Source organism: Variovorax sp. SG517, from assembly GCF_013376045.1.
Lineage (GTDB): Bacteria > Pseudomonadota > Gammaproteobacteria > Burkholderiales > Burkholderiaceae_C > Variovorax.
This window is the reverse complement of the sequence record NZ_JABMJG010000010.1, coordinates 57,672-171,512: the sequence shown is the minus strand read 5'-3', so window position 1 is coordinate 171,512 and position 113,841 is coordinate 57,672. Positions and strand designations below refer to the sequence as shown.

The 113,841-nt window shown below is 67.5% G+C and carries 102 protein-coding genes and 2 riboswitches (2 of these 104 running past the window's edge); of the genes, 37 read left to right on the top strand and 65 right to left on the bottom strand.

The genetic code is table 11. From position 1 onward, the window contains the following. From FHT32_RS27535 to FHT32_RS27500, 8 genes are all read right to left on the bottom strand, one after another. A protein-coding gene (locus FHT32_RS27535; protein ID WP_176667746.1) for a DUF1963 domain-containing protein crosses the window boundary here: on the bottom strand, positions 1-1,417 show its 5' portion. It extends 452 nt beyond the left edge of the window; only the first 1,417 of its 1,869 coding nucleotides appear in the window; it begins with the start codon at positions 1,415-1,417; the stop codon falls past the left edge of the window. 64 nt (positions 1,418-1,481) lie between these two features. Then, positions 1,482-1,925 (bottom strand): surface-adhesin E family protein, encoded by a 444-nt coding sequence (locus FHT32_RS27530; RefSeq protein WP_176667745.1) that lies wholly within the window; start codon positions 1,923-1,925, stop codon positions 1,482-1,484. Positions 1,926-2,062: 137 nt separating this feature from the next. Then, positions 2,063-2,800: an amino acid ABC transporter ATP-binding protein gene (locus FHT32_RS27525; protein WP_125948202.1), complete on the bottom strand. Its 738-nt coding sequence runs from the start codon at positions 2,798-2,800 to the stop codon at positions 2,063-2,065. A 40-nt stretch (positions 2,801-2,840) separates the two neighbouring features. After that, a complete protein-coding gene (locus tag FHT32_RS27520; protein WP_176667744.1) occupies positions 2,841-3,530 on the bottom strand; it encodes an amino acid ABC transporter permease in 690 nt (229 codons plus the stop codon). A 1-nt stretch (position 3,531) separates the two neighbouring features. Further along, entirely contained in the window at positions 3,532-4,260 is a 729-nt protein-coding gene (locus FHT32_RS27515) for an amino acid ABC transporter permease (protein WP_176667743.1), read from the bottom strand. Between the two features lie 99 nt (positions 4,261-4,359). Further along, positions 4,360-5,259 (bottom strand): amino acid ABC transporter substrate-binding protein, encoded by a 900-nt coding sequence (locus FHT32_RS27510; protein ID WP_176667742.1) that lies wholly within the window; start codon positions 5,257-5,259, stop codon positions 4,360-4,362. Between the two features lie 168 nt (positions 5,260-5,427). Next, the gene (locus tag FHT32_RS27505; protein ID WP_176667741.1) at positions 5,428-6,894 is read right to left on the bottom strand and encodes an aspartate ammonia-lyase; all 1,467 of its coding nucleotides are present in this window, start codon (positions 6,892-6,894) and stop codon (positions 5,428-5,430) included. A 185-nt stretch (positions 6,895-7,079) separates the two neighbouring features. After that, positions 7,080-8,063, bottom strand: a complete 984-nt coding sequence (locus FHT32_RS27500) for a LysR substrate-binding domain-containing protein (RefSeq protein WP_176667740.1) — start codon at positions 8,061-8,063, stop codon at positions 7,080-7,082. Positions 8,064-8,124: 61 nt separating this feature from the next. On the opposite strand from FHT32_RS27500, the gene FHT32_RS27495 reads away from it, so the two are divergent. Then, entirely contained in the window at positions 8,125-9,567 is a 1,443-nt protein-coding gene (locus tag FHT32_RS27495) for an amidase (protein ID WP_176667739.1), read from the top strand. Between the two features lie 108 nt (positions 9,568-9,675). On the opposite strand, the gene FHT32_RS27490 is transcribed toward FHT32_RS27495, so the two are convergent. Beyond that, entirely contained in the window at positions 9,676-10,614 is a 939-nt protein-coding gene (locus FHT32_RS27490) for a 2-hydroxyacid dehydrogenase (protein ID WP_176667738.1), read from the bottom strand. Between the two features lie 46 nt (positions 10,615-10,660). Next, positions 10,661-12,493: an ABC transporter ATP-binding protein/permease gene (locus FHT32_RS27485; protein ID WP_176667896.1), complete on the bottom strand. Its 1,833-nt coding sequence runs from the start codon at positions 12,491-12,493 to the stop codon at positions 10,661-10,663. A 41-nt stretch (positions 12,494-12,534) separates the two neighbouring features. Here FHT32_RS27485 and FHT32_RS27480 point away from each other — a divergent pair, with 41 nt between their 5' ends. Further along, entirely contained in the window at positions 12,535-12,960 is a 426-nt protein-coding gene (locus tag FHT32_RS27480; protein WP_176667737.1) for an acyl-CoA thioesterase, read from the top strand. Positions 12,961-13,072: 112 nt separating this feature from the next. Here the strand turns inward: FHT32_RS27480 and FHT32_RS27475 are convergent, their stop codons facing one another. The 13 genes from FHT32_RS27475 to FHT32_RS27415 all read right to left on the bottom strand — a co-directional run bounded on the left by FHT32_RS27475 (position 13,073) and on the right by FHT32_RS27415 (position 26,567). Beyond that, entirely contained in the window at positions 13,073-14,179 is a 1,107-nt protein-coding gene (locus FHT32_RS27475; protein WP_176667895.1) for an ABC transporter substrate-binding protein, read from the bottom strand. A gap of 283 nt (positions 14,180-14,462) precedes the next feature. Continuing rightward, a complete protein-coding gene (locus FHT32_RS27470) occupies positions 14,463-15,227 on the bottom strand; it encodes an enoyl-CoA hydratase (RefSeq protein WP_176667736.1) in 765 nt (254 codons plus the stop codon). A gap of 56 nt (positions 15,228-15,283) precedes the next feature. Beyond that, a complete protein-coding gene (locus FHT32_RS27465; protein ID WP_176667735.1) occupies positions 15,284-15,880 on the bottom strand; it encodes a 2-hydroxychromene-2-carboxylate isomerase in 597 nt (198 codons plus the stop codon). A 26-nt stretch (positions 15,881-15,906) separates the two neighbouring features. Then, complete coding sequence (locus FHT32_RS27460; protein ID WP_176667734.1) at positions 15,907-16,656, bottom strand: SDR family oxidoreductase; 750 nt, start codon at positions 16,654-16,656, stop codon at positions 15,907-15,909. Positions 16,657-16,660: 4 nt separating this feature from the next. Next, positions 16,661-17,497, bottom strand: coding sequence for an acyl-CoA thioesterase II (locus FHT32_RS27455; protein ID WP_176667733.1), 837 nt, complete (start codon positions 17,495-17,497; stop codon positions 16,661-16,663). 28 nt (positions 17,498-17,525) lie between these two features. Beyond that, positions 17,526-18,428 (bottom strand): alpha/beta fold hydrolase, encoded by a 903-nt coding sequence (locus tag FHT32_RS27450; protein WP_176667732.1) that lies wholly within the window; start codon positions 18,426-18,428, stop codon positions 17,526-17,528. Positions 18,429-18,483: 55 nt separating this feature from the next. Next, positions 18,484-19,680 carry an acetyl-CoA C-acyltransferase gene (locus FHT32_RS27445; protein WP_176667731.1) on the bottom strand — a complete coding sequence of 399 codons (1,197 nt, stop codon included), beginning with the start codon at positions 19,678-19,680 and terminating at the stop codon, positions 18,484-18,486. After that, the gene (locus FHT32_RS27440; protein ID WP_176667730.1) at positions 19,677-20,132 is read right to left on the bottom strand and encodes an endonuclease domain-containing protein; all 456 of its coding nucleotides are present in this window, start codon (positions 20,130-20,132) and stop codon (positions 19,677-19,679) included. The genes FHT32_RS27445 and FHT32_RS27440 overlap by 4 nt, the downstream gene beginning before the upstream one ends. A 13-nt stretch (positions 20,133-20,145) precedes the next feature. Beyond that, a complete protein-coding gene (locus FHT32_RS27435; RefSeq protein WP_176667729.1) occupies positions 20,146-22,569 on the bottom strand; it encodes a 3-hydroxyacyl-CoA dehydrogenase/enoyl-CoA hydratase family protein in 2,424 nt (807 codons plus the stop codon). 36 nt (positions 22,570-22,605) lie between these two features. Next, the gene (locus FHT32_RS27430) at positions 22,606-23,049 is read right to left on the bottom strand and encodes a DUF2147 domain-containing protein (RefSeq protein ID WP_176667728.1); all 444 of its coding nucleotides are present in this window, start codon (positions 23,047-23,049) and stop codon (positions 22,606-22,608) included. A gap of 44 nt (positions 23,050-23,093) precedes the next feature. Further along, positions 23,094-24,890 carry an acyl-CoA dehydrogenase C-terminal domain-containing protein gene (locus FHT32_RS27425; protein ID WP_176667727.1) on the bottom strand — a complete coding sequence of 599 codons (1,797 nt, stop codon included), beginning with the start codon at positions 24,888-24,890 and terminating at the stop codon, positions 23,094-23,096. Between the two features lie 76 nt (positions 24,891-24,966). Then, a complete protein-coding gene (locus FHT32_RS27420) occupies positions 24,967-25,656 on the bottom strand; it encodes a TetR/AcrR family transcriptional regulator (protein ID WP_176667726.1) in 690 nt (229 codons plus the stop codon). Between the two features lie 152 nt (positions 25,657-25,808). After that, entirely contained in the window at positions 25,809-26,567 is a 759-nt protein-coding gene (locus tag FHT32_RS27415; RefSeq protein ID WP_176667725.1) for an SDR family oxidoreductase, read from the bottom strand. 122 nt (positions 26,568-26,689) lie between these two features. Here FHT32_RS27415 and FHT32_RS27410 point away from each other — a divergent pair, with 122 nt between their 5' ends. Further along, complete coding sequence (locus FHT32_RS27410) at positions 26,690-27,577, top strand: LysR family transcriptional regulator (protein WP_176667724.1); 888 nt, start codon at positions 26,690-26,692, stop codon at positions 27,575-27,577. 15 nt (positions 27,578-27,592) lie between these two features. Here the strand turns inward: FHT32_RS27410 and FHT32_RS27405 are convergent, their stop codons facing one another. The 16 genes from FHT32_RS27405 to FHT32_RS27330 form a co-directional block, all read right to left on the bottom strand. After that, complete coding sequence (locus FHT32_RS27405) at positions 27,593-28,456, bottom strand: oxaloacetate decarboxylase (protein ID WP_176667723.1); 864 nt, start codon at positions 28,454-28,456, stop codon at positions 27,593-27,595. Continuing rightward, positions 28,453-29,862: an FAD-dependent oxidoreductase gene (locus FHT32_RS27400; protein ID WP_176667722.1), complete on the bottom strand. Its 1,410-nt coding sequence runs from the start codon at positions 29,860-29,862 to the stop codon at positions 28,453-28,455. Before FHT32_RS27400 ends, FHT32_RS27405 begins: the two co-directional genes overlap by 4 nt. After that, positions 29,859-30,473, bottom strand: coding sequence for a cysteine hydrolase family protein (locus FHT32_RS27395; RefSeq protein ID WP_176667721.1), 615 nt, complete (start codon positions 30,471-30,473; stop codon positions 29,859-29,861). Before FHT32_RS27395 ends, FHT32_RS27400 begins: the two co-directional genes overlap by 4 nt. Next, positions 30,470-32,524, bottom strand: a complete 2,055-nt coding sequence (locus tag FHT32_RS27390) for a hydantoinase/oxoprolinase family protein (protein ID WP_176667720.1) — start codon at positions 32,522-32,524, stop codon at positions 30,470-30,472. The genes FHT32_RS27395 and FHT32_RS27390 overlap by 4 nt, the downstream gene beginning before the upstream one ends. After that, positions 32,521-34,218, bottom strand: coding sequence for a hydantoinase B/oxoprolinase family protein (locus tag FHT32_RS27385; protein WP_176667719.1), 1,698 nt, complete (start codon positions 34,216-34,218; stop codon positions 32,521-32,523). Before FHT32_RS27385 ends, FHT32_RS27390 begins: the two co-directional genes overlap by 4 nt. Next, positions 34,211-34,732 (bottom strand): 3-isopropylmalate dehydratase, encoded by a 522-nt coding sequence (locus FHT32_RS27380; RefSeq protein WP_176667718.1) that lies wholly within the window; start codon positions 34,730-34,732, stop codon positions 34,211-34,213. The genes FHT32_RS27385 and FHT32_RS27380 overlap by 8 nt, the downstream gene beginning before the upstream one ends. After that, positions 34,729-36,033, bottom strand: coding sequence for a 3-isopropylmalate dehydratase large subunit (locus FHT32_RS27375; protein WP_176667717.1), 1,305 nt, complete (start codon positions 36,031-36,033; stop codon positions 34,729-34,731). The genes FHT32_RS27380 and FHT32_RS27375 overlap by 4 nt, the downstream gene beginning before the upstream one ends. Further along, positions 36,030-36,986, bottom strand: a complete 957-nt coding sequence (locus FHT32_RS27370; protein ID WP_176667894.1) for a tripartite tricarboxylate transporter substrate binding protein — start codon at positions 36,984-36,986, stop codon at positions 36,030-36,032. The genes FHT32_RS27375 and FHT32_RS27370 overlap by 4 nt, the downstream gene beginning before the upstream one ends. A 38-nt stretch (positions 36,987-37,024) precedes the next feature. Next, positions 37,025-37,735, bottom strand: coding sequence for an ABC transporter ATP-binding protein (locus FHT32_RS27365; protein ID WP_176667716.1), 711 nt, complete (start codon positions 37,733-37,735; stop codon positions 37,025-37,027). Further along, entirely contained in the window at positions 37,732-38,493 is a 762-nt protein-coding gene (locus FHT32_RS27360; RefSeq protein ID WP_176667715.1) for an ABC transporter ATP-binding protein, read from the bottom strand. The genes FHT32_RS27365 and FHT32_RS27360 overlap by 4 nt, the downstream gene beginning before the upstream one ends. Beyond that, positions 38,486-39,466 carry a branched-chain amino acid ABC transporter permease gene (locus FHT32_RS27355; RefSeq protein ID WP_176667714.1) on the bottom strand — a complete coding sequence of 327 codons (981 nt, stop codon included), beginning with the start codon at positions 39,464-39,466 and terminating at the stop codon, positions 38,486-38,488. The genes FHT32_RS27360 and FHT32_RS27355 overlap by 8 nt, the downstream gene beginning before the upstream one ends. After that, complete coding sequence (locus tag FHT32_RS27350; RefSeq protein WP_019656876.1) at positions 39,463-40,335, bottom strand: branched-chain amino acid ABC transporter permease; 873 nt, start codon at positions 40,333-40,335, stop codon at positions 39,463-39,465. The genes FHT32_RS27355 and FHT32_RS27350 overlap by 4 nt, the downstream gene beginning before the upstream one ends. Positions 40,336-40,462: 127 nt before the next feature. Continuing rightward, positions 40,463-41,665 carry an ABC transporter substrate-binding protein gene (locus FHT32_RS27345; protein ID WP_176667713.1) on the bottom strand — a complete coding sequence of 401 codons (1,203 nt, stop codon included), beginning with the start codon at positions 41,663-41,665 and terminating at the stop codon, positions 40,463-40,465. A 19-nt stretch (positions 41,666-41,684) separates the two neighbouring features. Then, the gene (locus FHT32_RS27340) at positions 41,685-42,464 is read right to left on the bottom strand and encodes a GntR family transcriptional regulator (RefSeq protein WP_176667712.1); all 780 of its coding nucleotides are present in this window, start codon (positions 42,462-42,464) and stop codon (positions 41,685-41,687) included. Positions 42,465-42,573: 109 nt separating this feature from the next. After that, positions 42,574-43,422 (bottom strand): fumarylacetoacetate hydrolase family protein, encoded by an 849-nt coding sequence (locus FHT32_RS27335; RefSeq protein WP_176667711.1) that lies wholly within the window; start codon positions 43,420-43,422, stop codon positions 42,574-42,576. 57 nt (positions 43,423-43,479) lie between these two features. Beyond that, positions 43,480-44,247 carry an SDR family NAD(P)-dependent oxidoreductase gene (locus FHT32_RS27330; RefSeq protein WP_176667710.1) on the bottom strand — a complete coding sequence of 256 codons (768 nt, stop codon included), beginning with the start codon at positions 44,245-44,247 and terminating at the stop codon, positions 43,480-43,482. Positions 44,248-44,394: 147 nt separating this feature from the next. On the opposite strand from FHT32_RS27330, the gene FHT32_RS27325 reads away from it, so the two are divergent. From FHT32_RS27325 to FHT32_RS27310, 4 genes are read left to right on the top strand one after another with little or no spacing between them, the layout of a single operon-like run. Further along, a complete protein-coding gene (locus FHT32_RS27325) occupies positions 44,395-45,111 on the top strand; it encodes a FadR/GntR family transcriptional regulator (protein ID WP_176667709.1) in 717 nt (238 codons plus the stop codon). A 33-nt stretch (positions 45,112-45,144) separates the two neighbouring features. Then, positions 45,145-46,671, top strand: a complete 1,527-nt coding sequence (locus FHT32_RS27320; protein ID WP_176667708.1) for a UxaA family hydrolase — start codon at positions 45,145-45,147, stop codon at positions 46,669-46,671. Between the two features lie 31 nt (positions 46,672-46,702). Continuing rightward, a complete protein-coding gene (locus tag FHT32_RS27315; RefSeq protein WP_176667707.1) occupies positions 46,703-47,635 on the top strand; it encodes an SMP-30/gluconolactonase/LRE family protein in 933 nt (310 codons plus the stop codon). A 3-nt stretch (positions 47,636-47,638) separates the two neighbouring features. Continuing rightward, a complete protein-coding gene (locus FHT32_RS27310) occupies positions 47,639-48,697 on the top strand; it encodes a malate/lactate/ureidoglycolate dehydrogenase (RefSeq protein ID WP_176667706.1) in 1,059 nt (352 codons plus the stop codon). 20 nt (positions 48,698-48,717) lie between these two features. Here FHT32_RS27310 and FHT32_RS27305 read toward each other — a convergent pair whose 3' ends face one another. From FHT32_RS27305 to FHT32_RS27290, 4 genes are all read right to left on the bottom strand, one after another. Continuing rightward, positions 48,718-49,596 (bottom strand): DMT family transporter, encoded by an 879-nt coding sequence (locus FHT32_RS27305; protein WP_176667705.1) that lies wholly within the window; start codon positions 49,594-49,596, stop codon positions 48,718-48,720. A gap of 186 nt (positions 49,597-49,782) precedes the next feature. Continuing rightward, complete coding sequence (gene slmA, locus FHT32_RS27300; RefSeq protein WP_126021561.1) at positions 49,783-50,433, bottom strand: nucleoid occlusion factor SlmA; 651 nt, start codon at positions 50,431-50,433, stop codon at positions 49,783-49,785. A 68-nt stretch (positions 50,434-50,501) separates the two neighbouring features. After that, the gene (gene argB, locus FHT32_RS27295) at positions 50,502-51,395 is read right to left on the bottom strand and encodes an acetylglutamate kinase (RefSeq protein WP_093207312.1); all 894 of its coding nucleotides are present in this window, start codon (positions 51,393-51,395) and stop codon (positions 50,502-50,504) included. Between the two features lie 188 nt (positions 51,396-51,583). Beyond that, entirely contained in the window at positions 51,584-52,681 is a 1,098-nt protein-coding gene (locus tag FHT32_RS27290) for a glycosyltransferase (protein WP_176667704.1), read from the bottom strand. A gap of 45 nt (positions 52,682-52,726) precedes the next feature. Between FHT32_RS27290 and FHT32_RS27285 the strand changes: the two genes are divergently transcribed. Then, positions 52,727-53,476 carry a glycosyltransferase family 2 protein gene (locus tag FHT32_RS27285; RefSeq protein ID WP_176667703.1) on the top strand — a complete coding sequence of 250 codons (750 nt, stop codon included), beginning with the start codon at positions 52,727-52,729 and terminating at the stop codon, positions 53,474-53,476. 21 nt (positions 53,477-53,497) lie between these two features. On the opposite strand, the gene FHT32_RS27280 is transcribed toward FHT32_RS27285, so the two are convergent. Both FHT32_RS27280 and FHT32_RS27275 read right to left on the bottom strand, forming a co-directional pair. After that, entirely contained in the window at positions 53,498-54,481 is a 984-nt protein-coding gene (locus FHT32_RS27280) for a glycosyltransferase family 2 protein (RefSeq protein ID WP_176667702.1), read from the bottom strand. 10 nt (positions 54,482-54,491) lie between these two features. Next, positions 54,492-56,267, bottom strand: coding sequence for a glycosyltransferase family 2 protein (locus FHT32_RS27275; protein WP_218088434.1), 1,776 nt, complete (start codon positions 56,265-56,267; stop codon positions 54,492-54,494). Between the two features lie 307 nt (positions 56,268-56,574). On the opposite strand from FHT32_RS27275, the gene FHT32_RS27270 reads away from it, so the two are divergent. The 3 genes from FHT32_RS27270 to FHT32_RS27260 are packed head-to-tail and all read left to right on the top strand — an operon-like array spanning position 56,575 to position 59,498. Continuing rightward, positions 56,575-57,993 carry a mannose-1-phosphate guanylyltransferase/mannose-6-phosphate isomerase gene (locus FHT32_RS27270; protein ID WP_176667700.1) on the top strand — a complete coding sequence of 473 codons (1,419 nt, stop codon included), beginning with the start codon at positions 56,575-56,577 and terminating at the stop codon, positions 57,991-57,993. Further along, complete coding sequence (locus tag FHT32_RS27265) at positions 57,990-58,793, top strand: ABC transporter permease (RefSeq protein WP_176667699.1); 804 nt, start codon at positions 57,990-57,992, stop codon at positions 58,791-58,793. Before FHT32_RS27270 ends, FHT32_RS27265 begins: the two co-directional genes overlap by 4 nt. 3 nt (positions 58,794-58,796) lie before the next feature. Further along, on the top strand, positions 58,797-59,498 hold the full coding sequence (locus tag FHT32_RS27260) for an ABC transporter ATP-binding protein (protein ID WP_176667698.1): 702 nt from the start codon (positions 58,797-58,799) through the stop codon (positions 59,496-59,498). Positions 59,499-59,521: 23 nt separating this feature from the next. On the opposite strand, the gene FHT32_RS27255 is transcribed toward FHT32_RS27260, so the two are convergent. Beyond that, a complete protein-coding gene (locus FHT32_RS27255) occupies positions 59,522-61,645 on the bottom strand; it encodes a glycosyltransferase family 4 protein (RefSeq protein WP_256099181.1) in 2,124 nt (707 codons plus the stop codon). 423 nt (positions 61,646-62,068) lie between these two features. Here FHT32_RS27255 and FHT32_RS27250 point away from each other — a divergent pair, with 423 nt between their 5' ends. The 4 genes from FHT32_RS27250 (at position 62,069) to FHT32_RS27235 (ending at position 68,314) form a co-directional block, all read left to right on the top strand. Then, positions 62,069-63,331: a bifunctional 2-polyprenyl-6-hydroxyphenol methylase/3-demethylubiquinol 3-O-methyltransferase UbiG gene (locus FHT32_RS27250; RefSeq protein ID WP_176667697.1), complete on the top strand. Its 1,263-nt coding sequence runs from the start codon at positions 62,069-62,071 to the stop codon at positions 63,329-63,331. Continuing rightward, complete coding sequence (locus tag FHT32_RS27245) at positions 63,331-66,318, top strand: glycosyltransferase (protein ID WP_176667696.1); 2,988 nt, start codon at positions 63,331-63,333, stop codon at positions 66,316-66,318. The genes FHT32_RS27250 and FHT32_RS27245 overlap by 1 nt, the downstream gene beginning before the upstream one ends. Positions 66,319-66,407: 89 nt before the next feature. Beyond that, complete coding sequence (gene gmd, locus FHT32_RS27240; protein WP_176667695.1) at positions 66,408-67,445, top strand: GDP-mannose 4,6-dehydratase; 1,038 nt, start codon at positions 66,408-66,410, stop codon at positions 67,443-67,445. Further along, positions 67,442-68,314 (top strand): GDP-mannose 4,6-dehydratase, encoded by an 873-nt coding sequence (locus FHT32_RS27235; protein WP_176667694.1) that lies wholly within the window; start codon positions 67,442-67,444, stop codon positions 68,312-68,314. Before gmd ends, FHT32_RS27235 begins: the two co-directional genes overlap by 4 nt. Positions 68,315-68,344: 30 nt before the next feature. Here the strand turns inward: FHT32_RS27235 and FHT32_RS27230 are convergent, their stop codons facing one another. The 10 genes from FHT32_RS27230 to rfbB form a co-directional block, all read right to left on the bottom strand. After that, positions 68,345-70,555, bottom strand: coding sequence for a hypothetical protein (locus tag FHT32_RS27230; RefSeq protein WP_176667693.1), 2,211 nt, complete (start codon positions 70,553-70,555; stop codon positions 68,345-68,347). Positions 70,556-70,594: 39 nt separating this feature from the next. Then, entirely contained in the window at positions 70,595-70,987 is a 393-nt protein-coding gene (locus tag FHT32_RS27225; protein WP_176667692.1) for a GtrA family protein, read from the bottom strand. Next, on the bottom strand, positions 70,984-71,757 hold the full coding sequence (rfbF, locus tag FHT32_RS27220; RefSeq protein WP_176667691.1) for a glucose-1-phosphate cytidylyltransferase: 774 nt from the start codon (positions 71,755-71,757) through the stop codon (positions 70,984-70,986). Before rfbF ends, FHT32_RS27225 begins: the two co-directional genes overlap by 4 nt. 14 nt (positions 71,758-71,771) lie before the next feature. After that, positions 71,772-72,713 carry a glycosyltransferase family 2 protein gene (locus tag FHT32_RS27215; protein ID WP_371132260.1) on the bottom strand — a complete coding sequence of 314 codons (942 nt, stop codon included), beginning with the start codon at positions 72,711-72,713 and terminating at the stop codon, positions 71,772-71,774. Between the two features lie 35 nt (positions 72,714-72,748). Beyond that, a complete protein-coding gene (locus FHT32_RS27210) occupies positions 72,749-73,507 on the bottom strand; it encodes an NAD-dependent epimerase/dehydratase family protein (protein WP_176667690.1) in 759 nt (252 codons plus the stop codon). 71 nt (positions 73,508-73,578) lie between these two features. Further along, positions 73,579-74,661, bottom strand: a complete 1,083-nt coding sequence (gene rfbG / locus FHT32_RS27205; RefSeq protein WP_176667689.1) for a CDP-glucose 4,6-dehydratase — start codon at positions 74,659-74,661, stop codon at positions 73,579-73,581. A gap of 59 nt (positions 74,662-74,720) precedes the next feature. Beyond that, entirely contained in the window at positions 74,721-75,272 is a 552-nt protein-coding gene (gene rfbC, locus FHT32_RS27200) for a dTDP-4-dehydrorhamnose 3,5-epimerase (RefSeq protein ID WP_176667688.1), read from the bottom strand. After that, positions 75,269-76,165 carry a glucose-1-phosphate thymidylyltransferase RfbA gene (gene rfbA / locus FHT32_RS27195; protein WP_176667687.1) on the bottom strand — a complete coding sequence of 299 codons (897 nt, stop codon included), beginning with the start codon at positions 76,163-76,165 and terminating at the stop codon, positions 75,269-75,271. Before rfbA ends, rfbC begins: the two co-directional genes overlap by 4 nt. Positions 76,166-76,185: 20 nt before the next feature. Further along, on the bottom strand, positions 76,186-77,076 hold the full coding sequence (gene rfbD, locus FHT32_RS27190) for a dTDP-4-dehydrorhamnose reductase (RefSeq protein ID WP_176667686.1): 891 nt from the start codon (positions 77,074-77,076) through the stop codon (positions 76,186-76,188). Then, positions 77,073-78,143: a dTDP-glucose 4,6-dehydratase gene (gene rfbB, locus FHT32_RS27185; RefSeq protein ID WP_176667685.1), complete on the bottom strand. Its 1,071-nt coding sequence runs from the start codon at positions 78,141-78,143 to the stop codon at positions 77,073-77,075. The genes rfbD and rfbB overlap by 4 nt, the downstream gene beginning before the upstream one ends. 116 nt (positions 78,144-78,259) lie before the next feature. Continuing rightward, positions 78,260-78,358: riboswitch (glycine riboswitch) on the top strand. A gap of 3 nt (positions 78,359-78,361) precedes the next feature. Continuing rightward, positions 78,362-78,467, top strand: a riboswitch (glycine riboswitch). Between the two features lie 93 nt (positions 78,468-78,560). Here rfbB and FHT32_RS27180 point away from each other — a divergent pair. Next, complete coding sequence (locus FHT32_RS27180) at positions 78,561-79,868, top strand: D-amino acid dehydrogenase (RefSeq protein ID WP_176667684.1); 1,308 nt, start codon at positions 78,561-78,563, stop codon at positions 79,866-79,868. Positions 79,869-79,887: 19 nt separating this feature from the next. Here the strand turns inward: FHT32_RS27180 and FHT32_RS27175 are convergent, their stop codons facing one another. The 4 genes from FHT32_RS27175 to FHT32_RS27160 all read right to left on the bottom strand — a co-directional run bounded on the left by FHT32_RS27175 (position 79,888) and on the right by FHT32_RS27160 (position 85,108). Further along, the gene (locus FHT32_RS27175; protein WP_176667683.1) at positions 79,888-81,294 is read right to left on the bottom strand and encodes an RtcB family protein; all 1,407 of its coding nucleotides are present in this window, start codon (positions 81,292-81,294) and stop codon (positions 79,888-79,890) included. A gap of 203 nt (positions 81,295-81,497) precedes the next feature. Next, positions 81,498-82,778, bottom strand: coding sequence for an FIST C-terminal domain-containing protein (locus tag FHT32_RS27170; RefSeq protein ID WP_176667682.1), 1,281 nt, complete (start codon positions 82,776-82,778; stop codon positions 81,498-81,500). Between the two features lie 45 nt (positions 82,779-82,823). Further along, entirely contained in the window at positions 82,824-83,573 is a 750-nt protein-coding gene (locus FHT32_RS27165; protein ID WP_176667681.1) for a PhaM family polyhydroxyalkanoate granule multifunctional regulatory protein, read from the bottom strand. An 89-nt stretch (positions 83,574-83,662) separates the two neighbouring features. Further along, the gene (locus FHT32_RS27160; protein ID WP_176667680.1) at positions 83,663-85,108 is read right to left on the bottom strand and encodes a PLP-dependent aminotransferase family protein; all 1,446 of its coding nucleotides are present in this window, start codon (positions 85,106-85,108) and stop codon (positions 83,663-83,665) included. 122 nt (positions 85,109-85,230) lie between these two features. Between FHT32_RS27160 and FHT32_RS27155 the strand changes: the two genes are divergently transcribed. The 10 genes from FHT32_RS27155 to FHT32_RS27110 all read left to right on the top strand — a co-directional run bounded on the left by FHT32_RS27155 (position 85,231) and on the right by FHT32_RS27110 (position 93,083). Then, a complete protein-coding gene (locus FHT32_RS27155; RefSeq protein WP_176667679.1) occupies positions 85,231-85,830 on the top strand; it encodes a LysE family translocator in 600 nt (199 codons plus the stop codon). Continuing rightward, positions 85,827-86,786 (top strand): DMT family transporter, encoded by a 960-nt coding sequence (locus FHT32_RS27150; RefSeq protein WP_176667678.1) that lies wholly within the window; start codon positions 85,827-85,829, stop codon positions 86,784-86,786. Before FHT32_RS27155 ends, FHT32_RS27150 begins: the two co-directional genes overlap by 4 nt. After that, complete coding sequence (locus tag FHT32_RS27145; RefSeq protein WP_176667677.1) at positions 86,786-87,193, top strand: VOC family protein; 408 nt, start codon at positions 86,786-86,788, stop codon at positions 87,191-87,193. The genes FHT32_RS27150 and FHT32_RS27145 overlap by 1 nt, the downstream gene beginning before the upstream one ends. 63 nt (positions 87,194-87,256) lie before the next feature. Next, positions 87,257-88,459: a PLP-dependent aminotransferase family protein gene (locus tag FHT32_RS27140; protein ID WP_176667676.1), complete on the top strand. Its 1,203-nt coding sequence runs from the start codon at positions 87,257-87,259 to the stop codon at positions 88,457-88,459. Positions 88,460-88,481: 22 nt separating this feature from the next. Then, a complete protein-coding gene (locus FHT32_RS27135; protein WP_176667675.1) occupies positions 88,482-89,120 on the top strand; it encodes a LysE family translocator in 639 nt (212 codons plus the stop codon). A gap of 52 nt (positions 89,121-89,172) precedes the next feature. Further along, entirely contained in the window at positions 89,173-89,814 is a 642-nt protein-coding gene (locus FHT32_RS27130; protein WP_176667674.1) for a glutathione S-transferase family protein, read from the top strand. A 5-nt stretch (positions 89,815-89,819) separates the two neighbouring features. Continuing rightward, a complete protein-coding gene (locus FHT32_RS27125; RefSeq protein ID WP_176667673.1) occupies positions 89,820-90,743 on the top strand; it encodes a PhzF family phenazine biosynthesis protein in 924 nt (307 codons plus the stop codon). 24 nt (positions 90,744-90,767) lie between these two features. Then, positions 90,768-91,460 carry a VOC family protein gene (locus tag FHT32_RS27120; RefSeq protein WP_176667672.1) on the top strand — a complete coding sequence of 231 codons (693 nt, stop codon included), beginning with the start codon at positions 90,768-90,770 and terminating at the stop codon, positions 91,458-91,460. A 1-nt stretch (position 91,461) separates the two neighbouring features. After that, positions 91,462-92,094 (top strand): LysE family translocator, encoded by a 633-nt coding sequence (locus FHT32_RS27115; protein WP_176667671.1) that lies wholly within the window; start codon positions 91,462-91,464, stop codon positions 92,092-92,094. A gap of 20 nt (positions 92,095-92,114) precedes the next feature. Beyond that, positions 92,115-93,083 (top strand): threonine dehydratase, encoded by a 969-nt coding sequence (locus FHT32_RS27110; protein ID WP_176667670.1) that lies wholly within the window; start codon positions 92,115-92,117, stop codon positions 93,081-93,083. Between the two features lie 7 nt (positions 93,084-93,090). Here the strand turns inward: FHT32_RS27110 and FHT32_RS27105 are convergent, their stop codons facing one another. Further along, positions 93,091-93,948 (bottom strand): creatininase family protein, encoded by an 858-nt coding sequence (locus FHT32_RS27105; protein WP_176667669.1) that lies wholly within the window; start codon positions 93,946-93,948, stop codon positions 93,091-93,093. Positions 93,949-94,352: 404 nt separating this feature from the next. Between FHT32_RS27105 and pgaA the strand changes: the two genes are divergently transcribed. From pgaA to FHT32_RS27080, 5 genes are all read left to right on the top strand, one after another. After that, on the top strand, positions 94,353-96,896 hold the full coding sequence (gene pgaA, locus FHT32_RS27100; protein ID WP_176667668.1) for a poly-beta-1,6 N-acetyl-D-glucosamine export porin PgaA: 2,544 nt from the start codon (positions 94,353-94,355) through the stop codon (positions 96,894-96,896). Further along, entirely contained in the window at positions 96,896-98,968 is a 2,073-nt protein-coding gene (gene pgaB / locus FHT32_RS27095) for a poly-beta-1,6-N-acetyl-D-glucosamine N-deacetylase PgaB (RefSeq protein WP_176667667.1), read from the top strand. Before pgaA ends, pgaB begins: the two co-directional genes overlap by 1 nt. Continuing rightward, positions 98,965-100,245 carry a poly-beta-1,6-N-acetyl-D-glucosamine synthase gene (gene pgaC, locus FHT32_RS27090; RefSeq protein ID WP_176667666.1) on the top strand — a complete coding sequence of 427 codons (1,281 nt, stop codon included), beginning with the start codon at positions 98,965-98,967 and terminating at the stop codon, positions 100,243-100,245. The genes pgaB and pgaC overlap by 4 nt, the downstream gene beginning before the upstream one ends. Further along, positions 100,235-100,816, top strand: a complete 582-nt coding sequence (gene pgaD / locus FHT32_RS27085; protein WP_176667665.1) for a poly-beta-1,6-N-acetyl-D-glucosamine biosynthesis protein PgaD — start codon at positions 100,235-100,237, stop codon at positions 100,814-100,816. The genes pgaC and pgaD overlap by 11 nt, the downstream gene beginning before the upstream one ends. A 97-nt stretch (positions 100,817-100,913) precedes the next feature. Continuing rightward, a complete protein-coding gene (locus FHT32_RS27080; RefSeq protein WP_176667664.1) occupies positions 100,914-101,711 on the top strand; it encodes an SDR family oxidoreductase in 798 nt (265 codons plus the stop codon). Positions 101,712-102,052: 341 nt separating this feature from the next. On the opposite strand, the gene FHT32_RS27075 is transcribed toward FHT32_RS27080, so the two are convergent. Then, entirely contained in the window at positions 102,053-102,961 is a 909-nt protein-coding gene (locus FHT32_RS27075) for a LysR family transcriptional regulator (RefSeq protein WP_176667663.1), read from the bottom strand. Between the two features lie 84 nt (positions 102,962-103,045). Between FHT32_RS27075 and FHT32_RS27070 the strand changes: the two genes are divergently transcribed. Both FHT32_RS27070 and FHT32_RS27065 read left to right on the top strand, forming a co-directional pair. After that, positions 103,046-104,056 carry a zinc-binding alcohol dehydrogenase family protein gene (locus FHT32_RS27070; protein ID WP_176667662.1) on the top strand — a complete coding sequence of 337 codons (1,011 nt, stop codon included), beginning with the start codon at positions 103,046-103,048 and terminating at the stop codon, positions 104,054-104,056. A gap of 21 nt (positions 104,057-104,077) precedes the next feature. Further along, on the top strand, positions 104,078-104,650 hold the full coding sequence (locus tag FHT32_RS27065; RefSeq protein ID WP_176667661.1) for a GNAT family N-acetyltransferase: 573 nt from the start codon (positions 104,078-104,080) through the stop codon (positions 104,648-104,650). A 22-nt stretch (positions 104,651-104,672) separates the two neighbouring features. Here the strand turns inward: FHT32_RS27065 and FHT32_RS27060 are convergent, their stop codons facing one another. Further along, complete coding sequence (locus tag FHT32_RS27060) at positions 104,673-106,046, bottom strand: sorbosone dehydrogenase family protein (protein ID WP_176667660.1); 1,374 nt, start codon at positions 106,044-106,046, stop codon at positions 104,673-104,675. 131 nt (positions 106,047-106,177) lie between these two features. Between FHT32_RS27060 and FHT32_RS27055 the strand changes: the two genes are divergently transcribed. The 4 genes from FHT32_RS27055 to FHT32_RS27040 all read left to right on the top strand — a co-directional run bounded on the left by FHT32_RS27055 (position 106,178) and on the right by FHT32_RS27040 (position 111,504). Next, the gene (locus FHT32_RS27055; protein WP_176667659.1) at positions 106,178-106,951 is read left to right on the top strand and encodes an alanyl-tRNA editing protein; all 774 of its coding nucleotides are present in this window, start codon (positions 106,178-106,180) and stop codon (positions 106,949-106,951) included. 103 nt (positions 106,952-107,054) lie between these two features. Then, entirely contained in the window at positions 107,055-109,238 is a 2,184-nt protein-coding gene (locus tag FHT32_RS27050; RefSeq protein WP_256099179.1) for a protein-disulfide reductase DsbD, read from the top strand. 107 nt (positions 109,239-109,345) lie between these two features. After that, a complete protein-coding gene (locus FHT32_RS27045) occupies positions 109,346-110,038 on the top strand; it encodes a thioredoxin family protein (protein ID WP_176667657.1) in 693 nt (230 codons plus the stop codon). Between the two features lie 128 nt (positions 110,039-110,166). Continuing rightward, entirely contained in the window at positions 110,167-111,504 is a 1,338-nt protein-coding gene (locus FHT32_RS27040; protein WP_176667656.1) for an MFS transporter, read from the top strand. A 7-nt stretch (positions 111,505-111,511) separates the two neighbouring features. Here FHT32_RS27040 and FHT32_RS34830 read toward each other — a convergent pair whose 3' ends face one another. Next, positions 111,512-113,029: a YgcG family protein gene (locus FHT32_RS34830; protein WP_218088432.1), complete on the bottom strand. Its 1,518-nt coding sequence runs from the start codon at positions 113,027-113,029 to the stop codon at positions 111,512-111,514. Positions 113,030-113,090: 61 nt separating this feature from the next. Then, positions 113,091-113,841, bottom strand: partial view of an aldehyde dehydrogenase family protein gene (locus tag FHT32_RS27030; protein WP_176667655.1) — the 3' portion only. It continues 677 nt past the right edge of the window; the window shows 751 of its 1,428 coding nt (coding positions 678-1,428); its start codon lies beyond the right edge, outside the window; its stop codon occupies positions 113,091-113,093.

Below are 113,841 nucleotides of genomic sequence, written 5' to 3'. Positions count from 1 at the left end.
CTTCCGGCCACGCGTGCGGGCGCAGCGCATCGGCCGGCGCATCGGAATGCAGCACGCGCACGCCGTCGCCTTGCTCCTGGCCTTCGCCGAAGAAATAGAGGCGGCCCGAGCGCGGCAGCCACGATTGCAGCGGCGCGATGTCGGCCAGGTCGATCTGCGCGTAGAAGCGCCAGGGCTTCCCGTCGGTCGCGGGGTAGTCGATGCCGGGCGGCAGATCGGGCCTGCCGTCGATGCGGGTGTTGCCCAGGCTTGCGTAGTCTTCGGGCTCCACGGTGCGCAGGCGCAGCGCCTGGCGCGCATGGCGCAGGAGTGCGTCTTCGTAGCGCTGGAGGCCGTGCCGCGCCAGGGCCTCGCCCAGCAGCGCCACGTGCCGCTGGCTGCTGCGGGCCATGAAGGCCTCGCGATCCACCGCGGCCTCGACCTCGGGGCGATAGCGGATGTCGCGGAACAAGGCCTCGTTCTTCCTTTCGATGTCGACCTTCTCGATGTTCCTCAACGTGGCCGGCAGCGACTCGAAGGGGTTCTTGTTGATGCTCAGGCGCGTGAGGGCCGGCAGGTTGCCTACGGACTCGGGCAAGGTCGTGAGCCGGTTTCCGTCGAGCAGCAGGCGCTGCAGGCGCACGAGCCGCGAGATGCTGTCGGGCAATGCCTCGATGCTGCAGTGCCCGAGAGAGAGCACTTCCAGCGATTCGAGCGCGCCCAGGCCCTCGGGGAGGCGTGAGAAGACGGGGCTGCGCAGGTACAGCTCGCGAAGCCGGGTCAGCGTGCAGAAGGATTCCGGAAACTCGGTGGCCGAGTTCGCCGTGTCGGTGCCCCACGAATGCTGCAGCGACAGGTGCTCGAGCCGGGTGAAGCGCAGCAGTTCTTCGCGCCAGCGGCCGTCCCAATCGCGGATGAACAGCCGGCGCACGCGCTCGGGCGGAGCGGCCATCGCCTCCTCGAAGCTGCCGTAGGTGTAGGGGCGCAGCTCGACCTCTCCCGGTGGGCAATGCCACACCACGTGCACCGGCACGCCCTGCGCGTCCGTCTCGTAGTCGTGCCGCAGCAGGCCCTGCAATTCGATGCGGTCGGGGCGCAGGTCGATCTCGCCGAAGAAGCGCGTGCCGAAGGCAAAGCCGTTTTCCCAGAGAGCAAAGAAGCCGTTCGTCGGCTGGTTCTGGAGGTAGCGGATGTGCCGCCGGGGCGTGTCGTGGTTGTCGTAGAAATGGAAGGTCGAGGACCGGAACGAAGGTGCGATCCGGCCTGCGGCGGGGTTGTCTGAGCCCTCCGGATCGAAGGGCGGCATGTGCCGCGACTTGTCGTAGCCGACGGGCCGGGCCTTGAGGTGGAAGGACATGCCGCCGTCCTCGAACGCGACCTCCGTCTCGGGGTCGAACTCGAACGCGCACTTGCCGATCTGGAACTTGTTGCTGGACACGAGGGCTCCGCGGGGAAACTGGCCGCAGAGCCTATCAGCACAGCAGGCGCGGCGGCGCTAACTATCAGCGCGCCTGCGCACACACCTGCTTGAACACGATCCCGCTCACCGTGGTGGGCCCGCCGACGGCCTTCCATTCGGTGTGCCGGCTGAGGTCGATGTCGTGCACCTCCAGCGGCCCGTTGTGGCTCACGACGCGGCGCGCCTTCTCACGCCCGCCCTTGCAGTCGTAGTCGTAGAGATAGCGCGAGGTGCGGTACGGCGTCTTGCCCACGTCGGTCTGCAGTTCGTCGTAGCGGTAGAGCGTCCAGGCTTCCACCATGCCGTCGTGCGGCCGGATGGAATCGCGCTGCAGCAGCACCTTCTTGCGGGGCGTCGATGCGATCTCGGTCCAGTTCTCGGCGGACTGTGCCGGCAACGCCGCCAGCAGGGCCGCCGCCGCGCAGGCCGTTGCAACGAGGCGGCACACCGCCGTGGTGCGATGCAAGGGTCGATGGGGGTGTTTCATTCTTTTCTCCTCCGTGTGCAGCATAGCTCCGTGCTTCGGCCGCGAGTTGAAACCGGACATCCGCACGCAGAGGAGGCGAAGAAAAAGGGCCATGCCGTCGCCAGCATGGCCCCTTGTCGCTCGTGCAGCGCAGCCGATCAGTGCTGCAGGATCTTGTTCAGGAAGTCCTTGGTGCGCGGCTGGCGGTTTTCCGGGTGGCCGAAGAACTCGTCCTTCGAGCAGTCTTCCAGGATGCGGCCGCCCACGTCGATGAAGATCACGCGGCTGGCGACCTTGCGGGCGAAGCCCATTTCGTGCGTGACCACCATCATGGTCATGCCTTCCTTGGCCAGGTTCACCATCACGTCGAGCACTTCGCCGACCATCTCGGGGTCGAGCGCCGAGGTGGGTTCGTCGAACAGCATGACGATGGGGTCCATCGACAGCGCGCGGGCGATGGCCACGCGCTGCTGCTGGCCGCCGGAGAGCTGCCCCGGGAACTTGTCCTTGTGCGCCATCAGGCCCACGCGGTCGAGCATCTTCAGGCCGCGGGTCTTGGCTTCGTCGGGCGAGCGGCCGAGCACCTTGATCTGGGCGATGGTGAGGTTCTCGGTCACCGACAGGTGCGGGAACAGCTCGAAGTGCTGGAACACCATGCCGACCTTGGAGCGCAGCTTGGGCAGGTTGGTCTTGGGGTCGTGCAGCGGGATGCCGTTGACGGTGATCTCGCCCTTCTGGAAGGGCTCGAGCGCGTTCACGGTCTTGATGAGCGTGGACTTGCCGGAACCCGACGGGCCGCACACCACCACCACGTCGCCCTTGGCGATGTTCACGGAGCAGTCGTTGAGCACCTGCACCGGGCCGTACCACTTCGATACGTTCTTGATTTCGATCATTTTTTCGGACATTTCTTTCTCCGGTTAGCCACTCAAACTGTCAGCGGATGATGGCGATCTTCTTGTGCAGGCGCTTGACCAGCCAAGAAAGGGCATAGCACATGACGAAGTAGACGACGGCTGCGAGCAGGTAGGCCTCGATCGGGCGGCCGAAGTTCTTGCCGGCGGTCTCGAAGCCCTTGAGCATGTCGTAGGCGCCGATGGCGTAGACCAGCGAGGTATCCTGGAACAGGATGATGGTCTGCGTGAGCAGCACGGGCAGCATGTTGCGGAAGGCCTGCGGCAGCACCACCAGGCGCATGTTCTGGCCGTAGGTCATGCCCACGGCCTGGCCGGCGTTGACCTGGCCGCGCGGGATCGACTGTATGCCCGCGCGCATGATCTCGCTGAAATAGGCGGCCTCGAACGCGACGAAGGTGATCACCGCCGAGATCTCGGAACGGTAGTTGGAGCCCACCGAGCCGAACAGCGAATAGAACGACGCCGGCACCAGCAGGAAGAACCACAGGATCACCATCACCAGCGGGATGCTTCGCATGCCGTTGACGTACAGGGCCGCGGGCGCATCGAGCCACTTCTTGCCCGACAGGCGCATGAGCGCCAGCAGGGTGCCGAAGATCACGCCGCCGATCGTGGCCACCACCGTCAGCGTGACGCTGAAGTAGAAGCCCTTGACGACGAAGTTGCTGATGACGTCCCAGTTGTAGAAGGACAGGTCGAGATTCATCATTTCAGTGTCCTCCGCCACCGCCGGCCGAGACGATGAAGCCCGGCACGCGGGTCTTCTTCTCGATGAACGCCATGAGGCGGTTGATGATGAGCGCCGAGACCACGTAGCACGCCGTCACCGCAAGGTAGACCTCGATGCCGCGCGAGGTTTCTTCCTGCGCCTGCATCGCGAACATGGTGAGTTCGGCGACCGACACGGCAAACGCGACGGACGAGTTCTTGAAGATGTTCATCGTCTCGCTCGTGAGCGGCGGGATGATGATGCGGTAAGCCATCGGCAGGATCACGTAGCGGTAGTACTGCGCGGTGGTGAAGCCCACCGCCATGCCCGCATAGCGCTGGCCCTTGGGCAGCGCCTGGATGCCCGAGCGCACCTGCTCGGCGATACGCGCCGAGGTGAAGAAGCCCAGCGCCAGCACCACGAGGATGAAGCTCGGCACGCCCTTCATGACGGGAATGAGCGCCGGGATCACGTGGTACCAGAGGAAGATCTGCACCAGCAGCGGAATGTTGCGGAACAGCTCCACCCAGGCATTGCCCAGCCGCACCAGCCACGGGCTGTCGGGCAGCGTGCGGATGATGCCGATCAGCGAGCCCAGCACCAGTGCCACCACCAGCGCCAGCAGCGCGACCGACACGGTCCAGCCCCACGCCGAGAGCATCCATTGCAGGTAGCTCGGATATTCCCCCCCGGGGTCCTGCAGGAAAACCTGCCAATCCCAGTTGCCCATTTGTCTTTACTCCTTCTTCACCGTCTCTTGCGAAAGCCAGTCCCTTGAAAAGAAACGCCCACCGCGAAAGGTGGGCGTCATCACGCAGCGACGCCGCGCTTATTCCTTGGTGACGTACTCTTCGGCGGGCTTGTCGTTCGGGTTGGCCCAGGCGTTCTTGGTGGCTTCACCCAGCGGCAGGCCGATGGTCACGCCAGCCGGGGGAATCGGCTTCAGGAACCACTTGTCGTACAGCTTGGCGAGTTCGCCCGACTTGGCCTGTGCCTTGATGCTGTCGTCCACGGCCTTCTTGAAGGCGGGGTCGTCCTTGCGGATCATGATGGCGATGGGTTCCACGGCCAGCACGTCGGGCAGGATCTTGTAGTCCTTGGGCGACTTCGACTTGGCGGCCAGGGCAGCCAGGATGGAGCCGTCCATCACGAAGGCGTCGGCGCGGCCGGTTTCGAGCAGCAGGAAGCTGTCGGAGTGGTCCTTGCCGTAGACCTCCTTGAAGGTCAGGTTCTCGGCGCGCTTCTGCTTGCGCACGGTCTGCAGCGGCGTGGTGCCGGTGGTGGTTGCAACCGTCTTGTCCTTCAGGTCGGCCAGCGAGTTGATGCCCGAGTTGGCCTTGACGACGATCTTGGTTTCTTCGACGTAGGTGGTCACGCCGAAGGCCACGTCCTTCTGGCGGGTGGCGTTGTTGGTGGTGGAGCCGCACTCGATGTCCACGGTGCCGTTCTGCACGAGCGGAATGCGGTTCTGCGAGGTCACGGGCTGGTACTTGACTTCGAGCTTCTTGCCGGCGGCCTTCTCGAGGTCCTTGATGATGTTGGCGCAGACGTCGTAGTGGAAGCCGGTGTATTGGCCATTGCCCAGCGTGTACGACAGACCGGAAGATTCACGCACGCCTTCGGTGATGACGCCCGAAGCCTTAATCTTGGCCAGCGTGTCGTTGGCCTGCGCCATCGCGCCGCCAGCGGCCAGTGCCGCAACCGCCAATGCCAATACTTGTTTTTTCATGAGGAAAACTCCTGAGGGTGACTGAAACAGATACAACTAAATTCTAGACACTCGCATTTTGCGTGATACCCGGACCAACCCGGTGCATACACACACAGCCTGCACCGGCCATGCGCATCTCAGCGCCAGCATGGTGCGATCCTGCCTCCTGGCATTGTCCGATTTTCACTAAGCAGCCTTTGTGCCCGGATTGTTGACCGTCGGCTCGGCCGCTGCCGGCACCGGTGCCGTCGACAGGCGCACCGGCTGCGTGAGGTTCTCGGGCACCAGCAGCGCGTCCATCTCGGCGCGGGTCATGATGCCCAGCGATTCGGCCACGAGGTCGATCGGCCCGCCGGTGGCCAGCGCGGTCTTGGCGATGAGCGCGGCCTTCTCGTAGCCGATGAGCGGGTTGAGCGCCGTGACCAGCGTGACCGACTCCCGCACCCGCTTCGCCAGGAATTCGCGGTTCGCCTCGATGCCCTCGACGCAGTTGTGCTGCAGCGTGGTGCAGGCCCGGCTCAGGTGCTGGATGCTCTTGAACAGGCTCCAGCCCATGATCGGCTCGAAGGCGTTGAGCTGCAACTGGCCGGCTTCGGACGCCAGCGTCACGGTGATGTCGTTGCCGATGACCTCGAAGGCCACCTGGTTCATGACTTCCGGGATCACCGGGTTCACCTTGCCCGGCATGATCGACGAGCCCGCCTGCCGCGCCGGCAGCCTGATCTCGCCGAAGCCGGCCTGGGGGCCGCTGGAGAGCAGGCGCAGGTCGTTGCAGGTCTTGCTGAGCTTGGTCGCCACGCGCTTGAGCACGCCCGACAGCTGCACGAAGGCGCCCGTGTCCTGCGTGGCCTCGATGAGGTTGGCCGCCTGCTTCAGCGGCACGCCGGTCTGCTCGGCGAGGTACTGGCAGGCGAGGTTGGCGTAGCCGTGCGGCGCGTTGATGCCGGTGCCGATGGCGGTGGCGCCGAGGTTGATTTCCTCGATGAGCGCACGTGCCTCGCGCAGGCGGGCCTCGTCCTCCTCGATCATGATTGCGTAGGTCAGGAACTCCTGGCCCAGGGTCATGGGCACCGCGTCCTGCAGCTGGGTGCGGCCGATCTTGAGGATGTCCTTGAACTCCAGCGCCTTGGCCTCGAAGGCGCGGCGCAGCGAAGCCATCGACTCCAGCAGCCGGCCGATGGCGAACCACAGCGCCAGGCGCACCGCCGTGGGGTACACGTCGTTGGTGCTCTGCGAGGCGTTGACGTGGTCGTTGGGGTGGAGCACGTCGTAGCGCGCCTTCTCGTGGCCCAGTTTTTCCAGCGCGAGGTTGCAGATGACCTCGTTGGCGTTCATGTTGGTCGAGGTGCCGGCGCCGCCCTGGATGACGTCGACCACGAACTCGTCGAGCAGCTTGCCGTCGACGATGTCGTCGCAGGCCAGGATGATGGCCGCGGCGCGGTCGCGGTCGATGGCGCCGAGGTCGGCGTTGGCCCGGGTGGCGGCCTTCTTCACGTAGGCCAGCGCGCGCACCAGGTCGGGCATGGCCGAGATGCGGGTGCCGGAGATGGGGAAATTCTCGACCGCGCGCGCCGTGTGCACGCCCCAGTAGGCAATGGCGGGGATCTGCTTCTCGCCGAGGAAGTCGTGTTCCGTCCTGAAGTTGGAGCTCATCTGCGGTTCCTCGGCTTAAAAAAAAGCACGCGTAGGGCGCGTGCCGTGGGTTGGGGGCGTGACAGCGAAAAGCAGCCGCGACTGTAGTGGCGCCGGATTCGGTGCGCCAATGCCTTTTGCGGGAGGGCCTATGCGCGGCATTTATAGATTGTGCGATGCACAAATTCCGGTGAAGCCGCCTGCCGTCAGCGCTGCGGCTGGGTGCCGACCAGGTAGGACCACAGCGCATCAGCCGTGCGCTTGGGCTGCAGGGTGTCGGCCGCCTTCAGCGCCGCACGGCCGGCGCCGGCCTTGAGCGGAGCCGGCGTTCCCGGGCGCTCGCGGTACGCGCGGATTTCCATGGTGGCTTCCAGGCTGTCGATCTCGGGCGGCAGCGCGCTCACCAGCTTGCGGGCCTTGATCTCCTTGCGCACCGCGCTCTGCGGCAGGAAGGCGATGCCGTGCCCTTCGAGCGCCATGACCTTCAGGCCCTCGGCCATGTCGGTCTCGTACACGCGGTCGAGGTGGATGGCGGTGCCCGATTCCTTCAGCAGCTGGTCGACCACGCGGCCCAGGTAGGCGCCCGGCGCATAGCCCAGGTAGGGCAGCGGCTGGCCGGGCCGGCCCGGCAGGCGGTAGCGCGGAGCGCCCTCGGCGTCGGCCTTGACCCAGGGGGCCACGGTTTCCTCGCCGAGGCTGACCATCTCGTACTTGTTCGCGTCGAGCTGCAGCGGCTGCGAGGGGTGGTGATAGGCGATCAGCAGGTCGCAGCTGCCTTCGACGAGCCGCAGCACCGCGTCATGCACGTTGAGCGCGATCAGGCGGCTTTTGATGGGCCCGAAGTGCTCCCTGAGGCTGGTCACCCACGAGGGGAAGAAGGTGAAGGCCAGCGTGTGCGGCACCGCGATCTCGATCACGTCCTGCCCGGCGGCCGAGTGGCCGCGCAGCATGGCGCGGGTGCTCTGCAGCGACTGCAGCATCTCGATGGCCTGGCTGTAGAGTGTCTGGCCCGCGGGCGTGAGCCGCGTGGGGTACGAGCTGCGGTCCACCAGGTCGGTGCCGGCCCAGCCTTCGAGCGCCTGGATGCGGCGGGAGAACGCCGGCTGCGTTACGTGCCTCAATTGGGCCGAGCGGCTGAAGCTGCGCGTTTCCGCAAGGCTGATGAAGTCTTCGAGCCACTTTGTTTCCATACGCGGCGATTATGCGAGCGCCGCGCCATACTGGGCTCCCCCTCCTTTTCCCTCATCCGCCATGCCCCAAGCCGACCTGCTCGACCTCAGCGCCACCGAACTCTCCCGCCGCATCGCCGCGCGCGAGGTGTCCTGCCGGGAGCTGATGCAGGCCTCGCTGGCCCGCGTCGAGGCGCTGAACCCGCGCTTCAACGCCATCGTGTCGCTGCGCGATCCGGCGCAGTCGCTGGCCGAGGCCGACGAGCGCGACGCCGAACTGGCACGCGGCGAACGGCGCGGCTGGATGCACGGCTTTCCGCTGGCGGTGAAGGACCTGAGCCATGCCGCCGGCCTGCCGACTTCCATGGGCTCCCCGCTGTCGCCGCGCTCCGCCGCCCGGGCCGACAGCCTGCACGTGGCCCGCGCCAGGGCGGCCGGCGCCGTCGTCATCGGCAAGACCAACACGCCCGAATTCGGCCTCGGCTCGCACACCTACAACACCGTGTTCGGCATCACACGCAACGCCTATGCGCCCGACCGCAGCGCGGGCGGCAGCAGCGGCGGCGCCGCGGTGGCGCTGGCCCTGGGCATGCTGCCGGTTGCGGACGGCAGCGACATGATGGGGTCGCTGCGCAATCCGGCGGCGTTCAACAACGTGATCGGCATGCGGCCCTCGCGCGGTCGCGTGCCGGGCAACCCGGACGAGGAACTGTTCTTCCAGCAGCTGGGCTGCGAGGGCCCGATGGCGCGCACGGTGGAAGACGCGGCGCGGCTGCTGGCCGTGCAGGCGGGCTTCGACGCACGCGTGCCGCTGTCGTCGCCGCACGCCCTGCCCTCGCCCGACGAACTGCGGCTGGAGGGCGACGGGAAGGGCCTGCGCATCGGCTGGCTCGGCAGCATCTGGCCCGAGCTGCCGCTGGAGCCCGGCATCCGCGAGCTCGGAGAGAAGGCACTCGGCACCTTCCGCGACATCGGCTGCGAGGTCGAGCCCTGCACGCTCGACGTGCCGCGCGAGCACAACTGGAGCGCCTGGCTGCGACTGCGGCAGCTGCTCGTGGGCGGCAAGCTGGGCGCCTACCTGAGCGACCCGAAGCTGTTCGCGCAGCTCAAGCCCGAGGCGCAGTGGGAGATCGAGCAAAGCCGGCATCTCGACGCGGCCTCGCTCTATCAGGCTTCGGTGTACCGCTCGAACGTGTACCGCGCCTTTCTCAGGCTCTTCGAGCGCTTCGACTTCGTGCTGGCGCCGACGGCGCAGGTCTTTCCCTTCGATGCCGAGCTGCACTGGCCGGCCGGGGTGGCCGGCGTGAAGAACGACACCTACCACCGCTGGATGGAGATCGTCACGCCGTTCACGCTGGCGGGGCTGCCGACGCTGAACGTGCGCGCGGGCTTCGGCGAAGGCGGGCTGCCGATGGGGCTGCAGCTGGCGGGGCCGATCCATTCGGATCTCGACGTGCTGCGGCTGGGGCATGCCTATGACCAAGCGTGCGGGTGGGCATCTCACCGCCCCCCGGTATTGGCTTGACTCCCTCCCCCTCTGGGGGAGGGCGGGGGTGGGGGCAAACGGCGCTCATTGCGGCCGCTCTGCCTGCCCCCATCCCAACCTTCCCCCAGAGGGGGAAGGAGCAAGACATCAAATGGGTGTAACGACGCCCCGCCCAGCAAAGTGCCCTTCGGCATTCGCGAGAAAGTGGTCCACCGACTTCTGCGTCGCCTCAGGCGACCAGCCCGCCATGTGCGGCGTGAGCAACACGTTGTCCAACCCGATCAGCTGCTCGGGCCGCTTCGGCTCGCTCTCGTACACGTCGAGGCCTGCACCGGCGATGCGGTTCTCGCGCAGCGCCGCTGCCAGCGCCTCGGTGTCGACCACGCTGCCGCGCCCGATGCTCACCAGGTAGCCCTGCGGCCCCAGCGCGTCGAGCACTTCGGCATTGACCAGGTGCTTCGTCGCCGGGCCGCCCGGAGCCGCCAGCACCAGGAAGTCAGCCCATGCGGCGAGCGACTTCAGGTCGTCGAAGTAGCGCTGCGTCACGCCTTCCTTCGGCTTGCGGTTGTGATAGCCCACTTCCATGTCGAAGGCCGCCGCGCGCTTCGCGATCTTCTGGCCGATGGTGCCCATCCCAAGGATGCCCAGCTTCTTGCCCGACACGTTCGGCGGCTGCGGAATGGCTTCGCGCCACACGCCCTCGCGGCACAGCCGGTCGAGCTTGCGGAACTCGCGCACGATGCCGATCAGGAGGCCGAAGGCGTGGTCGGCCACGCAGTCGTCGTTGGTGCCGGCGCCGTTGGCGGTGGCGATGCCGCGTGCGCGCGTCACTTCGAGCGGCACGCCTTCGTAGCCCGCGCCCATGCAGCAGATCAGCTCCACAGCCGGCATCGCGTCGATCTCCTCGGGCGTGATTCCGATCACGCCGATGGTCAACACCGCACGAAACTTCTTGCCGTGCTCGGCGATGGCGGCCGCGCGCTGCTCGGGGCCGAAGGCGTAGGTCATGTCGTAGACCTCGGCGATCTGGGCCTGGTGGGCGCTCGAGAGGCTGTTGAGCACCAGCAGGGGGATCTTGTTCGACACGTCTGAACTCCTGGAATCGATAAAAAAGAAGGAACGGATGATCGCGCTACATCAGCGGTGCTGCTTCGCTCTTCTGCAAAGCCCACATCTGAGCGTAGCGGCCCTGCTTCGCAAGGAGCTCGGCGTGCGTGCCGCGCTCGACGATCACGCCGCTTTCAAGCACCAGGATCTCGTGCGCGTCCACCACCGTCGACAGCCGGTGCGCGATGACCAGCGTGGTCTTGTCCTGCGCGGCGCTCTTGAGCTCCGACTGGATGGCGCGTTCGTTGGCCGAGTCGAGTGCCGAGGTGGCCTCGTCGAAGATCACGATCGGCGGGTTCTTCAGCAGCGTGCGCGCAATGGCCACGCGCTGCTTCTCGCCGCCCGAGAGCTTCAGGCCGCGCTCGCCCACGGTCGTTTCGTAGCCCTTGGGCGTGGCGACGATGAAGTCGTGGATGCGCGCGGCGCGGGCGGCGGCTTCCACTTCCTCGCGCGTGGCGCCGGGGCGGCCGTAGGCGATGTTGTATTCGACGGTGTCGTTGAACAGCACCGTGTCCTGCGGAACGATGCCGATGGCGTGGCGCACGCTCGACTGCGTCACCTCGCGGATGTCCTGGCCGCCGATGGTGATGCGGCCCTGCTGTACATCGTAGAAGCGGTACAGCAGCCGCGCCAGCGTCGACTTGCCCGAGCCCGAGGGGCCGACCACGGCCACCGTCTTGCCTGTCGGGATCTCGAAGCTCACGTGCTTCAGGATGGGCCGCGCGGGCTCGTAGGCGAAGCTCACGTCCTCGAAGCGCACCGTGGCATCCACGCCGGCCAGCGGCTGCGCATCAGGAGCGTCGCGCACCTCGCGCTCCTTTTCCATCAGCACGAACATCTTGTCGAGATCGGTCAGGCTCTGCTTGATCTCGCGGTAGATCACGCCCAGGAAATTGAGCGGAATGTAGAGCTGGATCATGAAGGCGTTGACCATCACCAGGTCGCCCAGCGTCATGCGCCCGTCGACCACACCCGAGGTGGCGCGCCACAGCATGAGCACCAGGCTGATGGCAATGAGCGCCTGCTGGCCGGTGTTGAGCATGCTCAGCGTGCGCTGGCTCTTGATGGCGGCCTTGCGGTAGCGGTCGAGGCTGGCGTCGTAGCGGCCGGCCTCGAAGTCCTCGTTGTTGAAGTACTTGACCGTCTCGTAGTTCAGCAGCGAATCGACCGCGCGGCTTTGCGCCACCGAGTCGAGCTCGTTCATGGTCTTGCGGAACTGCGTGCGCCACTCGGTCACCGTCACGGTGAAGACGATGTACAGCACCAGCGCCGCCGCCGTGATCCAGACGAACAGCGAGTCGAACTTCACGCCAAGGATGGTGAGCACCAGCACCAGCTCGATGATGGTGGGCACGATGCTGTACAGCGACATCGAGATGAGCGAGTGCACGCCGCGCGTGCCGCGCTCGATGTCGCGCGTCATGCCGCCGGTCTGGCGCTCCAGGTGGAAGCGCAGGCTCAGCGAATGCAGGTGGCGGAACACCTCCAGCGCGATCTGCCGGGCGGTGCCCTCGGTGGCCTTGGCGAAGATCAGCTCGCGCAGTTCGCCGAAGAGCGAGGTCGAGAAGCGCAGCAGCCCGTAGGCCAGCAGCAGCCCGATGGGCACGATGAGCAGCGCCTGGGCCATGTCCGGCTTGGGCGTCATGGTGTCGACCAGGTTCTTCAGCAGCACCGGCACGCCGACGTTGGCCACCTTGGCGCCGACCATGAAGGCCAGCGCCGCGGCCACGCGCCACTTGTACTGCCAGAGGTAGGGAAACAGGCGGCGCAGCGTCGCCCAGTCGGAGCGGTCTGAGGGGGGCGGCGGATGGCTGCCGGCCGTGTGGGAGGAAGGAAGGGCTTCGCCGCTGCGGCGCATGGAGGACAATCGTGATTGCTTGTTTGTTCCAGATTGTGCCCATGTCAGATACTTCCAGTGCCGCCTCCACGGCCGCCGCCACCCTCAAGAGCCTGCCCACCGACATGGAGCTGGTGCTCAAGGTCATTCCGATGCCGGCGGACTGCAACGCCAACGGCGACATCTTCGGCGGCTGGGTCATGGCGCAGTGCGACCTGGCCGGCTCCGTCATCCCCGCGCGCTACGCCAAGGGCCGGCAGGCCACGGTGGCGGTCAACGAGTTCATCTTCAAGCAGCCCGTGCGCCTGGGCGACATCCTGTCGTTCTATTCGAAGCTGGTGCGCATCGGCCGCACCTCGGTCACGGTCATGGTCGAAGTCTTCGCCGAGCGCTTCCGCGCGCAGGGCGAATACATCAAGGTGACGCAAGCCACCTTCACCTACGTGGCCATCGACGACAACGGCCGTCCGCGTCCGATCGAAAAGTAATCCCCCAGGCTTCGCGCACTTCGTGTCGCTTCGCCACCCCCTGCCGGGGGCAACACCTGCGGCCCGGCAAAGCCGGTTCCGCGCTGTTTCTGGCGAAGACGACAACCTCTTCTCAGACGCCCGGGTCGCGCACCCGCTCGAAGCGCTCGAACTCGCGGTTGATCCACCGCCCGTCGCGCCGCTCCACGCGGCGGATGTACACGGTCTGCACGATGTCGCGGGTGTGGGCATCGATCTCGACCGGGCCGCGCGGGCTTTCGAGCTTCAGCCCGCGGAACGCATCCACCAGCCGCTCTCCACTCGCGTTGCCGCGTGCGGCGGGCGAGGTCATCGCGGCGTCGATGGCCTCCAGGGCGTCATGCGCCGCGACCGCGAAATAGCCTGGCCGCAGATGGCTGCCGTATTCGGTCTCGAAGACGCCGGTGAAGCGGCGGTTGGCCGGCGACTCGTGGGCAAATGAGTAGTGGTGGCTGGTGACGAGGCCGTCGGCCAGCTCGCCGATGCCTTCCAGGTAGTGGTCGTCGGTGGCGTCGCCGGTGGCCAGCAGGCGGATGCCGGTGTCGGCCATGCCCCGGTCGCGCCAGAACTTGAGGAAGGTGGCCGGCATCTGCCCCGAGGGCAGGAAGAAGAACACCGCCTGCGGCTTCAGTTCGCGCAGCCGCAGCATGTAGGCCGAATAGTCCAGCGTGGCCAGCGGCACCCGCAGCATCGCGCCGATGCGGCCGCCGCCCGCGGTGAAGCCCGAGACGAAGGCGCTTTCGGCATCGACGCCCGAGGCGTAGTCGGCCACCACCGTGCAGACGTCGCGCAGCCCCTGCTGCAGCGCCCATCGGGCCAATGGCAGCGTGACCTGCCCGATGGTGAACGACACGCGCACCGCATACGGGCAGCGCGCCGTGATGCCCGAGGACGCCGCGTTCATCACGATCAGCGGCAGCCTGGCCTGCGTGGCGACGTTGCCCACGGCATAGGCGTTGGAGCTGAAGTCCAGGCCGGCGAGCAGCTCGACGCGCTCGCTTTCCACGAGGTCGAGCGCCTGGCGGCGGGCCTGGTCGGGCGCACTGCCCGGCACGTCGCGCCGCAGCAGCTCGACCGGCCGTCCGGCAATGTGCTGGTTATGCGCCGCGAGCCACACGGACATCCCGGCATCGAACTGCCGGCCGCCGCCCGCGTAGGGGCCGGACCATGAACCGATGACGCCGATGCGCAGCGGCCTGATGCGCGCCAAGGCCAGCGAAGGCGCCGCCAGGGTGCCGGCCAGCAAACCAAAAGTACGCCTGCGCGCGATGACCGATGCTACTTTTTCAGTAGCATCAGCGGCCCGTTGGCCGGGCTTTGCGAGCGTTCTTGTCTCCAGATCTTGCACGCCGGCCAGTGTAAGCGTGCAAGACCTGGAAGGCGCTTCCGACCCTTGTCAGACCTTGGAGAAATCCGGCTTGCGCTTTTGACGAAAGCTTGCTCACGCCACTGCCGTGGCTACGCCTCTGACGAGGCGTCGGATTTCAGCACTTGCTGAAATCCGGTTTGCGCTTTTCCATGAACGCACCGAACGCCTCCCGCGCAGCCGGTTCACGCAACATGCGCCCGAAGCTCGCGCCCTCCTCGCCCATGCGCTCCAGCACGGCGGGCATCTGGCCCTTCTTCAGCAGGCGCTTGGTTTCCACCAGCGCGCTCAGCGGCTTGGCCGCCAGCTTGCGGGCCTGCGCCTGGGCGATGGCGTTCGCTTCGGTCGGCGGCACCACGCGGTTGACCAGGCCCACTTCGAGCGCGGCCTCGGCCATGAAGGGTTCGCCCAGCAGCAGCGCCTCGGCGGCGCGGTGGTAGCCCAGCATCTGCGGCACCAGCAGGCTCGAAGCCGCCTCGGGGCACAGACCCAGGTTCACGAAGGGCATCGAGAAGGCGGCGTTGTCGCCTGCGTAGACCAGGTCGCAGTGGAACAGCATCGTGGTACCGATGCCCACGGCCGGTCCGCACACCGACGCGACGAGCGGCTTGGGAAAGGTCGCGATGCCGCGCAGGAAGCGGAACACCGGCGATTCCTGCGTGGCCGGCGGGGCGTTGAGGAAGTCGCCGATGTCGTTGCCCGCGCTGAAGATCGTCGGGTCGCCCTGGATCAGCACGCAGCGCACGGCCGCGTCGGTCTCCGCGTTGGCCAGTGCGTCGGCCAGCTCGGCGTACATGCCGCTGGTGATCGAGTTCTTCTTGTCGACGCGGTTGAAGGTGATGGTCATCACACCGGCTTCGGTGTGGACGAGGATGTCGCTCATAGAAAGATCCTTGAATGAAAACGTGTAGTGCCGTGTAGTGCCGTGTGGTGCCGCCCTCAGGCGGCGTCGAGTGCTTCGCGTACGAAATCGAGCCGGTCCTGGCCCCAGAACATTTCGTCGCCGACGAACATGGTGGGCGCGCCGAACACGCCGCGCCCCACGGCTTCCTGGGTCACGGCCTTGAGCCGGTCCTTGGTTTCCTGCGCGCCGGCCAGCGCGAGCAGCGCGCCTGCATCGAAGCCGGCATTCTGCAGGACGGCGCCGACGGTCGCCGGGTCGTTCAGGTTCTTCGGCTCCACCCACATCGCGTGGAAGACCGCGTCGACATACGCGCCGAAGCGGTCGGGCTCCTTCATCTGGATGCCGGTGGCGCCGCGCATCAGCAGCAGCGTGTTGATCGGAAAGTGCGGGTTGTGCGCGAAGGGCACGCCGTAGCGCCTGGCAAAGCGCTTGAGGTCTGTCGTCATGTACGGGCCCTTGGGCTTGATCTCGGCCGGCGAATGGTTGCCGGTGGCCTGGAACACGCCGCCGAGGAGCATGGGCTTCCACACCAGCTGCGCGCCGGTGTCGGCACACACGTGCGGCAGCTGCGTCGCGGCCAGGTAGGCGGCGGGGCTGCCGAAGTCGAAATAGAAGTCGACGGATTTCGTCATCGCTCTTGTCTCCTTCCTGGAATTCTTCAGAACTTTTCGGACCAGGGCCGCAGGTCGATCTCGTGCGTCCAGGCATCGCGCGGCTGCGCGTGCAGCATCCAGTAGGTGTCGGCGATGTGGTCGGGGTTCAGGATGCCGTCGCTCTCCTTCAACGCATAGCGCTCGGGGAAGTTGCTGCGGATGAATTCGGTGTCGATGGCGCCGTCGACCACCACGTGCGCCACGTGGATGCCCTGCGGCCCGAGCTCGCGCGCCATCGACTGGGCCAGCGCGCGCAGCGCCATCTTCGCGCCCGAGAAGGCGCCGAAGTTCGCCGCGCCGCGCAGCGAGGCGGTGGCGCCGGTGAAGATGATCGTGCCGCGATGGCTACCCTTGGGAAGCTCGCGCGCCACCATGCGCTTCGCCACCTCCCGGCCGTTGAGAAAGCCCGAGAAGCAGGCCATCTCCCACACCTTGAAGTACTTGCGCGCGGTCTCGGTGAGGATGCTCTCGGGCACGTTGGCGCCGATGTTGAACACCATCACCTCGATGGGCCCGATGGTCGATTCGATCTCTTCGACGAGCGCAACCACCTCCTCTTCCTTGCGTGCGTCGCACGCGAAGGCATGGGCGCGGCCGCCGTCGGCCTCGATCTGCGCGACCAGCGGCTGCAGCTTGTCGAGGCTGCGCCGCGTGACGCAGGCGGCATAGCCCTCGCGCGCGAAGCGGCGGGCGATGGCGCCACCGGTGGCGTCGCCGGCGCCGACGATGAGTGCGGCTTTCTTCAGGGTGGCCATGTCGCTATTCCTTGTAGTAGACGATCTGGTTCGAGGTGGCGAGCAGCACGCCCTTCTCGCTCCACAAATGCGCGGTCTGGTCGAAGAAGCCGTTGAAGAACTGCTGGCCCGCGGCACGGCCCAGCAGGTAGCCGGTGCCGACCTCGGCGAGCTGCTCGGGGCCGGCATGGAAGTAGGTAGTGATCGACACCGTGCCCGCAGGCACGTGCTTCGCGCGGCGCAACCACACGCGCGGATAGAACATGTCGCTCATCGCGGCCAGCGATGCGAAGTCCAGGGGCCGAGGCTCGGCGTCGCGCAGCCAGATGCGGGTTTCGCTATGGCTCAGGCTCTCGTCCCACTTCGCAGGAATGCCGCCGCTGAAGGGGCGCATCTCGTATTGCTTGATCCATGCCACGCCCGAGGGGCCGATGCTCATGCGCTCGACCGTTTCTGGCCTGGGCGACTCGGGCATGGGCATGTCGCTCTCGCCCCAGGTCTCTCGGCGCGCGGCAGTCACCACTGTGGCGGTGGTCGTCATGCTGGGCGCGCCGCTGGGGCCGGCCTGCGTGATCTGCACCGTCCAGTGCTGCGTGGAGCGGTTGGTGCGCACGGCCGTGGCCTGGATGTCGAACGCGCCGGCTTCGAGTGCCGCCGCGTAGTTGACCGTGAGCGCGATGGGCGTGCCGAGCACGTCGGGGTGCTGCATCACGGCCTGCAGCGCGAGCGCCGCGGTGGTGCCGCCGAAAGGTCCGACCATGTTCCAGTAGTCGGGGCTGGTCATGCCAGTGAAGTGCCCCACGCGGATGTCGCTGTGGTGGATCTTCAGGGCCTTGTCGAAGGGGTGCGTGCTCGTCGTCATAGCGGCAGTGTGCCTCCGGTGGCCCGCGTCACGCAGTCGTGTGCGGGACGTTGGCGTGCTGCACCGCGGTAAGCGATGCGAGCCGGTTCAGCCTGTCCACCGTGCTCGGCCAGAGGCTCTGGCTGAACTGCTCGCGGAAGAAACCGAAGTGGCCGATGCGGCGCGCCTGCACGTCCGCCGGCGCGATGCGTTCGATGGCGCTCGGCGCGCCGGTATAGAAGCTCAACAGGCTGTTCGTGCCCGCGAGCGTCATGAGTTCGTCGTCGGTCATCGACAGCGCGAGCACCGGGAAGCGCACGCGGCTGTAGCTGCGCGCGGCGAGCTCGCCTTCGGCACCGACGCTGTAGCGCGGGTTGAGGCACCATCGCCGCCACTGCAGGATCACGCCGCGCGGCAGGTCGCCCACCTTCCTCAGCTTGCGGCCCGGGAAGTAGCCGAACAGCCGCGTGACCAGCGGCACCAGCACGAACCAGAAATAGAGGATGGAGCGCTTGAGCTTCGGCGCGTTCTCGCGCCAGTAGCCGCTGCCGGCCGCGATGCTCACGAGGCCGTCGACCTGCTCCGGCCGCTGCAGGAAGCCGGGCAGCTGCGCGCCGAGGCTGTGGCCCAGCAGGTAGAGCGGCGCATCGGGCGCCGCGGCCTTGGCGGCATCGATCACCGCTTCGTAGTCGCGGGCCCAGTCGAACAGGTCGGCATCGACCTCGCGCAGCGGCACATTGCCGCGCGAGTCGCCCGAGCCCCGGTAGTCGAAGGTCCAGACGCGCAGGCCCTGCTGCGAGAGCCATTGCGCGAAGGGCGCGTAGAAGGACTGGCGTACGCCCATCGCGCCGCCGATCACCACGCTCGCGCGCGGCGTGCCGGCGGGTTCGTAGCGGCGCACCGCCAGTTGCTGTGCGCCGCCGTCGACCGGAAGCTGCTGCTGCGTCTGCATGAAGCTGTCTCCTTCGTTGAATCGGCACTCGTCGCGGTGCCTTGCGCGTTACCGATCAGACGCGCTCGAAGATCCCTGCGGCGCCCTGGCCCATGCCCACGCACATCGTGACCATGCCGTACTTCAGGTTCTCGCGGCGCAGCGCGTGCACCACGGTGGCCGAGCGGATGGCGCCGGTGGCGCCCAGCGGGTGGCCCAGCGCAATTGCGCCGCCCATCGGGTTGACCTTCGACGCGTCGAGCCCCAGCGTATTGATGACCGCGAGCGACTGCGCAGCGAAGGCTTCGTTCAGCTCGAACCAGTCGATGTCCTCGTGCTTCAGGCCGGCATAGCGCAGCGCGGCCGGAATGGCCTCGATCGGGCCGATGCCCATGATGTGCGGCGGCACACCCTTGCTGGCGAAGCTCACGAAGCGCGCGAGCGGCGTCAGGCCGTACTGCTTCACGGCCTTTTCGCTCGCAAGGATCAGCGCGCCGGCGCCATCCGAGGTCTGCGAGCTGTTGCCCGCCGTCACGGTGCCGCGCGCCGCGAACACGGTGCGCAGCTTGGCCAGGCCTTCGAGGCTGGTGTCGGGGCGTGCGCCTTCGTCGAGGTTGACGGTACGGGTCTTGGCGATGGATTCGCCGGTCTCTAGGTTCGGCGTGCGGTCGATCACCTCGATGGGCGTGATCTCGTCGGCGAACTTGCCGGCCTGCTGAGCGGCCAGCGCCTTCTGGTGCGAGGCGAGCGCGAACTCGTCCTGCGCCTCGCGGCTCACCTTCCACTGCTGCGCCACCTTCTCGGCAGTGAGGCCCATGCCGTAGGCGATGCCCACGTCGCCCTCGCGCTCGAAGATCGAGGGCGACAGCGAGGGCGAGTTGCCCATCATCGGCACCATGCTCATGCTCTCGACACCGGCCGCGATCATCACGTCGGCCTCGCCCACGCGGATGCGGTCGGCCGCCATCTGCACGGCCGACAGGCCGGATGCGCAGAAACGGTTGACGGTGATGCCGCCCACGCTGGTCGGCAGGCCGGCCAGCACCGCGCCGATGCGCGCGACGTTCAGGCCCTGCTGCGATTCGGGAATCGCGCAGCCGCAGATGATGTCCTCGATCGCCTTCGGATCGAGGCTGGGCACCGCAGCCAGCGCGGCGCGCAGCGTGGTGGCCAGCAGGTCGTCGGGACGGTAGTTGCGGAAGTAGCCGCGATGCGACTTGCCGATGGGGGTGCGGGTGGCGGAGACGATGTAGGCGTCTTGTACTTGCTTCATGGCTTGAGATTCCTGGTGTCTTGTCTTGCTCCCTCTCCCGCTTGCGGGAGAGGGCTGGGGTGAGGGCTGTGTTCCTGCAGCGCCTGCAGGATTCGCTCGCGCACGGCATCGGTCTGGGTCAGCACCTCATGATTCCAGAAGCGAAGAACGCGATAACCCTGGGCTTCAATGAAGCGCGTGCGGTTCTCGTCGTATGCGACAGCTTCGGTGTGCTGCCCGCCGTCCAGTTCGACGATCAGCTTCGCTTCGAGACATGCGAAATCTGCGAAGTACGGGCCGATCGGACGTTGGCGGCGGAATTTCTGATTCGCCATACGGCGGTCGCGCAGGTGGTGCCAGAGCAGCGCCTCGGCATCGGTCGGGGTCGAGCGAAGGCTGCGAGCCCTCACCCTCACCCTAACCCTCTCCCGCAAGCGGGAGAGGGAACCGGCCGTGTCGAGGTTTTCGCTCATGGTCCTTGCGAGATCAGTTGCGCACTGGTTTGCCCGTACTCAGCATCCCCATGATCCGCTCCTGCGTCTTGGGATGCACGATGAGCGAGCAGAACGCCTTGCGTTCGAGCGTCATCAGGTATTCCTCGGTCACGAGCGAGCCCGCGTCTACGTCGCCGCCGGTCACCACGTTGGCGATCAGGCTGGCAATGTGGAAGTCGTGCGCGCTGATGAAGCCACCGTCGCGCATGTTCACGAGCTGGCCCTTGATGGTGGCGGCGCCGCTGCGGCCGGCCACGCGGAAGGCGCGGCGCAGCGGCGGGCGGTAGCCGGCGTCGGCCATGGCCTTGGCCTGTTGCAGCGCCACGTACAGCAGCTCGTCCTTGTTCGGCACGATCACGTCGCCCTCGAGCAGGTAGCCCAGCTTCTTCGAGTCGAGCGCGCCGGTGCCCACCTTCGCCATCGCGGCGGCGGTGAAGCCTTCGGTGAGGAAGGGCAGCAGGTCGGTGCCGGTGGAGGCCGATGCGTTCTCCGCAGCGCGGCGGGCGATGTAGGTCAGGCCGCCCGCGCCGGGGATCAGGCCCACGCCCACTTCGACCAGGCCGATGTAGCTTTCCATCGCTGCAACGCGCTTGGCCGAATGGATGGCCAGCTCGCAGCCGCCGCCCAGCGCCATGCCGCGCACGGCGGAGATCACCGGCACGTTGGCGTAGCGGATCTTGAGCATCACGTTCTGCAGCTCTTCCTCCGCGCCCTCGACCGCGCCGATGCCCGCGACCACGAAGGCCGGCAGCATCGCCTGCAGGTCGGCGCCGACGGAGAACACCTCGTCGGGCGACCAGATCACCAGGCCCTTGTACTCGGCCTCGGCCAGGTCGACCGCTGCGCCGAGCGCCTCGGCCACGTCGGGGCTGATGGCGTGCATCTTCGAATGGATGCTGGCGATGAGCACCTCGCCGTCGAGCGTCCACACGCGCACGTCGCCTTCGTCGCTGATGGTGGTGCCGGCGGTGTTGGCGTCGACCGCGTTGGCGCCGAGCACGCTCTCGGGGAACAGCTGGCGCTCATGCACCGGCAGCCTGCGCTGCGGCACGAACCTGTTCTGCGAGGCGCTCCACGAGCCCTCGGGCGTGTGCACGCCGCCGGCCTCGGCCACCGGGCCTTCGAACACCCACTTGGGCAGCGGCGCGCTGCTCAGCGCCTTGCCGGCGTCGATGTCTTCCTGCACCCACTTGGCGACCTGCGCCCAGCCGGCTTCCTGCCAGAGTTCGAACGGGCCCTGCTTCATGCCGAAGCCCCAGCGCATCGCGAAGTCGATGTCGCGCGCGCTCTCGGCGATGTCGCCCAGGTGCACGGCCGCGTAGTGGAAGCCGTCGCGCAGGATGGCCCAGAGGAACTGGCCCTGCGGTCCTTCGCTCTCGCGCAGCAGCTTCAGGCGCTCGCCCGCGGGCTTCTTGAGCATGCGGCCGTACACCTCGTCGGCCTTGGCGCCGGCGGGCACGTACTCGCCGCTCTTCAGGTCGAAGCGCAGGATGTCGCGGCCGGCCTTCTTGAAGAAGCCGGCCTTGGTCTTCTGGCCCAGGTTGCCCAGCTCCAGCAGCTTGGCGAGCACGGGCGGCGTCGCGAAGTTGGCGTAGAACGGGTCGGTCTCGGCATTGAGGTTGTCCTGCAGCGTCTTCACGACGTGGGCCATGGTGTCCAGGCCCACCACGTCGGCGGTGCGGAAGGTGCCCGAACTCGCGCGGCCCAGCTTCTTGCCGGTGAGGTCGTCCACCACGTCGGGCGTGAGGCCGAACTTCTCGACTTCCTTCAGCGTGGCCAGCATGCCGGCGATGCCGACGCGGTTGGCGATGAAGTTGGGCGTGTCGTGTGCGCGCACCACGCCCTTGCCCAGCGTGCTGGTGACGAAGGCTTCGAGGTCGTCGAGCACTTGCGGCTGCGTGGTGGGCGTGTTGATCAGCTCCACCAGGAACATGTAGCGCGGCGGATTGAAGAAGTGGATGCCGCAGAAGCGCGGCTTCAGCGCCTCGGGCAGCGCCTCGCTGAGCTTGGTGATCGACAGGCCCGAGGTGTTGGAGGCCAGGATCGCGTGCTTGGCGACGTGCGGCGCAATCTTCTTGTAGAGATCGAGCTTCCAGTCCATGCGCTCGGCGATGGCCTCGATGACGAGATCGCACTCGGCGAGCTTGTCGAGGTTGTCGTCGTAGTTGGCCTGCTCGATCAGCACGGCGTCGGCCACGTCGCCGAGCGGCGCGGGCTTGAGCTTCTTGAGGTTGTCGATGGCGCGCGTGACGATGCCGTTCTTGGCCGCACCTTGGGCGACAGCTCCGGTCGCGTCCTTGGCCGCCAGGTCGAACAGCACGACAGGCACGCGCACGTTGACGAGGTGGGCCGCGATCTGCGCGCCCATCACGCCGGCGCCGAGCACGGCGACCTTCTTCACTTGAAATCGGGACATGTTGATTGGTATGAGTTGTGGAAAGTCGTGCGCCGCTTACTGCACACGGTTCCAGGTTTGGGTGCGCCAGAAGGGGCCGAGGTAGCCGCGCACTTCGAGCTTCTTGCCGCCATCGACGGGCGTGAAGCTCGCGCGGTATTCCTTGCCGTTCTCGGGGTCGAGGATCTTTCCGCCTTCCCAGACGTCCTTGCCCTCGGCCTTCTTGCCGCCGCGGATGATCTCCAGGCCCGCGATGGGCTTGCCCTTGCGGTCGTCGCTGCATTCCTCGCAGACCGCGTCGGCCTTGGTGTCCTTCTTCAACGACTTCTCGATGCGGCCGTTCAGCGCGCCGTTGGTCTCGGCGATGCGGATCTCGGCCTTGACCTCGCCGGTCTTGTCGTCGACGTTGCGCCACAGGCCCACCGGCGTGATGCCCGCGCCTTGCGCCATGGCGGAGGCGGCGGTGACGGTGAACAGGACGGCTGCAAGCGTAGCTTTCATGAGCGGTTCCAGGTTGAGTGTCGGTTGAGGAAGGACTCGCGGCTTCAGGCCAGTGCCGCGTCGGTGTCCATCAGCACCTTGCTGCCGGCGCGCGCGGTGCGCATCAGCGTCGCGGTCTCGGGGAACAGCTTGGCGAAGTAGAAGCGCGCGGTCTGCAGCTTGGCGACGTAGAACGGGTCGGTGTTGCCGGCCGCGATCTCGCGCAGCGCCACCTGCGCCATGCGGGCGAACAGGTAGCCGAACACGAAGTGGCCGGCCACGCGCAGGTAGTCCACCGCGGCGGCGCCCACTTCGTCGGGGTTCTGGAAGCCCTTGAAGCCGATCTCGGTCGTGAACTTGGTGAGCTGGTCGCCCAGGCCGGCGATCGGGTTGATGAACTCGGCCATCTTCTCGTTCACGCCCTCTTCTTCCACCAGCCTGGCGACGAGCTTGCCGAACTTCTTGAGCGACGCGCCGTTGTTGCCCAGCACCTTGCGCCCCAGCAGATCCAGCGACTGGATGGTGTTGGTGCCTTCATAGATCATGTTGATGCGGTTGTCGCGCACGAACTGCTCCATGCCCCATTCCTTGATGAAGCCATGGCCGCCGAAGACCTGCATGCAGGCGTTGGTGGAGATGTGGCCGTTGTCGGTGATGAAGGCCTTGACGATGGGGGTCAGCAGCGCGACCAGCTCGCCCGAGTCCTTGCGCACCTTCTCGTCGGGGTGGTTGTGTTCCTTGTCGAGCAGCAGCGTGCAGAAGATCTGCAGCGCGCGGCCGCCTTCGGCGTACGCCTTGGCCGTGAGCAGCATCTTGCGCACGTCGGGGTGCACGATGATGGGGTCGGCTTCCTTGTCCTTGGCCTTCACGCCGGAGAGCGAGCGCATCTGGATGCGGTCCTTGGCGTAGGCCAGCGCGTTCTGGTAGGCCACTTCCGTGAGGCCCAGCGACTGGTTGCCCACGCCCAGGCGGGCGGCATTCATCATCACGAACATCGCGGCCAGGCCCTTGTTGGGCTCGCCCACCAGGGTACCGGTGGCGCCTTCGATAACGATCTGCGCGGTGGCGTTGCCGTGGATGCCCATCTTGTGCTCCAGGCCGGCGCAGAAGATCGGGTTGCGCTCGCCCAGCGAGCCGTCGGCCTTGACCTTGAACTTCGGCACCACGAACAGGCTGATGCCCTTGCTGCCCTTGGGCGCGTCGGGAAGGCGTGCCAGCACCAGGTGGATGATGTTGCTGGTCATGTCGTGCTCGCCGGCCGAGATGAAGATCTTGTTGCCGGTGATGCGATAGGTGCCGTCGGGCTGCGGCTCGGCCTTGGTGCGCAGCAGGCCCAGGTCGGTGCCGCAGTGCGGCTCGGTCAGGCACATGGTGCCGGTCCACTCGCCGCTGGTGAGCTTGGGCAGGTAGGTCTTCTTCTGCTCGTCGGTGCCGTGCGCGGCGAGCGCTTCATAGGCGCCGTGCGAGAGGCCGGGGTACATGGTCCAGGCCTGGTTGGCGCTGTTGAGCATCTCGAACAGGCACTGGTTGACCACGAAGGGCAGGCCCTGGCCGCCGAAGGCCGGGTCGCACGACAGCGCGGGCCAGCCGCCCTCGACGTACTTGGCATAGGCTTCCTTGAAGCCCTTGGGCGTCTTCACTTCATGCGTGTTCTTGTCGAGCGTGCAGCCTTCCTCGTCGCCGCTGATGTTGAGCGGGAAGGTCACCTCGGCAGCGAACTTGCCGGCCTCCTCGATCACCGCGTTGATGGTGTCGGCGTCGGTCTCGGCATGGGCCGGAAGCGCCTTGAGTTCCTCGGCGACGTTGAGCACTTCGTGCAGCACGAACTGCATGTCGCGTACGGGGGGGTTGTAGGTAGGCATCCGGAACTCTCCTGGTCGAAGCTAGATAGAAAAAGAAAAAGGGAAAACGAAAAAGGTACGAGCCGCGCGGCTTCGGTCAGCGCACGGTCTTGAGGCGGCGTGCCGCGGGGGCGGCGGCCGCTTCGGGTTTCGGCGCGTCGGGCGTGGCGGCGCGCGCGAGGATGTTGTCGAAGCCGACGTTGGCGCGGCCGATGGAGCCGGGCACCTGCAGGAAACGGGCTTCGTAGTGCAGCGCGAGGATCAGGCCATGGATCTCGAACGCCACCTGGCGCTCATCGGCGTCGGCGCGCAGGTGGCCTTCGCTCTGCGACTGCACGATGGCGCGCAGCACGGCCGCCTGCCAGATGCTGACCGACTCGACCAGCGCGTCGCGCACCGGGCCCGGGCGGTCGTCGAATTCGGAAGCGCCGCTGATGTAGATGCAGCCCGAGTCGATCTCGGTCGAGGTGCGCTTCATCCAGTTGGCGAACATGGCGCGCAGGCGCGGCAGGCCGCGCGGCGCTTTCAATGCGGGGAAGAACACTTCCTGCTCGAAGCGCGCGTGGTATTCGCGCACCACCGAGATCTGGAGCTCCTCGCGCGAGCCGAAGTGGGCGAAGACGCCCGACTTGCTCATCTTGGTGATCTCGGCCACGGCGCCGATCGACAGGCCTTCCAGGCCGATCTGCGCGGCCAGCGCCAGCGCCGCGTCGACGATGACGGCCTTGGTCTGCTGCCCCTTCTGGGCGGCGCGCGCGGGCTTGGCGGGAACGGCTGCTGCGGTCATCGTGGAATTTCCATGCAAAAACGAACGGTCGTTCTATTTTGCAGGGCTTTCCACCTGGGGCCGCGAATTGACCTTCAGTTATTGAAGGTTAATCGAGGCGGATCGGACCGCCATCGGGTCCGTCCCGCATCTCTTTTGCTTTCAGGGCCGGCTCAGAACTCCTGCGACACAGGCCGCAGCACGACCTCGTTGATGTCCACATCGGCCGGCTGCTCCACCGCGTAGACCACGGCGCGCGCCACCGAATCGGCGGGGATCTGGCTGGCTTCGTAGAACGCCTGCACGCCGGCGGCGCTCTCCGCGTCGGTGCTGCCGAACTTGAGCTCCGACTCCACCGCGCCGGGCGACACGATCGTCACGCGCACACCGCTGTTGCCCACCTCCACGCGCAGGCCCTCGGAGATGGCGCGCACCGCGTGCTTGGTCGCGCTGTAGACGGTGCCGATGGGCGTGAACACCTTCAGCCCGGCGATGGACGCGATGTTGACGATGTGCCCGCTTCCCTGCGCCTGCATGCGCGGCAGCACAGCGGCGATACCGTAGAGCACGCCCTTGATGTTGACGTCGATGGTGCGGTCCCACTCGTCGACCTTGAGCTTTTGGATGGGCGACAGCGGCATCACGCCTGCGTTGTTGACCAGCACGTCGATGCGGCCGAAGGCCTCGACGGTGGCCTGGGCGAGCTTGTCGAGGTCGGCGCGCTTCGCCACGTCGGTGGCCACGGCGATGGCTTCGCCGCCTGCTTCGCGGATCTCGGCGACGAGCTTGTCGAGCCGGTCGGTGCGGCGCGCCGCCAGCACCACCTTCGCGCCGCGCGCGGCCAGGTGGCGCGCCGTCGATTCGCCGAGCCCGCTGCTCGCGCCGGTGACGATGGCGACCTTGCCCTTGATGTTGTCTTGAATGGATGTCATGGAGAAATTCCTTTCGGGTGGATTGAACGAGGTGTTGAAGAAGTGCATGCAGTGTGGAAAATCCACGCGTTCCAGTAAATGAAACTCTGGCGACTTCAGAATTCCTCTTCCAGGAACACTCCATGTCCAATCGCCTCGAGGCGCTGCGCGTCTTCTTCACCGCCGCCGATGCCTCCAACTTCCGCGAAGCGGCCGTGCGCCTGTCGGTGTCGCCGCAGGTGGTGACGCGCGCGGTGCGCGAGCTCGAGGAGGAACTGGGCGAGCCCCTCTTCCACCGCAGCACGCGCGGCGTGCAGCTCACCGATTTCGGCCGGCAGCTTGCGCAGCGTGCGCGTGCCGCGGTGGGCGGCGTCGACGCACTGTTCCATCGCACCGACCGGCGCGCGCTGTCGCAGCACGCGGGCACGGTGCGCGTGACCGCACCCAACGTGTTCGGCCGCCGGCTGATCCCGCAGGCGCTCGCGCCGATGCTGGCTGCGCACCCCGGCCTGGTGCTCGATCTGCGGCTCTCGGAGAGCCATGCCGACGTGGTCGACGAGCAGATCGACATCGGCGTGCGCGCGGGCCCCATCCGCGATGCGCGCTTCGTCGCCCGCACCGTCGGCAGGATGCGCCTCTACGTGGTGGCGGCGCCCGCGCTGATCGAGCGCACCGGCATTCCGGAGAGCCTCGATGCGCTGCCCGGCTTTCCGCTCACCGCGCTGATGGACCGCAGCTCGGGCCGCCCCTGGTCGTGGTTCTTCAGCAAGGGGCGGCAGGTGCCGGTGGCCGCGCCGGCCTTCGTCACCGACGACGTCGATGCCGAATGCGCGGCAGTGCGCGCGGGCCTGGGCTTCGGCCAGCTCGTGGCCCCGCTGGCCGAGCCCCTGCTGCAATCGGGCGAGCTCGTGGAGGTGCTGGAGGCCGAGGCGCCGGAGCCCTGGCCGATCCACGTCTACCGCTCGCAGCGCGCACCGGTGCCGGCGCGCGTGCGGCTGGTGTACGACGAGCTGATCCGCGTGCTGCGCTGAAGCGGCAGCTGCTGCCTACTCGTACTTGCGGCCTTCGAGCATCAGCTCGGGTGTGCCGATCACTTCGTTGAGCGCGTCGAAGTCCAGCATCTGCGCCCGCCATGGCTGCGTGGTGCGGTGCCGGTGCAGGCTGGCGTAGTAGCCCTGCAGCGTGTGCACCACCGCGCGCGCCGTGCCGCCGGGGAAGATGGCGATGCGAAAGCCATGCCGCTGCAGCGCATCGGCGTCCTGGATCGGCGTCTTGCCGCCCTCGACCATGTTGGCCAGCAGCGGCACGCGATGCGCGAAGCGGCTGCAGGCGGCGTCCACCTGCTCGGGCGAGCGCAGTGCCTCGATGAACAGGGCGTCCACGCCGCATTCGAGGTATGCCTCGGCGCGGTCGAGCGCGGCCTCCAGGCCTTCGACCGCCACCGCATCGGTGCGCGCGAGGATCAGGGTATGGCTGGAGGCGCGCGCGTCCAGCGCGGCCTTGAGCTTGCCGACCATCTCGCGCTCGGGCACCACGGCCTTGCCGTCGAGGTGCCCGCAGCGCTTGGGAAAGGTCTGGTCCTCGATCTGCACCATCGCCGCGCCCGCGCGCTCGAAGCCGCGCACGGTGCGCTGCGTGTTCAGCGCGTTGCCGAAGCCGGTGTCCGCATCGACGATCACCGGCAGCGCCACCCGCTCGGTGATGCGTGCCAGCGTGTCGGCCACTTCGGTGAAGGTAGTCAGGCCGATGTCGGAGCGGCCCAGGCGGGTGTAGGCGATGGACGCGCCCGACAGGTAGAGCGTCTCGAAGCCGGCCTGCTCGGCCACCAGCGCGCTCAGCGCGTCGTACACGCCAGGGGCCAGCACGATGTCGTTGCGCGCGAGCCGGGTCTTGAAATCGTGGGTCGTCATGCGGACGCCTCCTTGTGTGCAACGAGTGCGGCGGCGGTGCGCGCCGCGATGTAGCCGCCGGCGACGGCGCTCAGCAGGCCGTTGCCGGAGAGGTAGCCCCACACCGCGTCGCCCGACACGCCGCCGGCCGCGCCGCCCGCAGCCAGCAGGTTGAGCAGCGGCGTGCCGTCCTGGCGCAGCACGCGCATGTCGGGCGCGGTGTCGAGGCCGCCCTGGGTGTGGAAGAGCGCGCCCGTCACCTTGACGGCGAAGTACGGCGCTTCGAGGCCGCGCGCGAACACGCGGCCGACGGGAGCGGCACCTGCGCGCATCCCGTCGAGCGTGGCCTGCAGAACATGGACTTCGCAGCCGATGCACTCGGCCAGCGCGGCCACCGAGTCGCAGCGGCGCAGCGCACCGGCCGCCTCGGCTTCGCAGAAATCGGGGAAGCCGCGCGCCAGTGCGAGCAGCGGCGCGTCGAACACGTTCCAGGCGATGCCGCCCGGCTGCGCGAGCACGTGCACCGCAGCTTCGGAGTAGCCCTGGGTCTCGTCGTGGAAGCGGCGGCCTTCGCAGTTGAGCTGCACGCCGCCTTCCATCATCACGGCCCACGACATCAGCGCTCCCTGGGGCGTGACCCACGAGCCGTGGCCCTGGTAGCCGCTTAGGTCGCGCAGCCGTGCGCCCAGCGCCGTTCCCCAGAGGATCGCGCTGCCGTCGTTGCCCGCGTGCCCGCCGAAGGCGGCCTCGCCCATCTCGGGCAGCAGCGCGCGAACCATCTGCGCGTTGCCGCCGAAGCCGTTGCATGCCAGCAGCAGCGCGTCGCAGCCCAGCGTTTCGCGCCGGCCGTCGGGGCGCAGGTAGTCAACGCCGACCGCCCGGTCGTGTTCATCGAGCACCAGCGTGTCGACCACCGCCTGCGTCAGCACTGGGATGCCCGCCGCCTCGACCGCAGCGAGCAGCGCCGCCATGAGCGCGGCGCCGGTCTTCTGCGGCAGCGCGTGCATGCGATGCACGCTGTGGCCGGGATAGAGAAAGCCGTCGAGCAGGATCCAGTCGAGGCTGTGGCGCGCCTGCAGCGCATCGAGCGCAGGGCCGATGGCGCCGGCGTACGCCTCGACCAGCGCAGGCGCCGCGCGGCCGTGCGCCTTGGCCTGGATGTCGGCGGCGAAGCGCCCGGCGCTGTCGTCGGCCACGCCATGTTCGCGCTGCGTGCGCGTGCCGGGAGCGGGAATGAAGCCCGACGAGAGTGCGGTCGATCCGCTCGGCAGCGCATCGCGCTCCAACACCACGCAGTCCACTCCCGCGTCGGCCAGCATCAGCGCCGCCGTGAGCCCGCAGGCCCCGCCGCCGACGATGGCGACCGGCACGTGCACGTCGGCCTGCACCTGCGCGGCACGCCGGAGCGTTCTTTCGGGACCGTTCATGCCAGCGACGCGATGAAAGGCGCGCAGTCCGTCACTTCGGCCACGTTGCGCATGTCGGCCAGCGAGGTGTTGTGGCGCTCCTCGCCGAAGGCCGCGCATCCGTCGCCGAGCACCAGGGTGCGGTAGTCGCGCATGTGCGCGTCGCGCACCGTGCTGGCTACGCCGCCGTTGGTGACGATGCCGCACACCGCCACGGTGTCGATGCCCGCGCGGCGCAGCACCCAGTCGAGCTGCGTGTTGAAGAAGGCCGAGTAGGCGACCTTGCTGACGGTGACGTCGACCAGCCCCGCCAGCGCATCGACGTTGGCCTGGCCCCAGCTGCCGGGTGCGAAGTCGCCCCTGGCCAGGTACGGACGCAGCGCCTTCAGGTGCGGCGAGATCATCGGCTCGCCCTTCGCGTCGGGCCACAGGGTGAACTGGCTCGCCACGACCAGTCCGCCGGCCGACTTCAGCGCGCGCGCGACGCCGGCCACGCGCTCCGGCAGCAGCAGCGCGGGCGGGTTGGCGTCGCCGCCGCGGGCGTAGGCACCGTTGGGGTCGAGGAAGTCGTTCTGCAGGTCGATGACGACCAGCGCCGTCTTCGACGGTTGGATCTTCGCGCCGGCGCTCATGACGGCCTCACCAGCAGGTTGCCGTACGCATCGACCTCGGCATGGAAGCCGGGCTCCAGCCACACGGTGGTGTCGGCCTGCTCGAGGATGGCCGGCCCGTCGATGCGTGCGGCCATCGGCAGTTCGAGCCGCGCGTAGCGCAGCGCGTCGTGCCACCGGCCTTGATGGAACACGCGCTGCGTGCCCAGCGGCGCGGTGCTGCCCTCGCCTTCGGGCGCCAGCACCTTCAGGTCGAACTTGGGCCGCACGCCGATGCGCGCATAGCGCAGGTTCATCACGCGGATCGCGATGCCGTCGAGCACGCGGCCGAAGGCTGCGGTGTAGGCGGCCTCGAAGGCCGAGCGGATCGACCCGGCCGTGAGCGGCGCCTGCCCCGCATCCGGCAGCACAACCGGCAGCGTGTGCGTCTGGCCGGCGTAGAGCATGTCGAGCGCGACCACCTCGCGCACCTCGTCGAAGCGCACGCCCGACGAATCGAGCCGCTGCTGGCAGCTGGCGGCCAGCTCATCGATGCGGTGCCGAAGGTCGGCCACGTCGAGATCGGCCAGCGGCTTGTTGATGGTCTGCACCGCGTCGTGGCGCATGTCGGCGATCACGCAGCCCAGCGCCGAGGTCACGCCCGGGTAGCGCGGCACGATGCCGGTGGCCACGCCCACCTCGCGCATCATCGCGCACACGTGCAGCGCGCCGCCGCCGCCGAAGGGCATGTAGGCGAAGCGGCGCGGATCGTGCCCGCGCTCGATCGACACCAGGCGGATCGCGCCGGCCATGCGCGCATTGGCCACGGTGAGGATGGCTTCGGCGGCCGCATGCACGTCGAGCCCCAGCGGACGCGCGACGTGTTCCTCGATGGCCTGGCGCGACTTCTGCGCGTCCAGCGCCGCCAGCAGGCCGCCGCCCAGCGGGCGGTCCGCCGCGATGCGCCCGAGCAGCACGTTCGCATCGGTCACCGTGGGCCGCGTGTTGCCGCGCCCGTAGCAGGCCGGCCCCGGCACGCTGCCCGCCGACTCGGGTCCGACCTGCAGCATGCCGCTCGCGTCCACCGACGCGATGGAGCCACCGCCGGCGCCGATGGTCTCGATCTGGATCATCGGCGAGCGGATCACCATGCCGAACTCGATGGCGGTCTGCGCGGCCAGCGCGGCCTCGCCGTTGGCCACCAGCGACACGTCGAAGGACGTGCCCCCCATGTCCCCGGTGATCGCGTTCGGGAAACCGGCAGCGCGCGCGATGGCTGCGCAGGCGATGACGCCGGCCGCCGGTCCCGACAGTGCGGTGCGCACCGGCAGGTCGCTCGCGGTCTGGCGCGACATCACGCCGCCGTTGCTCTGCACCACGAGCAGTTCGCCGCCGAAGCCCTGCGCGCGCAAATCGCCCTCGAGGCGGCCGAGGTAGCTGCCCACCACCGGCTGCAGCGCGGCATTGAGCGTTGCGGTCGAGCAGCGCTCGAACTCGCGGATCTCGGGCAGCACCTCGCTGGCCGAGGTGACGTGCGGGTTGGGCCACAGCTCGCGCACGGCCGCCACGGCGAGGCGCTCGTTCTCGGGGTTGGCGTAGGTGTTGATGAAGAACACGCACACGGCCTCGCAGCCGGCTTCCAGCAGCGCGCGCGCCTCGGCGCGCACCTGCTGCAGGTCGACGGGGGTGTGCAGCGTGCCGTCGGCCAGCGTGCGCTCGTCCACCTCGCGGCGCAGGTCGCGCGGCACGACGGGCAGAAAGCTGCCGCGCAGGCCCCAGGTTTGCGGGCGGTCGCGGCGGCGCATCTCGAGCACGTCGCGGAATCCCCGCGTGGTGATGATGCCGGTGCGCGCCACCTTGCGCTCCAGCAGCGCATTGGTGCCCACCGTGGTGCCGTGCACGATGGTGGCGATGGCCGCGGCCGAATCCGCCACGCGCGCGACACCGTTCATGAAGCCGCGCGCTTCCTCGCCGCGCGTGGAAGGTACCTTGACGATGCGCGCGCTGCCGTTGGCCTCGTCGAGCACGAAGAGGTCGGTGAAGGTGCCGCCGACGTCGACGCCGACGACGAGGGAATTGCCAGGAGAAGTCATTCGGATGCTTTCTTCGTCTTGTCGCTGCTCACATAGCCCATGGCCACGTCGGCCTCGCGCTGCGCGGGGGTGCGCTCGGCCGCGGGGCCCCAGCCGCCGCCGCCGGGAGTTTCGAGGCGCACGCGCTCGCCGCGCGCCAGCGCGATGCCGCGCATCTTCGACACCATGGGGGGCGTGTGCCATTGGCCGGCGTTCTCGTAGCGGAACACGTTGAGCGCGCCCGCGCCTCCGCCGGCGATGCCCTTGGGCGGCGAGGTGCCGCGCTCGCCGAAGACGAACACCTCGGCGTCCTTCTCGAGCAGCTCGATCTCGTACACGGCGCCCAGTCCGCCGCGATGCCGGCCGTCGCCGCCGGAGTCGGGGCGAAGCGACCATTCGGTGAAGCGCACCGGGTAGGCGGCCTCGAGGATCTCCAGCGGCGGGATCGTCGCGGTCGAGATGGGCGCGTTGCCGTGGGCGAGCCCGTCGCCGTCGGAATGGCCGCCGTGCCCGCCGCCGAAGAAGCTGAACATCACCCAGCGCTGGCCTTCGCGGCCCTTGTCGCTGCGGTGGCCCGCGATCGACAGCGCGTTGATGGTGCCGTAGGCCTGGGCCACGGCGCGCGTGGGGTCGGCCTGCGCGGCGGCGCTGAAGATCACGTCGATCATGCGCAGGATGGTCTCGGTGTAGCCGCCCACCGGGCGCGGGCGCTCGGCGCTGATCACCAGCCGTCCGGGAATGACGAAGTCCACCGCGTCGAGTACGCCGGCATTGGCCGGCACGTCGGGGAACAGGTGCTTCAGCGCCACGTAGCAGGCGGCCACCGCGGTGGCGCGCGAGATGTTCACCGGGCCCGCGCACTGCGCCGAGGTGCGGGAGAAGTCCAGCGTGAGCCGGTCGCCGGCCACCGTCATGTCGAGCGCGATGGTCAGCGGCTCGTTGACGATGCCGTCGTTGTCCAGCACGTCCTCGACGCTGTAGCGGCCGTCGGGCAGCGAGGCGATGTGCGAGCGCATCAGGCGCAGCGCGCGGCCGCGCAGCTCGCCCAGCGCACTCAGCACCAGCTCGTCGCCGTACTCGTCGAGCAGGCCGTCCAGGCGCTTCGCGCCCAGCTCCAGTGCCGCGAGCTGGCCATTCAGGTCGCCCCACAGGCTGTCGGGCAGGCGCGTGTTGGCCTGCAGGATGGCCAGCACGTCGGCGTCGAGCACGCCGTCGCGCACGATGCGCACCGGCGGGATCTGCACCGCCTCCTGCCAGCACTCGGTGGCCGCCGGGTTGTAGTTGCCCGGCACCGCGCCGCCCACGTCGTGCCAGTGTGCGGCGGAGGCCATGTGGCAGTAGAGCCTGCCGTTGCGGAAGAAGGGCTTCACCAGCTTGAAGTCGTTGGCGTGCGTGCCGCCGTCGTAGGCGTCGTTGCTGATCCAGATGTCGCCGTCGCACATGCCGCCGCGCGGCTCGGCCGCCTTCACCGTGGCGCGCACGGCAAAGGCCATGGCACCGACGAAGACCGGCAGGCCCGACTTGCCCTGCACCAGCGTGTCGCCGGTGGCGGCGTCGTACAGGCCGTGGCAGGCGTCGTGCGCCTCGGCAATGATGGGATTGAACGCGCTGCGGTAGAGCGTGGCGTCCATCTCGTCGGCCACCTGCTCGAGGCGGCCGCGCAGCACGGCGAGCGTGACGGGGTCGATGGTTGTGGTGGAGGAAGTGTCAGGCATCGGAAGCTTTCTTCGAGGCGGGGCGGCCAGCGCGCTGGCGCAGCTGGTTCAACAGTCCGCCGGCGCGGACCATGTCCATGAGGAATCCAGGCACCGGCTCGCAGGCCAACGGCTCGCCGTCCGGTCCGACGACCCCGGGCACCGTGGCGTCGAGCGAGACGAGGTCGCCCTCGCCCAGGGTCTCGGCCTGCGCGCAGGTCAGCAGCAGCAGGCCCACGTTGAAGGCGTTGCGGAAATACAGGCCGCTGTACGACGGCGCGATCACCGCCCTCACGCCCAGGTGGACGAGCACCGCGGCGGCCTGCTCCCGCGACGAGCCGATGCCGAAGTTGGGACCGGCCACAATCACGTCGCCGCGCTGCACGCCGGCGGCGAAATCGGGGCGCACGGCCTCGAGGCAGTGCCTGGCGATGATGTCGATGCCATGCTTCATGGCATGGCCGGGTGCGAGCAGGTCGGTGTCGATGTCGGCGCCGAGGCGCCAGACGCGGTGGGTGGCGAGCGTGACGCTCATGCGAGAACCTCCCGCGGATCGGTCACGCGGCCGCGCAGCGCCGCGGCCGCCACGGTGTAGGGCGAGCCCAGGTACACCTGCGCGGTGGGCGAGCCCATGCGGCCCTTGAAGTTGCGCGCCGTGGTCGAGATGACGGTGATGTCGTCGCCCATCGGGTCGCCGTAGCCCGAGCAGGCCCCGCACGCGGTCGGGAACAGCTCCGCGCCTGCATCCGTCAGCGCCTGCAGCACGCCCTCGGCGCGCGCCCGCTCCTGGTCCTGGATGCTCGCGGGCGCGACGATCAGCCGGATGCCCGCCGCCACCTTGTGGCCGCGCAGCACCCGTGCCGCGGCCCGCAGGTCGTCGAGCTTGGCGCCGGTGCATGCGCCGATGTAGGCCACGTCCACCGGCGTGCCGGCGTAGTGGCTCACCCCGCGCGAGTTGGCGGGGCTGTGCGGGGCGGCCACGTGCGGCTCGAGCGCGGCTGCGTCGAAGCCGTGGCGCGTGAGTTCGGCGCCCTCGTCGGTGAACCACGCCGACGCATCGGCCGGCGGCGCGCCCGCCTCTGCGAGGAAGGCGGCGGTGGTGTCGTCCGGCGCGATCAGGCCGACCTGCGCGCCGAGTTCGGCGCTCATGTTCGACAGCGTCATGCGCTCCTGCATCGACAGCGCGGCCACCGCCGGCCCGGCGAACTCCACCGCCTGGTAGCGCCCGCCGTTCATGCCGAAGCGGCCGATCATGTGCAGCATCATGTCCTTGGCGGTGACGCCGGCGGGCAGCGCCCCGTCCCACCACATCTGGATGGTCTCGGGCACGCGCAGCCAGATCTCGCCGGTGACGACCACGCCCAGCATCTCGGTGCTGCCCACGCCGAACATGTAGGCGCCGAAGGCACCGCCCGTGGGCGAGTGCGAGTCGCCGCCCACGCACAGCATGCCGGGGCGGATGTGCCCGTGCTGCGGCACCACCACGTGGCAGATGCCCTGGCTGTCGTACACGTGCGGCAGCGCCTGGTCGCGCGCCCACTCGCGCGCGATGCGCACGATGCGGCGCGAGTCGTCGTCGCGCTCGGGCACGTAGTGGTCCATCACCAGGACGATGCGCGATGGGTCCCAGATCTGCGCGCCAAGTTCCTCGAGCATGGGCTTGAGCCGGCGCGGGCCCGACGAGTCGTGGAACATGGCCAGGTCGACGCCGCAGGTCACGATCTCGCCCACGGCCACGTGCTCGCGGCCGCTGGCACGCGCGATGAGCTTCTGCGCCAGCGTCTGCGGCCGGGCTGGTACAGCCACGGGTGCGCGGTTTGCTGCGGGGGCGCTCATTCGGGCTTGGCTCCGGAGAACTTCACGACCTTGGCCCAGCGCGGGATTTCGCTCTGCACGAAGGCGGCGAACTGCTCGGGCGAGTTGCCGACGGGAATGGCGCCTTCGGTGTCCAGCCGCTTGAGCATGTCGGGCTGCTGCAGCGCATGGCGAGCCGCGTCGCTGAGCTTGCGCGCGACGTCCGCCGGCAGGCGCGCAGGGCCGAACAGGCCGAACCATGCGCTCGATTCGTAGCCCGGCAGGGCCTCGGCGATGGCAGGCACCTCGGGGAACGCGGGCAGGCGTTTGGCCGTGGTGACGCCCAGCGCCTTGAGCTTGCCGGCCTGGATGTGCGCCTTGACGTTGCCCACCGCCGCGAACATCAGCTGCACCTGGCCGGCCAGCAGGTCCTGCACCGCGGGCGCGGTTCCCTTGTACGGAATGTTCACGATGTCCACGCCCGACTGCATCTTGAAGGCCTCGCCCGCCATGTGCAGCGACGAGCCCACCGCGCCGATCGCGAAATTGAGCTGGCCCGGCCTGGCCTTGGCGAGCGCGATGAGTTCCTTCACGTCCTTCGCCGGCACCGAGGGGCTGGCCACCAGGATCGACGGCGAGGTGGCCACGCAGGTGAGCGCGGTGAAGTCCTTCACCGGGTCGAAGGGCAGCGAGGGGTACAGCGTGGCGTTGATGGCATGGCTGGTGAAGCTCATCAGCAGCGTGTTGCCGTCCGGCGCGGCCTTGGCGACCGCATCGGCGGCGATGTTGCCGCCGGCGCCGGGCTTGTTCTCGACGATCACGGTGCGGCCCAGCGCGGGGCCCATGCTGACGGCGAGCGAGCGGGCCAGCGTGTCGGTCGAGCCGCCCGCCGGCGCGCCGACCAGGATGCGCACCGGCGCATTGCCGAGCTGCGCCCGGGCGGCGGCGGCGAAGGCCAGAGCGGAAGGTGCGATGAGGAGGTCGCGGCGATGGATCATGGGGTTTCCTTGTTGTCTCGTTGTTCTTCGGCGCTTCAGAGGCCCAGGTACGCGCGCCGCAGTTCGTCGCTGTCCAGCAGCTCGTCGGGCTTGCCCGAGAAGCGCACGCTGCCGTTCTCCAGCACGTAGGCGCGGTCGGCGATCTCCAGCGACTGGCCGACGTTCTGCTCCACCAGCAGCACCGCGAGGCCGCCGTCGCGCAGCTCGCGGATCAGCGAGAACATCTCCTCCACCAGCAGCGGAGAAAGGCCGAGCGAAGGCTCGTCGAGGATCAGCAGCACCGGCTCGGCCATGAGCCCGCGCGCGATGGCCAGCATCTGCTGCTCGCCGCCGCTCATGGTGCCGGCGTGCTGCGTCATGCGCTCGCGCAGGCGCGGGAAGACGTGGAACATCTTCTCGACGTTGGCCGCGCGCCGCTCGCGGGCGCGGGTGAAGGAGCCGAGTTCGAGGTTCTCGAGCACGCTGAGGTTGGGGAATACCTTGCGGCCCTCGGGCACCTGGATGAGGCCGGCCTTCACCACGTCGCGGTAGTGCGCCCCGGTGAGGTCCCGCCCGTCGAAGCGCACGCTGCCGGCCCAGGTGGGCACGAGGCCGCAGACCATCTTGTTGAGCGTCGACTTGCCCGCACCGTTGCTGCCGAGCAGCGCGACCATCTCGCCGGCATCGACCTGCAGGTCGACGCCGCGCAGCACTTCCACGCGGCCGTAGCCGCCGCGCAGTCCCCGGATTTCGAGCAAGGGGTTCATGCGACAGCTCCCGCGGCGGCCTTGCGCAGGCGCGCCGCCGTACCGTGGCCCAGGTAGGCCTCGACGACGCGCTCGTCGGAGGTCACCTGCGCCGGGTTGCCCTCGGCGATCAGCCGGCCCTGCGCCAGCACCCACACGTGCTCGGCCAGGTTCATGACGGCCTGCATGACGTGTTCGATCATCAGCACGGTCACGCCGCTGTCGGCGATGCCGCGCACCACCGGCAACATATCGGCGATCTCCTGCGGGTTGAGGCCTGCGAGCACTTCGTCGAGCAGCAGCAGGCGGGGCCGCGTGGCAAGCGCGCGGGCGAATTCGAGCCGCTTGCGGCCGGCCACGGTGAGGTCGGAAGCCGGCTTGTCTAGCTGCGGCGCCAGGCCCACGCGCAGCGCCACGGCCTCTGCGCTGGCCAGTGCCTGGGCGCGGTTACGCACGTGCAGGTGCGCGCCCACGGCGATGTTCTCGCGCACGGTCTGCGCGGCGAAGGGCTTCACGATCTGGAAGGTGCGCGTCATGCCGAGCACCGCGTTGCGGTGCGGCTCGCGGCCGGTGATGTCCTGGCCGGCGAATCGCACGGTGCCGGCATCGGGCTTGAGGAAGCCCGACATCAGCGCGAACAGCGTCGTCTTGCCCGCGCCATTGGGGCCGATCAGCGCGGTGAGGCTGCCCTCCTTCACCGCCAGGCTCACGCCCTGCACGGCCTTCAGGCCGCCGAAGGAACGGGAGATGCCGTCGAGCTGCAGCAGGGGCTCAGTCATCGCGGCCTCCCTTCGCCTTCCACAGCTGCCGCACCGAGAGCCCTAGCCCTGCCACGCCGCGCGGCAGGAAGATCACGATGAGCACCAGCACCGTGCCGTAGATGACCATGTTGATGCCCGGCAGCTCGCCGAACAGGTTGCGCGTGAAGTCCGACAGCAGGTGCAGCACCGCCGCGCCCAGCACCGGCCCCCACAGCGTGCCCATGCCGCCCACGATGGCCGCGACCAGCGCCTCGACCGAGGTGACGGAGCCGTAGGCGATGCCCGCGTCGATGTACTGGAACACCTGCACGTAGAAGGCACCTGCCGCGCCCATGAAGGCCGCCGACAGGCCGATGGCCGCGAGCTTGACGCGGAAAGGGTTCACGCCCACGGCGCGCGCGGCATCCTCGTTGTCTCGCACGGCCTGCAGGTAGGCGCCGAAGCGGCCGTTGCGCAGCCACCAGGTCACCAGCAGCGCCACGACCACCATCGCCAGCACCACCCACAGGTAGCCCGCGCGCGATGGAAACTGCATGTTCGCCACCGACTCGCGCAGCGGCACCATGAGGCCCACGCCGCCGCCGGTGAACGACACCGAGGTCGCGAGGATGCGGAACACCTCCGCGAAGGCCAGCGTGACGAGCGCGAAGTAGGAGCCCTTCAGCCCGTAGCGGAAGGTCAGCGCACCGACGAACAGGCCCACCAGCGCGCTGCCGGCAATGGCCAGCGGCAGCGCGACCCACGCGTTGATGCCGCCCTGCAGCTGCGCGATGGCCTGGATGTAGGCGCCCGTGCCGAAGAACAGCGCATGCCCGAACGAGAACTGCCCGCCGAAGCCGCCGAGGATGTTCCAGGCCTGCGCGATGAGCGTGGCATAGAGCGCCATCATCACGAAGTTGAGCATCACGCCCGACTGCGTGAGGAACGGCACGCAGCCGATGACGACCGCGAAGAGCGCAATGCCCGCAAGTTGCCTGATGCCCGCGCTCATGCTTTCGCTCCGAACATGCCCTGCGGGCGGAACAGCACGACGCCGATGAAGATCGCGAAGATCCCGATCTGCCCCAGCGACTCGCCCAGATAAAGCCCGCCGAGCGACTCGACCACGCCGATCAGGAAGCCGCCGACGAGCGCCCCCACGAAGCTGCCCATGCCGCCCAGCACCACGATCGTGAAGGCCACCAGAACGAAGCCGCTGCCCACCTGCGGGTTGACGTAGTACGCGGGCAGCAGGAAGCAGGCCGCGGCGCCCAGGCATGCGAGGCCGATGCCGAAGCTCATCGCGTAGACGTGGTCGACGTCGATGCCCATGAGCTTGGCGCCCTCTTTCTCCTTGGCCACCGCGCGGATGGCGCGGCCCAGGTCGGTGCGGCCCATGATCCAGAACAGGATGCCCGACACCGCCAGCGCGCCGGCGAAGGCGACGAGCTTGGGCACGGCGATCATCGCGGGGCCGATGGCCACGGTGCTCAGCGAGTAGGCAGTGTCGATGCTGCGCGTGTCGGACTTGAAGAACAGCAGCGCCAGGTTCTCCATGACGATGGCGATGCCGAGCGTGGCCAGCAGGATGTTCTCGTCCTTGCCATGGCCCGCTCGGTTGATGACCACGCGCTGCAGCGCATAGCCGAGCGCGAACATGCCCGCAACGGCGATGGGCAGCGCCAGGTAGGGATCGATGCCCCAGCGCTCCTTCAGGAAGTACACCGCGTAGAGCGCCAGCATCAGGCTCGCACCGTGCGCGAAGTTGATGATGTGCAGCACGCCGTAGATCAGCGTGAGCCCGACCGCGATCAGCGCGTACACGGCGCCGGTCGTGAGGCCGTTCAGGACCGACGGGAAAAGTATGGTGATGTCTGGCATTGGCTGGCGGCGGCTGGGTCGCTTTCCTGGCTGTACGTCTTGCGTGGGCGTGCCGCTCCACCGGACTCCGGGCGTGTCCGGAATCCGTCGAAGCGCTTCATGGGTGGTGCCTCGTCTCGGCCCGGCGTCAGGCCTTCAGCGGGAAGACCGGGTCGGTCTCGCGGTAGTCGCGCGGGATGATGACCTTGATGTCGTTCTTCACCACCTGCGTCATGAGCGGCTGCGCGCCTTCGTTCTGGCCGTTGACGAACCGGGTGGGGCCGTACGGCATGATGTGGTTGGAGAAGGTGCTCTTCTCCAGCGCGTCGATGATGGCCGCGCGCTCGGCGGACTTCGCGCGCTCGATGGCATCGGCCAGCAGCCACATCGAGGTGTAGGTCATGAACACCTCGTAGCTGAAGAACTGGCCCTTGGCCTCCACGCGCTTGCGCAGCTCCTGCGAGCGCTTGTCCTTCGGGTTGAACCAGTGGTTGCAGTCGATGATGCCGTTGGCCGCTTCCGGAAATTCCTTCACGAACTTGTAGCTCGACGCCGCGCCGCCCAGCACCGAGAAGATCGCCTTGGGCACCACCTTCTGCTGCTGCATGGTGCGCACCAGCAGCGCGTACTCGTTGTAGTAGTTGGCGGGAATCACGATGTCGGGGTTGACCGACTTCATGCGCAGCACGATGTTGTTGAAGTCGCGGGTGGGGTTGGCGTGCTTCACCACCTCCTTCACCTCGAAGCCGTAGCCCGGCAGCTCGCGCGACAGCAGCTGCGCGGTGCCCGCGCCGAACAGCGACTCCTCGTGGATGATCATCACCGTCTTGGCGGGGCTGCCCGCGGCCTTGTTGAGCACCAGCAGGTTGGCCATGGCCACCTCGGTCGACTTCTTGTAGCCGGGCCCGAAGCGGAAGGTGTTCTTCAGGCCGCGCTCGACGATCTGGTCGGCCACGCCCACGTCGACCACGTGCGGCAGGTTGTACTTGGCCGCGGCCTGCGTGGTGGCCAGGCAGATGGCGGAAGCGAAGGCGCCCACGATGGCCGACACGCCGGCCTCGTTCATCTTCTCGACCTCGGCCGCGCCGGCCTGCGGCTGCGACTGCGCGTCGCCCAGCAGGGCCTCGAGCTTCGCGCCGCCGAGCGACCTGATGCCGCCCGCCGCGTTGATGTCCTCGATGGCCATGAGCGCGCCCAGGCGGCACTGCTGGCCCGAATAGGCCAGCGCGCCGGTGACCGGGTGCAGCACGCCCACCTTGACGGTCTTGGGCTGCGCGCCGGCCACGAGTGGGAAGGCGACGGCGGTGGCCAGCGCGGCCGAGCGGGACACGAAACTGCGGCGGTTCTGCATGGGGCTTTCCTTTTTCTCTTCAGTTGAACTGGGCTGACACGTCCTTGCTGACCCACACCTTCGCGTCGATGCTGCCCACGCGGGAGAGCTGCATTTCATAGGTGTAGCGGTCGGGGCGGTAGAAGCCGTGCAGCCACTGCACGGGCCGCTCGTCCTCGTCGTAGATCAGGCGGCGCACCGCGAGCAGGGCCGAGCCGACGGAGACATCGAGGTGCTGCGCGAGCACGTTGTCGGCCAGCCGGGCGGAAATGGTCTGGTGGGCGCGCCCTACCTTCACGCCCGATTCCTCCAGCAGCACCAAGATGGGCTTCTTCGACAGCTCGCGGCGGCCGAAGCGGCGCGCGATGGTGTCGGGCACATAGGTCGTGATGTGCGAGAGCGGCCCTTCCTTGGTGGAGCGCACGCGAACCGCCTTCTGCACCGCGTCGCCGAGCTGCAGCTGCAGCGCCTCGGCCACTTGCGTGGATGCCGTGATGGTGGCCACCTCGATCACCTTGACCGAGGTGTGCAGGCCCATGGTGACCAGGTTCTCGAGCAGGCCGCGCAGGTTGGCGCGCTCCATGCTTCTGTTGCCCGGGCCTTCGCCGCCGGCCGGCGGCACCGCGCGCGTGCGGCGCCCGGGATTGCGTTCGATGAGCCCTTCGGAAGCCAGTTGCTCGAGTGCGCGGCGCACGGTGACGCGCGCCACGTTGAACTGCCCCATCAGCGCCAGTTCGCCGGGAAGGCCTTCCGCAAAGCGGCCTTCGTGCAGCTGCTCACGCAGCACCAGATAGATCTGGTGGTATTTCGGCAAAGGCATCTGCGACATGCCTTTGATGTTTTTGCAGTTTCAATGTTCTGTCAATGGGACATTTAAAACCGCAAAAAAAGGCGCCAGAGGCGCCTTTCGTGAAAAGAGGCTGCGGGCCTCAGAGCTTGAAGGGAATCACTTCCTGGCGCTGGTCGCCCAGGCCCTCGATGCCCAGCGTCATCACGTCGCCCTTCTTCAGGAAGAGCGGCGGCTTCATGCCCATACCCACGCCCGGGGGCGTGCCGGTGGTGATGATGTCGCCCGGCATCAGCGTCATGAACTGGCTCACGTAGCTCACGATCTTGGCCACGGTGAAGATCATGGTCTTGGTGCTGCCGGTCTGCACGCGCTTGCCGTTCAGGTCGAGCCACATTGCCAGCTTCTGCGGGTTGGGCACGTCGTCGCGCGTCACCAGCCAGGGGCCGATGGGGCCGAAGGTGTCGCAGCCCTTGCCCTTGTCCCAGGTGCCGCCGCGCTCGATCTGGTATTCGCGTTCGCTGATGTCGTTGATGGTGCAGTAGCCGGCCACGTAGTCGAGCGCGCTCTTCTGCGGAACGTAGCGCGCGCGGGTGCCGATGACCACGCCGAGCTCGACTTCCCAGTCGGTCTTGACCGAGCCCTTGGGCAGCATCACCGGGTCGTTCGGGCCCTGGATGCAGCTGTTGGCCTTGGTGAACACCACGGGCTCCTTGGGCACCGGCAGGCCGGATTCGGCGGCGTGGTCCGCATAGTTCAGGCCGATGGCGATGAACTTGCCCACGTTCGCCACCGGGCAGCCGAAGCGCGGCTTGCCCTTGACCAGCGGCAGCTTGTCGATCTTCTGCTTGCGCAGCTTGGCGAGCGCGGCGTCGCCGAGCTGCTCTGGGCCGATGTCCTTGACGATGGCGCTCAGGTCGCGCAGCTGGCCGTTGTCATCGATGAGGCCGGGCTTTTCCTTGCCGGGGTTGCCGTAGCGGACGAGTTTCATGCTTTCCTTTCAGTGCGTTGGAATTCGGAAGTGTGTGGGATGAGAGGGCCCGCCCGGTCAGTATGTCGAGCGGCCGCCCGAGAGGTCGAACACGGCGCCGGTGGAGAAAGAGCAGTCTTCCGTGCAGAGCCAGCCGACCATCGCGGCCACCTCTTCCACCGTGCCGAAGTGGCCCATGGGGATCTTCGAGAGCATGAAGGCGATGTGCTCGGGCGTCATCTGATCGAAGATGGCCGTCTTCACCGCCGCGGGCGTTACGCAGTTCACGCGGATGCCGGTGTCGGCCAGCTCCTTGCCGAGCGACTTGGTCAGGCCGATGACGGCCGCCTTGCTCGCGCTGTAGGCACTGGCGTTGGGGTTGCCCTCCTTGCCGGCCACGGAGGCGATGTTGACGATGCGGCCGTAGCCGCCGCCTTCGCTGCTCCGCCCCTGCCTGCGCATCTGCGCGACCACCTCGCGGCAGCACAGGAACACGCCGTTGATGTTGACCTCCATCACCTCGCGCCAGGCGTCCACCGGGTAGTCCCAAAGCTTCGTGTTGGGGCCGGTGATGCCGGCGCTGTTGACCAGTGCGTCGATGCGCGGCGCATGCGCCAGCGTGGCGGCGATGGCCTGGGTGACCGAGGCGTGCTGCGACACGTCGACCTTCAGCGCGAAGGCCCTGGCGCCCAGCGATTCGGCGGCCTTCGCGGCTGCTTCCTCGTCGCGATCCCACAGCGTGACGCTGCCGCCCGAGGCGATCAGCCGCTGCGCGATGCCGAAGCCCAGCCCCGTGGCGCCGCCGGTGACGACCGCGTGGCGGCCATTGAAGTCGAGCTGGTTCAATTGGGTCGTCTCCTGGGGCCGCGTCCTCGGGTTAGGCCCGATGATGGTGCGGGCGATATGGCGTATTCTGAATTGGCCTTACCACTTGGCCAATTCAGGACAACCCTTAACCCTGTCCGCCTTTCCTTCCCCGCCTCCGCCCGACCCGTGCCGATCCAGACCCTCGAACCCCAGCGCCTGTACCGCCAGATCGCCGAACAGCTGCGCGAGCTCATCGGCAAGGGCGAATTCGCGGTGGGCGCGCGCATTCCCGCCGAGCGCGACCTGGCCCGGCAGCTGGGCGTGAGCCGGCCGTCGGTGCGCGAGGCGCTGATCGCGCTGGAGGTGGAGGGCTGGGTCGAGGTGCGCACCGGCTCGGGCGTCTACGTGCTCGACCGCTCGCAGCGCACGCCGCCGCCGGCCAACGGCGCGGCGGGCATCGAATGGGGGCCGCTGGAGATCATCCGCGCGCGCCGCATGGTGGAAGGCGAGACAGCCGCCACCGCGGCCCAGCACGGCAAGCGCAAGGACGTGGACGCCATGCGCCGCGCGATCCGCATGATGCGCGAGCTGGCCGCGGGCGGCGAGGTGCCGCACGAGGGCGACCGCGCCTTCCACCTGGCCATCGTCAACGCCTGCGACAACGTGGTTCTGACCGAGACGGTGCAGGGCTTCTGGGAGTCGCGCCACGGGGCCATCTTCGCCCGCATGATCGATTACTTCGAGACGATGGAGTCGTGGCAGGCGGCCATCGGCGAGCACGAACTGATCCTCGACGCCATCGCCGCGCGCGACCCGGCTGCCGCGCGCAGCGCCATGCACGAACACATGGACAAGTTCCACCAGCGGTTCAGCGCGAGCTGGCGCCGCACAAAGGCTTCCTGAATCCAGCCTCCTGAACACGAGAAGAACCCCACGATGACGCCCTACATCCGCCTCCACCCCGCCGACGACGTCGTCATCGCGCGCTCACAGCTGCTCGGCGGCGCCGTCGTCGAAGGCGTGGCCGTGCGCGGACTGATACCGCCGGGCCACAAGATCGCGATGCGCGACATCGCGCAGGGCGAGCCGGTGCGCCGCTACAACCAGATCATCGGCTTCGCGAGCCGCCCCATCGCCGCCGGGGAGCACGTGCACACGCAGAACCTCGACATGGGCCCCGACAAGGGAGACTTCGAACGCGACTACGCCTTCGGCGCCGACGTGAAGCCCGCGCCCGCCAAGCGCGAAGCCACCTTCATGGGCATCAAGCGCGCCGACGGCCGCGTGGCCACGCGCAACTACATCGGCGTGCTGACCAGCGTGAACTGCTCGGCCACGGCCGCGCGCGCCATTGCCGACCACTTCTCGCGCAAGACCAACCCGCAGGCGCTGGCCGCCTTCCCCAACGTGGACGGCGTGATCGCGCTCACGCACGGCACCGGCTGCGGCATGGACACTCAGGGCCTGGGCATGCAGATCCTGGAGCGCACGCTCACGGGCTATGCCACGCATGCGAACTTCGCGGGCGTGCTGGTGGTGGGCCTGGGCTGCGAGGCCAACCAGATCAACGCCTGGCTCGCGACCGGCCACCTGGCCGAGGGCGAGAACTTCCGCACCTTCAACATCCAGGACACGGGCGGCACGCGCAAGACGGTCGAGAAGGGCGTGGCGCTCATCAACGAGATGCTGCCGCGCGCCAACGCGGTGAAGCGCGAGCCCTGCAGCGCGGCGCACATCACGATCGGGCTGCAGTGCGGCGGTTCCGACGGCTACTCGGGCATCAGCGCCAACCCGGCGCTGGGCGCGGCGGTCGACCTGCTGGTGGCGCACGGCGGCACGGCCATCCTCAGCGAAACGCCCGAGGTGTACGGCGCCGAGCACCTGCTCACGCGCCGCGCGGTGAAGCGCGAAGTCGGCCAGAAGCTGGTGGACCGCATCAAGTGGTGGGAGCACTACACCGCCATCAACGAGGGCGAAATGAACAACAACCCCTCGCCGGGCAACAAGGCGGGCGGGCTCACCACCATCCTCGAGAAGTCGCTGGGCGCGGTCGCCAAGGGCGGCACCAGCAACCTCGAGGCGGTGTACGAATACGCCGAGCCCGTCACCGCGCACGGCTTCGTCTACATGGATACGCCCGGCTACGACCCGGTGAGCGCCACCGGCCAGGTGGCCGGCGGCGCCAACCTGATCTGCTTCACCACCGGGCGCGGCTCGGCCTATGGCTGCGCGCCCTCGCCTTCGCTCAAGCTCGCGACCAACTCGGCGCTTTGGCAGCGGCAGGAGGAGGACATGGACATCAACTGCGGCGAGATCGTGGACGGCACGGCGACGATCCAGGAGATGGGCCAGCGCATCTTCGAGCTGGTGCTCGCGACCGCATCGGGCGCGCAGTCGAAGAGCGAACAGCACGGCTACGGCCAGAACGAGTTCGTGCCGTGGCAGGTCGGCGCGGTGATGTGACCGACTGAACCCATCGACGACGAGGAACGGCATGGCAACTCTTCCCTTCGGCTTTCTCGAAGGCACCGGCTTCGAGCAGCTTGACCCGCGCTTCAAGGGCTGCATCCCCGGCCCCGAGCGCGTGCAGCGCTTGTGGACCGGCGCGCGCTGGTGCGAGGGCCCCGCGTGGTTCGCGGCGCACCGCACGCTGGTGTGGTCGGACATTCCGAACAACCGCATGCTGCGCTTCGACGAGTTCAACGGCACGGTGGGCACTTTCCGCGAGCCATCGGACAACACCAACGGCAACACGGTCGACCGCGAAGGTCGGCTGGTGAGCTGCGAGCACCTCACGCGGCGAGTGACGCGCACCGAGCATGACGGCACGATCACCGTGCTGGCCTCGCACTGGAACGGCAAGCGGCTCAACTCGCCCAATGACGTGGTGGTGCACTCGGACGGCGCCGTGTGGTTCACAGACCCGAGCTACGGCATCCTCTCCGACTACGAAGGCCTGAAGGCCGAGAGCGAGATCGGCGCGTGCCATGTCTACCGCATCGATCCGCAACGCGGCGAGGTCGAGCTGATGGCCGACGATTTCGTGAAGCCCAACGGACTGGCCTTCTCGCCCGACGAGTCGCTGCTGTACATCGCCGACACGGGCGCGAGCCATGCGCCCGATGGTCCGCGGCACATCCGCAGGTTCAAGGTGGGCGCCGACGGGCGCAGCCTGAGCGGCGGCGAGGTCTTCGCCGAATGCACCAGCGGCCTGTTCGACGGCTTCCGCCTCGACACCGAAGGCCGCATCTGGACCAGCGCGCTCGACGGCGTGCACGCCTATCACCCCGACGGCACGCTGCTGGGCAAGATCCTGCTGCCCGAGCGCGTGGCCAACGTCTGCTTCGGCGGTCCGAAGCGCAACCGCCTCTTCATCTGCGCGACCACGTCGCTCTATGCAATCACGCTGAACGCGAAAGGAGCCTGATCCATGTCCCATACGCTCAAGGCCGACCACCTGCAGGCCACGGTCGCCCGCATCCTCGAAGCCGCAGGCAGCTCGCCCGCCGAGGCACAGCAGGTGGCGGCCAACCTGGTGCTGGCCAACCTGAGCGGGCACGACTCGCACGGCGTGGGCATGCTGCCGCGGTACGTCGACGCGGTGGCCGAAGGCGGGCTGAAGCCGAACGCCGCGGTGCGCGTGAACCTCGACATCGGCACGCTGATGGGCCTGGACGGCCAGCACGGCTACGGCCAGATCGTCGGCGTGCAGGCGATGGAGCTGGGCATCGCGCGCGCGAAGCAGCACGGCAGCTGCATCTTCACGCTCGCGCATGCGCACCACCTGGGCCGCATCGGGCACTTCGCGGAGATGGCGACGGCGCAGGGGCTGGTGTCGATGCACTTCGTCAACGTGCTCTCGCGGCCGGTGGTCGCGCCCTGGGGCGGCGGCGACGGGCGCTTCGGCACCAATCCGTGCTGCATCGGCATTCCGCTTTCGGGCGCGGAGCCCTTCGTGCTCGACTACGCGACCAGCCGCGTGGCGCAGGGAAAGATGCGCGTGGCCCACAACAAGGGCGAGCGCGTGCCCGACGGCTATCTGATCGACGAGAACGGCGCGCCCACCAACGACCCGGGCGTGGTCGTGGTACCGCAGGGCAACGGCCTCTTCGGCGCGCTCATGACCTTCGGCGAGCACAAGGGCTATGGCATGGCGGTGGCCTGCGAGCTGCTGGGCGGCGCGCTCACCGGCGGCGGCACGTGGCATCGGCAGGCGGACACGGCACGCACGGTGCTCAACGGCATGCTCACGGTGCTGATCGACCCGGCGAAGCTGGGCACGCAGAAGTCCTTCGACGAGGAGGCCCGCGAGTTCCTCGGCTGGCTGCGGCAGAGCCCGCCCGGGCAGGGCTTCGAAGAAGTGCAGATCGCGGGCGAGCCGGAGCGCAAGGCGCGCGCGGCGCGGCGCAAGGACGGGATCTGGGTGGACGATGCGACCTGGAGCGAGATCGTCGCGGCCGGGGCGAAGGTGGGCGTGCAGGTGTCGTAGCCCCTAGCCTGCCATCCAGCCTACGGACGGGCGCTTCGCGCCTTCTGTCCGAGCACGAGCGCGATGCCGCCCAGGATCGCAACGGAAGCCACGGCCAGCCGTGGCGTGATCGCCTCCGACAGGAACAGCACGCCGCCGAACGCCGCCAACAGCGGCACCGACAGCTGCACGGTGGCCGCGCGCATCGCGGTCAGGCGGCCCAGCGCCGCGTACCAGACGGCATAGCCGAGGCCCGAAGTCAGCGCGCCGGAAATCACGGCCAGCGCGATGCCGACCGTATCCGCGCGAGCGCTGGCCGCGAACACCGCACTGAGCGCCAGGGCGAACGGCACGGCTCGCGTGAAGTTGCGCGCCGTGGCGGCCAGCGGATCGGCCACGCCACGGCCGCGCAGGGAATACACGCCCCAGGCAACGCCCGCGACGGCCATCAGCACCGCGCCCAGAAGCGGCGGCGCGGCGACGCCCGGGAAAACGAGATAAACCAGCCCGCCCGCCGCAAGCACGAAGCCGAACCAGGCAAGCGCCCCGAAGCGCTCGCCGCCGGAGCGCAGGCCCACGCTGAACATCGTCAGCTGGACCGCGCCGAACAGGATTAGCGCGCCGGTGCCCGCCGGCAGGCTGAGATAGGCGAAGGAGAAGAAGGCGACGTAGCCGAACAGCATGACGGCCGCCAGCCAGTCGACGCGGGCAGGAGAAGCCGGAGGCTGCGCCCTGAACCGCACGATGAGCCCCAGCACGAGCGCCCCGGCCACGAGCCTGACACTGCCGAAGCTCGCCGGATCGATGCCCCTGCGCTGAAGCGCGAGCCGGCACAGCAGGGAATTGGCAGCGAACGCGAGCATGGCGGCCGTGGTGAGCAGGACGGTCTGCCAGCCATGGCCGCGCGCCGCATCAGGCATGCGCGGACACCCGCGACAGGCGGGGCTCCACCGGACCGACCGTGCCATGGCTCATGCTTCCGCCCTCCGCGAAGGAAACCGCGCAAACACCGGCTTGCCGCCGGGTCCGGCGGCAAGGGCCTGTGGACGATGCTACGCCGCCGGAAGGCGCGAGGCGAGCCGGTCAGTACCCTGCGCGGGGTACCCTCAGACGATCAGCGCGATCGTCGCTTCGAGATGCTCTGAAGGCGCGCGGCGGAAGCCCGAGCGCGCGAAGCGCTGCAGCTGCCCCACCACGAAGGCGGTGAGCGCCGCTGCGCGCACCTGCGCATCGACGCTGGGCGTGGCCGAGCCGTCGGCCGCGGCGGCCCCGCGAAGCACCTGGCGCAGCGTGGATTCGATCTTGTCGAAGAACTGGTTCATGCGCTGCTGCAGGCGCTCGTTCTCGTAGACCAGCGCGTCGCCCACCATGACGCGGGTCATGCCGGGGTTGCGCTCGGCGAACTGCACGAGCAGCGTGAGGATGCGGGCGGCCTGCTGGGCGCCGGTGGCGCCCTCGCGCTCCAGGATCTGGTTGACCAGCGTGAAGACGCTCTGCTCGATGAAGTCGATCAGGCCCTCGAACATCTGGGCCTTGCTCGCGAAATGGCGATAGAGCGCGGCCTCGCTCACTTCGAGCCGCGCGGCCAGCGCGGCAGTGGTGACCCGCTCGGCACCTGGCTGCTCCAGCATGGAGGCGAGCGCCTGCAGGATCTGCACGCGCCGCTCGCCCGGCTTCGGCCGCTTGCGCGCCGGGGGAGTGGTCGTTTCCGCAGGAGTCTCTACGCCGGAAGCACTGGTCGTCTCTTCGTTCTGCATGGGAGCGCGTGCAAAGATGTAATCAATTGATTCTCGCACAGCGCAGTGAGCACGCGCCCACGCCGGGCTCAACGGGCGCGGATCATCGTCCCGTAGGCCTGGTCGGTCAGGATCTCCAGCAGCATCGCGTGCGGCACGCGGCCGTCGATGATGTGCACCGCGTTCACGCCGCTCTTGGCCGCGTCGAGCGCGCCTTCGATCTTCGGCAGCATGCCACCGGAGATGGTGCCGTCGGCGAACAGGTCGTCGATCTCGCGGGCGCTCAGGTTGGTGAGCAGCTTGCCGTCCTTGTCGAGCACGCCGGGCGTGTTGGTCAGCAGCATCAGCTTCTCGGCCTTGAGCACGGTGGCGAGCTTGCCTGCGACGACGTCGGCGTTGATGTTGTAGCTCTCGTTCTCCTCGCCGAAGCCGATGGGGCTGACCACCGGGATGAAGGCGTCGTCCTGCAGCGCCTTGACCACGCTGGGGTCGATGGAGACGATGTCGCCGACCTGGCCCACGTCGTGGTGCAGGTTGGGGTCGTTGCGGTCGGCCATCTTGAGCTTCTGCGCGCGGATCAGGCCGCCGTCGCGACCCGTGAGGCCCACGGCCTTGCCGCCGGCCTGGTTGATCAGGCCCACGATGTCCTGCTGCACCTCGCCGGCCAGCACCCATTCGACGACTTCCATGGTCTCGGCGTCGGTCACGCGCATGCCCTGGATGAAGCTGCCCTTCTTGCCCAGGCGGTTGAGCGCCGCTTCGATCTGCGGGCCGCCGCCGTGCACCACCACCGGGTTCATGCCCACCAGCTTGAGCAGCACCACGTCTTCGGCGAAGTCGGCCTGCAGCGCCGGGTCGGTCATGGCGTTGCCGCCGTACTTGATGACGATGGTCTTGCCGTGGAACTTGCGGATGTACGGCAGCGCCTGGGCCAGAATCTCGGCCTTGTCGCGCGGGGGGATGTTGAGGACGGGGTCGGTCATGGGCGGTCAGGCTCCGAAGCGGTGGACGATCAGGTGAGGCTCAAATTCTCGCGCAATCCCGGTGACAGCCGACTGACTGACTTCGCGGGAAACACCGTGGAACCGGCTTTGCCGGGCCACCGGTGTTGCCCCCTGCAAGGGGGTTGGCGCAGCGACACGAAGTGCGCGAAGCCTGGGGGGGTGCCTGTTCATGGCCGCAGCCAGCGCGGGACCTTGAAGCGCACGATCATCAGGTACGCACCCACGTAGGTCGTGACGAACAGCAGGCAGAAGAACATCAGCACGATGGTGTTGTTCCAGAACAGCACCGCCGGCACCACCGACAGGGCGGCGAACATCCACAGGTAGGGCGAGGTGCGGTTGTTGCGCGCCAGCAGCTGGCGGGCCTCGTCGTCCGCAAAGGCCACGCGCACGATGCGGCGGAAGATCAGCTGGTGGAAGTGCAGCGCGTCGGCCGTGCCGGGCGACTGCCCGCGCGCCAGCTTGCGATAGATGGAGAACAGCGTCTCCCACACCGGGTAGATCAGCAGCAGCATCGGGAACCAGGGCGACACCACGCGGTGGCGCTGCACCAGCGTCACGCAGGCCACGGCGATCACCATGCCCCAGACGTAGGCGCCGCCGTCGCCGGCGAAGATCTTGCCGCGCGGGTAGTTCCACACCAGAAAGCCGAAGGTGGCGCCGACCAGGCAGATCACCATGGCGGCCAGTTGCCGGTCGCCGACCTGCAGGGCCACGTGCGAGATCGCCAGGCAGACCAGCACCGCGACCGTGCCCGCGAGCCCGTTGTAGCCGTCGATGATGTTGAAGGCGTGCGGCAGGCCGCCGATGGCGAGGGCCGCGAAGATCACCGTGGCAAAGGGAATCATCGCCAGCCAGCCGTCGACCGTCTCGAAGCCGGTGCGCGCCACGCCCAGCCCCAGCAGCCAGCACACCAGCAGCGCCGAGCCGATGGTCAGCCCCAGCCGGTAGCGCACCTTCACGCGCTGGGTGACGTCCTCGACGATGCCGCCCAGCACCGCCGGCAGGATGCACACCAGCGTGAGCATCGAGGTCGTGACCGGCCAGGAGACGTTGAACGGGTCGGTGCCGGTGATGCCGGCGGCCAGCCAGGCCGCCCCCATGCCCAGCAGGATGCCCGCACCGCCCAGGCGCGGCACGTGGCCCTTGTGGAAGCGCTGGGGCATGTCGGCGCCGTAGAGGCGGGCATGCCGCCGCGCACGTCGCATGAACACCTGGACCGAGAAGGCGGCGACGAAGAAACTGATGACGATCAGAGCAATCATGTGTGGGGGTTGGGGAACCCTAGAATTCCCGGGCGAAATTAGACCATGCCCACGCCCCCCTCCTCCCGCCCCCCGATCACCGTTTCAATCGTGAGCCACGGCCAACTCGCGCTGGTGCTGCCGCTGCTCGAGCAGCTGGACAGGTACAGCCGCGCAGTCATCGACAAGGTTCTGCTGACATTGAACATCCCCGAGGCCGACCTGCTTGCCGGCCGCAGCTGGGGCTTCGAGGTGGAGCGGATCGAGAACGCGAGCCCCAAGGGCTTCGGCGCCAATCACAACCAGGCCTTCGAGCGCTGCGGCACCGAGTGGTTCCTGGTGCTGAACCCCGACATTCGCTTCGACGACGACGTGCTGTCGCCGCTGCTCGCGCAGGCTGCGGCGGACGCCGGCCTGCTGACGCCGCGCATCCTGGAGCCCGGCAAGACCGAGCCCGAACCGCACCGGGCACTGCTCACGCCGCTCGAGATCGTCGGAAGAAAAAAGCCCGGCTACGTGCGCCCGACGGTGCCGGCGTGGATTCCGGGCCTGTTCATGCTGTTTCGCAGCAAGGCCTACCGGCAGGTCGGCGGCTTCGACGAGAAGTTCTTCATGTACGGCGAAGACTTCGACATCTGCGCCCGCACCCGGCTGGCGGGCTGGAAGCTGCAGGTGGGTGAGAACCTCCTCGCCCGGCACGACGCGCAGCGCGAGAGCCATCGCAGCAAGAAATACCTGTACTGGCACGTGACTAGCCTGCTGAAGGTGTGGCTGTCGGCCTCGTTCTGGCGATACCTGCGGCTGCAGGGCCGATAGCCGGCCCATCAACGGAGACGGTCAGCCGCGCTCGAAAACGTCCTGAACGATAGCCTGCCTGCCTCGACCGAAGCGTTCATAGCGGCCGCGCGCGGCCTCCAGAAGGATCGGCAGCAGACGCAGCGGACGCGCCGCCGGCAATCCGGCCCTGAACCGCTGATGCGCGACCTTGGCGCGCTGCGCATCCAGGCAGCCCGGCCGCACGCGGTCGCCGAGCTGCTGCAGCCGCTGCAGCAGCGCCTCGGCCCGCCGCAGCCGCGCCACATGCTTGTCGCCCCGCTTCTCGAAGGCCTTCGCCATCTTCTCGGACAGCGTCAGCCGACGCGCGCCGATCTGGTTGTTGCCGTGCTGGCGATAGTCGATGGTCGGCTCGGGCAGCACGTCCATGCGGCCGGTGGCCGCGGCCACAGCGGCCAGCCATTCGTCGTGCACCCATTCGGGCGCGAACGGCAACGCGGACTCGAGCAAGGTTTTTCGGAACATCGTCGTCGCGCCGGTCACCAGATTGCGCCGCTGCAGCACACCGAAGGCCTCGCCGCTCGCGATGGCCTTCAGCTCGGCCGGCTGCACCTCGAGCGCATGGAAGAGCGTGGAGCCCAGCGGCTTCAGGTCGCCGTCGACCAAGCGGGCGTCGGTATGCAGCAGCAGCAGGTCGGGCCGCGCCTCGAACTGCGCCACCATGCGCGCCAGCCGCCCGGCGTGCCAGACGTCGTCCTGGTCGCACAGCGCGATGAGGTCGTGGCTGCAGGCGCGCACCGCCTGCTCGAAATTGCGGGTGACGCCCAGCGGCGGCGAATTGCTGAACACGCGCAGCGCGATGCGGTCGGCCACGCCGCACTGGGCGAGGGTGTCGCGCATGACGGCGAGGGTGTCGTCGGTGGAGCCGTCGTCGGAGACGACGATCTCCTGCGGCAGCGGCTCCTGCGCGCAGATGCTGCGCAGCTGCTCGGGAAGGTAGCGTGCGCCGTTGCGGGTGCAGAGGGCGACGGAGACTGCGAGGGGCATCGGACCTCGATCAGACCGGAGCCACGCGGGGGGGCCAGGCGTAGCTGAAGTCCTCCCGGGCCAGCATGAGGTTGGGGCTGTAGGCGGGGTCGTTCTGGATCAGGTCGCCCCAGCGCTTGTGCATGTAGGCGGACTCTTCCTGGAACTGCGCCTGCTTCTGCGGCGAGACATCCTTGGCGCGCGTCGCGGACTCGTGGTGGAACAGCTCCGCATAGGGCGTCCAGACGTTGCGCAGACCCGCTTCGCGCAGGCGCAGGCAGAAGTCGATGTCGTTGAAGGACTCCTTCAGGTGCACCTCGTCGAGCCCGCCGACCTCCAGGTAGTGGCTCTTGCGGATCACGAGGCAGGCCGCGGTGACCGCCGAGAGCGTCTGGATCAGCGCCGCGCGGCCGGCATAGCCTTCGCGGCCCATCGGCATGCGGCGATGCGAGTGGGCGGCAATGCCGCCTACGCCGAGGATCACGCCCGCGTGCTGCAGCGTCCTGTTAGGAAACCACAGCCGCGCACCCACCGCCCCGACGCCCGGCTGCAGCGCAAGACTGACCATCTCGCTGAGCCAATCAGGCGTGATGACTTCGATGTCGTTGTTGACCAGCGCCACGAGCTCGCCGTTGGCCACAGCAACGGCGCCATTGTTCAGCGCCGCGTAATTGAAGTCGCGATCGTCCCGCAGCACGCGGACCTTGGGCTTCTCGGCAGCGATGCGCTTGAACCAGGCCAGGGTGTCGGGATCATCAGAGCCGTTGTCGACAATGATGATCTCGTAGTTTGAGTAGCTGGTCTTCTCGAGGATCGACTGCACGCACTGCCGCGTGAGCTGCAGGGCGTTGCGCGTCGGGATGATCACGGAAACCAACGGTAAGACATCGGGCAAGGCGTAATGCACCCGGTAGCCGAAATCGAGGTGCTCCGCCGTGGCACGAACACCGGTGCGCTCGAAATGCTCGTTCAGCGCGCGCTCGCCTGCGAGGGCGGCATAGGGCTTGGCGTTCATCGACTTGGCCGTGCTCTCCACGTGCACGCGCCAGTGGTACAGAACGCGCGGAATGTGGCGGATCTGCCCCGGGTCGACGCGCTCCATGCACCGCAGTACGAGGTCCCAGTCCTGCGAGCCTTCCATGCCCACGCGGAAGCCGCCGACGGAGCGCATGAGCTCGGTCGAGAGCACGCCCAGGTGGCTGAACATGTTCTGCGAGCGGAAGAGATCGACGTTCCAGTCGGACTTGAAATAAGGACCGAAACGGTGGCCGCCCTCGTCGACCTTGTCTTCGTCCGAATAGATCAGCTTCACGTCGGGATGGGCCGCGATGCAATCGGCCACCCAGAAGAGCGCATGGGCCGGCAGCAGGTCGTCGTGGTCCATGAGCGCCACCCAAGGGCCGGAGACCAGTTCGAGCGCGCTGTTGGACGCGGCCGAGATGTGGCCGTTCTTCGGACGGAACACCACCTTGATGCGTGGGTCGCTCTCGCTGTACGACTTGAGGATCTCGCGCACCTCCGCCGAAGGGGATGCGTCGTCCGCGATGCAGAGCTCCCAGTTCGGATAGATCTGGCCGCGCACCGACTCGATCGCTTCGCGCAGCCAGGCCGGGTTGGGGTTGTAGGTGGGCATCACGACCGAGATCAGCGGCCGGTCGGTCATGGCGGCAACGCGCCGGGCGATCCTCTCGCGCAGTTCCGGAGTGAGGGTGTCGTAGCGCTGCACCCACTTCGTGTAGTCGTTGTAGCCACCGAATCGCCGTCCCAGTTCCCAACGGATGCCCGGCCAGCCCGACTTGTTGAACATTCGCCATGCCCGCTGCACGCGCCCCATCATTCCGGGTCCTTGCCAGAGTCCGGCCAGGCCGAGGATGAATCGATAGACAGATTTCATAGAGAGATTGGGCACCCCGCGCGGCATGCGGGCGGAGCCTTGAGGAAAAGCGGAATCAGCCGGGGCGATGCCGGAACCTGGCGTCGCGGGCCTTGCGGGAGGGGATTATCTGCGCAACCAGCTTCAACAAGGAGGGCCGAAGGCCGACGTTTCGTCCGCCCCGCCAGGTCCCCCGGAGGGCTCCCTTAAAATTGGCCGGTTAAAAAGCTAAAGGAAAACGATGAGGCTACTCTCTGTGGTGCTTTCGGGAGGCGCCGGTTCCAGGCTCTGGCCTGCTTCGCGCCAGGCCTTTCCCAAGCCGTTCATGAAGCTTGGTGATTCCACGCTGCTTCAACAGGCCGTCGAACGCGGGCAGGCCTGCGGCACCGGTGACCTGATGGTTGTGACCAACAAGGATCACCTGTTCCTGACAAAAGACGTGCTCGGGCAGATGAGCGACCCGCCATCGACGACTTTTCTCCTCGAACCCAAGGGGCGCAATACCGGCCCGGCGATTGCGCTGGCCGCACTTCAGTGTGTTCGCCAGTTCAGCGGCGACACGGTGATGCTTGTCCTGTCCGCGGACCACCTCGTCCCGGACGTGGAGGCTTTTGTCGCAAGCGCCACCGAAGCCTTCCGTTTGGCGCAGGAAGGCAACCTCGTCGTGTTCGGCGTGAGCCCCACGAGCCCCGATACCGGCTTCGGCTACATCGAAGTCGAACATGTCTCGCGCGAGAGCCAGGCGGTCAAGCGTTTCGTCGAGAAACCCGACCTCGAAACCGCGCAGAAGTACCTGGCCACGGGCCGCTACTACTGGAACAGCGGCATGTTCGCCTTCACGGCCGACACGATTGTCGCAGCACTCGAGAAACACGCCCCCGATGTCATCCGGGCGGCGCGGCATGCGCTGGAGACCTCGAAATCCGCAGGCAACTCGGTCAACTTCGATTTGCACGCGTTCGGCCTGCAGCCAGACATCAGCATCGACTACGCGGTGCTGGAACACGCTTCCAACGTGCATGTCGTCCCCGCCAAGTTCGGGTGGAGCGACGTGGGCTCCTGGCCCGCAGTCTCCAATGCGCTGACGCCGGACGCCAGCGGCAACACCCTCCCCGACGATGTCGTTGCTCTCGATACCACGGGCACGCACGTACAGGTGGAAAGCTATGGCCCGAAGGTCGTCGCCACCGTAGGGGTCCACGACCTCGTGATCGTCGACACGCCCGATGCGCTGCTGGTGCTTCACAAGGACAGCGCGCAGAAGGTGAAGAAGGTCGTCGACGTACTCAAGGCCCGCAAGCACGAGACTGTGCACCTTCCGCCGGTCGTCCATCGCCCCTGGGGAACCTATGCCTCCCTGAAGGAGGAAGAAGGCTACAAGGTCAAGCGCATCACGGTGCGGCCCGGCGAGGCGTTGTCGCTGCAGTATCACCATCAGCGCGCGGAACACTGGGTGGTGGTGCAGGGCCGTGGCATCGTGCAGATCGGAGAAACCGAGTACGAAACCCTACCCGGCCAATATCGCTACATTCCCCTGAAGGAAAAACATCGCCTGACCAACATCGGCGATGACGAACTGGTGCTCATCGAAGTCCAATGCGGCGGGTACCTGGGCGAGGACGACATCGTCCGCCTTGCAGACACCTACGGCCGTACATGAGTCAAGTCCACTCCAATCTTCATCGAAGCGCACTGTCCGACTGGTGGCAGGGCACCCGCCGCACAGACATCTGGTGGACGCTCGCCTGGTTCGACATCGTTCTGCGCTATCGCCGCTCGATGCTCGGGCCGATGTGGCTCACGCTGAGCATGGGCGTGATGATCGCTGGCATGGGGCCGCTGTACAGTTCGCTGTTCGGCAGCGAGCTTTCACGCTTCTTCCCTCACCTGGCGCTGGGCATCATCTTCTGGGCCTTCTTCTCGAGCATCGTGACGGATGCATGCAATGCCTTCGTCGGATCGTCCAACTATCTCAAGCAGGGTTACTTTCCGATCAGCCTGTTCGTCTGGCGCAGTCTGGCACGCAACCTGATCCAGTTCGCGCACCAGATCGTGCTCTACATTCCGGTAGCAATCTGGGCAGGTGTCTCGCTGTCCTGGTCCGTACTGATGGTAGTACCGGCCTTTGTCGTCCTGATCATCAACGCGCATGCCCTCGGCCTGCTGCTGGGCCTGATCTGCACGCGCTACCGCGACGTCACCCAGATCGTCACCAGCGTGATGCAAATGCTGATGTTCCTCACGCCGGTCTTCTGGCTGCCCGAGAACCTCCCCGGCCGCGCCAAGTACGTGCTGTGGAACCCCTTCGCACAGATGCTGGACCTGCTTCGCACGCCCCTGATGGGCGGCACCGCGCATATCCACAGCTGGATCGGCATCCTGTTCTGGACGGCGCTGTGCTTGATTCTTGCGGTCTTCGTGTTCTCGAAGTACCGCCGCCGCGTCGTCTACTGGCTCTGATCCATGGCATTCATCTCTCTCAAGAACGTCGCCGTCAACTTCCCCATCTACGGAGCCGGCGCGAACTCGCTCAAGAAGACACTCGCTGCCTCGGTGACCGGCGGGCGTTTCGGCAAGGAAACAGGCGTAACGGTGGTGCAGGCGCTCAGCGGCATCAACCTTGAGCTGAAGAGCGGAGACCGGCTCGGCCTCGTCGGCCACAACGGGGCGGGCAAGTCGACGCTGCTGCGCACGCTTGCCGGAGTCTACGAGCCATCTTCCGGCGAATTCGCGCGCCAGGGCACGGTGGCCAGCCTGATCGACCCTTCGCTGGGCATCGAGATGGACGCCACGGGCGTGGAGAACATCATGCTGCGCGGCCTCGTGATGGGCATGAGCAAGAAGGAAATCGACCGCCTCACGCCCGACATCTGCGAATTCAGCGGCCTGGGCGAATACGTCAACATGCCGGTTCGGACCTATTCGACCGGCATGATGATGCGTCTCGCGTTCTCGATCTCGACGAGCGTCGAGGCTGACATCCTGCTCATGGATGAATGGCTATCGGTGGGCGATGCCGAGTTCACCGAGAAAGCCGAGAAGCGGATGCGGGACGTGGTCTCGAAGTCCGGCATTCTGGTGCTCGCGTCGCACTCGCCGGAGCTCATCGCCAAGGAGTGCAACCGGGTGATCCACCTCGAGCATGGGCGGATCGTGGAGCAGTAACGAGCGCGTGTCCCGCACGCGCTTCACTCCGCCTGCGACTTCCCCCGCATTGCCTTGATCTCTTCAAGGCGATGCCTGATCTTCCTCCCAGCACTTTGCAGCGACAGATTTGTTTCGGCACTTTCCTTGGCCCGCGCGCCAAGTTCACGCGCCCAATCCTGATCGTCGTAGACGCGCCGCATGAGCTGGGCAGCATGTTCCACTGAGGGCTCGGCCCATTCCAGATCGGCGTCGTAGGGCGGAATGGCCTGCCCCAACTTCACGAGCTTGTATGAAACAGGCAGGCTATTGCTCTCATCCATGAAGTCGACGTTGCCGGAGAAGTTGGTCGCGATCACCGGCTTACCCATGAGCATCGCTTCAGCCATCGTCAACCCAAGGCCTTCGCTTCGATGGAGCGACACGTAGGCATCGCACGCGTCCATCAGCGACAGGAGGTTGTCGGGGGTATAGACCTCATTGATGAGAACGATGTTGCCGCCAACCGCAGCCTTCTTCAAAACTTCGAACTGCTCAGGGTGTCGATCGCCAAAGGACGTCTTGAGCACCAGACGCACGCCTTCGTCTTCACCAAAGGCCGATTTGAATGCACGGATCAATCCCAGCGGATTCTTTCGCTCCATCACGCTCATCATGTGGAATACGAAGAGAAAGGTATAGGGCTTCTCACTCAGGCCGAAGTGCGATTTGCCGCGTCGCGCATAAGGCGCCAGTTGCACGCCGGGGAACAGAGTACGAACCGGAACGGAGAGGCGTTCGCGCAGGCCGCGCGCGACGAACTCGGTGGCCGCCCAGACTTCATCCACCTTCTGAGCGTGCGTGACCCATGAGTCGGGAATGGAATCGAACTCCCAATACCAGTAACCGATCCGATATGGACGCGGCAACCGCTCGAAGAGATCCGCACGCTCGTAAGCCGTATCGAGCAATGGCTCGGGCTGTACGTGAACGACAGTGATGTCATGGCTTTCCAGACCATGGAAGTCGGCGTGGCAGGGATCGTCTTTCGCATCGGTCCTGATGTCGCGCAATGAAGTTGCCACCTCGTTCAAGCCCAACGCCGTCACCAGTGATTCGACAGACACCCGAAGGCCGGAGGGGTAGCAGAAATGCCCGATGACGTTGACGCCCGGCTTGGCCAGCTCCGCACCGAGGATCGATGGATCGAACTTGGCGCACCATGCGCGCAGCGCTTCGGACAACGGGCTTGCTGGCGATGCCAACCAAGCAACCAGCGCACTGGCCCGCGACGCATCGGCGAATGCATTGGGATGAGCTGTCCTCCATGACTCCGTGGCGACATAGGCGGTCCGGATCTGTGAAGCAGGCTCCTCCCACTCCGGCCAGGTCGCGGTATTCAGCCACTCTCCGGAGGCCGCATATTCAGCGGCAAACCAAGCGACAAACTTCTCGCGCCCGAATACAGTCGCCCCCCCCGGGTGCGTCTGCTGCCATGCAGGCGTGAACGCATGAGCCAGCATGAGTTCACGTCGGGGGTCTTGAGCCGCTTCAAGAAAAAGCCACCAGATTTCCTCGACGCGCAATTTGCCAGCCGCCAAGCCATAGCGCATGAACCAAGGCAATAGGTGCGGCCAACCCGCCGGAGTCAAGCCGTGCGGCACCAGCGACCGGAGCTCTTGTTGAAACAGAAAGACCTGCCTGGCACGGGACGAAGGATCGTTCTCGAGCAACTCCGTCACGCAGGAAAAAGCGTGTGGCGAAAGTGAAGCCAACGCCTTTTCGCCCTCTGGCGTCCACTGAAGCCCCTCTCTCCCCGGACCTGCGACCCTGCGAGGCAGCACTCCATGAAAGTCCGGGTGCAATCTCGCCAAGTCGATGCACCACCTGGCGGCCGACCAGACATCCTCGATTTCTGCTTGATCCTGGCGAGGCCAGGGTGACAGGAATGCCGCATCGCCGCCTGCGGCTCTGTTCAATTCGGCCAGCTTGTCCGTTCCGCTCGCATTTAACGTCTCAGTAGAACCAGCTGCGCGAGCCAAGCTATCCCGAACCAATTGCAGGCCGTGCTGTGTTTGCGCATCACGGAATGCCGCAGCCTGCGCTGCTTCCATATTTGCGCGGCGCACTCGAACTCGCTTCGGCAATAGCCAAGGCGTCATCAACCACCATAGGCCCTTGGCCAGCAATCGGACTCGAATCACCGCTCGAGTTTACTTAATGAAACGTGCTCTCTCGTCCTCGTTCTGGTCCTCACACGCGTTTGAGATACACCCATAGGGAGTCCTTCACATGCTGTAGCTCCTTTGCTGCACCAAGCCTGAAGAAGGGCCGATGCGGAAGTTAAGATTCTGTTTTCATCGGGTTAGGGACCGAAGCTGGCAAAGGATGAGCGCCAAGCCAGCCTGAGGCGTGTGCCGTACTTCTGCCTCCGCATCACGAGCGAGACTCCAGGACTGGCACAGATCGACGCGTCGATAGGGCGGAATGAACGTCGCCACTAGAATTTGTATCTTTTTTGTATCAGAACTGCCTCAAATCCTGCCTCAGGTTGGCAATATCTGCTACAGCATTACAACGACGCATCCCCCACCCAGAAGGCAACAAGACAAATGAGCGCCCTTTTTTATCGCGCCTTCGAAGACAAATACCGCGGCTCGCGCGAACTCATTCGATCCCGGCTTGAAATCTACATTCCCTTCGTTCAGCCCTTATTAGATTTGAAGACGCCCGCTTCCGCGCTGGACATCGGGTGCGGCCGGGGCGAATGGCTTGAGCTGCTTTCCAAACTTGGCCTGAAGGGGCGAGGCGTCGATCTGGACGAAGGCATGCTTGAAGCCTGCCGGGAACGAGGCCTTGATGTTGCCTGCTCGGAAGGTCTTGCGACCCTCAGGCAGACACCTTCCGACAGTCTGGTTCTCGTCTCGGCGTTCCATGTAGTCGAACACATTCGTTTCGAAGATTTGCAGGCGATCGTGGCCGAGGCCCTGCGCGTCCTCGTTCCGGGAGGCCTGCTCATTCTCGAAACGCCAAATCCCGAGAACCTGGAAGTAGGCACGTCCAGCTTTTATCTGGATCCCTCGCACGTGAAGCCGCTTCCCTCCCAGTTGTTGGCTTTCGTAGTCGAACACGCGGGATTCCAGCGGCAAAAAATCCTGCGGCTCCAGGAAGCCGCTTCCCTGCATGGCGCCGCGCCTGTATCGCTGATCTCGGTCCTCGCGGGCGTCAGTCCTGACTATGCAGTAGTGGCCCAGAAGAACGGAGAGCTCGCGGCGCTACATGCTCAAGATCAGGCATTTTCGAAAGAGTATGGGCTGTCGCTCCCCGAGCTGGCTCGGCGGCACGACCAGCATCACGCAGTCGTGCAGCAGCAACTGAGCGAAGCGGAGGCCCGGGCGGAATCCCGTGAGAGGCAGCTGCGCAAGCTGCTATCAATTGTCGAGGCGCAGGCCCGGCGAGCCAGGGCAACGGCAGCCGCATTGGAAGCCAGGATTGCAATCCTGGAGCAACAAGGTGTACAGACTGCGGACAAGCTGCAGGAACTGGACAGGCGCGGATTTGCGGTTCGCAGCGCGGGTCTGCGAGAGCGGCTTGTGGCGATCAAGGCATTCTTGCGACATCCGCGGCCAGGCCCCATCGTCAGGCGGATTTCAAAGGTTGCGAGAAAACTGGGCATTCATGCCCCGATGCGGGCTGTCTATCTACGCATGCGCAGCTTCGCGCTGGCTCGGATGCGCCCGGCCGCCGAACCTCAACCGGCGCACGTTCCAAAAGCGGCACCACCAGACCGACCTTCCGACGAGCTGTCAGATGACGCACGTTCGGTCTGGAATCAGTTAAACGTTCACGGTAAGAAAAAAAAGGGGGTCAATTGATGCGGGTGTTGCTGGATCTTCGGATTTCGAAATCTGCAGCGGACGATTCTGATGCGCAACGGGCGTTGGCGTTGACATTCTCGAAGGCGCTTGCGCAGGCACTTCATGAAAAACACGACACCCATGTACTGCTCGACGGACGGTTTTCCGAAAGCGTTGACGAAGCACGCGGCAAGCTACTCGGGATTCTTCCATCTACGTCCATTCACGTCTGGCAGTCACTGCCTATGGAAAGCTTGCAAACTGCAGCGGCCCACGAGGCATCGGAATACCTGAGTGAAGCCGTCATCGCTCGCTTGCGTCCCGATGTCGTCTATGCCTTGGCGTCAGCTACGGCGCCCCGGCGGACTACCGAACTCGCGATACCGTTCGTGACCGCCAGAGCGCTGCCGCAAGAAGCGTTGATGGCGCGCGCTCCTATCGCCTCAGCCGAACTGACAGAAGCGATCCGCCTCGCGGTCGAGGACATCGAGAAGGCGGCTTCCGACGCCATATCGCTGCCGATACCGTCCGGACAGCGACCCAGGCTTGCCTATGTCTCTCCACTGCCTCCTCAACGCAGCGGCATCGCCGACTACAGCGCAGAACTGCTGCCCGAACTCGCGAAGCACTATGACCTGGAACTCATCGTCGATACGCGGAGACTGAAGTCGCCAGAGCTGTCACAGGCCTTTCCAGTCCGCGACGGCGCGTACCTGGTCGCCCATGCCCACAGCTATGACCGCGTGCTCTATCACATCGGAAACTCCGAGTTCCATGAGTACATGTTCGAGCTGCTGGAGATGGTGCCGGGCACCGTGGTCCTGCATGACTTCTTCCTCGGCGATGCACAGTGGCACCTCGAATTTCTCTGCGGCAGATACCGGGGCCTTGAGCGCGCACTCTACGACTCGCACGGCTACAAGGCGCTGGCCGATCGCAGCCGGATCGGGGATGTTTCCACGGTGGTTTCGCAGTATCCGTGCAGTTTCGAGGTCATCCGGCAAGCCCAAGGCATCATCTTTCACTCCAACTACTCCCTGGGGTTGATGAAGCATTGGTATGGAGCCGCATCCGCTCCGCAGACCACGCTGATCCCTCTGCTGCGCCGACCTGCCGAAAGCCATGATCCCGCATCGCGCGAAGAAGATCGTCTCGCACTGGGCTTGACGGAAGACGACTTTCTGGTCTGTGCATTCGGGCTGCTGGGTATCACGAAGCTGAACGACCGCCTTTTGCGAGCATGGAAGAACTCGCCGCTCGGAACCGATCCCCGCTGCCGGCTGGTCTTTGTCGGAGACAACGGCCATGATGCCTATGGGGATGCCATCCGGTCAGCGATCAGCGAGCTTCCTTTGCCCAACGTGCATATCACCGGCTGGGCAGACGAGGCGACGTTTCGCCGCTATCTGCGAGCAACGGACGTCGCGGTGCAACTGCGCGGCAGGTCACGAGGCGAAACGTCCGCCGCCGTCCTCGACACAATGAATCACGGTGTCGCAACGATTGCGAATGCACATGGAGCGATGGCCTGGCTTCCCAAGGACAGTCTCTGCATGCTCGAGGACGAGTTCACGGACGTCCAATTGACCGAAGCATTGCAGCACCTCTGGCAAGACGTCGAAGGCCGCCGGGCCCTGGGCGCAAGGGCCCGGCAGTACATCAACGAGCATCACTCGCCGCAGCGCTGTGGCCAGCAGTACGTCGAAGCCATCGAACAATTTGCACGCAGTCACAGCCACGGGCGCGACGCCTTGATCGCCAGGCTGGCAAAGATCGCGCCGGGATTGAATGCCGAAGAGAAGAATGCGGTTGCATCGGCGGTTGCGACCAACTTCCCTTCCCCGAGACCGGCAAAGCAGCTGCTTCTCGATGTGTCGTCCATGGTCTACCAGGATCTTCATACTGGTATCCAGCGAGTCGTGAAGTCGCTGCTTCGCGAACTGATCGAGTCGCCGCCCGAAGGCTTTCGTATAGAGCCCGTATATGGGGACGCCCAACGGCTGGGCTATCGATACGCGCGGCGCTACACCCTGAGGTTCCTTGGCTGCCCCGAAGACACGCTGGAAGACACGCCAATCAGCTTCGGCGAAGGAGATCATTTCATCGGGCTGGACCTGATGCACGATCCCGTCTACTTCCAGGCACCGTATTTCCGCCAGATGCGCAACGCCGGAGTGCGCGTCCAGTTCGTCGTCTACGACCTTCTGCCTGTCCTGATGAAGCATCGCTTCCCGGAAGGGAGCGCGGCCCTGCACGCACGCTGGCTTCGCACGATTGCCGAATTCGACGGCGCGCTTTGCATCTCGCAGGCCGTCGCCAACGAACTGAAGGAATGGGTTGCAGACAACGCGCCTCATCGCTCGAACGAATTGCAGGTGCGGTCCTTTCCGCTCGGCGCAGACCTCAGCACCGTCGCCTCGAAAGGCCTGCCGCCGAGTGCCGGCCCGGCGATGCGCTCGATCGCAGCACGAACAAGTTTCCTGATGGTCGGCACCGTCGAGCCTCGCAAGGGTCACTCGGTTGCACTGGATGCATTCGAAACCCTCTGGGCGGAAGGCTTCAACGTCAATCTGGTCATCGTCGGCAAGCAAGGCTGGATGGTTGAAGAACTGGCGGAGCGGTTGCGCAAGCATCCCGAGCAGGGAGAACGACTGATATGGGTGGAGAAAGCGAGCGATGAATACCTCGAACTGGTCTATTCGGCCTCCTCCTGCCTGATCACCGCCTCGGAAGGCGAGGGCTTCGGCCTGCCCTTGATCGAAGGCGCGCAGCGCGGGTTGCCTCTGATCGCCCGAGATCTGCCGGTCTTTCGCGAGGTCTGTGGCGACTGCGCTCTCTATTTCTCTGGCGACGCACATGCACTGTCCGACGCGGTGCGCCAGTGGCTGGTCCGGGCACAGGAGGGAACGCAGATCCGTTCGGAGGACCTGCACTACCTCAACTGGCGGCAGAGCGCCCAACGCTTCATCGAAGCAGCCTTCTGGGAGTCACCCCCCGCCGGCTGAAGCCGCTGCCACGGGACTGCCCTCAGCGGCTCGCGGCACAATACCCACCCACACCAAGTCACAAGTTAAGTTTATCGGGAAGGATATTTATGAAGAAACGCGCTATCGTCACCGGCATCACCGGCCAGGACGGCGCCTATTTGGCTGAGCTGCTCCTGAGCAAAGGGTACGTTGTCTATGGGACGTACCGCCGAACCAGTTCCGTCAATTTCTGGCGCATCGAGGAACTCGGAATCCAAAAGAACCCCGATCTGCATCTGGTCGAGTACGACCTGACCGACCTCGGCAGTTCCCTCACGCTCGTTCGCGATGCAGAGCCGGACGAAATCTACAACCTGGCGGCCCAGAGCTTTGTGGGCGTGAGCTTCAACCAGCCCGCGGCAACTGCGCAGATCACCGGCATCGGCGCACTGCACCTTCTGGAAGCCATCCGGCTCGTCAACCCGAAGATCCGTTTCTACCAAGCCTCGACTTCCGAAATGTTCGGCAAAGTCCAGGCGATCCCCCAAATCGAGGACACGCCGTTCTATCCACGCAGCCCCTATGGTGTGGCAAAGCTCTACGCGCACTGGATGACGGTGAACTACCGCGAAAGCTACGGCATCTTCGGCAGCAGCGGCATCCTCTTCAACCATGAGAGCCCGCTGCGAGGCCGCGAATTCGTCACTCGCAAAATCACCGATTCGGTGGCAAAGATCAAGCTCGGCCAGCTCGATGTCCTGGAATTGGGCAATCTCGACGCAAAGCGGGACTGGGGCTTTGCCAAGGAGTATGTCGAAGGGATGTGGCGGATGCTGCAAGCCGACGAGCCGGACACTTTCGTTCTGGCGACCAACCGCACCGAGACTGTGCGCGATTTCGTGCGGATGGCCTTCAAGGGCGCAGGCATCGAGGTCGACTTCACGGGCTCGGCCGAGAATGAGCTCGCGGTGGACACCGCGACCGGCAAGACCGTGATGCGGATCAACCCGAAGTTCTATCGTCCGGCCGAAGTGGAACTGCTCATCGGCAATCCCGCGCGCGCCAAGGCCAAGCTGGGCTGGGAACCGCACACCACGCTGGAGCAGCTGTGCCAAATGATGGTCGAGGCTGATCTGCGGCGAAATACTCAAGGCTTCTCGTTTTGAAGATCCTGTTGACGGGTGCGGACGGCTTTACCGGCCGCCCTTTTGCCAAGCAGGCCACTGCAGCAGGCCATGTGGTCGTCGCCTCGCGCGCCGATCTGACCGACGAAGCCGCCGTGCTCGATGAAGTCATGACCGTCGAGCCCGAGGCTGTGGTTCATCTCGCAGCAATAAGCTTTGTCGGCCATGCGGACGAACTGGCGTTCTACTCCGTGAACGTGCTCGGGACGACCAACCTGCTCGACGCACTGGTACAGCTACCGCGCCCGCCACGGCGCGTGCTGCTGGCGAGCAGTGCGAACATTTATGGGAATAGCGACCAGTCTCCCTTGCAGGAAACTCAGCCGCCCGCGCCGGTCAACCACTATGCGATGAGCAAGCTGGCCATGGAGCACATGGCACGCACGTACATCGGTCGACTGAACCTGATCATCACGCGCCCGTTCAACTACACGGGCCCGGGCCAGGATCCCAATTTCGTGATCCCGAAGCTCGCCAAGCACTTTGCCGCGCGAGCACCGTCTGTGTCACTCGGCAATCTCGATGTCGAGCGGGAATTCAACGATATCCGGCTGGTGTGCGCAGCCTACCTGCTGCTGCTTGCGCACGGGGAACCCGGCGAGGCGTACAACGTGTGCACCGGTCGGCCCTACACACTGCGCCACGTCATCGAGACGTTCGAGCAGCTGACTGGGCACCGGATGAAAGTCGAGGTGGATCCGCGCTTTGTCCGCCCTAACGAGGTCCACCGCCTGTGCGGCGACCCCGGCAAGCTCAATCGCGTCGCATCGGCTAACGGCATACCGCTGGAGGCCCCGTCCCTGCAGGAAACCCTGCAAAGCATGCTCGCCACGTCCGAAGTACAGCGATGAGCTGTTTATGGGCAGCGACGGCCAGCCAATTCAGCGGCTGGTTGTCGCGGCGCTCACGGGCGTGACCTCGAACCAGTCGAGCCGCCCCGCCAGACCGAAGTACTTGTCATCGGTTTCGGTCACGAAGCCGATGCGATTCGTGCCACTAATCAGTGCACCAGAGGGGACAGCCGCTTCGAATCGGGCTGGGGATACCCATCGCATCGCTACCGCCTTGCCATTGATTCGCAGGCTCATGCGCTCACGCACGGCATCGCTGGCAAATTGATCGAACACTCCCTGAACACGATAGCCGCCCGCCAAAGGCGCCAATTCGAAGAGCACGTCCGCCGTCGAGTTCATCATCCATGCGGCCGCGTACTGTTCCAGGCCGTTTGGAACCGTCCACTCCGCTTCACGCCAGCCTGAGCCGCGCGTGGGCAGGTCGAGATTCCACCAGTCGCCGAAACTCCAGCGATAGCTGGCTCCAACAGCTTCATCTCGAAACATCGGAGCGAACCTATCTGAAGAACGCGCCGACAGCACCCCCCGATAGCGGCGGGCAACAACATCATCGCCCGTTTGCAGCTCCTTCTTGCGCTCAGACTGCTCCTGCGTCGAAGCAACGGCCACGCCGTCTTCCCGAACGGAGACGACCACGGTGTCGTTCTTTGAAAAATGCCTGGGTGCTTCTACTGTCGAAGGCGGACTTCCGGGCCCACTCACGGAAGGCGCGTACTCGAAAGTCCACCCGGCATCATTCCTTATGCAACGCCCCTTGCGCCCGAATTGATCGGCTCGCTCCCATTCCATGCTCGGGGATCGGCAGACCTCGACTTTTCCCAGTGACCGGCCATACAGATAGTTGAGCGCATTTCGCACCATGTCGCCATTCACGAAAAACCACGAATGACCAATCTGGCTGCTTCCGTCGAGAACCAACACGGACTTGCCTGCCGGCACATCGGCGGCTTCGACGATGTCTCGCAACACGGCACGCTGTCGCTGCATCAACTCGGTGTAGTGATGAAACTGGAAAAGCTGGGCACCGAAGCCAAGCACGAGCAGCAGACACACCGTGGCAACAGCTGGAATGCGTGCCCAATGCCACACCAGCATGAGCAGTCCTGTCCAGGCCATCGCCGCACCGGGAGTGGCCCACAGAAAAGTCCGCTGGCTCACGATGATGTGATACGGCGAAGTGAGAAAGGGCGCATAGCCTGCAAGCAGCAGCACGAGACCAGCCAGCCCCAGCCGCAAAGGCACCCGCCAGGATGAGAAATCATCGTCTCCCATCACCGAACTTCTGCCCCGCCCCATGGCAACGGCAACAAGTGCAACGGCAGCAATCGCGGCAGCAGCACATCCCAGGTACAGATAACTCGTGTACTCAGTGGCAACCATGTGCCACGCATCGACCCACCCCCCCACGAGAGCGCGCAGGCCGCCGATCGTGAACAGCTTCGGCAGCGCCGCGATCGCAGTGGCCAACGGCCCCTTGCCTCCTCCGGTCACCTGGGCCTGATAGCTGGCAACCTTGTGCGAGGCCCAGGCAGCATATGCCAGATACAGGCAGACGCTGGCGATCCAGATCGCAGCCAGTCCCAGTTCCCGCCTGCGAAGGTGCAGAAGCCTGCTCAATCCGTAACGCGCGAACGGCACGGCCAAGGGCAATGCAATCAACACCAGTCCGGCCTCATAGATGCCGAGGCTCACAAGATAGAGGAACGCCGCGGCAAAGGCTGCGACGACGGCGCGGAACAAGCCACGCGTCTCGAAGGCGACCACAAGCAAAGCGCTCCCTGTAAGCACCAGCGCGATCGCGATGTTGATGTGAATGCTGCGCAGCGACATCTGCATCGTGTCGGCGGGATACAGGATCAGCAAAGCCGCAGCCACGACACCCCAGCCGCGTGAACCTGTGGCTCGGCTTACCAGGTAGCTCATTGGACCGCCTTTTGCCAGAAGCGATGCGATCGTCAACCAATGCCAGACATCGAACGAGTCACGGTCGGCAAGATAGGAGAGCGCAAAGCTCAGTGGCATGAGCGGCCGGATGGCGTGCGCAGGCAGTGGGCCATCGAGATGCACCATGAGAAACGGGCCATGTTCCGTGAACAGGCCGAGCAGATCCCACTCTTCAACCAGCCCTCCCATGGAGAACCCAAAGGGAAGCCAAAGCGCAAGCACAATGGCAAGCGACGGCAGCAGCAAGACGCATGCGCGATTGAAGAACGAATACCTGTTTTTCTCTACCATCATCCGGTCGGATCTTTGCTCTCTTTAGCTTCGGGGCAACCCTCAACGGCCAGTTGCTCGCGAATGCGATTCGGCGAAAACGTAATACTTGCTCAACAGGTAGAAGAGCCCGGTGTAGACCGCTCCTGCCACCAGTTGCGCCCACCCCTTGTGCATGCCCACATGGTCGATCAAAAGCATCAGTGCTCCAATGTTGGCCAGATAGGCCACCATGAAGATCGACAGGAAACGGACGATCTCCCGCTTCTTGCCCGCAACGCTGCGGAACGTGAACGTCCTATTGAGGGTATAGGAAACCACCAGGCCGCAGGCATAGCCAACGACGTTGCTGGCTACCGGGCTTAAGCCTGCCAGATACATGCAGGCGAAGATCACGGCGTACCCGACCGCGGTGTTCAGCACACCGACGGCCGCGAATCGAAGGAGTTGCTTCACTCCCAGGTGCGCCAGGGCGCCTTGCCACTGTGCCAGAGCGCTTCGAGTTCGCGCTTGTCGCGCAGCGTATCGCAAGGTTGCCAGAATCCGTGATGCTGGAAACCGGCCAGTTCACCATCGCGAGCGATGTTCATGAGCGGAGCACGCTCCCACGAAGTGGTGTCGTCGGCGACGTAATCAATGGCCTTGGGTTCCAAGACGAAGAAGCCGCCATTGATCCAGCCGATTTCATCGCTGGGCTTTTCCTCGAAGCTCGACACCTTTTGATTGGCGTCGATGTTCAGGACACCAAAGCGCCCGGGAGGTTGCACCGCCAGCACCGTCGCGAGCTTGCCATGGCGTTTGTGGAACTCGACCTCTGCGCCGATGTCCACATCGGAGAGTCCGTCGCCATAAGTCAGGCAGAAGGTCTCGTTGTCGAGGTACTTCGCAACCCGCTTGAGGCGACCGCCGGTCATCGTTTCCGCACCGGTATCGACGAGCGTGATGCGCCAGTCTTCGGCCTGGCTGTTGAGGATCTGGTGATCGCCGTTGCGCAGGTCGATGCTCATGTCCGACATGTGCCGGTAGTAGTTGAAGAAGAACTCCTTGATCACATAGCCTTTGTAGCCAAGGCACACCACGAAATCCTTGATGCCATGGTGCGCGTAGATCTTCATGATGTGCCACAGCAGCGGCCGCCCGCCGATTTCGACCATCGGCTTCGGCTTGGTGTCGGATTCTTCTGCAATGCGAGTGCCGAGACCGCCCGCGAGGATGACTGCTTTCATATGGGTATCTGTTCCTAAAGCTTGAGATCGTTGGGTTGCATGTTAAGGCTGCGCTCGACGATGGCGATCGGGTCCGCGCGGAGGATGCGATATATCCGCAGGATGTACTCGCCGATGATCCCGAGCAGGAACGCGTTGAGGCCGATGCCAAAGAGGACCAGCAACTGGATGCTGACGAATCCGCGGGGAAGGTCTGGTTGCAGCAACCTCAGGGCAATGTAATACACAGATGCCGCAAGGCATCCAAGAAGGATGACGACGCCCAGGAAGGACGCCATCCGAAGCGGCACCGTCGAATGATTGAAGACGGCCGTCAACCCCAGGCGCATCAAGCGCATGACGTTGAACTTGCTCTCACCGACAGTCCGTGCATCGCGATCGTACGCAATACCGGTCTGGTTGAAGCCCATGCCGGCGATCATCCCGCGAAGGTAGGGATTGCTGGTGCGCGATTTAGCTATGGCCTCGATCACAGCGCGATCGACTAGGCGGAAGTCCCCTGCATCGCGAGGAATTGGATGCTCGCTGACCCTGTCGATGACCCAGTAGCCGCATTTGCGGATCAGGTTCATCAGCATGCCCTCGCGCCGCTTGCGCCGGATGCCATAGATCACGTGGAACCCCTGCTGCCAGAGTGCGAAGAACTCCTCCAGCATCTCAGGGGGATCCTGCAGGTCGGCGTCGATCTGCATGACAGCATCGCCACGCGCGTGCAGGTAGTTGGCGAGGATCGAACTCTGGAATCCGAAATTGCGCGAAAACCTCAATGCCCGTACGCGACTGTCCTTTTCAGCCAGTTTCGCAAGCATTGGCCAAGTGTCGTCTTCCGAGTGGTTGTCGGTGAAGACGAACTCGAGGTCGCATCGGTCGGCCATGCGCTCCCCGAGAGCGACCAATCGGGCGTACAAAGCCTCGAGATTGCCCGCCTCGTTGAGCACCGGAATGGCAATGGACACGAGAGGTCTCGTTGCGGACAAATGATTACCTCCGTTCATGCTTGCTTCTTCTGCAATTCTGATAGTTGGGCCTGAACATAGGCTGCCACGCCCTGCAATGCCGGCCGGAAATCGACCTGTCCGAGCAATCGCGGCCTCGGCAGGATCGTGGCGTAGTTGTCATCGGGTGGCTCGGGGCGTGCTCCGATGCGCAACAGATCCAGCCGGCCCACGGCATCGAATACATGAGTGGCCAGTTCCGCCAGCGTAACCGGCGCGCCATGGCTCAAGGGCACCACGCCCGTCACACCCGCATCGAGCAAGGCATTCAAGGCAGCCGCCTCGTCTTCGACATGATGGTACTCGCGCAATTGCCGGCCCGGCGACATCTCGAACGGGCGATCGTGACGCAATGCATCAAAGAGTTGCCCCAGAAACATGAATGGTGCAGGCGCCCCGCCGCCATAGAGCGTATGGATTTGCAGATGCAGCACGTCGTCACCGGCTGTCGCGCGTTCTTGCGCAAACAATCCCAGTTCTGCCTTGCTTGCGATGTACGGGTTCGGATGCCGAGTCAATCGCTCCATCACGGTGCCGCATGTCACGACACGCATGCCCGCCCTGCATGCGCCCTCGATGATCCGCTTGGGCAGATCGACGTTGACCTGGCGATGCTCGGTTGCGGACAGCGCCGGATCCAGCAGTCCCGCGGAGACCAGCACCACCGACTTCGACGGAGCCGCACTGAAGAACCGCTCCACCAGATCGGCGGCCCCAGGCCGCCACCAGCCTTCATAGACAGTGCGATCCAGCAACGTGGACTCACCATACGGGCGGGACGCGCAGACCGCCTGACCCAGGCGTCCTCGCCCACCGACGAGATACATCATTCGCGAATATCCCCGCGCCAGGCATCGATCTGAGCAAGAGTGATGTCTTTCGCGGCGTGCGGTGCTTCGTAGTACTTGCGGTACCAGGCGGCCGTCTCCCGCGCCACGCGATGCGTGTCCCATGCCGGCACCCAGCCAAGGAGATTGTGGGCAAGCGAACTGTCGAGCGCCAACGCACCGGCTTCGGGAAGCGGGTTGTCCATGAATTCGAGCGGCGGACGCTGCCACTCATCGCTCATCAATTCCAGCACTTCGCGTACCGAATACTGCTTCGGATCGTGCGGCCCGAGGTTCCAGGCCCGCGCGGCGTCCTGTGGATTCGGGCCGATCAGCTTGGACATCAACAGCAGATAGCCATGGACAAGCGCCAGTACGTGCTGCCATGGCCTCGTGGCCTGCGGGTAGCGCAGCGTGAGCGGCGTCGCGTTCACGACGCTGCGAACGAAATCGGGAATGAGCCGATCCTCGGACCAGTCGCCACCGCCGACTATGTTGCCGCCACGCGCCGTGGCGATCGCAGGCCCCTTGCCCTCGGCGAAGGGGTAGGACGCGGCATAGCTCTGGATCACCATCTCGGCAGAAGCCTTCGAAGCGCTGTAGGGATCCTTGCCTCCCAGCGGGTCGTTCTCCCGATAGGGCCACGGCCACTCGTTGTTGCGATAGACCTTGTCCGTGGTCACGCAGACCACGCCACGCACACCGCCCGTGACACGGGCCGCTTCAAGCACATGCGCTGTGCCCTGAGCGTTGACCAGGAACGTCCTCAGTGGCTCGCGATACGAACGACGCACCAGCGGTTGCGCGGCGAGGTGAAGGACCAACTCGGGTTTGAAAGCCTGCATCGCGGCGAGGAGCCGCTCGTAGTCGACGATGTCGCCCAGCGTACCCGGCACATCTTTCTCAAGCCCGGCTGCGGCAAACAGCGAGGGCGTTGTCTCCGGCGGCAGCGAATAACCTTCGACGATAGCCCCGATCGACTGCAGCCACAGGCAGGCCCATCCACCCGTGAAACCGGTGTGGCCCGTCACAAAAACCCGGCGGCCACGTAAATTTTTCTCAAATTCCGCCATATCAGTCATCTTTGTTCATTCCCCATCAACAAGCTCATTCAATCAGCACGCAAAGCGCGGCAAGGACATCAGTTCTCGAAAAGCTCCGCCTGGTCTATCGATTGCCCCGCCAGATCCTTCGCGGAGAGGATCGGTGCAATCCCGATGTCGGGCCACCGGATACCTATGGTCTTGTCGTCCCAGCGGATGGCCCGTTCGTGCGCTGGCGCGTAGTAGTCAGTGGTCTTGTAAAGGAAATCCGCTGATTCGCTAAGTACCAGGAAACCGTGCGCAAAACCTTCGGGCACCCACAATTGCTTGTGGTTGTCTTCCGTGAGCTCGACGCCCACCCACTGGCCGAAAGTCGATGAGGAGCGGCGAGTGTCCACGGCCACATCGAACACGGCGCCACGCGCTACGCGCACCAGCTTGCCCTGAGTCTGCGCCAGCTGATAGTGCAATCCGCGCAAGACACCCTTGGCTGAACGCGAATGATTGTCCTGGACGAACTCGACATGCCGGCCCACAGCCTCGTCGAAGGCCTTGCCGTTGAAACTCTCGTAGAAGAAACCTCGTGCATCGCCGAAAACCTTCGGCTCGATAACCAGCACATCGGGAATCGCGGTCGGTGTCGCCTTCACGAACGAACCTCCTCACCGAGTAGATGCTTCAGGTACTTGCCGTACCCACTCTTGGCCAGCGGCGCCGCAAGCCTCTCGAGCTGCTCGCCCGTGATGAACCCATTGCGCCACGCAATCTCTTCCGGACACGCAATCTTCAACCCCTGCCGATGCTCCAGCGTAGCAATGAACTGCCCCGCTTCCAGCAAGCTGTCGTGCGTCCCGGTATCGAGCCAGGCATAGCCGCGCTGCATGATCTGCACATTGAGCTGATCGCGGTCCAGGTACGCCTGATTGACGGCGGTGATCTCAAGCTCGCCGCGCGCGCTCGGCTTCACCGCCTTGGCAATATCCACCACCTGGTTGTCATAGAAGTAGAGGCCGGTCACCGCATAGCTGCTCTTGGGCTTCAGCGGCTTCTCCTCGATGCTGCTCGCCTTGCCATTGCCGTCGAACGCAACGACGCCGTAGCGCTCCGGATCCTGGACGTGATAGGCGAACACGGTGGCACCCGAAGTCTTCGCATCCGCATCGGCCAGCAGGTGCACGAAGTCGTGCCCGTAATAGATGTTGTCGCCCAGCACCAGCGCGCTCGGCGAATTGCCGACGAACTTGTCGCCGATGATGAAGGCTTGCGCGAGCCCGTCCGGGCTCGGCTGCACCGCGTACTGCAGATTGATGCCCCACTGGCTGCCGTCCCCCAGCAGCTGCTGGAAGCGCGGCGTGTCCTGCGGGGTACTGATGATCAGGATGTCGCGCATGCCACCCAGCATGAGCGTGCTGAGCGGGTAGTAGATCATCGGCTTGTCATACACCGGCAGCAGCTGTTTGCTGATCGCCAGGGTCGCGGGATGCAGGCGCGTGCCCGAACCGCCGGCCAGGATGATGCCCTTGCGTTGCGTCGTCTTGGTCATGCTTTCTCTTCTCGTGGGATTCAAAGGATTTCGCGCAGCATGCGCGCGACGCCTTCCTGCCAAGGCGGCAGGCGCAGTCCAAACGCGGTCTGCAGCTTGCTGGTGTCGAGGCGCGAGTTGTGCGGGCGCTTCGCGGGCGTCGGGAACGCGCTGGTCGGCACGGCCTCGACGGCGCCGGGCCCGGCCTTGAGTTCGACGCCGGCCTGCTGCGCCATTTCGAGCACGAAGCGCGCGTAGCCGTACCACGTCGTCTCGCCACCGGCGATCGCGTGATAGAGGCCGACCTTGGAGGGATCCTGCAGCGTCGCGCGGATGGCGTGCGCCGTCACGTCGGCCAGCAGCTCCGCGCCGGTGGGGGCACCGAACTGGTCGTCGATGACGGTCAGCTTGTCGCGCTCCCTGGCCAGCCGCAGCATGGTCTTGGCGAAGTTGCCTCCGCGCGCGGCGTACACCCAGCTGGTGCGGAAGATCAGGTGCCTGGCGCAGTGCCGGGCCACCAGTTGCTCGCCTTCGAGCTTGGTGCTGCCGTAGACGCTGAGCGGGCCGGTCGCGTCGTCTTCCTTCCACGGCGTGGTGCCGCTGCCGTCGAAGACGTAGTCGGTCGAGTAATGCACCATCAGCGCGCCGATCTTCTGGGCCGCTTCGGCCACGACGCCGGGCGACGTGGCGTTGAGCTTGCGCGCGAACTCGGGTTCGCTCTCGGCCTTGTCGACGGCGGTGTGCGCCGCTGCATTGACGATCACGTCGGGGCGCACCTTGAGCACCGTGTCGGCGAGCTCTTCGGGCCGGCTGAAGTCCGCGTGGAAATCGGTGCTGTCGAAATCGAGCGCGACCAGTTCACCCAGCGGCGCCAGGCTGCGCTGCAGTTCCCAGCCGACCTGTCCGCCCTTGCCCAGCAGCAGCAGCTTCATGCCGCAGCCTTCGCGTCGTACTGCTTCTCGACCCACTCGCGGTACGCGCCGCTTTGCACGTTGCGCACCCACTCGCTGTTCGCGAGGTACCACTCGACGGTCTTGCGGATGCCGGTGTCGAAGGTTTCGGCGGGCTTCCAGCCGAGTTCGCGCTCGAGCTTGCGCGCGTCGATGGCATAGCGGCGGTCGTGGCCGGGACGGTCGGTGACGTAGGTGATCTGTTCCTTGTACGGCTTGCCGTCGGCGCGGGGGCGCAGCTCATCGAGCAGGGCGCACACGGTGTTGACGATCTCGATGTTGGGCTTCTCGTTCCAGCCGCCCACGTTGTAGGTCTCGCCGAGCTTGCCGGCTTCGAGCACACGGCGGATGGCGCTGCAGTGGTCCTTCACGTAGAGCCAGTCGCGCACCTGCATGCCGTCGCCGTACACGGGCAGGCTCTTGCCGGCCAGAGCGTTGACGATCATCAGGGGGATCAGCTTCTCGGGGAAGTGGAAGGGGCCGTAGTTGTTCGAGCAGTTGGTGGTCAGCACCGGCAGGCCGTAGGTGTGGTGCCAGGCGCGCACGAGGTGGTCGCTGGCGGCCTTGCTGGCCGAATACGGGCTGTTGGGCTCGTACTTGTTCTCTTCGGTGAAGGCCGGGTCGGTCTTGGAGAGCGAACCGTAGACCTCGTCGGTCGACACGTGCAGGAAGCGGAAGGCCGACTTCTGGTCGGCCGGCAGCGCGCTCCAGAAGCCGCGCACCGATTCGAGCAGCCGGAAGGTGCCGAGCACGTTGGTCTGCACGAAGTCTTCGGGGCCGTGGATCGAGCGGTCCACATGCGACTCGGCGGCGAAGTTCACCACGGCGCGGGGCTTGTGCTCGGCGAGCAGGCGGTCGATCAGGGCGCTGTCGCCGATGTCGCCCTGCACGAAGATGTGCTTCGGGTTGCCCTTGAGCGACGCGAGGGTCTCGAGGTTGCCGGCGTAGGTCAGCTTGTCGAGATTGACGACGGGCTCGTCGCTGTTCGCGATCCAGTCGAGTACGAAATTGGCGCCAATGAAGCCAGCGCCGCCGGTAACCAGGATCATGAAGTCCCCTGCAGTTATGTGGAACGATCGCCCTGCGGCAAATCAACAGGTGATTATCCCATTGGCCCAAGGGAGAGAATCCAGAGGTTGGCGCCCGTGCAGGCTCCGCCTACAATCGCCCCACTGCAGGAGAGCGGGCCACCCCGGTGGCCCTACCGAAGGCGCAAACTCCCATAAACGCTCAGGTCGGCCTCGCAAGGGCCTGTACTGCACCAACTGAAACGCCGTCTGGAGAGCCGCCACGCCATGTGGCGCACCGAAGGAGCAAACCCTCTGCGGGCGCAGCGGGTGAATCTCTCAGGTACCGAGGACAGGGGGAGCGGCAACTTGGACTGCGGTCGTCCGGTTGCTTTTGCTATTCATTCGATAGCAATCAATGCCCGCCGTTCAAGCGCTGCAACCTCAAAGGTACCTGAAATGCGCGTGATCGTTCTCGGCGCCGGCCTGCTCGGCGTGACCTCGGCTTACTACCTCCAGCAACTCGGCCACGAAGTGACCGTGATCGACCGGCAGGCCACCCCGGCCGCCGAAACCAGCTTCGCCAACGGCGGGCAGATCTCCGTCAGCCATGCCGAACCCTGGGCCAACCCCAGCGCGCCGCTGAAGGTGCTGCAATGGCTGGGCAAGGAAGACGCCCCGCTGCTCTTCCGCATGCGAGCCGACATGCGCCAGTGGCTCTGGGGCCTGCAGTTCCTGCGCGAATGCACGCCGGCGCGCACTCGCCACAACATCGAACAGATCGTTCGTCTGGGCACATACAGCCGCTCGATGTTGCAACAGTTGCGCCGCGACACCGGTCTCAGCTACGACCAGCGCACCCAGGGCATCCTCCACTTCTACACGACGCAGAAGGAGTTCGACGGCGCCCTCGAGCCCGCCGAGCAGATGCGCGCCCTGGGCTGCGAGCGCCAGGTCATCTCGGCCGACGAGGCCGTGAAGATCGAGCCCGCCCTCGCCCACATCCGCCCGAAGCTGGCCGGCGCCACCTATACGGCCGAGGACGAGTCCGGCGACGCTAACCGCTTCGCCCGCGAACTCGTCGGGCTGGCCGCCGCCGCGGGCGTGAAGTTCCTGATGAGCCACACCGTCACCGCGCTGCGCGAAGCCGGCGGCAGCATCGACCACGTCGAGGCCACCGACAGCGAAGGCCGCTTCCAGCGCATCCGCGGCGACGCCTTCGTGCTGGCGATGGGTTCGCTGAGCCCGCTGTACGCAGCGCCGCTGGGCATCCGGCTGCCGATCTACCCTGCGAAGGGCTACTCGGTGACGCTGCCCGTCAAGGACGCCTCGAAGGCGCACCAAGTCTCGCTGACCGACGATGAATTCAAGCTCGTCTTCTCGCGCTACACCTCGGCTTCGGGCGACCGCCTGCGCATCGCCGGCACGGCCGAGCTCAATGGCTACGACCGCGACCTGAACCGCGTGCGCTGCGAAGCCATCGTGCGCCGCGTCGAGGAGCTCTTCCCTGGCGCCGGCGACACCACCCAGGCCCAGTTCTGGACCGGCCTGCGCCCGGCCACGCCGAGCAACGTGCCGCTGATCGGCAAGACAAAGCTGCCGAACCTGTTCCTCAACACCGGCCACGGCACCCTGGGCTGGACGCACGCCTGCGGTTCGGGCAAGTCGATCGCGCGGATCGTGAGCGGGCTGGAGCCGGAGGTCGATTTCGCGTTCACGGGGATGCCGGCGCCCAAGCCGCGCGTTCCGCAGCCCGCGCTGGGCTGACGAGCCGGCAATTCCTGGATCACGCCTTGAACGTGATCCAGGGCCGGAGCCGCACCGCGCAATGGATCAGCCCGGCGCGCTCCTGCGCGTCGATCACCTCGCCGATGGGCTTGTAGGCCTGCGGCGCCTCCTCGATCCGGCGCTCCTCGCGCAAGGTCACGCATTGCCAGCTGGCCTGGTGGTCGGCGGGCGCGGGCCGCATCGCGCGCACCTGCTGCCGGCGCATCCGCCGGCCGGCGCCATGGCTGCATGACCAGAGCCAGTCTTCATGTCCGAGTCCGGAGGCCAGATACGAGTAGTCGCCCATCGAGCCGGGGATCAGCGCCAGGTCGCCCGCATTCGCCGGCGTCGCTCCCTTGCGGTGGATGTTCATACCGTGTTCCCGCAGCACGACGTTGTGCGGCACGTCCACCACGAGCCTGGACGACGTCGCGCCGAGCAACTCTGCAAAGTCCTTGCGCACCAACTCGGCCAGCACGACCCGGTTCGCCCATGCATAGCGCGCCGCAACTCCCATGGCCTCCAGATATTCGTCGGCCAGAGGGCCCGCCAGGCCATACAGGCCGCTTTTCGGATGACGCAGCCCCTTGGGCCATTCGTCGCGGGCGCGGTCCATCCAGCGGCCGCCCACATGGAACCCGATGTCGCGCGAGCCGCTGTGGATCATCACGACCACGTCCCCTGACTTCAGGCCGGCGCGATAGGCCTCATGGCGGTCCATCACATGGTCCACCACCTGCAGCTCCACGAAATGGTTGCCGCTTCCCGGCGTGCCCAGGCAGGGGTCGCGGAACACCTCGTGGCGGACGCCGGTGTAGGCCTCTGGAGCATGCCGCGCGCTGCCGCCGAATGTCGCCAGGCCGATGCAGGCGTCGAGCTCGGCCTGCAACCGGTCGCGGTCGCAGTAAGACCACAGCCCGCCGTTGCGCACCGCCTCAAGGAAGGCCGACGGGCCCACGTCGAACAGCGCCTTGAACGCCGTCGTGTGCACCGGCACGTCGCGGCCGTTGTCGAGCAGGCTGCGCGTGAGCCGCTCCACCAGCCTCGTCTTGTGCGGAGCCACCTGGTCGAGCGTGAGCCCGGTGGTCAGCAGCCGCATGCCGCAGTTGATGTCGGTGCCCACCGCCGCGGGAATGACGAAGTCGGGATCGGTCGCGACGACGCTGCCGACGGGCGCGACGGAGCCCGGGTGGAAGTCGGGCGTCGCGCAGGCCTTGCACACGCCCTTCTCGCCGTCGGGCGAGCGCACGCTGGCGAATGCCAGCAACTGGTTCACCGCCTTCTCTTCCAGAGGAAGGCTGGGCGGCAGGAGCACCGTGGCCTGCGAGGCCTCGTGGTGCAGGTGGTAGATGCCGTCGCGGTAGTCGACGGCGATGCCGGCGCGCGAGAAGGCACGCTGGAGTCTCGAGAAACGAAGGTCGCTCATGGCTGCTGTTCCATTGCGGAAACCGTGTCGGCTTCCTGCCTCGTCGCACTTTGCGTGGAGAGGCGAAAGAGATCACCCGCGCTCGCTGACGATGCGCGGTTGGCTCTTTCTTGCAGCAGCAGAGATTCAAGAAAGCGGGCGGATTCTAGTGACGCATGCTTTCACCGGAAACCCGCCCGTCGCTTTTTTACGTCAGCCCCGAGTCAATCCGGCGCCGTGAAAACCGTCAACACCCCGGTATACCCATACAGATGGTGCCGCGCGATCTCGCCCGCGGCGAAGAAACCCACCAGCGGCACATCGCCCAGCGCGTGGCGCACGATCTGCAGTTCCGCCCCCGGCGCGCCGAAGTGCGGGCCGCCGCGGCCGGAGCAGCTCACGTACACGGCCCCCGCGATGCGTCGTGCCGGATGCGGCGCGGCTTCGGCCTCGCCTGCCGCCACGGCGCGGGCTGTAGCCAGCGTCTGCTCTTCAGGCTCCAGTTCCTCGCGGATCTCGGCGCAGATGCGCATCAGGTCGGCGCGCGCGGCCTGGGCGTTTCGGCGGCAGAAGGTCAGGCGCATGCCTGCCTCGGCAGTGTCGGCGATGGCGATGCCGCGCCGCGTGGGGTCGAGCCCGATGATGTGGCGCACGAGCACGTCGGCGCCCAGGTCGCCGGTGCGGCGGATGCCATCGCTGCCGGCTTCGGCCAGGCCGACGAGGGTGTTGCGCACCGCGTCGATGGCCTCCTGCGGGCGTTCGAGCGACACCTGCAGGTCGGTCAGCAGCACGTCGAGGGCGGGTTCGCCGTCGAGCTTGAGCAGCAGGTTGCCGTCGGCCTCGGTAATCTCGCGTTCGCGCACCGCGCCCGAGCGCAGCGGCTGGCAGCCCTGGGTGACGCGCGACACCAGCCGCACGCCCTCGCCGAAGACCACACCCGAAAGCCCGCCCGAGAACACGCCGCCCGCCGCGCCGTGCCCGCGGATGTTGCCGTTCCCGCCGACGGCGAACTGCAGCGCGCCGCCGCGTCCCGACGAGAGTCCGCCGAACAGGTAGCCCGTGTCGGTGCGCCCGGCCATCTCGCCGATCAGCTCGGCGAGGTCGGGCGTGGCGGGGTCGGCGTGCACCAGCGCCGTGTGCGCCTCGAAGCCGCTCATTTCCGAATTACCCAGCGGCGCGACGCCGGAGAACACACGGTACTGGTCGCTCGGCAGCGCGCAGAGCATGAGCGTCATGCCGGGTTCGTCGAAATACTCGGCGTTGTTGGCCGACACGCCGATGCCGACGGTGCCCGACCAGTCGGTCACCTCGGGCAGTTCGGCGCTCAGGTGGTCGAGGATGTCCTGCGCGTCGTTCGCGTAGTGGTCGGTGATGTAGAGCAGCCCCAGCGTGGGCGCGGAGGCGTAGTCGGGCAGCGCCATCTGCGCCCGCAGCTGGGCGAGCACGAGGCCCGCCGCCATTCGCCATTGCGGATGGGTGGCATGGCCGGAGGGAAACAACTTCATGATGCGTGCCAACCCGTTCTTCAGGAAATGGATGTGTGTATGACGTCAGCGTCGCGCGGAGGTTCGCTTGCGCGCGGCGGTCGACGCCTTCTTCTTCGCGGCCGGCGCCGCAGCTTTCTTCGCGGCAGGGGCGGGCTTGCGGGCCGCCGCCGGCTTGCTGCCGATGACCGAGCCGACCGCGTCGGCCAGCGGCTGGGCCATGGCCGGCACCTTCAGCTGGGCCGCGTCCTGCAGCGCCGTGCTCGCGATCTGTTGGAACTGTTCGGTGAGCGAGCCCCACCACTGCATCGGATCGACCACGCCCGCGCCATCGGTCGACCCGGCTTTAGCCTTGGCCGCGGCCGGCTTGCGGCGCGGCTTGCTGGGCGCCGGCGCTTCTTCTTCAGGGGCCTCGTCCTCTTCCTCGATCTCCTCGAGCTCGGGTTCGGGCTCCGGGGCTGCCGCCGCCGCGGGTGCCGGCGCGGGGGCCATCGCGGCTGCCTGCCTGGTGAATGCACTGGCGATGTCTTCCATGCGCACGTTCATGCCGCGCAGCGTCGACAGCGTCATCTTCTGCACTTCCAGTGCCTGGATGGTGGCCTTGAGCGCATGTCCGTTCTGCTCGAGCCAGTACTGCACGGTCTTGAGTTCCTGGATGCGCTTGTCGACCTCCTCCACGCTCAGCGTGGGCGCCACCCAGCTCGCGATGCCCGGGATCGAACCGCTCCCCGACGCCGCGCCGCCGGCGAGGTTCTTCAGGAAGTCGAATCCGGGAACGAACTGGCTGAAGTCGAAGGGCTTGCTGGCGGTGCTCATGCGGGAGGTCTCCTGGGTGCTGGGTATGGGTTTTCTTGTGCTGCCAGCTTACTCCAAGCCTCCGGGCTTTTCGCGCCCTTTCGGGTCCGTCAGACTTCGCTTCGCACCTTGCTGAACACCTTCCAGAAAGCCGCGTCCTGCGAGGTCGCGAAGTTGATCCGCATCATGGTGCTCGGCGGCCGGCGGGCATGGAAGAGCGACCCGGGCGCCAGCAGGTAGCCCTGGTCGAGCATGCGCTGCGTGAGCGCGTCGGTGTCCACGCCCGTGTCGACCCAGCCGAAGAGCCCCGCCGGCTCCGAGGCGAAGGTGCAGCCGTGCGCCATGGCCAGCTTCACCGCCCGCCCCCGCGCCCCGTCGAGCCGGATGCGCACGCGCTCGGAATGCCGGCGCAGCTGCCCCTGGTCGATGCACCACGACAAGGCCCGCTCGAACAGCGTGGGCGAGGTCAGCGTGGCCAGCAGCTTGGTCTCGAGCAGCCGCTCCTTCAGGTCGGGCGGCGCGGCCAGGAAGCCGATGCGCCAGTTGGGCGCCAGGATCTTCGCGAAGCCGCTGACGTAGATGGTGCGCTGCAGTCCGTCGAGCGCGCTCAGCCGCGTGGCGTGCTCGGGCGCGAGGTGGCTGTAGGTGTCGTCCTCGACGATGTGGAAGTCGTATTCGTTGGCCAGCTTGAGCACGCGGTGCGCGCTGCCCGGCGTGAGGCTGTAGCCCGTGGGGTTGTGCAGCACGCTCACGCTGACGAAGAGCTTGGGGCTGTGCAGCTTGCAATATTGCGCCATCACTTCCAGGTCGGGCCCGTCGGCGCGGCGCGGCACCGGCAGGATGCGCATGCCCAGCGCCTCCAGCCGTGCGAACTCCAGCGCCCAGCCCGGCTCCTCGACCATCACCGGATCACCCGCCCGCAGCAGCGTGCGGCTCACGATGTCCAGCGCGTGCGTGGCGCCGACGGTGGTCACGATCTGGTCGGGCGAGGCCGGCACGTTGATGCCCACCAGCTTCTGCGAGAGGCTGCGCCGCAGGCTCATGTCGCCGGCCGGCTCGCCGTACTGCAGAGAGAGCTCCTGCAGCGCGGCTGTATTGGTCATGCGCCGCACGGCCGTGGGCATGAAGGTCGACGCCATCCAGTCGGGCGGGAACACGCCCATGCCCGGCTGCGGCTTGTCGCTCGGGCGATGGAACATGCTGCGGATCAGCGAGCTGGCGTCGGCCGGCACGCGCGAGGCCATCATCTGCACCGCGATCGCGGCGGGCACGCCCATCGCGCCGTTGGCGTCGCCGCCGTTCGCCGAGCGGGCGTCCTGCGCCGGGGCGGAGTCGCGAACGTAGAAGCCGCGCTGCCGCCGGGCCTCGACCAGCCCCTGCGCCAGCAGCTGGTCGTAGGCCGCAACCACGGTGTACGGGCTCACGCCCTGCTGCCGCGCGCATTCGCGCACCGAGGGCAGGCGCGCGCCCGGCGGCAGCAGCCGGGTACGGATGCGCTCGGCCAAGCGGTCGGCGAGCTGCCCCGTCAGCGACTGTGTGGAGGTGCGTGTGAGCATTCGTCGTCCGGGCTGTGCCGGTTTCCCTGGCTTCTGTGTCGAAGGGGTGACCAATACAGATTGCCTGATTGTTCGATCATCTGTACTGGAACTGTAATGGTCGCAAGTTTAGAGTGTGTGTCATGAACTGGCAAGAATTCACCGCGCTGCTGGTGCTGGCCACGGCGATGAGCTTCTCGCCCGGCCCCAACACCACGCTTTCCACCGCCCTGGCGGCCAACGGCGGCCTGCCGCGCGCCATGCGCTTCGTGGTCGCGGTGCCGGTGGGCTGGACGCTGTTGCTGGCGCTGTGCGCCGCGGGCATCGGCGCGCTGGTGGTGGCGGTGCCTTCGCTGCGGCTGGCCATCAAGGCGCTGGGCATCGGCTATTTGCTGTGGCTCGCGTACAAGCTCAGCGGGAGCGCCACGCTCGGCAGGGCCGACGGCAAGAGCCTGTCGGTTGGCTTTGGCCAGGGCGTGATGCTGCAGTTCGTGAACATCAAGGCCTGGCTGCTGGCGCTCACGCTGGTGGCCGGCTGGATCGCCGGGCAGCCCGACGCGCTGCACCGCTTCGCGATCGTGGCGCCGGTGATGCTGGCCTATGCCTTCGTCAGCAACTTCGCCTATGCGCTGGTCGGCGCCATGCTGCGCGACTGGCTGGCCAAGGGCTCGCGGCTGCTGTGGTTCAACCGCGCAATGGGGCTCGTGCTGGTGCTCACCGCCTGGTGGATGGCAGGCGTATGAGGAGCATCAAGGACGAAACTCTCGGCATGTGGCTGGGCGTGGTGGGTGTGGCGATGTTCGCCATCACGCTGCCGATGACGCGCCTGGCCACCGGCTCGCAGGACGCGCCGCAGCTGTCGCCGTGGTTCGTCACCCTCGGGCGCGCCGCGCTGGCGGGCGTGCTGTCGGCCGTCTTCCTGCTGGTCACGCGCTCGCCGCGTCCGGCGCCGCACCAGTGGAAGCCGCTGGGCGTGGCAGTGCTGGGCAACGCTATCGGGTTCCCGCTGCTGCTGGCCTACGCGCTGCGCGTGGTCACGGCCAGCCATGCGGCGGTGGTGACCGCACTGCTGCCGCTGGTCACGGCTGCCGTCGCGGCCTGGGTGCTGCACCAGCGCGCGCGGCTGGGCTTCTGGCTCTGCGCCGTCGCGGGCAGCCTGCTGGTGGTGGTGTTCTCGGTGCTGCGCGCGAGCCAGGGCGGACACAGCTTCGGCTTCGAATGGGCCGACCTGCTGCTGGTGGGCGCGGTCATCGCCGCCTCCCTGGGCTACATCTACGGCGCGCAGGTCACGCCATCGCTGGGTGCCGAGCGCGTGATCTGCTGGGTGTGCGTGATGGCGCTGCCCGTCACGCTGCCGGCCACGCTCGCGCTGTGGCCCACGCAGCCGATCGCCACCACCTCCTGGCTGGGCTTCGTCTACGTCGGCATGTTCTCGATGTGGATCGGCTTCTTCGCCTGGTACCGCGGCCTGGCCTTGGGCGGCGCGCTGCGCGTGAGCCAGACGCAGCTGCTGCAGCCCTTCCTGTCGATCCTGGCCTCGATTCCGATCCTGGGCGAGCCGCTGGACGTGGTCACGCTGGCCTTCGCGGTCGCCGTGGTGGCGACGGTGGTCATCGGCAAGCGCCTGTCGCAGCCGCCGGCCGCTTCGGCCGCAGCCTCGCTGCCCGCCGGCGCAGTCCGCACGGGAAGGAGCCGCTGATGTTCAGCCACGTCACCGTCGGCTGCACCGACCTGCCGCGCGCCGCCGCGTTCTACGACGCGCTGCTCGCCCCGCTCGGGCTCGAGCGCCGTCCGGTCACGCCCGACGGCGGCCCCGCTGCGGCCTGCTGGATCGTGCCCGGGCAGGCGCTGCCGCGCTTCTACGCGTACATCCCGCTGGATGGTGAACCCGCCAGCGTCGGCAACGGCAGCATGGTCGCGTTCCGCGCGGCCTCGGCCGACGCCGTGAATGCCGCCCACGAGGCGGCCCTGCGCCACGGCGGCCGCGACGAAGGCCCGCCCGGCCCACGCCCACTCTATGGCCATGGCTATTACGGCGCCTACCTGCGCGACCCCGACGGCAACAAAATCCATGTCGCATACCGTGGCGACATCGCGGCGGACTGAATCCCGCCTTCGCCGTTACCCTCATTCATCCGAATCCCACCTCACGCCTGAAAGAAGAAAGCCATGAACTGGAAACTCGCCGCCCGCGCCGCCAAGATGAATCCCTCGGTGCTGCGTGAAATCCTCAAGGTCACCGAGCGCCCCGGCATCATCAGCCTGGCCGGCGGCCTGCCCTCGCCCAAGACCTTCCCGATCCAGGCTTTCGCCGACGCCTGCGCCGAGGTGCTGCACAACGACGGCCAGGCCGCGCTGCAGTACGCGGCCAGCGAAGGCTACGCGCCGCTGCGCCAGGCGGTGGCCGACATGCTGCCGTGGGACGTCGATGCCTCGCAGGTGCTCATCACCACCGGCTCGCAGCAAGGCCTCGACCTGGTGGCCAAGGTGCTGATCGATCCGGGCAACAAGGTGCTGGTGGAGACGCCCACCTACCTCGGCGCGCTGCAGGCTTTCGGCCCGATGGAGCCGCACCCGGTGGGCGTGGCCAGCGACGACGAGGGCGTGCTCGTCGACGACCTCGTGGCCAAGGCGAAGGACGCGCGCTTCATCTACCTGCTGCCCAACTTCCAGAACCCCACCGGCCGCACCATGACGGAAGAGCGCCGCGCCGCCGTCTCGGCCGCCGCTGCCACCGCCGGCCTGCCCATCGTGGAAGACAACCCCTACGGCGAACTCTGGTTCGACGAAGCCCCTCCGCTGCCGCTGGCCGCGCGCAACCCCGAGGGCGTGATCTACCTGGGCTCGTTCTCGAAGGTGCTGGCCCCCGGCCTGCGCCTGGGCTTCCTGGTGGCGCCCAAGTCCATCTACCCGAAGCTGCTGCAGGCCAAGCAGGCCGTCGACCTGCACACGCCGATCTTCACGCAGCGCATGGTCTCGGCGGTGATGAAGGACGGGTTCCTCGACCGCCATGTGCCCACCATCCGCGCCCTCTACAAGCGCCAGCGCGACGCAATGATGGCCGCCCTCAAGCGCGAGATGGCCGGCCTGGACGTGAAGTTCAACGCGCCCAAGGGCGGCATGTTCCTGTGGGCGCGCCTGCCCGAGGGCGTGGACACCGTGAAGCTGCTGCCCAAGGCGGTGGAGCGCAACGTGGCCTTCGTGCCGGGCGCGCCCTTCTACGCCGGCGAAGGCGATCCGCGCACGCTGCGCCTGTCGTTCGTGACGGCCAGCGTCGACGAGATCGACACCGCCATCGCCGCGCTCGCGCAGACCCTGCGCGAAGAGCTGGTGCTGCTCGGCGACAAGACGCCGGCCGTGGCGCAGGCCTGAAACCACAACCCAGGAGCCATACGTGATCGGCCTCGCGACGCTCTCGCTCTTCCTGCTCGCGGTACTGGCGCTGTTCCTGTCGCCGGGCCCGAACATGGCTTTCGTGCTCTCGCACGGCGTGGCCCATGGTCCGCGCGGCGGGTTCGCGGCGGCCCTCGGCATCTCGGCGGCCGACCTCGTGCATACGCTGTTCGCCGCCACCGGCGTCACCGCGCTGGTGGCAGCGTGGCCGCCATCGTTCGACGTGCTGCGCTACGCGGGCGCGCTGTACCTGGTGTGGCTCGCGGTGCAGGCGCTGCGAGGCGGCGGCGGCCTTCGCACGGGCGCTCAGGCGCAGCCCGCCGGCTTCGGCCGCATCGTGCGCATGGCGCTGCTGAACAACCTCGTCAATCCGAAGGCGCTGCTGTTCTTCATGGTGTTCCTGCCGCAGTTCGTCGACCCGGCGCGCGGCAGCGTGACGCTGCAGCTGGTGCAGCTCGGCGTGGTGCTGTCGATGGCGGCGCTGGCCTTCAACACGCTGCTGGGCGCGTGCAGCGGCCAGATCGGACGCTGGCTGCACAAGCGCCCCGGCGCGGCGCGCATCCAGAGCGGCCTGCTCGCAGCCGTGATGCTCGGGCTGGCCGTGCGGCTGCTGTTCCTCGACCGTCCCTCGCCGCGCTGAAGCAAGCAGGGTCGGCAAAAGAACCGACAACGGAAGAAAGAAAGAAAAAGACATGCTCAACATCTGGGGCCGCATCAGCTCGATCAACGTCCGCAAGGTGGTGTGGTGCGCGCAGGAGCTCGGGCTCGATTTCCAGCGCACCGAGGCCGGCGGCAAGTTCGGCGTGGTGCAGACGCCCGAATACCTCGCGCTCAATCCGAACGCGATGGTGCCCACCATCGACGACGGCGAGGGTGCCGAGCGCGTGACGCTGTGGGAGTCGAACGTGATCGTGCGCTACCTCTGCGCGAAGCATTCGCACGGCAACCTGTACCCGGCGGAGCTGCCCGCTCGCTTCGACGCCGAGCGCTGGATGGACTGGCAGCAGACCACGCTCAACCGCGCGAGCCGCGACGCCTTCGTCCAGTGGGTGCGCACGCCGCCTTCGGAGCGCCAGCCCGCGCTCATCGAGGCATCGGTGCGCGACAGCGAAGCACTGTTTGCAATGCTCGACGCGCACCTCGCGCGCCAGCCCTACATGGCCGGCGAGCGCTTCACCATGGCCGACATCCCCATCGGCTGCGAAGCGCACCGCTGGTTCGGCCTGCCCGGCGCCGAATACCGCCGGCCGAGCTGGCCGAACGTGGAGCGCTGGTACTCGGAATTGCTCTCCCGCCCGGGCACGCGCGGCGTGCTCGACTTATCCCTCGAATGAACCCGATGAAATCCCGCCCCTTCAAGCAAGTCGACGTCTTCACCGCCACCGCCTACTACGGCAACCCGCTCGCGGTGGTGATCGACGGCCAGGACCTCGACGACGCCGCGATGCAGCGCTTCGCGCAGTGGACCAACCTGTCGGAAACGACCTTCCTGCTGCCGCCGACCGACCCGGCCGCCGACTACCGCGTGCGCATCTTCACGCCCGGCGGCGAGCTGCCCTTCGCGGGGCACCCGACCATCGGCAGCTGCCACGCGTGGCTGGAGGCCGGCGGCAAGCCCAAGGCAGCGGGCATGGTGGTGCAGCAGTGCGGCGCGGGCCTGGTGCCGCTGCGCCGCGACGGCAGCCGCCTGGCCTTCGCCGCGCCGCCGCTCAAGCGCAGCGCGCCCAGCCCGGCCCTGCTGGCCAAGGTGGCAGGCGCGCTGGGCCTGAAGGCGCAGCAGGTGATTGCAGCGCAGGTGCTCGACAACGGCCCTGTCTGGTTCGGCCTGCTCGTGAACGACGCCGACGCTGTGCTGGCGCTGCAGCCCGACCACCGCGCGCTGAAGGAGCTGGGTGTGAAGGCCGGCGTGGCGGGCGTGCCGGCGGCGCACGACACCTCGCTGCTCATCGGCCGCTCCAACCGCGAGGCGCGCGCCTTCGGCAACCGGCCCGCGGTGCCGAACGAGGACGGCACCCGCATCGACCTGGAAGTGCGCGCCTTCGCCGAGCCCATCGGCGTGCAGGAAGACCCGGTCACCGGCAGCCTCAACGCGAGCCTGGCCGAATGGCTGATCGCCGACGGCCACATGCCCGAGCGCTACCTCGCGGCGCAGGGCCAGTGCCTGGGCCGCGCGGGCCGCGTCTACATCGAGCGCGACGCTGAAGGAAAGATCTGGGTCGGCGGCGATGCCGTGACCTGCGTGGACGGAAGCGTCACGCTCTGACCCCCTGGAGGAAGGCATCGCACCATGCACGCGCAGTTGGACCATCTCGTGATTGCCGCTGCCTCGCTCGCGCAGGGCGTGTCGTGGTGCGAGAAGACGCTCGGCGTCACCCCGGCGCCGGGCGGCTCGCATCCGCTGATGGGCACGCACAACCGACTGCTGAACATCTCGGGCGATGCCTTTCCCGCCGCGTACGCGGAGATCATCGCGATCGAGCCAGGCAAGGAGCCCTCGCGCCCCAAGACTCGACGCTGGTTCGACCTGGACGACGCGGTACTGCAGGCCGACCTCGCGCGGCAGGGCCCGAGGCTGATCCATTTCGTCGCCCGCGTGCCCGACGCGCATGCGGCGATCCGCGCGCTCGCTCGCGAGGAGCACTCGCACATCGACCGCGGCCGGCTGCTCGAAGCCTCGCGCGACACGCCGGCCGGCCGGCTCGAATGGCAGATCACCGTGCGCGACGACGGCCAGCGGCTCTTCTACGGCACGCTGCCCACGCTGATCCAGTGGGGCGCGGTGCATCCCACCGATTCCATGCCCGCGTCGGGCCTCGTGCTGCGCTCGCTGCGCGCCGTGCACCCGCGTGCGCCGGCGCTGTCGGCAGCGCTGTCGGCCATCGGCATGACGGGCCTGGAGATCGAGGCGGGCCCGCCCAACCTGATTGCCGTGCTCGACACGCCGCGCGGCAGCGTCACCCTCGAATCACAAGGACTCTGACATGCTGAGCTTCGCCGAGATCGCCCTCTTCGCATTCGCCTCGCTGCTGCTGGCGCTCACGCCGGGGCCGAACATGATCTATTGCGTCTCGCGCACGCTGGTGCAGGGCCGGCGCGCGGGTCTCATCTCGCTGGGCGGCGTGCTGCTGGCCTTCCTGGTGCACCTGTTCGCGGCGGCGCTCGGGCTCACCGCGCTGCTGCTGGCGGTGCCGCTCGCGTTCGACGCCATCCGCATCGCGGGCGCGGCCTACCTGCTGTGGCTCGCATGGCAGGCGGTGAAGCCCGGCGGCAGCGCGCCTTTCGAGGCCCGCGCGCTGCCGGCCGATCCGCCGGGCAAGCTGTTCCGCATGGGCTTTCTCACGAACCTGCTGAACCCGAAGGTGGCGATGTTCTATCTCTCGTTCTTTCCGCAGTTCATCCACCCCGAGCGCGGCTCGGTGCTGCTGCAGAGCATGCAGCTGGGCATCGCGCAGATGACGGCCAGCGCGCTGGTCAACACGGTGATGATCGTCGGCGCCGCGGGCATCACGGCCGTGCTGTCGCAAAGCGCCGGCTGGTTGCGCGCGCAGCGCTACGTGATGGGCAGCGTGCTCGCCGCCCTGGCCGTGCGCGTGGCGCTGACCGAACGCAAGTAGGCAAGGCGCCTGGAGATCCGATGAGATTCACCCGCGAAGAGATCGAAGCGGCGCAGCGCACCGTGCGCGCGGCCATGCCGCCCACGCCGCAGTACGCCTGGCCACTGCTTTCGCAGCGCCTGGGCGCCACCGTGTGGGCCAAGCACGAGAACCACACGCCGGCCGGCGCCTTCAAGATCCGCGGCGGCCTGACCTACTTCGAGACGCTGGCGCGCGAACAGCCGGCGGTGCGCCACGCCATCAGCGCCACGCGTGGCAACCACGGCCAGTCGGTCGGCTTCGCTGCGCGGCGCCACGGGCTGGGCGCGACCATCGTGGTGCCGCACGGCAACTCGACCGAGAAGAACGCCGCGATGCGCGCGCTCGGCGTCACGCTGATCGAGCACGGCGACGACTTCCAGGCCGCCTCCGAGCACGCGGCCGCATTGGCAGAGCGCGACGGCCTGCACCGCGTGCCCTCGTTCCATCGCGAGCTGGTGCGCGGCGTCTCGACGGCGTATGTCGAATTCTTCGAGGCACTCTCGGCCGCGCCGCCCGACGTGCTGTTCGTGCCCATCGGCCTGGGCTCGGGCTTTGCCGCGGCGGCAGCGGCGCGCGCGTACTGCGGCGTGTCGACGAAGCTCATCGGCGTGGTGTCGGCGCACGCCACCGCCTATCGCGATTCCTTCCGCGCGGGCAAGCCGGTCGAGTCGCCCGTCACCACGCGACTGGCCGACGGCATGGCCTGCCGAGTGCCAGTGCCCGAATCGGTGGAAGTGATATTGCGCGAGGCCGACGACGTGGTCACGGTCACCGACGACGAGGTCGCGCAGTCCATGCGCATCCTGTTCAGCGACACGCACAACGTGGCCGAGGGCGCCGGCGCAGCCGCACTGGCCGCCGCGCTTCAGCAGCAGGAGCGCTGGCGCGGCAGGACGGTGGGCGTGTGCGTGAGCGGCGGCAATGTCGACTCCGACATGTTCGCCGGGGTGCTCGGGCGCACCGCCTGAGCGGCACTCAGGGAAGAGGCCCGGTGTTGGCCGTGTCCAGCGGCAGCCGCGACACCTCTTCCAGCAGCAGCGCGAGCTGCCGCGCCGCGGCATCGATCACCGCCTGGCCGTGCTGCGCCGTGGCGGCGGCAGCGTTGCCCGCGGCGCCGTGGGGGTTGTAGTCCTCGATGGCCCAGCCGAGCTTGGCGCTCTTGCCGTTGCCCAGGATCGCGTAGTCGGCCGCGCGCTGGCGCGAGGTGGAATCGAAATCGCGCGCCTCGCCCATGCGAACCAGCTGCGGCGCCAGCGCCAGCATCATCGACGTCTCGATCTCGCCCGCGTGCACGCCGAAGCGGTGTTCCTGCGCGCTGAACTGCGCGCCCGCGTCGCCCAGCGGCAGGTTGAACCAGCTCACGCTGTAGACGATGAGACCGTGCTCGGCGCGCAGCTCGCGCGCCACGATGTCCATCGCGCCCACGTGGCCGCCGTGCGCATTGAAGAGCACCAGCTTCTTCACCCCCGCGCGCGCCACGCCCGCGCCGATTTCCTTCCACATGCGGATCAGCGTCTCGGCCGACAGCGTGAGCGTGCCCGCAAAGCGCGCGTGCTCGGGGCTCAGGCCGATCTGCTGGGTCGGCAGGAACAGCACCGGCAGCGCGGCCGGCAGCAGTGGCAGCGAGGCGGCGACGATGCCGTCGGCCAGCACGGTATCGACGCCCAGCGGCAGGTGGGGGCCGTGCTGCTCGGTCGCGCCCAGCGGCAGCACCGCGACGGTGGCCGCCGCGTCGAGCGACGCGAAGTCGCGCGTGGTGAGTTGCGACCAGAAGCGGGGCAGCAACGAGGGCGAGGAAGAAGACGAAGGCGAGGGGGCCTGGGGAGCGTTCATCACGCGATCTTAGGCCGGGGCCGGGTCGAGCGGACGCGGGGTTCCTGGGCGTCTGTCCGACAAAAGCGATCAGCGCAGGCGTCCAAAACGCGAATCTGTTCACACATACAACCGAATCCTCAGTCTTTTGTTTGCCCTTGTTAACAACGATGTCTAAAGTGATTCAAGTCTTGAGAGTTTGAGTTCCGAGGTCGCCGTCCTGTCACGCGGCACCCCCGGTTCTTGCGGCGGCGTCATGGGTCGCCCGGGACCGTTTTTCGGATTTCCAAGGGAGCACGGTGTTCATCCAGAAGAAAAAAACTGGAGGCACGGTCATGGCTGCGCGCAAACCTGCGCTCGCCTGGCTGTTGCCTCTTCGCCTGATAGCGCGGAACGCGCAAAGAATTCCCCTTCTGCCACTGCCTTTGCCACTGCCTTTGCCGCTGGCATGCACGCTGGCCTTCGGTGCGCCGGCGGCGCTCGCGCAGCCGGCGCCGACCGCCCCGGCTGCGCAAGTCGGGCAGGGCACGGCATCGTCCTATGACGCGAGCCGGCACGACGCGCTGGTCGTCGCGCGCCGCGAAGGCCGCATCGGCGCGGCCGAGGCGCTGGGCCAGCTGCAGGCATGGCTCGCACTGCCGCTCGGCGACGACGCGCGCCGCCGCGTGGCCTCCGATGCGGTCGCGATCGCCTCGGCCGATGGCCGCTACGCCGAAGCAGTGGCGCTGGGCCGCCAGGCCACGCCGTCGAAGCTGGCCGACCACGCTCTGGCCCCGCTCGCGCTGGCGGCACGGCGAGTCCACGACTCCGGCCTGCAGGGCGAGGTCGTCGGCGTGTGGCGCGCCCGGCGGCCCGACGCGCGCGAGCCGCGCGTCCACGAAGCCTGGTGGCGCATCGAGAGCGGCGACATCGCCGGCGCGAAGGCGCTGTACCGCGCGCTGTCGCAGCCCGCACCCACGCACGTCGACGACCGCGTCGCGCTGCTGGAACTGCGCGGCGCCATCGCGCGCGCCGACAACGACCTGCTGCAGGCGCTCGGCGCCTACACCGAGGCCGGCGCGCTGCGGCCCGGGCGCCTCGACCTCCGGCGCGAGGCCGACTTCCTGCTCGCGGCCAGCGGCGCCGCATCCAGCGCCTTCGAGAACGCGGAGGCGGCCGAGCGGGCCACGCCGGGCAGCTTCTCGCCGCTGGCGCTTTCCACCCTGCAGCAGGAAGCGCTCGCGCAGCGGCTGCGCTGGGCGATCCGCGCGCGCGACCAGCGCCTGGGCGCAGAGCGGGTGACCGCGCTCGACCGGGTGCTGGCCGACCAGCAGGCCGCGCTGGCCCGGGTCGACGCGGTAGCCCCGAAGGCCGAGCCCGGCGACGCCGATGCATGGCGCACGGTGCGGGTGCGGCTGCAGTCCGACCGCCTGCTGGCGCTGGTCGAGCGCGGCCGGCCGGCCGATGCCATCGCGCTCTACGAGGCCCTGCACGCAGCGGGCGCGGAGATCCCCTCCTACGGCCTGCAGGCAGCGGCCCGCGCGTTCGCGCAGGAGCGTCGCTCCATCGACGCCGTCCCGCTCTACGAGGCCGCCATGGCCAAGGCGGGCGCCGACCTGCCGGTGCCCGACGAGGTTCACTACGGGCTGGTCTACGCCTACCTGGACGTGGGCCGCTTCGCCGACGCCGAGGCATTGCTGGCCCGGCTGGAGGCCGCCACGCCCGCACAGCTGCACCTCGCGCCCGAGGCCGGACGGCCGAACGGCGACTACTCCGAGGTCAGCGGCCTGCGCGGCCTGGTCCAGCTCTATTCCGACCGACCGGCACTCGCGCAGCACAGCTTCTCGGCGCTGACGCGGGAGGCGCCGCTCAACGCCGGCTACGCGCACGGCGCGGCCCTCACCGAGCGGCTGCGCGAGCACCCCGAGGCGGCGGTGGCGCGCTACGAGGCGCTGGCGGCCGATTCGCCCTACGACACCGGCGCGCGCATCGGCCACGTCGAAGCACTGCTCGACGCGGACGAGTTCGCCGAGGCTCGCCGGCGCGCCGAATCGCTCGCGGCCGACCTGCCCGAGTCGGTGCAGGTGCGCGAGATGGAGCGCAAGCGCCGCGCCCTCGTCGGCCCGAGGCTCGACGTGGATGCCGAGGCGTCCTCGGGCGGCGCGGCCATCGCCAACCGCGAATGGCGCATCGACAGCCGGCTCAGCTCCGGCCTCAACGACGACCGCTGGCGCGTGTTCTACGAGCAGACGCTGGGACGCGGCAGCACCGACATCGGCAACGCGAACTGGGCGCGCGGCGGCCTCGGCCTGGGCTGGCAGCAGGGGCGCTGGCTGGCAGAGGGCATCGTTCAGCACGCGAACGCGGGCCGCTACCGCAACAGCGTGGCCGGCCGGCTCGACTACCGCGCGGGCGACGCGTGGCGGCTGTCGGCCACCTACGACGGCGACAGCCGCGAGCTGCCCTGGAAGGCGCGCGTGGCCGGCATCGGCGCGCACGAGCTCGGCGCGAGCGTGGGCTACGTGGTCGACGAGTCGCGCCTCTTCGAGCTGAAGTGGCAGCAGCTCGATTTCAGCGACGGCAACCGGCGCGACGGCCTCGAGGCCAGCTGGCGCGAGCGCTGGATCAGCACGCCGGCCTTCCAGCTCGAGACCAGCCTCGGCGCCGGCGCGAGCCGCGGCCGCGCGGTCGATGCGCCCTACTTCAACCCGTCGAGCGACTCCAGCGTGCAGCTCGGCGTGCGCGCGCAGTGGCTCAACTGGAAGCGCGACGACCGGCAGTTCTTCCAGGCCATCGAGCTCGCTGGCGGCAGCTACCGGCAGGCCGGCTTCGGCAGCGGCCCGATGTGGAGCCTGCGCTACGAGCACCGCTGGAACCTCGGGCCGCGGCTCACGCTGCGCTACGGCGCATTCGTCTCCGGCCATCCCTACGACGGCGTGCGCGAACGACAGCGCGGCGTCTTCCTGAACCTCTCCACACCCCTGCAGTGATGCGAACGACGAAGAAGAACACCCCCCTCGCCTTGCTGCGCGCGGCGCTGCCGTGGCTGATGCTGCTGGCCCTCTCGCTGCCGGTGCTCGCGCAGCCGCTGCCGCCCGCCGACCCCGACGACGGCGTGAGCTTTCGCGTGATCTCCTTTCACGACATCCGCGCCAAGGTGCGCGAGAGCTTCGAGGCCTCGCCCGACGAGACCGCCATGGACGAACACACCTTCGCCGGCGTGCTCGCCTGGCTGCAGTACAACGGCTACCACCCGGTGAGCCTGCAGCAGGTCGTCGATGCGCGCTCGGGCGGCAAGCCGCTGCCGCCCAAGCCCGTGCTGCTGACCTTCGACGACGGCTACCGCAGCGCCTACACCAAGGTGTTTCCGCTGCTCAGGCGCTACAACTACCCGGCGGTGATGGCGCTGGTGACCAGCTGGCTCGAAGTGCCCGAAGGCCGGCAGGTGCACTGGGGCGACAAGCCCGCGCCGCGCGAGAACTTCCTGTTGTGGAGCGAGGTGGCCGAGATGGCGCGATCGGGCCTCGTCGAATTCGCGAGCCACAGCGACGCGATGCACACCGGCACCGTCGCGAACCCGCAGGGCAACATGCTGCCGGCCGCGGCCACGCACCGCTACGACCCGCAGACCGGCCGTTACGAGGACGACGAGGCCTACGTGCGGCGCGTCGAGGCCGACCTGCGCCGCAGCCGCGAGCTCATCGAGAAGCGCACGGGCGCCAAGGTGCGCTCGATGGTGTGGCCCTACGGCGCCTACAACACCGCCGCGCTCGAGGCGTCGAAGCGCGCCGGCATGCCCATCACCTTCACGCTCGACGACGGCCCCAACTCGGCTGCCGTGCCGCTCTCGCGCATCCGACGCGCGCTGGCGGCCTACGACAACGAGGCGCCCTCGTTCGACCGGATGCTGCGCAGCCCCGTGGGCGGCGAAGAGCGACCGGTCAACCGCGTGATGCACGTGGACCTCGACTACGTGTACGACCCCGACCCGGCCCAGCAGGAGCGCAACCTCTCGAAGCTGATCGACCGCGTGGCCGCCGTGCGCCCGCGCGCGGTGTTCCTGCAGGCCTACGCCGACCCCGACGGCGACGGCGTGGCCGACGCGCTGTACTTCCCGAACCGCCACCTGCCGATGCGCGCCGACCTGTTCGCCCGCGCGGCCTGGCAGCTGCGCAGCCGCGCCGGCGTGAAGGTCTACGCCTGGATGCCGGTGACGGCTTTCAAACTGCCGGCGTCGAACCCGCTCGCCACCCACACCGTGACGGCGCAGGACGGCGCGACACACGCCGACCGCTACCACCGGCTCACGCCCTTCGACCCCGCGGTGCGAGCGCTGGTCGGCGACATCTACGAGGACCTGGGCCGCCACGCCTTCTTCGAAGGCCTGCTGTTCCACGACGACGCGATGCTCTCCGACGACGAGGACGCGAGCCCCGCCGCGCTGGCCACATATGCGAGATGGGGCCTGCCAGCCGACATGGCCGCGATCCGCGCGAACCCGGACTTGATGGCGCGCTGGACCACGGCCAAGACGCGCCATCTGATCGAGTTCACCCAGGAGCTCGCCGCGCGCACCGGCGCCTGGCGGCCCATGCTGGAGACCGCGCGCAACCTCTACGCCCGGCCGGTGCTCGAGCCCCAGGCAGAGCAGTGGTTCGCGCAGAACTACGAGGCCTCGCTCGCGGCCTACGACTACGTCGCGCTCATGGCCATGCCGCGCATGGAGCGCGAAACCGACGCCGACGGCTGGCTCGCGCGACTGGCCAGGCGCGCCGCCGACACGCCGCGCGGCCTCGACGGCACGGTGTTCGAGCTGCAGGCGCGCGACTGGCGCACCGGCAAGCCCGTGCCCGATGCCGAACTCGCGCGCCAGTGGACGCTGCTGCAGCGCGCCGGCGTGCGCCACCTGGGCTACTACCCCGACGACTTCCTCGACGACCAGCCGGGGCTGGACACCGTGCGCCGCGCGATCTCGGTGCGCACCCTGCTGCCGCGCGCCCTGGGCCCGGCAGCGGCCGCGCAGGTGCCCGCGCAAACCGCGCCGAAGGAGCGTCCGCAATGAGCACGACCACCCAGTTCCTTGCGCAGACGCTGCCCTCGCTGCTGTTCGGCTTCGTCTTCTACTACCCGTTCTTCATGGCCTACGTGTGGATGGCGGGCGGCCTCTCGCATGCGATGGTGTTCGAGCGCAAGCGCGACGTGGACGTCAATCCGCTCGACCTGCTGCCCTCGCGCCCGCTGGTCACGGTGGTGGTGCCCTGCTTCAACGAGGCGCCGCACCTGCGCGAAGTGATCGAGCAGCTGATGCGCACGCGCTACCCCTACTGCGAGGTCATCGCGGTGAACGACGGCAGCACAGACGGCACCGGCGAGCTGCTCGACGAGATGACCAAGGAATACGGCCGCCTGCGCGTGATCCACAACGCGAGCAACCAGGGCAAGGCCGTGGGCCTGAACACCGCCTGCCAGCTCGCGCGCGGCGAGTACATCCTGGGCATCGACGGCGACGCGCTGATCGACGAGGACGCCATCGCATGGATGCTGCTGCCGATGCTGGCTTCGGAGCGCATCGGCGCGGTCACCGGCAACCCGCGCATCCGCACGCGCACCACGCTGCTGGGGCGCATGCAGGTGGGCGAGTTCTCCTCGATCATCGGCCTCATCAAGCGCTCGCAGCAGCTGGCGGGCACGCTCTTCACCGTGTCGGGCGTGATCGCCATGTTCCGCCGCCGCGCGGTGATCGACGTGGGCTTCTGGAGCCCCGACGTGCTCACCGAGGACATCGACATGAGCTGGAAGCTGCAGATCGCCGGCTGGCAGCTGCGCTTCGAGCCGCGCGCGCTGTGCTGGATATTGATGCCCGAGACCTTGCGCGGTCTCTGGAAGCAGCGCCTGCGCTGGGCCGTCGGCGGCATCCAGACCATGCTGCGCTGCACCTCGCACATCCTGCGGCCACGACACTGGCGCATGTGGCCCGTGTACTTCGAGTACATGACGAGCATCTTCTGGGCCTACGCCATGGCCCTGGTGCTGATCATCAGCCTGGTGCGGCCCTTCCTGCCGCACGACTCGTCCTGGCACTCGGCGCTGCTGCCGCACTGGCAGGGCACGCTGCTGGCGATGACCTGCATCCTGCAGATGCTGCTGAGCCTGTGGATCGACCGCCGCTACGACCGCGACCTGATGCGCTACTTCGGCGGGACGATCTGGTATCCGATCGCCTTCTGGACCATCACGATGGCCACCACCGTCATCGCCGTTCCCAAAGCCCTGATACGCCGCCGGGGCAAACGCGCGGTGTGGACCAGCCCCGACCGAGGAGTCTCCGATGTCCCATGAATCCGTCTTCCCCTCCAGCCATCTGCCCGACGCGCACGACGACGCCGCGCCGCCGAGCCGCCGCCGCTCCTGGGGGCAGCCGCCGGTGGACGAGCCGATCATCGACGCCGCGCGCATTCCGCTGCGCGCCTTCGGCAGCGGCCGCTCGCCGCAGCGCGCGCTGGCCATGTACCTGTGGCTGCGCCTGCTGCGCCCCGCCGTCACCATCGCGATCTGGTTCTGGGCGGTCTGGTACGCGTGGCCCTACGTGCTGGGCGCGCGCTCGCAGCCCGAGGTGCTGCACCTGCTGAGCCTCTACGGCCTGGTGATCTGCGCGATCCTGCTGTCGATGCTGGTCATAGCGCCCTGGCGCCGCCGCCAGCACCGCCGCGAAGCGCCGCCCGAGAAGGAGAAGTCGTCGCTGTCCGCGCTGGCCACCTACATCGAGGTGCCGCCCGCGCGACTGTCGACCTGGCAGCGCACGCGCCAGCTGCTGGTGCACCACGACAACAACGGCCACCTGCGCGACGCCATCGACACCACGCCGGCCGCCCTCGAACCCGAGCCACATTCGACGAAGATGAAGCGCTGAGGGCCCGCGGCCCATCCGTCCGGGCGCGTGCAGGGGTTTCGCGGTGGTGATTGAATCGCCGCACCCATCCAGCAACCTCCCACCAAGGACCCGATTCATGGACCTCCAGCTCCAGGACCAGCACGTACTCGTCACCGGCGGCAGCAAGGGCATCGGCCTCGCCTGCGCCCTCGGCTTCCTGCGCGAAGGCGCGCGCGTGAGCCTCGTCTCGCGCGACCTCGCCAACCTGGAGCAGGGCCGCAGGACCCTGCTCGAATCCTTCCCGCAGGCCGAAGGCCGCGTCTCCATCCACGCCGCCGACCTCAAGGACCCCGCCAGCGCCGTCGCCGCCCTCGACGCCGCCGAAAAGGCATTCGGCCCCGTCGACGTCCTCGTCAACTCCGCCGGCGCCGCCCGCCGCACCCCGCCCGACGACCTCACCGCCGCGTCGTGGCACGACGCCATGGACGCCAAGTACTTCACCTACATCCACATGATCGACCCGGTCGTCAAGCGCATGGGCCAGCGCGGACGCGGCGCCATCGTCAACGTCATCGGCCAGGGCGGCAAAGTCGCCAGCCCCGTCCACATGGCCGGCGGCGCCGCCAACGCCGCCCTCATGCTCGTCAGCGCCGGCATGGCCGCCGCCTACGCCGCCAAGGGCGTGCGCGTGAACGCCGTGAACCCCGGCCTCACCCTCACCGAGCGCCTGCAGGAAGGCATGAAGGCCGACGCGAAGCTGCAAGGCATCGGCACCGACGAAGCACTGGAGCGCGCCAAGGCCAGACTGCCGCTGGGCCGCATCGCGACGCCGGAGGAAGTGGCGAACACCGTGCTGTTCCTGGCGTCGCCGAAGGCGAGCTATGTGACCGGTGCGATCGTGGCGATGGATGGTGCGGTCACGCCGATGATCTGAGAGAACAAGAGAGCACGGCGGCATCGAACGCCGCTGCCCTCACCCCAACCCTCTCCCGCAAGCGGGAGAGGAAAAAAATAAGGCCGAGCGAAGCGAAGGCCCGAGCGGTGTCCCCTCCCCTCTGGCTGCGCCGAGGAGCGCAGCGTTTCGCGGATCAGGGCTCGCCCTTGTTTGAGCGAAGCGAGTTTGGGCGAGACCCCGCGAAACGCGAGCACCGCAGGTTGCCCGCAGCGAAGCGGAGGGACGCAGACAGTGGGGTCGCCTTTCTTTTGCCTACGTTTCTTTGGCGAAGCAAAGAAAAGTAGGTCGGCCGCCGGGCCGAGACCCGGCCCCGGGAAACCTCAAGACAAAGCCAACAACGACTCGAACTTCAAACCAAGAAAGTCCACAAACGCCCGAACCCGAGCCGGCACAAACCGCCCACTAGGCAGCAAGGCATGCAACGGATAAGGCTCAGTCTCCCAATCACCCAGCAACCGCACGAGCCGCCCTTCGCGAATGTCATCCCGCACATCAAGCGCAGACTTCAGCGAGATGCCATAACCGCTCACAGTCCACTCCCGCGCCAGCGAAGCATCGTCCACGCTGCGATTCCCATTCACCCGCACCTCCGTCCACTGCCCGTTCTGCCCAAACCGCCACACCCGATGCCGCCGCCCCGACCGATTGAAGATCAGGCAGTTGTGATGCACCAGGTCCTGCGGCACCCGAGGCGCCGGATGCCGCCGCAGGTAGTCGGGTGAGGCGGTGAGCAGCGGATTGGTGAGCGCGAACGGCCGCGCCACAAGACGCGAATCCGCCAGCGCGCCATACCGCAGCGCCACATCGACCTCGTCGCGCATCACGTCCAGCGGCCGGTCCCCCACCGAGAGCGACAGCTGCACCCCAGGGTGCAAAGCAAGGAACTCGTCAAACCACGGCAGCAGCGTGCTGCGCGTCAAGTCCGAAGGCGAAGCCACACGCAAAGTGCCGACCAGCTCCCCGCGATCGGCCGTGACCAGCGACTCCCCCTCGTCCAGCAACTCGAAGGCCCGCACCGCGTAGTCGAGCAGCGTCTGCCCCTGCGGCGTGAGCCGCATCGCCCGCGTCGATCGCTCGAACAGCCGCGCCCCGAGCTGCGCCTCCAGCCGCTTGAGCGTGGCGCTCGCGGCCGCCGGCGTGATGCCCAGCGCATGCGCCGCAGCCGTGAGCGTGCCGGCGCGCGCCGTGTGCACCAGCACCTGCAGGTCGGAGATATTTTCAATCTTCATTTGAAACTGTTGCTGATTTTGGCCTACTTATCAAATTGCCCTTGCGATCCTACAGTTCAGATTTCGTCATTGAAAGGTCCTCCCATGAAAGCCATCGGCTACTACCAGTCCCTTCCCATCGACAACCCCGAGTCGCTGCAGGACATCGAGCTGCCCGCCCCCGTGCCCGGCGCGCGCGACCTGCTGGTGCGCGTGAAGGCGGTGTCGGTCAATCCCGTGGACACCAAGGTCCGCAAGAACGCCGCTCCCGAGGCCGGCCAGGCCAAGGTGCTGGGCTGGGACGCGGTGGGCACGGTCGAGGCCGTCGGCGCCGGGGTGAAGAACTTCAAGATCGGCGACCGCGTGTACTACTCGGGCTCGATCATCCGCCCCGGCACCAACGCCGAGCTGCACGCGGTGGACGAGCGCATCGCGGCCCTCGCGCCCAGCAGCCTCGACGACGCGCAGGCCGCAGCGCTGCCGCTGACCACCATCACCGCCTACGAGCTGCTGTTCGACCGCCTGCGCGTGCCCAAGGGCGGCGGCGAAGGCCAGACGCTGCTGGTCACGGGCGGCGCGGGCGGCGTGGGCTCCATCCTCATCCAGCTCGCGCGCCAGCTGACGAAGCTGCGCATCGTCGCCACCGCCTCGCGCGCCGAGACGCGCGCCTGGTGCCTGGAGCTGGGCGCGCACGCGGTGATCGACCACTCGAAGCCGCTGGCCGCCGAGCTGAAGGCCGCGGGCATCGGCGAGGTCGACATGGTCGCCAGCCTCACGCAGACCGACCAGCACTACGCGCAGATCATCGAAAGCCTCAAGCCCCAGGGCCAGCTCGCGGTGATCGACGACATGAAGGTGCTCGACGCGATGCCGCTGAAGACCAAGTGCATCTCGCTGCACTGGGAAATGATGTTCGCGCGCTCGCGCTTCGAAACGCCCGACATCGCCGAGCAGGGCGCGCTGCTGGCCGAGGTGGCTGCGCTGGTGGACACGGGCCGCATCCGCACCACGGCCAACGCGAGCTTCGGCACCATCAACGCCGCGAACCTGCGCAAGGCTCACGCGCTCATCGAGAGCGGCAAGGCGCAGGGCAAGGTGGTGCTGGCCGGGTTCTGAGGAGCCGGCAGAATCGGCCGCATGACCGACCACGCCGCCGACCACCCTGCCGTCATCGAAGTCGAAACCCAACGCCTGCTGATGCGCCAATGGCGCGAGAGCGATCTCGCGCCCTTCTTCGAGCTCGCGGGCGACCCGCAGGTGATGGAGTTCCTGCTGCCGCTGCCCACGCGCGCCGACAGCGACGCGGCGGTGGCGCGCACGCGCTCGCGCATCGCCGAGAACGGCTGGGGCTTCTGGGCGGTGGAGCACAAGGACACGGGCGAATTCATGGGCTTCACCGGGCTCAACTCGCCGATCGCCGAGCTGCCCTTCTCGCCCTGCGTGGAGATCGGCTGGCGCTTCGCGCGCAGGTGGTGGGGCCATGGCTTCGCCAGCGAGGCGGCGCGCGCCGCGCTGCAGGTGGGCTTCGAGCAGCTCGGGCTGCAGGAGATCGTCGCCTTCACCGCATGGAACAACACCCGCTCCGCCGCGGTGATGCAGCGCATCGGCATGAAGGAGGACGTGGACGGCGCCTTCGACCACCCGCTGGTGCCCGAGGGACACGCGCTGCGGCGGCACCGGCTCTACCGCATCGCCCGGCCGCAGCGCTGACCGAGGAAGCAAAGGAAGAAGGCTACTTCGCCTTCGACACCCGCCACACCGCGTTGCCGACATCGTCCGCCACGATCAGCGCGCCGCCCTTGTCGAGCGCCACGCCCACCGGGCGGCCATGGGCCTTCTCGTCGGCGCTGAGGAAGCCGGTCAGCACGTCGATGGGCGGCCCGCTGGGCTTGCCGCCAATGAAGGGCACGAACACCACCTTGTAGCCCGACTTGGGCTTGCGGTTCCACGAGCCGTGCTCGCCGATGAAGACGCCGCTGGCGAACTGATCGGGCATGCCGCCGGGGCGCGAGAAGGCCAGGCCGAGCGGCGCGACGTGCGAGCCCAGCGCGTAGTCGGGCGCGATGGCCTTGGCGACCATCTCCGGGTTCTGCGGCTGCACGCGCGCATCGACCACGCCGCCGTAGTAGCTCCAGGGCCAGCCGTAGAAGGCGCCGTCCTTCACCGAGGTGAGGTAGTCGGGCACGAGGTCGCTGCCGATCTCGTCGCGCTCGTTCACCACGGTCCACAGCACCTTGGTGTCGGGCTCCCAGCCCATGCCGTTGGGGTTGCGCAGGCCGCTGGCGAACAGGCGCTTCTCGCCGCTCCTGGTGTCGACCTCCCAGATGGCGGCGCGGCCCGCCTCTGCCGGCAGGCCGTTCTCGCCGATGTTGCTGTTGGAACCGACCGTCACGTAGAGCTTGCTGCCGTCGGCGTTGGCGATGACGTTCTTGGTCCAGTGGTGGTTGATGCCTGCGGGCAGCTGCGTCACCAGCGTGGGGCTGGCGGCGATGGAGGTCTGGCCCTCGGTGTAGGGCACCTTCACCAGCGCGTCGGCGTTGGCGATAAAGAGCTCGTTGCCGACCAGCGCCATGCCGTAGGGCGAGCGCAGGTTGCTCATGAACACCTGCCTGACCTCGGCCAAGCCGTCGCCGTCGGCGTCGCGCAGCAGGGTGATGCGGTTGGCGCTGGGCACGCCCGCGCCCGCGCGGCCCATGACCTTGCCCATGACCCAGTTGCGGATCTTGGCGATGGGGCCGCTGCCGCCGTCGTTGCTGTCGGCGGGCTTGGGCGGCTTGTTGCTCTCGGCCACGAGGATGTCGCCGTTGGGCAGCGTGTAGACCCAGCGCGGGTGGTCGAGGCCGCGCGCCAGCGCCGTCACCTTCAGGCCCTCGGCCGGAACGGGCGCGGCGGTGTCGGTCCAGCCGACGGCCGGGGCGACGTTGACGGTGGGAATCAGCGTCTTGTTGGGCTCGGCCAACTGGGGGCGGGGGCCGGTGGTGAGTTCTGGGGCGAGCTTGGCGGCCTCGCCGCAGCCGGCGGCGAGCAGCACGGCGGCCAGGGCCGCGGCGGCGGTGCGCGGCCATGAAGACGCGAGGCGGGTGGGTGCTTGCTGCGGTCGATTCATGCGTGATCCTTCGCGCGGCGGCGTGCCGCATGCGGCGCATCATCCCAAGGCGGGCGGGCCCGGGAGTGTCGGCCGTGGGCGCTTTCTGGCGTGGGCGCACCTCATTCGCGCATCGCCGCTACCATCGCCGGATGACCGACGACCTGTTCCGCGCCGACGCCTACCTGCGCAGTTGCGACGCCCGCATCGTGCGAATCGACGACGCCGGCATCGTGCTGGACCGCACGGTGTTCTATCCGCTGGGCGGCGGGCAGGCCGGAGACAGCGGCGTGCTGGCCCTGGCCGGCGGGCGCGAGATCGTCATCGCCGACACCCGCAAGGCCAAGGACGCCGAGGGCCAGCCGACCGACGAATTCGTCCACGTGCCGGCCCCCGGGCAGGACGAGCCGCTGGCCGCGCTGAAGCCCGGCGACGCTGTCACCGCCCGCATCGACTGGGAGCGCCGCCACCGGCTGATGCGCTTCCATACCGCCACCCACCTGCTTTGCCACCTTGTGCCGGTCCCGGTGAACGGCTGCTCCATCACCCCCGAGTACGCGCGGCTCGACTTCCACATGACCGACCCGCTGGACAAGGATTCGCTGACCGCCGGCCTGGCCCGGCTGGTCGAGGCGGCCCACCCGCTGACGGTGGGCGCCATCACCGACGAGGAGCTCGACGCCAACCCGGCACTGGTCAAGAGCATGAGCGTGCAGCCGCCGCGCGGCACGGGCACGGTGCGCACCATCCGCATCGGCGGGGCGGGCGAAGGCCAGGCGGCGATCGACTTCCAGCCCTGCGGCGGCACGCATGTTGCAAACACCGCCGAGATCGGGGCGGTGGTGGTCACCAAGATAGAGAAGAAGAGCGCCAGCAGCCGCCGCGTGGTGCTGGGCTGGGGCCCGCAAACCGCCACGGCGGCCTGAACGAAGCTCCGGAACTTCGCCCCCACCGATTGCTCCGACTGACGGCATGATCTTCCCGCGCATCCAATTCGCTACGCTTCTGATAGCAACGGCCGCAGCCAGCATGCCGGCTATGGCGCAATCGACATCCGAGCTGGCGTCCAAGCCGGGCGCCGTGGTCACCACCCCCCATGTGCGCGCCGAACTCATCGCACACGCCCCGGACGGCGTGACGCCCGGCGCCCCAGTGTGGGTCGGCCTGCAGATCGCGCACCAGCCCGAGTGGCACACCTACTGGAAGAACGCCGGCGATTCCGGCCTGCCCACCGAGATGACGTGGACGCTGCCGGCGGGCGTCTCGACCGGCGAGATCGCATGGCCGGCGCCGAAGAAGATCCCGGTCGGCAGCCTCGCCAACTACGGCTACGAGAACACCGTGCTGCTGCCGGTGCCGCTGGAGGTGTCCACGCTCTACAAGCCGCCGGTGGCGCTGGGCGGCACGCCGGCGATGGACATCCAGCTCAAGGCTTCCTGGCTGGTCTGCCGCAAGGAATGCATTCCCGAGGAAGGCACCTTCACGCTGGCCCTGCCGCTGCAGGGCTCGACCGCGCTGCACAAGGCCGAGTTCGATACCGCCCTCGCCGCCCGCCCGCAGCCGCTGTCCAAACCGGGCACCGTCGAGGTCGACGGCCACAGCCTGAAGGTGAAGCTCGAAGGCCTGCCCGCCGCCGCGCAGGGCAAGACGCTGGAGTTCTTCCCCGAGACCCCCGAGGTGATCCGCACCGCGGCCGTCTCCGGCAAGGACTGGACCCAATCCTGGCAGGGCGACACCTGGACCGCCACCGTGCCGCTGGCCGACCAGCGCAGCGCCAGCCCCACCGTCATGCCGGTGGTGGTAACGCTGCCCGAGGCCGACCGGCAGGCCGGCCAGCCGGCGGCATGGCGCGCCGAGGCGCCTGTCTCGGGCGCCTGGCCCACGGCCGCCGCGCCGCGCGCCGCGGAGGTGCCTCCGGCGCTGCAGGCCGCGCTCGCGGCCAACGCCGCGAATGCCGGTGCGGCAAAGGCCGCCGAGTTGCCCGCCCCGTCTTCCACCACCTTCCTGGCCGCGCTGCTGGGCGCCCTGCTCGGCGGCCTGCTGCTGAACCTGATGCCCTGCGTGTTCCCGATCCTCGCGATCAAGGTGCTGGGCTTCGCGCGGCAGGCGGGCAACGCCAGCGCGCACCGCAAGGCGGGGCTGGCCTACACGGGCGGCGTGATGCTGTCCTTCCTCGCGCTGGGCGGCGGCATGCTGGCGCTGCGCGCAGCGGGCGCCGGGCTGGGCTGGGGCTTCCAGCTGCAGTCGCCGGGCGTGGTGGCGGCGCTGGCGGCGCTGTTCACGCTGATCGGGCTGAACCTCGCGGGCGTGTTCGAGTTCGGCCGCGCCGCGCCTTCGTCGGTCTGCAGCGCGCAGGCCAGGCACCCGCTGGCCAACGACTTCCTTTCGGGCGTGCTCGCCGTGGTCATCGCATCGCCGTGCTCCGCGCCGTTCATGGGCGCCTCGCTGGGCTTCGCCATCGGCCTGCCGGCCGCGCAGGCGCTGCTGCTGTTCGTGGCGCTGGGCTTCGGGCTGGCGCTGCCGTATCTCGTGGCCGGCTTCGTGCCCGCGGTGGCCTACCTGCTGCCCAAGCCCGGCCCGTGGATGGGCACGCTGCGCCGCCTGCTGGCCTTTCCGATGTTCGCCACCGTGGCGTGGCTGGTGTGGGTGCTGGGCCAGCAAAGCGGCATCGACGGCGCCGGCACGCTGCTGGCGCTGCTGGTGTGCCTGGCCGCCATCGTCTGGGCGCTCACGCTGCGCGGGCGCGCCCGGGTCGTGATCGCGGGCGTGCTGATCGCCTTCACCGCCGTGCTCACCGCCGCCATCGGCCGCAACGTGCTGCAGGTGGTGGAGCCGGCCAAGCTGGCATCGGCCGGCACGAAGGACGGGACCGGCCAGCGCTGGCAGCCCTGGTCCGCCGAGCGCGTGGCGCAGTTGTCCGACGCGGGCCGGCCGGTGTTCATCGACTTCACCGCCGCGTGGTGCGTGACCTGCCAGTACAACAAGAAGAGCACCCTGTCCGACGATCAGGTGCTGGCCGACTTCGACGCCAAGAAGGTCGCCATGCTGCGCGCCGACTGGACCCGCCGCGACCCGGCCATCACCGCCGCGCTCACCGCGCTGGGCCGCAGCGGCGTGCCGGTGTACGTGCTGCAGGCGCCGGGCAAGCCGCCGGTCGTGCTGACGGAGATACTGGGCAAGGACGAAGTCCGCGCCGCGATCGCCGCCCTTTGACGCCGCGCTTTGACCACCGGCGTGACATGGGTTGTCACATGCACTTGAAGAAACCGTTCTAAGCTGCAGTTGTTGTTTGGAATTTTGTTTTGGAGTTCAAGCTGGCCATGTCTCTCTCGCCAACCGTCGACTCGCGTTCCTTCCGTGCCGCGCGCAATGCCCGCGCCGCCCTGAGCCGGGCCTCCCGCCGTGCCGTCGTCGCCGCGGCCGTGGCGCTCGGCGCCACCTTCTTGATGGGCAACAACGCCGCCGCGGCGCCCACCGTGGGCCAGCAGGCGCCTGATTTCGTCGCGGTGGACACCACCGGCGCCAAGCACAAGCTGTCCGACTTCGCGGGCAAGTTCGTGGTGCTCGAATGGACCAACCCCGGCTGCCCCTTCGTGCGCAAGCACTACGGCAGCGGCAACATGCCCGCCACCCAGAAGGCCGCCACGGAAAAGGGCGTGGTGTGGCTGGCCATCAATTCCACCGAGCGCGCCGCCACCGACTACCTCAAGCCCGAGGCGCTCGACGCCTGGATGAAGTCGCAGAAAGCCGCGCCCACCGCCGTGCTGATGGACGAGGACGGCGTCATCGGCCAGGTCTACGGCGCGCGCACCACGCCGCACATCTTCATCATCGACCCCAAGGGCACGCTGGTGTACGCGGGCGGCATCGACAGCATCGCCTCGGCGCGGGTGGACGACATCAAGACCGCGACCAACTACGTCAACCAGGCATTGGGCGAAGCCTTCGGCGGCAAGCCGATCTCGGCGGCCGCGACGCGGCCCTACGGCTGCTCGATCAAGTACAAGGCCTGAGCGCCTGCCCGCCCGCCGACTGCGGCGGCGAGTGACAGCTACCTGACCGCCGCAGTCAGGTTGCGGTCGGGGAGCCGGTACTACCCTTGGGCGAGCACATCGCCAGTACTGCCCAAGGGGACAACAAGATGAATCCTGCGCCCAGCGCCGCGCAAACGGGCACCGCTGCCCACGCCTCCACCGCTTCCTCCTCCAAGTTCGCCACCGTCCTGCGCGTGACCGGCGGCAACTTCATGGAGATGTTCGACTTCTTCCTGTTCGGCTTCTACGCTACGCAGATCTCGAAGGCCTTCTTCCCGTCGGGCAACGAGTACGCCTCGCTGATGCTGACCTTCATGACCTTCGGCGCCGGCTTCCTGATGCGGCCGCTGGGCGCGATCTTCCTGGGCGCGTACGTCGACCGCGTCGGCCGCCGCCAGGGCCTGATCGTCACGCTCGCGCTGATGGCGCTCGGCACGCTGCTGATCGCCTGTGTGCCGGCCTACGCGACCATCGGCATCGCGGCTCCGGTGCTGGTGCTGATCGGGCGGCTGCTGCAGGGCTTCTCGGCCGGCGTGGAGCTCGGCGGCGTGTCGGTGTACCTGTCGGAGATGGCGACGCCGGGCCGCAAGGGCTTCTACGTGAGCTGGCAGTCGGCCAGCCAGCAGGTGGCCATCGTCGTGGCCGCGGCCATCGGCTACTGGCTCAACGTGACCTTCACGCCGCAGGAGATCGGCGACTTCTACTGGCGCATTCCCTTCTTCGTGGGCTGCCTGATCGTGCCGGTGCTCTTCATCATCCGCCGCTCGCTGCAGGAGACCGAGGAGTTCATGGCGCGCAAGCACCGTCCCGACGCGCGCGAGATCTTCCGCTCGATGGTCGCCAACTGGGGCCTGGTCATCGCCGGGATGATGCTGGTGTCGATGACCACCGTGTCGTTCTACCTGATCACCGTCTACACGCCCACCTTCGGCAAGGCCGTGCTGCACCTGAGCACCACCGACGCGCTGATCGTCACGCTGTGCGTGGCCATCTCCAACTTCATCTGGCTGCCGATCATGGGCGCGCTGTCCGACCGCGTGGGCCGCAAGCCGCTGCTGGTCGTGTTCACGGTGCTGACCATCCTCACCGCCTACCCTGCCCTCAAGTGGCTGGTCGGCGAGCCCAGCTTCGCGCGCATGCTCGCGGTCGAGCTGTGGCTGTCGTTCCTGTACGCCAGCTACAACGGCGCGATGGTGGTCGCGCTCACCGAGGTGATGCCTGTGAGCGTGCGCACCGCCGGCTTCTCGCTGGCCTACAGCCTGGCCACCGCGCTCTTCGGCGGCTTCACGCCGGCCATCGCCACGGGGCTGATCGAGATGACCGGCGACAAGGGCGCGCCGGGCCTGTGGATGACGGCCGCCGCCGTGTGCGGGCTGATCGCGACGCTGGTGCTGTACCGGCGCAACGTGAACCCGGCCGACGCGCGGCGCGTGCCGGTGGTCTGACCGGCGGCTACCAGCTGCCGGAGGCCCCGCCTCCGCTGCTGGAGCCGCCACCGCCGGACGAAGAGCTGCCCGACGAACTGCTGCTGCTGCTCGAAGAACTGCTCGACGAGCCGCTGCTCCAGCCGCTGTCCGAGCTGTCGCCGTCCCCCGAACCCGAGCCGAAGCTCGGGAAGACGAACATGAACAGCAGCGCGAGAACGCTCGCAACGGCAACCGGGATCCACGTCTCGTCGAAGAACGGTCCGGGCTCGCTGATCACCACCGCCGCGACGACCACGCCCAGCACGACGATCCAGCGGACCGCGAACCCGAGCACGCTGCCGTCCCGCCAGGTGTTGCGGATGCCGAAGACGATGACCGTGACCAGCAGGCCCGCGCCGCCGATGGCCAGCGCCCACAGAAAGCCCGGCCAGAACGCATCGGCGCCGACGATGAAGGCGATGCAGACCAGCGCGGCAATCACCGCGGCGATGCCGCCGAGCACGTAAGCCACTTCCTTCACGCGCCCGCACAGGTAGCCGAGGCCATAGAGGAAGAGCGCGGGAATGGCGAGGACCCACGCCATGAAGGGATTCAGCAGCATGGCCGCCCCGCCCAGCGGACCCGCGCCGACAAGGCCGAGCACGAGCCGCCAGTCGCGCGGCTTGCGGGGCGCTTCGGGTTCGATCTCCTGCAGCGCCTCGGCCCAGGGCTCGGGGCGATGCAGGCGCCGCCCTCGCTTGCCCGAACGCTTGCCGCGCGAAGCGGGTCGCGAGGCGCGGCGGCGCGCGGCGACGAGCGGCCCCGCGCCAAGCCCATGCCACGCACCCACGCCGATGCTCCACAGCATGACGCCCAGGAAGGCCTTCCCCTCCGGCGTGAGGCCTCCGCCGGATGAGGTCGGCTCGCGCACGGCCTCTTCATCCACCGGCATCGGCGCGGACGCTGTGTCCGATGCGAGCGTGTCGGGCCAGGGCTGCGCCGTCGCCGGCGCACCGATCAGCTGCGAGAGCGCCCGCACCGCGGCCTGCACGCCGCCCGCGTAGTCGCCGTTGCGAAAGCGCGGCACCATCTCCCGGTCGATGATCGCGGCGGCCTGGATGTCGGTGATCGTGCCTTCGAGCCCCTTGCCAACCTCGATGCGCATCCTGCGGTCCTTCAGCGCGACGAGCACCAGCACGCCGTCGTCCTCGTCCTTGCGGCCCAGCTTCCAGGTCGCGAACACGCGCGTGGCGAATTGTTCGATCGTCTCCCGGCCGGTCGTCGGCACGATCAGCACCGCGAGCTGCGCCTGCGTGCTGCTCTCGAGCTCCGAAATCTCCTGGCGCAGCGCGGCAGTCTCGCTCGCGTCCAGCGTGTTCGTGAGGTCGACCACGCGCGTCTTCATCGGCGGCACGGGCACCAGGGTCGTCTTCGTCTGCGCGAACGCCGGGCATGAGCCCAGCGCGATGCACAGCAAGATCAGGACGGAGAAGAGCCACGCCCAGGCCCCCGATTGCCTCCTGCCGGCGTTCGACGCGACGGAAGCGGATTCTGTAGAAAGCATGAGGCAGGATAGCGCCTGCCCCACCCCCTCCTTGCCGCCCCCGCTCGGCTTCAGCCCGACTTCAGCCCGACCGTGCGGCCGCCATCGTCTTCGGCTCCAGGAAGGCTTCCATGCCGAAGAGCCCGAACTCCCTGCCGATGCCCGACTGCTTCACGCCGCCGAAAGGCGCGCTCAGCTCGGGCGTGACGCGGTTGACCAGCACCGTGCCGGCGCGCAGCCGAGAAGCCACATCCAGCGCGCGCTGCGGCTGCGAGGAGAAGACGTAGGCCTGCAGCCCGTACGGCGAGTCGTTCGCGATCTCCACCGCTTCGTCATCGCCGTCGTAGCCGATCACCGAGAGCACCGGCCCGAAGATCTCCTCGCGCGCGATGTCCATGTCGTTGCGCACGCCCGCGAACACGGTGGGGCGCACGAACCAGCCCTTGTCGAAACCATCCGGCCGGCCCTCGCCGCCGGCCACGAGCGTCGCGCCCTGCTCGAGCCCGCGGCGGATGTAGCGCTGCACGCGCTCGAACTGCGCCTTGCTCGCCAGCGGCCCGACCGCGGTGGCGGGGTCGCGCGGATCGCCCACGCGCATGGCCGCTGCCGCCGCGCGCAGGATCTCGATGGCCTGCGCCATCTGCGCGTTCGGAATCAGCAGCCGCGTGCCCGCCACGCAGGCCTGGCCGTTGTTCATGAAGGCCGCGCCCAGCGCCATGGGCAGCGCCGCCGGCAGGTCTGCATCGTCCAGCACCACGGTGGCCGACTTGCCCGAGAGCGCGAGACTCACGCGCTTGAGCGTGTCCAGGCCCGCGCGCGCGATGAGCTTGCCG

Bases quoted from the DNA above. Each gene is read 5' to 3' on its own strand.
- FHT32_RS27530 (WP_176667745.1), bottom strand. From the start codon at position 1,925: ATGAAACACCCCCATCGACCCTTGCATCGCACCACGGCGGTGTGCCGC.
- FHT32_RS27525 (WP_125948202.1), bottom strand. From the start codon at position 2,800: ATGATCGAAATCAAGAACGTATCGAAGTGGTACGGCCCGGTGCAGGTG.
- FHT32_RS27520 (WP_176667744.1), bottom strand. From the start codon at position 3,530: ATGATGAATCTCGACCTGTCCTTCTACAACTGGGACGTCATCAGCAAC.
- FHT32_RS27515 (WP_176667743.1), bottom strand. From the start codon at position 4,260: ATGGGCAACTGGGATTGGCAGGTTTTCCTGCAGGACCCCGGGGGGGAA.
- FHT32_RS27510 (WP_176667742.1), bottom strand. From the start codon at position 5,259: ATGAAAAAACAAGTATTGGCATTGGCGGTTGCGGCACTGGCCGCTGGC.
- FHT32_RS27505 (WP_176667741.1), bottom strand. From the start codon at position 6,894: ATGAGCTCCAACTTCAGGACGGAACACGACTTCCTCGGCGAGAAGCAG.
- FHT32_RS27500 (WP_176667740.1), bottom strand. From the start codon at position 8,063: ATGGAAACAAAGTGGCTCGAAGACTTCATCAGCCTTGCGGAAACGCGC.
- FHT32_RS27495 (WP_176667739.1), top strand. From the start codon at position 8,125: ATGCCCCAAGCCGACCTGCTCGACCTCAGCGCCACCGAACTCTCCCGC.
- FHT32_RS27485 (WP_176667896.1), bottom strand. From the start codon at position 12,493: ATGCGCCGCAGCGGCGAAGCCCTTCCTTCCTCCCACACGGCCGGCAGC.
- FHT32_RS27480 (WP_176667737.1), top strand. From the start codon at position 12,535: ATGTCAGATACTTCCAGTGCCGCCTCCACGGCCGCCGCCACCCTCAAG.
- FHT32_RS27470 (WP_176667736.1), bottom strand. From the start codon at position 15,227: ATGAGCGACATCCTCGTCCACACCGAAGCCGGTGTGATGACCATCACC.
- FHT32_RS27465 (WP_176667735.1), bottom strand. From the start codon at position 15,880: ATGACGAAATCCGTCGACTTCTATTTCGACTTCGGCAGCCCCGCCGCC.
- FHT32_RS27460 (WP_176667734.1), bottom strand. From the start codon at position 16,656: ATGGCCACCCTGAAGAAAGCCGCACTCATCGTCGGCGCCGGCGACGCC.
- FHT32_RS27455 (WP_176667733.1), bottom strand. From the start codon at position 17,497: ATGACGACGAGCACGCACCCCTTCGACAAGGCCCTGAAGATCCACCAC.
- FHT32_RS27450 (WP_176667732.1), bottom strand. From the start codon at position 18,428: ATGCAGACGCAGCAGCAGCTTCCGGTCGACGGCGGCGCACAGCAACTG.
- FHT32_RS27445 (WP_176667731.1), bottom strand. From the start codon at position 19,680: ATGAAGCAAGTACAAGACGCCTACATCGTCTCCGCCACCCGCACCCCC.
- FHT32_RS27440 (WP_176667730.1), bottom strand. From the start codon at position 20,132: ATGAGCGAAAACCTCGACACGGCCGGTTCCCTCTCCCGCTTGCGGGAG.
- FHT32_RS27435 (WP_176667729.1), bottom strand. From the start codon at position 22,569: ATGTCCCGATTTCAAGTGAAGAAGGTCGCCGTGCTCGGCGCCGGCGTG.
- FHT32_RS27430 (WP_176667728.1), bottom strand. From the start codon at position 23,049: ATGAAAGCTACGCTTGCAGCCGTCCTGTTCACCGTCACCGCCGCCTCC.
- FHT32_RS27425 (WP_176667727.1), bottom strand. From the start codon at position 24,890: ATGCCTACCTACAACCCCCCCGTACGCGACATGCAGTTCGTGCTGCAC.
- FHT32_RS27420 (WP_176667726.1), bottom strand. From the start codon at position 25,656: ATGACCGCAGCAGCCGTTCCCGCCAAGCCCGCGCGCGCCGCCCAGAAG.
- FHT32_RS27415 (WP_176667725.1), bottom strand. From the start codon at position 26,567: ATGACATCCATTCAAGACAACATCAAGGGCAAGGTCGCCATCGTCACC.
- FHT32_RS27410 (WP_176667724.1), top strand. From the start codon at position 26,690: ATGTCCAATCGCCTCGAGGCGCTGCGCGTCTTCTTCACCGCCGCCGAT.
- FHT32_RS27405 (WP_176667723.1), bottom strand. From the start codon at position 28,456: ATGACGACCCACGATTTCAAGACCCGGCTCGCGCGCAACGACATCGTG.
- FHT32_RS27400 (WP_176667722.1), bottom strand. From the start codon at position 29,862: ATGAACGGTCCCGAAAGAACGCTCCGGCGTGCCGCGCAGGTGCAGGCC.
- FHT32_RS27395 (WP_176667721.1), bottom strand. From the start codon at position 30,473: ATGAGCGCCGGCGCGAAGATCCAACCGTCGAAGACGGCGCTGGTCGTC.
- FHT32_RS27390 (WP_176667720.1), bottom strand. From the start codon at position 32,524: ATGACTTCTCCTGGCAATTCCCTCGTCGTCGGCGTCGACGTCGGCGGC.
- FHT32_RS27385 (WP_176667719.1), bottom strand. From the start codon at position 34,218: ATGCCTGACACTTCCTCCACCACAACCATCGACCCCGTCACGCTCGCC.
- FHT32_RS27380 (WP_176667718.1), bottom strand. From the start codon at position 34,732: ATGAGCGTCACGCTCGCCACCCACCGCGTCTGGCGCCTCGGCGCCGAC.
- FHT32_RS27375 (WP_176667717.1), bottom strand. From the start codon at position 36,033: ATGAGCGCCCCCGCAGCAAACCGCGCACCCGTGGCTGTACCAGCCCGG.
- FHT32_RS27365 (WP_176667716.1), bottom strand. From the start codon at position 37,735: ATGAACCCCTTGCTCGAAATCCGGGGACTGCGCGGCGGCTACGGCCGC.
- FHT32_RS27360 (WP_176667715.1), bottom strand. From the start codon at position 38,493: ATGACTGAGCCCCTGCTGCAGCTCGACGGCATCTCCCGTTCCTTCGGC.
- FHT32_RS27355 (WP_176667714.1), bottom strand. From the start codon at position 39,466: ATGAGCGCGGGCATCAGGCAACTTGCGGGCATTGCGCTCTTCGCGGTC.
- FHT32_RS27350 (WP_019656876.1), bottom strand. From the start codon at position 40,335: ATGCCAGACATCACCATACTTTTCCCGTCGGTCCTGAACGGCCTCACG.
- FHT32_RS27345 (WP_176667713.1), bottom strand. From the start codon at position 41,665: ATGCAGAACCGCCGCAGTTTCGTGTCCCGCTCGGCCGCGCTGGCCACC.
- FHT32_RS27340 (WP_176667712.1), bottom strand. From the start codon at position 42,464: ATGCCTTTGCCGAAATACCACCAGATCTATCTGGTGCTGCGTGAGCAG.
- FHT32_RS27335 (WP_176667711.1), bottom strand. From the start codon at position 43,422: ATGAAACTCGTCCGCTACGGCAACCCCGGCAAGGAAAAGCCCGGCCTC.
- FHT32_RS27320 (WP_176667708.1), top strand. From the start codon at position 45,145: ATGACGCCCTACATCCGCCTCCACCCCGCCGACGACGTCGTCATCGCG.
- FHT32_RS27315 (WP_176667707.1), top strand. From the start codon at position 46,703: ATGGCAACTCTTCCCTTCGGCTTTCTCGAAGGCACCGGCTTCGAGCAG.
- FHT32_RS27310 (WP_176667706.1), top strand. From the start codon at position 47,639: ATGTCCCATACGCTCAAGGCCGACCACCTGCAGGCCACGGTCGCCCGC.
- FHT32_RS27305 (WP_176667705.1), bottom strand. From the start codon at position 49,596: ATGCCTGATGCGGCGCGCGGCCATGGCTGGCAGACCGTCCTGCTCACC.
- slmA (WP_126021561.1), bottom strand. From the start codon at position 50,433: ATGCAGAACGAAGAGACGACCAGTGCTTCCGGCGTAGAGACTCCTGCG.
- argB (WP_093207312.1), bottom strand. From the start codon at position 51,395: ATGACCGACCCCGTCCTCAACATCCCCCCGCGCGACAAGGCCGAGATT.
- FHT32_RS27290 (WP_176667704.1), bottom strand. From the start codon at position 52,681: ATGATTGCTCTGATCGTCATCAGTTTCTTCGTCGCCGCCTTCTCGGTC.
- FHT32_RS27285 (WP_176667703.1), top strand. From the start codon at position 52,727: ATGCCCACGCCCCCCTCCTCCCGCCCCCCGATCACCGTTTCAATCGTG.
- FHT32_RS27280 (WP_176667702.1), bottom strand. From the start codon at position 54,481: ATGCCCCTCGCAGTCTCCGTCGCCCTCTGCACCCGCAACGGCGCACGC.
- FHT32_RS27275 (WP_218088434.1), bottom strand. From the start codon at position 56,267: ATGTTCAACAAGTCGGGCTGGCCGGGCATCCGTTGGGAACTGGGACGG.
- FHT32_RS27270 (WP_176667700.1), top strand. From the start codon at position 56,575: ATGAGGCTACTCTCTGTGGTGCTTTCGGGAGGCGCCGGTTCCAGGCTC.
- FHT32_RS27265 (WP_176667699.1), top strand. From the start codon at position 57,990: ATGAGTCAAGTCCACTCCAATCTTCATCGAAGCGCACTGTCCGACTGG.
- FHT32_RS27260 (WP_176667698.1), top strand. From the start codon at position 58,797: ATGGCATTCATCTCTCTCAAGAACGTCGCCGTCAACTTCCCCATCTAC.
- FHT32_RS27250 (WP_176667697.1), top strand. From the start codon at position 62,069: ATGAGCGCCCTTTTTTATCGCGCCTTCGAAGACAAATACCGCGGCTCG.
- FHT32_RS27245 (WP_176667696.1), top strand. From the start codon at position 63,331: ATGCGGGTGTTGCTGGATCTTCGGATTTCGAAATCTGCAGCGGACGAT.
- gmd (WP_176667695.1), top strand. From the start codon at position 66,408: ATGAAGAAACGCGCTATCGTCACCGGCATCACCGGCCAGGACGGCGCC.
- FHT32_RS27230 (WP_176667693.1), bottom strand. From the start codon at position 70,555: ATGATGGTAGAGAAAAACAGGTATTCGTTCTTCAATCGCGCATGCGTC.
- rfbF (WP_176667691.1), bottom strand. From the start codon at position 71,757: ATGAAAGCAGTCATCCTCGCGGGCGGTCTCGGCACTCGCATTGCAGAA.
- rfbG (WP_176667689.1), bottom strand. From the start codon at position 74,661: ATGACTGATATGGCGGAATTTGAGAAAAATTTACGTGGCCGCCGGGTT.
- rfbA (WP_176667687.1), bottom strand. From the start codon at position 76,165: ATGACCAAGACGACGCAACGCAAGGGCATCATCCTGGCCGGCGGTTCG.
- rfbD (WP_176667686.1), bottom strand. From the start codon at position 77,076: ATGAAGCTGCTGCTGCTGGGCAAGGGCGGACAGGTCGGCTGGGAACTG.
- rfbB (WP_176667685.1), bottom strand. From the start codon at position 78,143: ATGATCCTGGTTACCGGCGGCGCTGGCTTCATTGGCGCCAATTTCGTA.
- FHT32_RS27180 (WP_176667684.1), top strand. From the start codon at position 78,561: ATGCGCGTGATCGTTCTCGGCGCCGGCCTGCTCGGCGTGACCTCGGCT.
- FHT32_RS27175 (WP_176667683.1), bottom strand. From the start codon at position 81,294: ATGAGCGACCTTCGTTTCTCGAGACTCCAGCGTGCCTTCTCGCGCGCC.
- FHT32_RS27170 (WP_176667682.1), bottom strand. From the start codon at position 82,778: ATGAAGTTGTTTCCCTCCGGCCATGCCACCCATCCGCAATGGCGAATG.
- FHT32_RS27165 (WP_176667681.1), bottom strand. From the start codon at position 83,573: ATGAGCACCGCCAGCAAGCCCTTCGACTTCAGCCAGTTCGTTCCCGGA.
- FHT32_RS27160 (WP_176667680.1), bottom strand. From the start codon at position 85,108: ATGCTCACACGCACCTCCACACAGTCGCTGACGGGGCAGCTCGCCGAC.
- FHT32_RS27155 (WP_176667679.1), top strand. From the start codon at position 85,231: ATGAACTGGCAAGAATTCACCGCGCTGCTGGTGCTGGCCACGGCGATG.
- FHT32_RS27150 (WP_176667678.1), top strand. From the start codon at position 85,827: ATGAGGAGCATCAAGGACGAAACTCTCGGCATGTGGCTGGGCGTGGTG.
- FHT32_RS27145 (WP_176667677.1), top strand. From the start codon at position 86,786: ATGTTCAGCCACGTCACCGTCGGCTGCACCGACCTGCCGCGCGCCGCC.
- FHT32_RS27140 (WP_176667676.1), top strand. From the start codon at position 87,257: ATGAACTGGAAACTCGCCGCCCGCGCCGCCAAGATGAATCCCTCGGTG.
- FHT32_RS27130 (WP_176667674.1), top strand. From the start codon at position 89,173: ATGCTCAACATCTGGGGCCGCATCAGCTCGATCAACGTCCGCAAGGTG.
- FHT32_RS27125 (WP_176667673.1), top strand. From the start codon at position 89,820: ATGAAATCCCGCCCCTTCAAGCAAGTCGACGTCTTCACCGCCACCGCC.
- FHT32_RS27120 (WP_176667672.1), top strand. From the start codon at position 90,768: ATGCACGCGCAGTTGGACCATCTCGTGATTGCCGCTGCCTCGCTCGCG.
- FHT32_RS27115 (WP_176667671.1), top strand. From the start codon at position 91,462: ATGCTGAGCTTCGCCGAGATCGCCCTCTTCGCATTCGCCTCGCTGCTG.
- FHT32_RS27110 (WP_176667670.1), top strand. From the start codon at position 92,115: ATGAGATTCACCCGCGAAGAGATCGAAGCGGCGCAGCGCACCGTGCGC.
- FHT32_RS27105 (WP_176667669.1), bottom strand. From the start codon at position 93,948: ATGAACGCTCCCCAGGCCCCCTCGCCTTCGTCTTCTTCCTCGCCCTCG.
- pgaB (WP_176667667.1), top strand. From the start codon at position 96,896: ATGCGAACGACGAAGAAGAACACCCCCCTCGCCTTGCTGCGCGCGGCG.
- pgaC (WP_176667666.1), top strand. From the start codon at position 98,965: ATGAGCACGACCACCCAGTTCCTTGCGCAGACGCTGCCCTCGCTGCTG.
- pgaD (WP_176667665.1), top strand. From the start codon at position 100,235: ATGTCCCATGAATCCGTCTTCCCCTCCAGCCATCTGCCCGACGCGCAC.
- FHT32_RS27080 (WP_176667664.1), top strand. From the start codon at position 100,914: ATGGACCTCCAGCTCCAGGACCAGCACGTACTCGTCACCGGCGGCAGC.
- FHT32_RS27075 (WP_176667663.1), bottom strand. From the start codon at position 102,961: ATGAAGATTGAAAATATCTCCGACCTGCAGGTGCTGGTGCACACGGCG.
- FHT32_RS27070 (WP_176667662.1), top strand. From the start codon at position 103,046: ATGAAAGCCATCGGCTACTACCAGTCCCTTCCCATCGACAACCCCGAG.
- FHT32_RS27065 (WP_176667661.1), top strand. From the start codon at position 104,078: ATGACCGACCACGCCGCCGACCACCCTGCCGTCATCGAAGTCGAAACC.
- FHT32_RS27060 (WP_176667660.1), bottom strand. From the start codon at position 106,046: ATGAATCGACCGCAGCAAGCACCCACCCGCCTCGCGTCTTCATGGCCG.
- FHT32_RS27055 (WP_176667659.1), top strand. From the start codon at position 106,178: ATGACCGACGACCTGTTCCGCGCCGACGCCTACCTGCGCAGTTGCGAC.
- FHT32_RS27050 (WP_256099179.1), top strand. From the start codon at position 107,055: ATGCCGGCTATGGCGCAATCGACATCCGAGCTGGCGTCCAAGCCGGGC.
- FHT32_RS27045 (WP_176667657.1), top strand. From the start codon at position 109,346: ATGTCTCTCTCGCCAACCGTCGACTCGCGTTCCTTCCGTGCCGCGCGC.
- FHT32_RS27040 (WP_176667656.1), top strand. From the start codon at position 110,167: ATGAATCCTGCGCCCAGCGCCGCGCAAACGGGCACCGCTGCCCACGCC.
- FHT32_RS34830 (WP_218088432.1), bottom strand. From the start codon at position 113,029: ATGCTTTCTACAGAATCCGCTTCCGTCGCGTCGAACGCCGGCAGGAGG.